This is a genomic window from Ruegeria arenilitoris, assembly GCF_013030985.1.
GTDB classification, from domain to species: Bacteria; Pseudomonadota; Alphaproteobacteria; order Rhodobacterales; family Rhodobacteraceae; genus Ruegeria; species Ruegeria arenilitoris_B.
This window is the reverse complement of sequence record NZ_WPYP01000007.1, coordinates 57,672-173,014: the sequence shown is the minus strand read 5'-3', so window position 1 is coordinate 173,014 and position 115,343 is coordinate 57,672. Positions and strand designations below refer to the sequence as shown.

Sequence of the window (115,343 nt, the reverse complement as noted above, 5' to 3'; positions counted from 1 at the left end):
TTCGCCACCTTTGCTGAATGGATTCTTCCCCAGACACACTCTGAGGGTCATTGGGCAGCTACCTAGATAGAGGTCTCTGGTCGCGTCGATACCACGTGTGGGGGACTGTGTTGGGCACGGTCGTTAGCCGATGCTGATCTAAGGAATCAGCCGAATGGCGCACAAGCATTCATGGAGTCTACGATGACCACCCTCGATCGAAACGCCGCTTTTGAACAAGATCGCGCGCACCTCATCCATCCCTATACCGATTTCTCGACGTTCTCGAAGGAAGGCAGCCAGATAATCGAACGCGCCGAAGGAATGCATGTGAGCGATACTGAGGGAAACCGCTTGTTGGATGGCATTGCCGGGCTGTGGTGCGTCAACATTGGGCATGGTCGCAAGGAGATGGCGGACACCATCGCCGAGCAGGTCATGAACATGCAGTACTACAACCCGTTTGGTCACAGCTCCAACGTTCCTGCCGCCAACCTAGGTGCGAAACTCGCAGAGCTTGCCCCGGGTGATTTGAACCACGTTTACTACACATGTGGCGGCTCAACAGCAAATGATGCTGCCATTCGGCTGGTTCACTTCTATTTCGACCAGAAGGGTCTGCATCGAAAGAAAAAGATCATTTCCCGTCAAAACGGATATCACGGCGCGACCTATGTCGCCGCATCACTCACCGGAATTCACGGGACAAAACACGGTTTCGACCGGATTGGAGAAGACTTCATAACCCACGTGTCTGAAGCCAATCTTTATGCCAAGCCGGATGGTTGGAGCGACGCTGAATACTGCGACTACCTCGTTCGCGAATTCGAGGCGCGCATCCAGCAGCTGGGCCCCGACAACGTGGCAGCCTTTATTGCTGAACCCATTATGGGCGCTGGCGGTGTGCTGGTCGCACCCAAGGGGTACCACAAACGTATGTGGGAGGTCTGCAAGCGCTACGACATGCTTTACATCGCTGACGAGGTCGTGACTGCGTTTGGGCGGCTGGGTGAATGGTTCGCTTCAGAAACACTGTTCGATTACCAGCCTGATATCCTGGTCTGCGCCAAAGGTCTGACCTCTGGCTACATTCCTTTGGGCGCCACTCTGATTTCGACCAAGGTCTACGATGTTATAGCGAAGCCGCAATGCGAAGGCGGCTTGTTGTCGATGGGGCTGACATATTTCGGGCATCCGGTCGCCTGTGCCGCGGCATTGAAAAACATCGAAATCATGGATCGTGAAAACCTGCTCGAAAACGTGCGCGAAGTCGGACCTTACTTCCAAGAGACCGCAAAGTCGCTTCTGAATCTCCCGATTGTCGGAGATGTTCGCGGAAGCCACCTGATGATGGGAATAGACTTGGTAAGCGACAAGTCGAGCAAAGCACCGATGGATGCCAGTGTTAATGCCGGGCATCACGTATTCCGCAAATGTATGGAGCGCGGCGTGATCGTTCGCCCGGTCGGCGACCGGATCGTTTTGTCGCCCCCGCTGATCATTTCAAAGGAACAATGCGACGAGATAGTCGGCGCTATCAGCGAGAGCATCACTGAATTTCAGGCAGAAAGGTAATCGTCATGCGAAACATCACTCTCGCCGCCACGCAGATGCCCTGCAGTTGGGACATTGATGACAACATTGCCAGAGCCGAAGGACTTGTCCGGCAGGCCGCCGACACTGGTGCGCAAGTCATTCTTTTGCAAGAGTTGTTCGAAACGCCGTACTTCTGTTTGGAACAGGATCTCCAATACTTTGACATGGCGCGCACGCTTGAGGACAGCAATGTGGTAAGCCACTTTGGTGCGCTGGCGAATGAGTTGGATGTGGTCCTTCCGGTTTCGTACTATGAACGCGCTGGCCTGACACGGTACAACTCGTTGGCAGTGATTGACGCAGACGGCTCAGTTCTGACCAATTATCGCAAAACGCATATTCCACAAGCACCCGGATATGAGGAAAAATTCTACTTCAGCCCTGGTGACACCGGATTCCAAGTTGTCGAGACCAAATACGGCCGCGTTGGGTGCGGTGTTTGCTGGGATCAATGGTTTCCTGAAACGGCCCGCAGCCTGGTATTGCAAGGGGCCGAAATTCTGATGTTCCCAACTGCGATCGGATCGGAGCCCAAGAAACCCGAACTCGACAGCAGCGGCCATTGGCGTCGGACAATGCAAGGACACGCAGCGGCGAATATGGTGCCCCTTGTGGCTTCTAACCGTGTCGGCCATGAAACTCAGGGTGAGACGGAAGGTCAGTTTTATGGAACGTCTTTCATTGCTGGGTATACCGGTGAAATTCTTGCGGACGCAGATCGTGTTTCGGAAGCGGTGATTACCGCAAGCGTGGATCTGGATGCCGCCAATGCATATCGCGACAATTGGGGTGTTTTCCGGGATCGGAGACCAAATATGTACCAAACCTTGCGCAGCTTGGATGGAATGACTGCGCAGAACCAATAGGCCGACTACCACTCACAAACTCCCCAAAACTCAAAGGGACCGCATTGCGGTCCTCTTTTTTTCGATGGCCCGAATTGGGTCAGACGGCTGGCACCTGTTGCGTAATACAGTGGACACCACCACCACCGCCCCCGATCATCCTTCCTGAAACACCTTTGACTTCGTGGTGCGGGAACACTTCGCGCAAAATCGCAAGTGGTTCATCGTCTTCCGACCGGCGCCCCGATACGGGCACAACTATCGCGCCGTTACAGATGTAGAAGTTCATGTGGACGACATCAAAGCTGGTCAACGGAATCTCAACTACGTCTAGCTTCCGACCAGTAGCATCGGTCGCGGTTTCGAGGATTGCCCGAGCCTCCTGCGTGATTTGCATGTTCGGATCACTCGGATCGTCAGTTGTGTGCAGTAAAACCATCCCAGGTGCTGCAAATGCCGCTATTCCATCAATGTGACCGTCGGTAATCGGGTCCGGTGTCAGACCTCGAGGCAGCCACAAGACTTTCGTCACGCCGAGATGTGTCCGTAATTCGTCCTCGATATCAGCCTTAGTCCAACCAGGGTTTCTGTTGCGGTTCAGCAGGCACTCTTCAGTGGTCAGAACAGTTCCCTGCCCATCAAATGCAACCGCCCCTCCTTCAAGCACCAGATTGCTCTGATACATCGGCATATCCAGCTTGGCAGCGAACCTTCCTTTAGCAAGTTGATCGTCACGATACGGAGGAAACTTCTTGCCCCAACCATTGAAGGTGAACCCCGCAACGCGACGATCACCTGATGAGTTTCTCAGGATCATTGGCCCGCTGTCGCGCGACCAGGCGTCATTAAGCGGCATCTCGACCAGCTTGATCTGGCCGCTGAGCATGCTTTTGGCGATCTTATGATCCTGCTTGCGAACGGCCATCGTTACGGGCTCGAATTCAGCGATGGTATTTGCGGTTTCAGCCCATTCCCTTCGGGCGTCCTCCAGATCGCGGCGGTGCCAATTCTGGGGGGATGGGAACTGCATCAAGGTCCGCTCGTGCTTTTCCCATTCGGCAGGGAAGTGATAGCCATCTGAGCCACCAGCGCCTTCCACGATTGTTGCGCCCGTCTGACGATAATCCACTTGTTTGTCCTTTCTAGCCCAAACCGGAGACGCCAAGCTAAAAGATGCGGTCGCGGCCATGAAGAACCGCCTGTTCATGTGTTTCACTATACTCCGGCCTCCGATGCCCCAAGAGATGGATCTAAATGATCGCGCAACGAGTCGCCCAATAGGTTGAAGCCAATGGCGACCAGCGCAATTGCGCCCCCCGGGAAAACGGCAAGCCACCAGGAGGCAGGTTGGTGAGTTAGGCTTTCGAAAATCATAACCCCCCATTCCGGAGTGGGCGGCTGTGCGCCCAATCCCAGAAAAGACAGACCCGACGCCGCCAGAATGACAAACCCCACATCCGTCGTTGCTTGCACAATCACAAGTGGCCACACCATCGGCAGCAGTGATGTGAATATCAGGCGCGTATGCGACGCACCAAGGCAACGACTGGCCGCGACAAATTCCTGTTCTTTCAAGGAAAGCACGCGGCTGCGGATAAGCCGGGCGTACCAGGGCCAGAAAACCGCAGCCAATGCGACTGTGGTTGAGATCATGCCGCCACCAAAGCTTGCGGCTATAGCTGCGGCCAGGATCAATGCCGGAAAGGCCAGAAACAGATCCGTAACCCGCATCAACACCTCATCGACCCAACCGCCAACATACCCTGCGACCAGGCCGACCGAGGTACCCACCACAGATGCCACAGCCAATACCGCGAACGAAACCGATAGCGATATCCATGATCCGGCAACGACCCGAGCAAGCATGTCTCGCCCGATCTTGTCCGTACCCATCCAGTGTTCTCCGCTCGGCGGTTCGAGCCGCGCCATGATATTCATCTTTAGTGGATCAAAGGCGGTGACATGTATGTCCAAAAGATAAGCGACAAATGCCGAGACCGAGACGACGACGATAAATGAGACGATGCAGACGGCAAGAAAGGCCTGACCGGAAGACGTTGCAAACCCAACAATCTGAGCTGCGCGTTCGCCTCCCGGAAATTGCATTCTTTGGCCTCGGCGGATCAAGTTGGTATCTGAGCTCATGAGAGTTTCACCCGCGGGTCGAGCAGCGAATAGCTGAGGTCGACCAAGAAGTTGATCAAGGTGTAGGCAATTGAAACGACAAGCGTGATCGCCATGATTGCGTTGTAGTCCGAAGAAGCAATTGCGTTAGCAGTGTAACGGCCTAACCCCGGCCAATCGAAGATCAGCTCAATGAAGACCGCTCCTGAAATCAACAGCCCTGTGTTCAGACCAAAAATCGTCACGATCGGCAGAAGCGCGTTACGCAGAGCGTGCCGCAAGTAGACGCGAACCGGCCGAATGCCTTTGGATCGCGCCGTGCGGATGAAATCCTGCGACAGAACCTCAAGCATTGTGGTGCGAACGACGCGGATCGTGATCGCCATTGAAGGGATGGCCAAAACGGTTACCGGAAGGATCATGTGCTTCAGTGCATCGACAAACAGGTCAAACCGACCGGCCAGAAGGCTGTCGAGTGTCATGAAACCCGTTACGAAGTCCGGAGGCGTGACACCGGTTCCCAGACGACCCCCAAACGGCAAAAGGCCAAGCGTTGCGAAAAACAGCAGCTGGAAGACCAATGCCAACCAGAAATCCGGCACGGAAAGGCCCAGTACGGCTACACCGCGTACGCCGACGTCCGAAGGAGTGCCACTGCGCACGGCAGCAAGAACACCCAACAGGACACCAAGTACAAGTGAGATGCAGGCCGCCAGAATGACCAGTTCCAGCGTTGCCGGAAAAAAGGTGACTATGTCTTCGGATATCGGACGGCGTGTGACAACCGAACGTCCAAAGTCACCTTCCATAACGTTGCTTACATAAGTCAGGAACTGCGTGCCGACTGGGTCATCCAGTCCCAGTCGTTCCCTGACTGCAGCCACCGCCTCAGCATCGGCACGGGCACCGGCGATCAGACGTGCGGGATCGCCCGGCAAAAGCCGGGCGAGCGCGAATGTCATCAACACGACTCCGCCAATCAGGATCGTTGTTGCGATTGCGCGGCGGAGAATGAACCGAAGCATCTGCTTGCCGCTCAGTTGCCGCGCGACAGGTTGTACATGTCCAGCGTCGAGACATAGATCGGATTGTTCTCAATGCCTTTGATGTCATTTCGCGACACGAATTGCGCGCGTTCCTGAAGGATCGGAAGCCAGGCAGGGTCCTCGGTTGTCAGAATGTCTGCAAGGCGCTGGAACTTGACCGCCATGTCGTCGGTCATAACCTGGTTCCGAAGCTCGTCGATCAACGCCGTCGCCTCATCGTTGGCATAACGGCCCGCATTGCCGTCATAAGTTGCTGCGTCCCCGCTAAACAGACCCCAGGCAAAGCTGTAGGGATGATCGACGTTCGGCCACCAGGAGAAGTAGAAGAGATCCGGGCGCTCCTCAGCTTCACCCTCACCGAAGAACACATCGAGATAGGCCGAGAAAGACAGCTCCTGAAGTTTCAGGTCGATGCCAATTTCAGACAGCCAGGCCTGCAGCAGTTGACCTTCGATATCTCCGAAGCCTGCGTAGTAGGCCATTGTGAGTTCGGTGCCTTCAGCAATGCCAGCCTCTTCCAGCAATGCCCGGGCGCGATCCAGGTCAAAGGGCAACAGGCGATCTTTGCCATCGAGACCTTGCATTTGTGTCGGGAACACCGATGTCGGCTTGTCTGCCGTACCAAGGGCTACCTGCTCGATATATGCGTCGTGATCAAACGCATGGCTGATTGCTTGCCTTGCTTTTGGATCAGCAAGCTTACCATCTGTGGCAAACGCCACGTATTGAACCGTGAAGGTGGGCGCGTCGATCATGTTGAACCGTGGATCGTCACGCAGGGCCACCATGTCTTCCGGCTCCATCGCCAGCGTCATGTCGGCTTCACCGGTCTCCAGCAGTTGTCTGCGTGTTGCGGATACAGGCATCGTCTTGGTGATGACACGGTTGAAATGCGGATGCTCCCACCCGCCACGATAGTCTGGGTTGGCAACAAAGGTGGCGTCTTGGCCTGGATTCAGGCTCTCCAGCTTGTAAGGGCCCGTTCCCACAGGGTTGGACTGAAGAAACTCGGACCCCATGTCATCGTCGCCCTTTGAATTGGCCTCGGCAGCAGTCGGGCTGGCCATCCAGAACCCGTATTGCGAGCTAACCTGCCGGTCAAAGAAGGGACGTGGTTCTCCCAGGTCAAAGCGGACGGTCCTGTCATCGACGACGACAATCTGTGTCTCGGGATCGTCAAGCTGCCAGGTTCCGGCGAGACCCGCAGGATGCAGCACCATCCGGGTCACCGCTTTTTTCACGGCTTCGGCATTGAATGGCGTGCCATCGTGGAAGGTCACGCCATCGACCAGCGTGAACGTCCAGCTCGTGTTGTCTTCATTGGCTTCCCAGGCTTCTGCCAGTGCTGGTTTGACCGAAAGAGTATCGCTTCCGTCAAGAATCGTCAGGGTCTCATAGATAGGGCGCAAGCCATAAGCCCACTCGATATTCGTCGCGGGGTCCAGATTCTCGACCGTGGCGTCGACCAGAACAACCAGCGTGTTGGGATCGCGCGCGCCAATGTCGGGCGCTGTTGCCGCGGTGTCCGCCCATACGCGACCTGCTGGGGCGAATGCCATCGCCGCCATTGAACACGTCCCAGCAAGGAAAGACCGGCGTGGCAATCGGAACTGAGGCGAATGTCGTGTCGGTGTGGGTTTAGTCATGGCTGGCTCCCTACATCTCTTCCTGCGAGCGTGATGCATCGCGGATTGTACGTTGTGATGGATGTCAGCGTCGCAGTTTGCCGCCCGACATGTCGATACCACATAAGGGGCACAGTCGCGTAGCGCAGAAGTGTATACTAAAAGGCAGCGGCCAAGATCCAATCCCGTCTTGACCGAGTTTTTCTGAATCGGATTTGCGGCATAGGAACACCCATACGAATGGAATTATTGCGAGTAGATAACCTGTCCGTATCAGTCGGTAGCGGATCACAAGCTGCACCTATCGTAGACAGGTTGTCATTCAAACTGAACCGTGGCCAATGTCTTGGTATCGTAGGAGAGAGCGGTTCGGGGAAAAGCACGGCAGCCATGGCGATCATGGGTTTGTTGGACAAGCGAGCCCTTAGCGTCTCCGGAGCTGTTGAATTTGATGGCCAGGATCTTCTTCAGCTATCACCAAAAAAACTACGCGATCTGCAGGGCACTGAAATTGCGATGGTTTTCCAAGATCCAATGAGCAGCCTCAATCCGGTCCTGCGGATCGGTGACCAGATAATCGAATGTGTTCAGGCTCACCGCAAGCAACCCGCGAAAGCGGCATGGTCTCGTGCCGTGGAGGTTTTGACGCAGGTGGGAATGCCCGACCCGGAGGGAATGCTGAAGCGCTATCCACATCAGCTTAGCGGTGGTCAGCGACAGCGTGTGATGATCGCGATGGCGATTGTATTCAAACCCCGGTTGCTGATTGCAGATGAGCCGACAACGGCACTGGATCTGACCATTCAGGCGCAAATCCTCGATCTGCTTAAGGCTCTCTCTCGGGACCTCGATATGGCGGTCGTTTTGATTACTCATGATCTGGGCGTCGTTTCGCAAATGAGCGATGAAGTTATCGTGCTTTATTCGGGTCGGGACGTGGAACGCGGACCAACCGAACAAGTGCTTGAGAACCCTCAACATCCTTATACTATTGGCCTTCTCGGTGCGCATCCGTCGCTGGATGCAGATCAGGACCGACTCACTCCTATCTCTGGCGCGCCTCCTTCCATTTGGGAACGCCCTTCGGGCTGCGCATTCCGGGATCGATGCAGTGAGGCCGTGGAAACCTGTGCCGATACGATGCCGCCGCAAATCATGATTGATAAGAGTGACCATCTGGTGGCGTGCCACTTGCGCAGCGGGACGACACCTCAGAGGAAGACTGCATGACTAACCCAGCACTCAACATAGAAAACCTGTCGGTAGAGTTTGCGTCATCTGCGCCACGAGGGATTTTTGAAGCACCCTCCACATTTCGCGCCCTCAACAACATTACTTTGTCCGTAAACCCCGGAGAAGTGCTCGGCTTGATAGGCGAGTCCGGCAGTGGAAAAACGACTTTGGGAAAAGCGATTGTTGGCCTTGTTGAGCAGTCGAGTGGGTCTTTGGTGGTGAACGGTGAGGCACTTGATGCCACCAAGCCAGCCGACCGACGCAAATTGGCGCGTCAGGTGCAGATGGTGTTTCAGGATCCTTATTCCTCACTGCATCCTCGAAAAACCGTTGGATATACGTTGGCTGAACCGTTCCGCATTCAGAAAACGGCAGATCGAAGCAATGAAAAAGACCGTGTTCAGGCGTTGCTTGAGCGGGTTGGGTTGAATCCGCAGCATGCGGCGCGGTTTCCCCAACACTTTAGCGGCGGTCAGCGGCAGCGCATCGCGATCGCCCGGGCTATCGCAAATAGCCCGTCGATAATTGTGGCGGATGAGCCGGTCAGCGCGCTTGATGTGTCAGTTCAGGCGCAAATCCTGAACCTTCTGGATGAACTGCGAACTGAGGAAAACATGGCGATGCTGTTCATCAGCCACGACCTTTCAGTCGTACGCCATCTTTGCCAGCGTATCGCCGTCATGTACTTGGGGGAGATCGTGGAAATCGGTCCATCCAAAGCTCTTTCCTCCAATCCAATGCACCCTTACACAGCAGCACTGATGTCTGCGGTGCCGCGCGTTAAGGCAAAAAACAAAGCGCGCTCAAAGCCAATTGTATTGAAGGGCGACGTGCCTTCGCATGATGCCATACCGTCTGGTTGTCCTTTTCACACACGATGCTGGCTATATGAGCAAAAAGGCCGTCCTGCGCGTTGCCGTTCGGAGGTTCCGAAATTGGTTGATCAAGCCGAAGATCGTCAGTCAGCCTGTTTCTTTCCCGAAGATGTGGCCGTGTCTGCCGAAGGGGCGTGAGCCATCAGCCAGTCCCACAAGGCCCGTACAGCAGGCCGCTGCAGGTCACGATCCTGGGTGACGATGTACATGATCCGGCCGGTTTCCAGTACGTGTTCGCCTGCCTGACACAACTGCCCCTTTTCCAACCACGGCGCTGCCAGATCGGGGTTCCCCAGATAGACGCCGAGACCTTGCGCGGCAGCATCCAGTGCATAAACGGGATCGGAGAAATTTAAACCCGCCGAGTAGTTTTCACGTGATAGCCCGGCACGAATGTACCAGGTCTGCCAATCATCCGGCTCTTCATCATGAATAAGGGGGGCGGATTCAGGGCTTTTATGAAACGTCTCCAGTAGGTTTGGGGAGCAAAGTGGAACACGCCGCTCTGAGAGAAATTGGGCCCCGATTTCATCTGGAATTTGCGGCGGTTCGTAACGAAATGAGATGTCATATTCCGTCTCGACCAGTTCGGCTGTCAGCTCGCCTGTGTACAGCCATGGTTCTACTTCCGGATTTGATGATTTGAGTTCAGCCAATCTCGGCATGAACCAACTGGCTGCAACGACCGGCAAAATCTGAACGACTACTGTTCCTGGCTTTGAGTACGAATCAAGCCGCTGTACGCCCTGACGTACGGTTTCCAGCGCCTCCAAACTCGTTCGATACAAATCTCTACCGGCATCAGTTAGATCGATGCCACGCCCAACGCGGTGAAACAAAGGTTGCTCCAGATGGGTTTCTAGCGTGCGAATCTGATGCGAAATCGCGGATTGGGTCACGTTCAGCTCATCCGCGGCTTGCGAAAAGCTTCCCAGCCGCGCTGCCGCTTCAAATCCAACGAGCGATCCGAGCGGAGGGAGGAGGCGGTATGGATTATTCATGAGTTTAACTAATGGATGTTCCAAGAATTACGCGTTTGTCCATCACTGTACCTAATGAATAGACTCCAAACAAGACACAGCTATTGAAGATCGGAGTCACACGTGCAGCGGCAAACACCAAAACAAGCCGGATTTCACATGCCAGCAGAATGGGCAGATCACGAACGGACGTGGATGATGTGGCCGTCACGCGCTGAGGTTTGGGATGACATCTCGGAAACGCGCCGGAACTACGCAGACGTGGCCCACGCCATTCGCCAGTTCGAACCATTGACCATGCTGGTTCGGCGTGAAGACATCGCTGTAGCGCGTGATCTGTTGGGCAGCGATATTGATCTGTTGGAACATCCGATCAACGACAGCTGGGCACGTGATGCTGGCCCCTGCTTTCTTGTCGACGGAGAGGGCAACAAGGCCGGAACCTCTTTCCGCTTCAACGCTTGGGGTGGCAAATACGCGCCGTTTGCGGGTGACGATACAGTCTCATCAATAATCCTCGAAAAGTCCGGAGTGCGTAAGTTCGTATCGGACCTGATCGCTGAAGGCGGCGGAGTCAGCGTCGACGGTGAAGGCACAATTCTCACCACCGAGAGCTGTTTCCCGAACTTGAACCGCAACCCCGACTGGACACGGACCGATATTGAAACCGAGTTGAAAGAGATGCTGGGTGGTGACAAGGTTATCTGGCTTCCGGGAAACGTTGAAGAAACGGAAACCGACGGGCACGTCGATGGCATCGCCGCCTTTCTGGCGCCGGGTGTGGTTCTGGTCGAAGGCGAAGGCCCAGCGGATCACGAGTGGCATGACATCAATGTCGCCAACATTTCAGCGCTTGAGAACCAGACCGACGCCAAAGGACGCCCGCTTTCCCTGATACGTGTTCCGGATGCGGCGGATTTTGCAACGGATAACGAAAAGTTCTGCCGTTCATACGTGAATTCCTACATCTGCAACGGCGGTGTGGTGATGCCGAAATACGGCCTGCCAGAAGATGACATGGTCCGCGAAGTGTTCGAGCAATACCTGCCAGGCCGCCATGTTGCCCAAGTTGAAATTCCATCAATCGCCATCGGTGGTGGCGGAATTCATTGCATCACGCAACAGGAGCCAAAGTCATGAACAAGGAACTGCGCCAGACCCTGACCGGCAGTACACCCGGAGAGTTGGGTTTTGTGATGCCAGCCGAAACCGCACATCATGCCGCATGCTGGATGGCTTGGGTCCACGACGACCATCCCGACACCTGGGGGAAGGATATTGCAAAGGTTCAGAATGCCTTTGTCGCGATTGCCAGCGCAATCTCGCAATTTGAGCCCGTACGTGTGATCGCAGCACCCCATGCCTTCAAGCTGGCCCGTCGCAAACTGCCAGGGCACATCGATGTGATCGCGCTGGATCAGGATGACCTGTGGTTCCGGGACACCGGACCTTTGTTTGTGCAGAATGCAAATGGTCAGACCATCGGGTCAAACCTGGTGTTCAATAACTGGGGCAGCAAGTTTCCACTTGAGTCCGGCGACAGGGACGTAGGTGAAAAGCTGGTATCGCATCTTGGGCTTCCATGTTTTCAGTCGCCCCTATGTGGCGAAGGCGGCGGGCTAATAAGTGATGGCCGCGGAACTGTGATTACCACGGAAACCTGTTTTCTCAACTCCAACCGCAACCCGGGAATGACCAAGGCAGATGTCGAACGCGAGTTGTATCACGCAATTGGCGCCCGCAAAGTCATCTGGTTGCCCGGTGATGAAAACGAATGGATTACGGATGGTCACATCGATGGTGTTCTGACCTTCACGCGGCCGGGTCACGTTCTGTTTGAGGACAATCCTGATAACGAAAACCCTCATCAAAGGGTCTGTCGGGAAAACCTGAAAGCACTTCGTGGGCAAACCGATGCTGACGGAAATGAAATCGAAATTACGCTGATGAACGAGGCTTACCTTTATCATCACGAGAGTGAATTCACCGCAACATCATATGTGAATTGCTACATTGCAAACGGCGGTGTGGTTCTGCCCAGGTTTGGAACCCCCGAGACAGACGATGCGGCTGTCGAAACCTTCAGGAAAGCCTTTCCCGATCGCCAGATCGTTCAGGTCGATATCCGGGACATCTGCTGGAACGGTGGTGGCATTCACTGCATGACCCAACAGCAGCCCGCATGACGGTCAAGAAACGGAGTTAGGATATGCTTAGTCTGAAGATCAACAATGATGCCATTGGAACTCCACCGGCAAATTCCGTGTCAGGAATTGATCGAGCCCACTCGGCTCAAATCCTATCAGGATTGGGTGTGGTCATAGAAAAGGTCGGTCATGAAGGGTTCCTCGGCGCACTTGCAGACCTATGCCAATCAGTTTCGGGTTATGACAGCACTTTTGTGACTGCGTTCTTTCCCTCACACTCGCCGGTCGAATTGTTCGACAACCTCGACGATCAATACTGTGACGCAACAATCAAGCCCTACCTTGATTTTGCCTATCTGCTCGACCCGTTTTATAACCTGTTTCAGCAGGGTTTCGGTGACGGAGTGATGGCTTTGAGTGACTGCGGGCCGGATGATTTTCTGGCCTCGGAATACTACCAGACGTTCTACTCAGGCACCGGGCTGTTCGATGAAACCGTGCTCTTTATCCGCTTTGATCAGGACGCGTCCCTTGTTCTTTCGCTGGGAAGCCGGGAAGAGGGTTTTCAGTTGTCACCGCAGGCCCGATTGGCGTTGGAAGAACTGCTGCCTTGCATCGTTGCCCTTTGCCGTCGGCACTGGCCGCGACTGGATCCGGAAACTGTCATTGGTCACGGACGCATCGGACAGCACCTTAACAAGTCCTTCGAGCGCTTTGCCACATCGGTTCTGAGCGAACGTGAAGCAGAGATTGTTCGCCTTATTCTCAAGGGCCACTCATCCAAATCCATTGCGCGTGAACTGGGCAACAGCCCCGAGACAGTCAAGGTCCACCGTAAGCGTATTCACGCAAAGCTGGGCATAGCCTCACAGGGCGAGTTGTTTTCCCTGTTTCTAGAGGCGCTGTCCCGAACGCCTGCAAATGCAACGGAAGACCCGCTTGTTTACCTTGATCGAAAGCTGAGCGATCCGTACGGCGATTGAAGTCTATTCTTCAAAGAGACCAAAGGCGTCAAAAACAGGCTCACCCTGAAGTAAAGTGGCTTCGATCTCGGCAGAGGGTATTTGGCTGACCGGTAAATCCAGAATGTTCTCGCTGATTACAACCAGATCAGCGTATTTCCCAACTTCGATGGACCCTGTTTTATCATCATGTTGTAGCAGGTAAGCTGGGTTGATGGTCATCGCTTCAATCGCTGTTTCAACGTCTGGAAAGCCATTCGTTTCACGACCGACAGCAGCAGAGATTTTGATCAGCGGGTTCAGTTCGTCTGCATCCCAATCGCTGCTCATAGTGACCGTGGCTCCGGCGTTCAGCAAATCTCCTGCAGGCAATAGTCGATCTGTCCTGTCACCGATGAATTCTCCGATAAAGTCGATGTAGTCATCTTCAAGCGCGCTTGGCGGGATTTGGAAATCAGCAACGGCATTCAGTTCTGCAAATCGCGGATAGTCTGCCGGGTCTACCAAATAAAGATGCGTCAGTCGGTGCGGTCCAGAGTCTGTATTTGCATCGACGATAGCATCCAACGCCAACCGTGCGCCGTTATCGCCCGTAACATGAAAATGCAGTTGGAACCCTGCTGCGCTGAACTCATGCGCAACCTTATTCAAATACTCGCCTGGGAAATAGAGGTAGCCAAGCTCGGGACCGGCGTCGTTCTCATACGGCTCAAGTAGAGCTCCGGTTCCTTGGCTCAGAATGCCGTCAACATATATCTTTGCCTGGTTGAACCGAACCAAACGGTCGGGGTCGTTGTGAAACAGGTCCTTTAGTTCGGAAAGCTGTTCTTCGAGAGGGCGGTCGGGATAAACGTAGAAAGCATTTGATGCACGTACCGTTAACTCTCCGGCCTCTTCAGCCCAATCCCAAACGCGATGGTGCCCCTGAGGCCAATAGCCGCCAGCGTCGCTAATGGTTGTGATTCCGTTCCGGTTCAGCTCATTGGCCGCCGCAAGCAGGCTATCGTAGGCAAAATTCAGGTGATCTTCAGTCGGTAGGAATGCCAAGGTGCGCAAGTTATGAGGCGCATTTTCCATCACCACACCGTTTGGTGTGCCTTGATCGTTACGTAGAATGATGTTGCCGTTCGCCTTGTCGCTAGAATCATCATATCCCGCCGCCTTTAGAGCAACTGTATTCGCCCAAGCTCCGTGACCGATGTCGTCCAGGATCAAAATGGGACGGTCCGGCAGTAACTCGTCCAGAAACTCAACAGGGTTTGGGTGCAGGTCCAACAGGTTCGGTATGTTTACGCCAGACGCGCGAACCCAAAGGCCCGTACTATCATTCTCGGCGCATTCCAAGACGCTGTCCCGGTACCCGTCCAGATTGTCAAATGGTTCGAATTCGCAAAGAGCTGCGTTTACGCCTGCCTCTATCGCGTGAAGATGGGCGTCCTGAAAACCAGGCAAGACCATGCGCCCTTCAAGATCGATGATCGACGCGTCAGATCCGACAGCAGCAATAACCTCAGTTTCTGTTCCAACGGCGACAATTATCCCGTTTTCGTCGATTCCGACTGCCTCAGCCCAATCGCGATTTTCGTTTACGGTGTAGACATCGGCACCCGTGAGAACCAAGGGCTGTGAAAAAGCGTTTCCCGCTGCCAATGGGGAGAGCAATGTGGTTGCGAGGATGAAAGCTCGGGTCATTGTGGATCCCTTCCGTTTTGCGGAGTCGTAGTGGTTCGCGTCTCAAAGATTCAGTGTTTTACTCCTGCAATTGCAGAGCGTCCTGGTTCGCATTGGCAAAACGCAACGCCATATCCAGCAGGACATTGGCCCCGGCGGCGGCATGTTCTGGCTTTGTAAACTCCAGTTCATTGTGACTGATCCCGTCACGGCATGGAACGAAGATCATGGTTGTGGGCACGACCTGCGCCAGATTGAACGCATCATGTCCTGCACCGGAAACGATTTCCATGGAAGGAAAGTTACGTTGTTTGGCTGCCTCGCGGACCCCGCTCACCATTTCTGGATCAAACTGAACCACGGAAGAATGCCAACGACATTTTGCTTTCACCTCTAGCTTTGGATGTGCATCTGCAATGTTACAAATCCCATTGAGGAATGCCTCTTGCATAGCAACCAAGTCAGCTTCTCTTGGGTGCCGCAGGTCAACGCTCAGACAAACTTGCCCCGGCACAACATTGATCGACCCCGGGCGTGTTTCGATTTTGCCAATAGTTGCGCGCGCGTTTTCATCCTTCTGCCCGATCCGATAGACCAGTTCGACAACAGGCGCTAACGCGGGCACAGGATCGCGGCGACTGCGCATCGGCACTGGCCCTGCATGAGTTTCCTCACCTGTTAGAGTGACGTCGTACCAACGGATCCCTTGCCCGCCTGTGACAACCCCGATTGCCTTCTCTTCCATTTCCAGAATTGGGCCCTGCTCGATATGCAGCTCGACATACCGTTCAATCTGTTGAAACCCCGGCGGACACCCCTTGTCGTATCCATGGCTCGCCGTTTCTTCGGCGACTGAAATGCCTTGATCATCCGTGGTTGCAAGTACACTCGGCAGATCAAGAACGCCGCAATACACGCCAGAACCCATCATCGCAGGCTGAAACCGGGCACCTTCTTCGTTGGTCCAAACGACAAGATCGATCGGTGCACGAGTCTTGATCTTGAAATCATCCAATGTCTCAAGAACCTCCAGGCCCGCTAGAACACCAAGAATTCCATCGAACCGGCCGCCATTTGGTTGTGTGTCTAGATGCGATCCGATTGCGAGGGGGAGTGCATCGGGATCAGTGCCATCGCGGCGAATGAACAAGTTTCCGATCTTGTCGAACATTGCCCGATACCCGCGCGATTCACACCATGCAAGAAACAGTTCCCGGCCATCAACATCGTCCTGTGACAAAGCAAGCCTGCGACTTCCATTGTTCGGGATCTCGCCAATTTCGGACATGTCCATCAATCGGGACCACAAGCGTTCGGGATTGATCGAAATTTTCGTCATTTTCACCATCTATTCGTGATTAGGCGGTCTGAAATCAGGTGTGACCGCCTTCATTCTTTGCATTTGTTCGAAGTCCAACAATCCCCCATGAGGGGTACTGTGCGACTATTCGGAGTTGATAGGGAGGTGTTCAAACTTGAGGCACTAGTGCAGCTTCAATCGCGGGTGTACGCGTTCTCGCAGAAGCTCACTGGCGATCAACAATGACCCGCGTACGTTACCATGCAGAATGAGTTGGTGTCGCCGGTACAGCATTTTGTATGCTCGTCTTGCGAACCAGCCGTCGATGGTCTGACTTCCCATCAAATTTCCCATCATTTGGCCAATCGTGGAGTGACCGCCCAAGTTCACCAATGAACCCCTATCCTGATGTCGAAACGGTCTGGGCTTCGCTGAGGAAAGCAACACGCGACACAATTCCGTTGCCAAATGCTCGGCCTGCTGAGAAGCCACTTGCGCCTTTGGCGGTAGGGGGCGGCCTACGCCTGCATCAACGAGACGGGCGCAGTCGCCCAAGGCCCAGATACCTTCCGCATTCTCAACTTGTAGAGTTTCACGAACCGCAAGGAAGCCGGTGTTCAAGCTTTCTTCTTCGAATAGCTTGTTCAAGGAATCCGGCGCACCAATTCCTGCAACCCAGGCTGTTATGTCAGACTGAAGACATATGTCGTCATCAAGCTGAATAGATCCTCCGGGAAGCACTTTTTGAACTTTACAAGAGGTGCGAACCTCTACGCCTAGTTCTTCAAGCCGGGTTTGCGCCTTCTTTGACAGCTTTTCGTCAAGCACTGGAAGCAATCTTGGTGCGGCTTCGATCAGCCTGACTTTGACGTTTTTCTCAGGATCAAAGGCGTCAAACCCATATCGCGTGAGGTGCCGGATTGCCTGTGTGAGTTCGGCCGCCAATTCTACGCCAGTCGCACCCCCGCCAATCACGCTTATGTGGAGTTGCTTTTGCGCGGCATCTGGTGCGGTGTCGATCCGCAGGCAGTGCTCGAATAGTGCATCTCGATACCGGTGTGCCTGATGAAGCGTATCCAGGAAAAAGCAATTCTCCTCGATACCAGGAATGCCGAATGTGCGCGGCTCGCTTCCAAGTGCCATAACCAGATGGTCATAGTTCAGTGTACGATTGGGAATGGATTCACCAAACGTACCTTCGCGCCCAGATATCTCGACAGTCTTATCCTTCTGGTTGATGTGCAGCACGTCACCAGTTCGAAACCTGAAGCCATGCATTTCTGCCAAAGAAAGATAGCTGATTTCGTCTCCGGAATGCCCACGTGTTCCCGCGGCCACCTCGTGAAACAAAGGTTTCCAGACATGGGTCATCTTTCGGTCGACCAACGTCACCCGGTGCTCGGGCCTCCGACGAAGTTTTTTGGCCAGCCGAATGGCGAGTTCCAATCCACCTGCACCGCCGCCTAAGATCAGGATTTCAGCCATCGAGTGTGACCCATACTGATTTCGTCTGGGTATTCTCCAAAAGGGCATCCATACATTTGTCTCGGCCCTGCCCGGACTCCTTCCATCCGCCCCAGGGTTGGGTCATGTCTCCGTTCATGTAGCCGTTGATCCAGACCATCCCACAACTCAGATCACGGGCGACCTTGTGTGCGTCGCCCAGAGTTTGCGTCCAAATCCCGGCGGCAAGCCCATATGCACTGTCATTGGCCAGTTCGAGCGCATGATCGGGTCCATCATGTTTAAGGATCGCACCGACCGGGCCAAAGATTTCTTCCCTGGCAATCGTCATATCGGATGAAACGTCTGTGAAGAGTGTCGGCGATACAAAGCAAGCTTCGGGTGAGGCAGTATGCGATGATCCGCTGACGATGGCTGATGCACCTTCTTCAACAGCGCCTGAAACATAGCCAAGTACACGTTGCTGATGCGCGCGGTTGACCAAAGGACCCATTGTTGTCTTAGGGTCGAGTGGATCGCCCGGGCGAAAGTCCTCAGCGGCCTTCATAAGGTGCTCGCAGAATTCATCATGAACTTCTCGAGCAACCAGAATTCGCGACCCTGCCGTACAGACTTCTCCTTGATTTCCGAATATGCCAGCCGCCACAGTTGCAGCGGTTTTTGCAAGGTCCGGCGCATCCTTAAGGATGATCTGAGGGGATTTTCCGCCGAGCTCTGCGGACACCTTCTTGAGGTTAGAGCGCGCGGAATACTCGTACATCAGGCGACCAACACCGGTTGAACCAGTGAATGCAATCTTGTCGACCTGCATGGACTGCGCCAGTGCTGCGCCCGCAACTGCGCCGCGGCCTGGAACCACGTTGAACACACCCTCTGGTCCGCCCGCTTCGAGAAACAGCTTACCCAATAGAAGTGCTGTAAGCGATGTGTCCTCAGCAGGCTTCAACACCACGCTGTTTCCTGCTGCAAGAGCAGGCGCGATCTTCCAAACCGCCATCATCGTTGGATAGTTCCACGGCGTGACACATCCTACGACGCCAAGCGGTTGCCGCTGAATGTAATGGAGCGCATCGTTCGCGGTGACCGGGCAGTTTCCGCCAATCTTGTCGACACATTCTGCCATGAACCGCATGGTCAGGCCACTTCCCGGTACGTCGATTTCCAGCATCTCGGAAATCGGCTTGCCCATTTCAAGCGTATCTAGCACGGCAAAAGTGTCGCCACAGCTTTCAATCAAATCGGCAAATCTGTGGAGGATACGCACTCTGTCGCGCGGCGGCATTCTGGACCATACGCCGTCGTCAAACCGTTTGCGTGCGACGGCGATAGCACGAGTAACATCACCAACTGACGCACATTCGATGCTTGCGACAAGTTGCTGGTTAAACGGATTAAGAGAAGTCAGTGTTTCGCCGGTTTCCGACCTGCACCATTCCCCATCAATCAACAGTCTTGTTTCTGGAGTTTGAGTTGCTGCGAACCTATGCCAGTTTTTGTCATTTGTATCGAGCACCAGCGACACCTTTCTCGTGGAAAATTCTGAGTCGCCGCAACATTAGGCACCGGTTTTTCGACCAACGAGTCCCACGTAAGGGGGATTACGATGCAAACCGTGAGCTTTCAGAAACGATGAAACCGAACTGATACTCCGGGCTTAGTGGAAAATTTTGGTTGTGTTTCTCCGAAAAAACCGCACCTCTGCCCCCCTAGATCATAAGCGAAGGTTATCGAATGGAATGGTGGGCAAAAAACGCTAAGTCGATTGAAGCGCTGGCCGCGGTCGTAACCGTGTTTATTGCGATATCCGCTCTAATCGGGGCCAAAGTTCAGCTTGATCGCCACGATCAGATTCAACGGGAACAGTCTGCTCGTGATGCTTACCGAGCACATCTCGCACTCGCCACGGCGCAACCACAATATGCACGACCGCTAGATGCGTGCAGCCTTGTTCAATCTGCCGAAGGAGGCGCATACGTAGCCTTTGTTGACCACTTGCTTTACTCGGCAGAGCAAATGCTGGCTGTTGAAGAAGGTTGGTCTACTACCTTCTCGGAACGGCTTTCATACCATTCAGACTATCTGTGCTCAGAATTTGCGCCTCACATTCCAGTTGGCGAAGTTGGAAGATTGGTACAGCGTTTTGGTATCGATAGGTGTCCAGCGGATCTGTCGTGTTGACATCCAATACAAGCCTTAGTTGAACAGCACCGGGGCATACCTTTGCCAGCAGAAATTGGTCAGCGCCGCGCCCACTGAGTACTGCAAGTGTATTCGGTGGATCTCAGTCCAAAGCGGCCCTCTGAGCGCTGCCGTGCTACGAGGCCAGTCTGATTTTATCTGAGGCCGTGGTGCGCGTCATATAGGGCGGCGCTCAGAAAGCTAAGCGCTTTGATGACCAATGTCGGCAATGCGGCTGCAGACACTACGACTTTCCGCTTGCCTAAAAGCCTTCTTACCCCTTCGCTTGGCGTCAGAAAGTCTGATTTATGCGCCTCAACGTCATTCACGAGTTTAGTAGCATCTGTCGATTTTGGGGCCGTTTGAGAAGACAGAGGCAGCGTCGATGAATAGCTGCTATTTTGTCTGGGTCAGAAATGCTTGACGTTTGGGTCAGAATTGAATGACGTGATTTGCCGATTTCTTTAGGTTTTGGCTGCAGATTGGGTCAAAGGTTTGTGACGTTCCAGATTTCCTGTAAGATGTCAGACGGATTTGACCTTTGCGTCATAAACTGACCCAACACCCCCTTTTCGTGATCCCAAAGATCGTTTCGTTTGATCTGACTTTGCGTTTGTAATGGGTCATTGTAGCGGCATTTCATGTAGTTTCTTTGCTACATGGCACCCTCCATTGGTTTGTTCGCTTCAGGCCGCATCCGATGTAGCCGAGCGGAAACGCAGCCGGTCTGGATATTGGATTGCGTCTTCAAAAGTAATGGGCAGAAAACTTGTGGTGTGGTTTGCGACAAGCAGTTATGGGTGGCGTGCTCAACCAGAAGGCGGTTCACATACCACCCCTTCAGCAAAGTTTGTACTATGTTGCGGTGTCTCCAATCACCCGGTGGTTGCGAAACCTGCCATTCGAGATACCTTCTGCGACGACCGCAATGCGGTACAGTGTTGTCATTCGCCGCAACAGCGCGAATGACGGCTATCGTTTCTTAACTCTTCTCAGATTAAATTCTGTTCCATCCCGCCTTCGTCGACTCTCAATTCTGACAGCATCCGATTTGCCCATGACAAAGCCCCTGACGACAGCAAGAACACTTCAGGAACGACAAGCCACTCGCCGACCCAGACACCGCCAGAGCGCTCATGTTGGTGCAGGGTCAATTCCCCGATTTGCTCCGACCTTTGGCGCCCCAATCTTGCGACGGCCTCGGCAAATTCACTGGCCCGTTGGTTGCGTTTATGATGCATTGAGGATGAAGCACCTTTACCGTTTTCATGGCATTCGTGCACCTCACCGATATCACTGGATGAAAGCAGGTTGATGTTGTGGGCTATTTTGCAGATCGTCGCACACAGTGCGCCGAGGGCGGTGACAATATCGGCTACGCCGTCACGCGCATTTTGCCAATGAGGTTCTGCAACGCCCAGACCAAGCGCCTCTGCCATTCGCATCTTTATCTCTGCCCCCGTTCCATCGCTATAATTCGACAAATCCCCTAACGGCCCGCCGACCTGAACGAGCACCCCACGCTTTTCCGCTTCGGTGGTAACCTCGCGACGACGTAGAAGCTCCTCGCGCCAGACTTCAAACTTGGTACGGAGCAGCATCGGGATCGCGTGTTGCCCGTTGGTGCGCCCGATCATTCGCGTGTTGGGGTGCGCCTCGATCAGGCCCGTCAGGGAGGAATCGAGATGATCGAGGTCGCTCAACAGGGTCGCCAGACCGAGCTTCATTTGCATCGCAAGCGCTGTGTCCATGATATCTTGTGTCGTACTATTGAAATGGACGAACTTGGCGAGATCCTCGCCGACGTGTTCGCGCAGTTGCCCGACCAATCCCACAATGGGTCGCCCGACAAGCGCCATGTCCTGCCGCAAGCGCTCCTGATCGAGCTTTCCGATGCAAAACCCGTCGAGTGCAACAACAGCTTCATTCGGCACAAGACCCGCATCACTTTGTGCACGCGCCAGCGTTTGTTCGACTTTGATCCATGCAGAGATTGTCGAGGATTCAGACCAGATGTGCCGCATATCTGTGCTGGAAAAGCTGCCTTGCATGATCTGCCATTCAAGCATCGCCCAACCCTCCCTGCGCCAGTTTGCGTTCTTTCACGATGCCGCGAATGCGAAAGGCAATGGCCCCGGCACCAAGGATCAGGAAGGCAAGCGCGATCGGGCGTTCAACAAAGATCAGCGCGCCGCCATCCGACATCAGCAGGGATTGCCGGAACGTCTCTTCCGCACCTTTGGCCAGAACGAAGGAAATTACGAATGCCGCAATGTTGAAGTCATGCTTGCGCATCAGCCATCCGGCAAAACCGGCAAAGGTCATAACCGTCACATCGAACATTGATCCGCGTGCTGAGTATGCCGCAACGAAGGCTGTCATGAAGATCAGCGGATAGAGAACGTTGGTCGGGATTTTCAGGATCAGTCGGGCGACTTGTGTGGCTCCGAAATATCCGATCAGGCCATAGGCGAGGATGCCGAGCATCCCGCAGGCAAAGAGTTTGTAGACAAGTTCCTTGTCGGTCAGAAATAGCGTCGGCCCGACCTGGATGCCATGGATCAGAAACACGCCCAACAGGATCGCGCCGATGGTCGAGCCTGGAATGCCCAAAGTCAGCAGAGGAGCCATGGACGGGCCGGACACCGCGTTGTTGGCCGCTTCTGGCGCAGCCACGCCTTCCAATGCGCCCTTACCCCATTGTTCAGGGTTTTTCGCACGACGCTTGCCTTCCCCATAAGAGATAAAAGCCGCAATCGCTGAACCCAGGCCCGGCAGAACACCAATGCCCGCACCGATAAATCCACCGCGAAAAGCATGGGGCAGACATGGTTTGTATTCCTCCCATGTCAGATCATTGCCATCAGCCGAGCTTTCGTTTTCTTTAGTCTCGCCGGTTGCTTTGCGCCGCTCTTCAAGTTGCGCAAAGACTTCGCCCAAGACAAAGACACCGATCATCAGCGGCACCAAGCCGATGCCATTGGACAAGTCGAACGAGCCGAATGTGTAGCGCTCTTCGCTGGAAATCGGATCGAGTCCCACCATTGCCACCAGAATACCCAGGAGCGCGGAAGCCAGACCTTTAACGATAGACTTTCCGATCACCGAGCCAATCACGACAAAGGCTGCAAAATAGATGGCAAAGGTTTCAGGTGGTCCGAGTTTCAGAGCAATTGCTGCGATGAAACCCACGCCAACAACCAACAAAATGTCGCCCATGAGATCGCGGATCACGGATGAGATCGTGGCAACCTTCATTGCTTTACCCGCCTTACCAGCGCGAGCCAGTGGATAGCCGTCAATCTGCGTCGCGGCGCTCGCGGCTGTGCCAGGCGTATTAAACAAGATTGCTGCGATGGAACCGCCATAGCGTCCGGATTTTCCGATCACATAAAGAAAGGCGAGCGCAAAGAGGGGCGACATATAGAAGGTGATGGGCAGCAGCATCGCGATTGCCGCTGAAGCTGTCAGACCCGGCGTTGCGCCCACGATCATGCCAACAGCGGCAGCAAGAACGATGGCAAAGAGCAGCATCGGATCAGTGATGACCGAAAGAAGGGCGGGAAAAATTTCCATGAGACTTACCTCTGTATCCAGCTGAGTAGGTCGAACACTTCGCCATAGGGCGGGAAGACATCAAGCAGCACAAAAAAGATGAGGTGAAAAAACAGCGGGCAGGTGACTACAGAAACCGCAAGGCCGATCCAGCTCCGCACACCGAACATATATAGCACGATGGGAGCCACGATGGCCGTAGGTAGTAGATACCCGAACCAGCGGAATGACTGTTGGTAGATCAACGCAATGATGAACAGCGCAATGATCTGAACGGTCGCACCATTATCTGTGCTGGCGGTGGCGACATCGCCTGTCTGACGGGATGCACCCATCAGCAAGAGACCAGACAAGCCCAAAAGAGCGACGGATGCGGCTAAGGGAACAATCCCGGCCCAGGTATCTCCGGGCGATGCAGCGGGCACCTGCCACGCGCCCCAAATAGCCACAAGTGAAACGGCCGCCAGCACCAAACCTTCGGCATAAGCGCGCATGTCATCCTCCCTTAACAACGCGTGGGCAAAAAAGGCCGGGGCATCATCGATCCCCCGGTCTTGAAGACTTAATTAGTCAGACTTTCGACCAACGGAGCGGCGTCCTCTTTCATAGCGCTAAGCGTTGCCTTGGCATCCGCGCCATTCTGATAGACAGGACCGGTCCCACGCGAAGCCAGCAGCTCGGCGAACTCGGGCTTGGCCGAAATCTGCGCAAGCGCGGCTTCCATCGCTGCGACCACCTCGGCAGGCGTGCCCTTCGGAGCAAACACGATTACCGGCGAGGAGACAGCAGCAAACGGAATGCCCAATTCTCCAAAGGCAGGCACATCCGTCATGATGCCGTCCCGCTCCTGGCTGTTGACTGCCAGCGCGCGCAGTTGGTCCTCGAAACCGGCAAGCTGCTGCACGCCCAAGAAGCCGAAGTCGGCTTGCTCACCGATGAGAGCAGCACGGGTCGGGCCACCACCTTTGAATGGAACGTCTTGCGCTTCAATGCCGTTATTGGCCAGAAATCCCAGACCGCCCACATGGTGGAAACCTCCTCGGCCTGAATGCGCCCAACGAAGCGAGCCAGGATCAGCTTTGGCCGCGTCGATCACGTCTTGAACGGATTGAAACGGGCTGTTCTTCGGGACCATCAGCGAGGTTTGCAATTGGCCGACCTGTGCGACGAACTCAAAGCTGTCCAGCGCATCAATGTCAGTGTCGCGGGTCATGGTGGACAGCAAGAACGAGCCACCTGAGGTCATCATCATAGTATAGCCGTCGGGCCGGGCGCCGACGACAGAATTGGCACCATTCAAGCCACCCGAGCCAGGTTTGTTCACGACCACTACGGGGACATCCAAAATGCCCTCGGCTGCCGCTGAGATGGCGCGGGCATAGGCGTCGGTGCCGCCACCTGCCTTGTAAGGCACGACCAGATTGATCGGGCGTTTGGGCCAGTCATCCGCAAAGCTGGCTGTCGCTGTTGCCGCAAGGGCGATGCCTGCCAGTGCGGCAGAAATGAGTGTTCTACGTTTCATAGAGTCCTCCCTAATTCCTCTCCTGATCTCACCTAGCAGATGTTGGCGATTGCGAAAAATGCAAATATGTTTAGTTTAATTGCAAAAGATGTAAGTGATGGTGACGAACATGAACATCAAAGCGCTTCGTGCATTCAGAGCAACGCTGTCTGAAGGATCACTCGCAGCAGCAGCAAATATACTGCACCTTTCGCAACCAGCGGTGAGCCGATTGATTTCTGGACTCGAGGGGGAGTTGCGGCTTAATCTTTTTGATCGAAGCGGCCGGAACCTCACTCCAACACCCGAGGGGCTTGCATTTTATCGCGAAGCTGGTCGCATCCTCGACAACCTGGATGAAATCCCCGGCATCGCCGCCGAGATTCGTGCAGGCCGCACCCAGAACCTTCGCATCGTCGCCATGCCGCGCATAGCTCGCGCGTTGGCTTCCCCTGCTGTCGGTCAATTTGTAAGGGCGAACCCTGACACAAATGTCAGCCTAGATGTACGCGCCCGCAGAGAGGCTGGGAAGTGGCTGGCGGGTCGGGAATATGACGTGGGCATTGGCGCGCTTCCCGTCGAACACCCCGACATCCAAACCGAGCTGCTATTGCGCGTAAGAGCGCAAGCCGTCGTTCCAATTAATCATCCGCTTGCCGATCTGATGGAAGTTTCCATTGACGATCTGGCTGACGTTCCTGTTGTCCGCCTCATGCACGGACTGCTATTGCGCGATCAATTGGATGATATGTTTCGATCCGCAGGGGTTATCCCAAAACAGACTTGCGAAGTCGCATCTTCTTCGCTGGCATGTGCTCTCGTAGCAGATGGCGGTGGTGTCACAATCGCAGATGAACTCGTGGCCGCCGATGTAGATCAGACCCGTGTTCGGACAGTTCCAATTTCGCCTGAACGCTGGATGTCGTTTGGGCTTCTCTTTCCACTGCATTCAGAACCAAACGAAGCGCGCGACCAGTTCGTTGAAGTATTAAAATCGCATGTCGCAACACTCGCGGCATCGAGCCAGTCGATAGAGGTAGTTAGTTAGCAACTAAACTAGTACCACTGAGCATTCATTTGGAAACTCGACATTCAGAGAGCCTAGCATCCAGAAAGCTGTCCCTGGTGGATAATGCAGCATCGGTATCTTTGGGCTCGTTCGACACCTTCGCCGCAGCTTCAACGAAGGGCAGCCTTTCGCTCTGGGTCAGAAATGCTTGACGTTTGGGTCAGAATTGAATGACGCGATTTACTCATTTCCTGAGGTTTTAGTGGCCGACTGAGTCAAAAATCAGTGACGTTCCACATTTCCTGTTGAACGTCACACGAACCTGACCCAACCGGCACAGTTGGACCAGAAAAGCGGTGAACGTTCGACAGCGGAAGGCGCCGCAAGCCGAACAGTCCTTTTGCAATGAAATTGGCATTGAGCCGCAGGTCAGCGCGACGACGTGCTACAGGAAGGTCGGTAACAGAGCCCTGAGCCGCCATTTAGTGTGCTTCAGCACTTCGTTTGTGCGGCAAGTTGCAAACCGCATAAATCGGACGTTGGATTTCCCAGGTTAGGAAAGCGGGAGAGCGCAACTAAGCTACCGTTCGCTAACTGGTTGCGTCTTCGAGCCCTTCATGAGCCTATGTCTTAGGATAATCAGCTTTCGTGAGTTAGGTTTTATGAGCGTCCTTTCTGGAAAAACCGCAATCGTTACAGGAGCATCCGCTCCCAATGGCATTGGCCGTGCGATTGCGCTTAGGCTTGCTCAGGACGGATCAAATTTGGTCGTCGCAGATATCGACGGAGTGTTGTCCATAAATGGTGAAGCCCAATCCAGAATGGACCTGCTAGAGAATTTAGCTTCCGAATTAACTTCAAGTCAGCGCAAAGCAATTGCGGTCAAGCTGGATGTGACAAGGCAATCCGATGTTAACGATTGCATCGCGGCTACTCTTGCTGCGTTTGATACGGTGGATGTTCTTGTGAACAACGCGGGGTCGCTTGCAGGATCGGATAACTTCCTTTCGACCACGCCTAGTCAGTGGGAAACCAGCTTTCAGGTCAATATCTTAGGCCCGATGATGATGGCTCAGGCTGTCATACCGATTATGCAAAAGTCCGGTGGCGGCAGGATTATCAACATCGGCTCTACCGGAAGTCTAGGCGCAGAGCCTGGTTTTGGCGCATACACAGCAATGAAACATGGTCTGGTTGGCTTCACGAAGACCATAGCTGCGGAATTTGGTGTGGACGGAATACTCTGCAACACGGTCTGCCCAGGCTATATCTCAACTGACATGCACATGGCGGCAAACAACAGATTGGCATCAGAGCACGGGATGACGATCGAGGAAGTGAAATCCAAAAGGTATGAGAATGTGGCGCTACGCGACGCCGGTTTACCGATGGATGTTGCCAACGCTGTAGCTTATCTCGCCGGACCACAAGCCAACTATGTGACCGGCATCAATCTACCCGTAACGGGAGGCGTCCCAGCGGGGATTTAGACAAACGACGTGTGTAGGTATGGGTTCGCAGCGGCCCCTCTCTGCGGCAAGTTCAGACAGGTCATAAGAACCCTGAGCTGTCGTTAGTCGATAGTCAGAATGCTGCAATTGCGAAAGGCAGCTTGCGAACCTTCGCGGCCTAGGTGCTGGCGATTCAATCGCCCGGACACTAGAACTTCACAGCTACGAGGTTCACAGTTCAAACTTTACCCGAACACCTTTTTCACAAATTGAGATTTCAGGCCAATTGGACCTATCCCAGGCACCTTGCAATCGATGTCGTGGTCACCGTCGACCAACCGGATTCCTCGGACCTTGGTTCCGACCTTAATGACGGAGGACGTTCCCTTGAGCTTCAGGTCTTTGACAACAGTTACAGTGTCTCCGTCACTCAATACGTTGCCCACGCTATCAAGCACCTCCGCAGCGTGGTCAGATGACGAACCGGCGGCCCATTCATACGCACACTCTGGGCAGATAAGCAGGGCATCCATTTGGTAAGTGTAGGCAGAGGAACATTCGGGGCACGAAGGCAGAGTTTCAGTCATAACAAAGGCAATAACCTGTGAGCAGTGTGGACGCCAGAAGGAGATAGTCCTTCCGGTCTGGACTCATTGAATTTCAAAGCCAGTAGATGAGGATGGCCGCGAGAGCGATGGCTGAAAGGAAGACCTTTGGGCGCCTGTCGTAACGGGTCGCAACACGCCTCCAGTCCTTGAGCCTGCCGAGCATGATTTCGATCCGGTTGCGGCGTTTGTAGCGTTGCTTATCGTACTTGACGGGCTTCTTGCGTTGTTTTCGCCCCGGAATGCATGCGCGTATCCTTTTGTCTTGTAACGTTTCTCTGAGCCAATTGGCGTCATAGCCGCGATCCCCGAGCAGCCAATCAACGTTCGGCAGTCTGCTAAGCAAGGCTCTTGCCCCGATGTAATCGCTCACCTGTCCAGCGGTCACGAACAGATCAAGCGGGCGTCCCTGGCTTTCGCAGATGGCATGCAGCTTGGTATTCATACCGCCCTTGGTGCGGCCGATCAGGCGACTACGCCCCCCTTTTTCACGCCCATGCTGGTCGCTGTTCGGTGGGCCTTGAGATAAGTCGCATCGATCATGACGGTCTTCCGTTCGCCATGCTCGGCGGCCAGACCGGCCATCATCCGGGCGAAGACACCCTTGTCGCTCCACCGCTTCCAGCGATTGTATAGCGTTCTGTGCGGGCCATCGGCTGCGGGCGCATCGCGTCATCGTAAGCCATTGCGATTTATGAAGATAATACCGCTCAACACACGCCGATCATCAACACGTGGCTTGCCATGGTGCTTCGGGAAAAAAATCCTCGAGACGCGCCATCTGCGCATCCGTCAGCCAGAAAAGTTCAGACATGTTTACCACTCGATTTTCGAACCGTGGATCACCTCGCCCGACAGAAATCAATGGGTCCTGAGCCTAGGTTTAGAGGCCAGGAAGGTTATTTCGCAAGGACCAAAGGCGGCAATTGCGCAGCAACTGCCCTCCGAGTTTTGCTAGTAGGAAACTGAAAAAACTGCATTTTCTGTTTCTGCGGCTCTGATCTCTTGATTTGACACCGAGAGGTTTCCAATCAACAAAACCAAGCCTTCTTTTCGCATGGAAATCACCGTTCATCCAACGTTCATATTGCCTATATGCCCTATTCATCTCTGCGAGCCATATTGTCCTACTGGAATTAAGTACCGTTGGTTCACATAAACAACCGACGAGCAGGGGATCGTCTGTGACAAAGACTGGAAGTAAGTCAGCACAACGCAAGTCGGGGATTTTTCGCTACACGATCTGCGTCGTTTTAATGGCTTTCACTTTTTTGATTGGTGACAGCCAGTTCAACAAAGCAGCGGCGCAAACTGCCAGTTTTCGGTCTGTTGATACGAATTCTGACGGTGTCCTGAGCTTGAATGAGCTGACCGCCGCATTTGGAGAAGTTGGTGCGCGCAGACTTCTTGAGGACATTGACCGCAACCGAGACAATCGCATCACGATCATTGAGTTACGCAGGGGCACAAAAAACAAGATAGGTAGCACTGGTGACCGCAGCGGTCGTGGAGATCGAAACGAAGGTCAAGATGATCGCGGAGCCAACAACGGAGGGTCTAGAGAACGGGATAGAGACGATGACCGTGGCGACGATCGCAACGATGATGGCGGGGATGATGGCGGGGATGATGGCGGGGATGACGGTGGAGGTGGTGACGATGGCGGTGATGATGACTGATCGAAGACCGTTCGTTTGCACTCTCTAAGTGGCTGCCCACAAGAGCACACTGGAGATCAAACTAGCAAAAAGTGCTTTGAGGCAGAAACGCGGATCCCGGAAAAAGTGTTCATTTGTTGTTCATTTGAACGCATGCCAGCCCTTCATTCCACATTGCAATTGTTCTCACATCACTCTGGCAAAACGATTTCACTGAACAGCCAGTCACGGAGCAAAGCATGACACAGTTTCCACACGTCTCGCCTGTTGCCTGCGAAGTCGCAAAATGGGCATTTACAACGCGCAGAGTTGATCGGTCCGATGTACATGGGCTTTCCACGCAGTTGAATACTGCAAAAGCAGGGGATCTTATCCTCTGTGAGATCGCCGAGATCGGTCATCACAAGAAAATCCAATTGGCGGAACGTCGCGCCTCAGTCAGCTACCCGGGCGATTACGTTGTTCTGGCTCTGGGCGACCGGTACGCACCAGACCAGTTTCTTGCCAGCGCGGTGATTGATGATGATCTTATCGATCTTGTCGCTGGTGGCGGCGTCGCAGGTCGCGTGGACGCTGCCCATGTCAGCATGGACGAACCAACACGATTGAAGCCCATCGGCCTTTTGACCGATGCAAAGGGTCACGTGATCAACGTGGCAGACTATGCGCTGCCGTCGCTTCCAGCCAATGACAAAGTAACCGTTATTGGCGTGTTTGGAGCGTCGATGAACTCAGGAAAAACTACAGCCGCATCAAGCCTTGGCCATGGGCTTATGCGTTCTGGAGTTGCCGTCGCCGGTGTCAAAGCCACCGGAACCGGAGCCTTTGGTGACTTCAACAGTTTCGAAGATGGCGGTGCGCCGGCCCTCGATTTCACGGATGTTGGTATGGCCACCACTTATCGGATGCCACTTGCAGCGATCGAATCCGGATTTGATACACTGGTCGCAACTGCAGCGTCTCGCGGTGCCGAAGTTGTAGTTGTTGAGATTGCCGATGGTGTGTTTCAACAGGAAACGCGGGCTATCTTACAATCCTCGCGCATTCGGGATCGATTGGACGGCATTTTATTCGCTGCGCCGGACGCGCTGAGTGCATTGGGCGGTGTAACCGTTCTGAACAAAGTGGGTCTCAGCCCATTTGCGGTATCCGGGAAGGTCAGTTGTTCCCCATTGGCCGCTGCCGAAGCAGCAGAGGTAACCGGCCGCCCGATTTTATCGCGCGAAGATCTTTGGTCGCCAGCGATAATCGCCCAACATGTTGCGCCGTTGATGCGGCGCGAACCAGAAGATGTGGCCGCATGACCCCCCTCCCTAGATTGGCCACACGGGACCGCATCATTGATGCGGTCCTCGTGGTGTCCTGTGGCATCGTGAAGGCTATTGCGCTGGCTTTCGCAGCGTTTGCCACACGGGATGCTTTTGCGACGCTTCACGCAGGAGATGCACTCGCAACGAATACTGTCTTGCAACTGGCGATCTCCGGTACCGTTGCAGCGGCAAGTATGCTGTTATCACGATATCGCGCAGAAGCGCTTGGCCAAAGTTACGCAATTTCATTGCGCCGGACGCTGTATCGGAAGATCGCGCAACTTCCAAAGTCCCGACACGAAAAACGCCGCGTTGGCGCATTGTCCCTTAGGTTTGTTGGTGACTTGTCTGCAGCGCGACTTTGGTTTGGTCGCGGATTACCGGATGCTTGGTCTGCAATGATTGTGATACCTGGCGCGGCTTCCATTCTGTATTTCCTTAACCCTATGCTTGCGATCTATGGTGTCGCCTCTCTGAGTGTTGCACTGGTCGCTATGGGATTGCTGGCCTGGCATCTTGCCCGGCGCCATCAAAAACTTCGTCGAAATCGCGCCAACATTGCCATTTCCATGATTGAACGCATTTCTATCGCGCCCGAGCTGGACCTGATGGGTCGGACCGACCGTGAATTGCGTAAGCTTGATAGACAGGGCGCATCACTACGCAGTGATGCGCTGGCGCGTCGCGGTAGAACAACCAGCCTTCAGGCAGTCTTGCAACTGGGTGTCGCGTTAACCGGTCTGCTGATGCTCTGGCAGGCCAGTCGGCACGCCATTGCACCGTCGACAGTTGCAGCTTGCCTGTCGGTATTGGCGTTGATTGCCCTGCCGTTGCAAAATCTGGCCGGGGCGTGGGACAAATATTGCGCGTGGAGGGTCGCCCGTGAAAAAGCCGAAAGGCTGCTTTCAGAACCAGTGGTGACCAGATCTGCAACAAATCAAAACGGTCCGGTTGCCATCAAGGTGACTGGAGAATTCGACCGGGTGCCTATCTCATTTGTGGCCCCGCCCGGATCAGTTTCCAAACTAACAGACAAACATGCAAACAGCCTCGCGCGTATCATCGCCGGGCTCGACGCAAACGATGGCGTTGATGTCTGTTATGGTGGGCAAGCTGTTACTCCGAAAATCGCCTTTATCGGAGACAACCATGTTGGACTTCAGGGAAGTTTGCGCCGATCTGCAACGCTGAGCTGTCGGAGGCGACCGAGCGACCGAAAGATAACAACGGTCATGCGGATTTTTGGGCTGTCCGATCTCCTCGCGGCGCCCCGCGGCCTTGATCAATGTTTGGCGGAGAACGGTAAAGGTTTGTTGCCACTTCAGACCCTGCAATTGGATTTCGTGCGCGCTGTTCTTGGCAAAGCTGACATCGTCGTCATCGCGTCTATCAGGTGGACGTCTTGCCTGCATCACAGGGTCGAGTTGCTTGAGTCTCTGCAAGAGTTTTCGTCAGCCACCATTGTATTGGCCGAAGACGCCATCCCGCTTAGTTTGAAGCAGAAGTCAAAGGTCTGTTGATATGCGTTCGTCTACTCTGTTTGGAATCTATGCCGTTGTTCTGGTCGGCTTTTTGGGTGGGCTTGCGGGCCTTACCCTGTACAGCCTTGAAAAAACCCGATGGTGGGATGCCCGGATTTCACTGGCTCAAGAGTCATACGGCCTGCATCTGAGGCTTGAGGCGGATCTGTACCGCCTGTTCAAGCAACACGGTGACGCTCTTCTAATTGGCGATCGGGATGATGGGGTAAGCGAAGTAGAGCTGCAGGAGAAAATCGCCCGGACTTTGGATGCCATCCGAAAAACCATTGCCCGGGAAATCCAGATGGTGGGCGAAGAGGAGTTCGAGGAACTGGAGCTTCTTGATGAGATCGAAGACGATATAGAAGCCGTCAACGCAGCTATCGCAAACCTTTCAGAGGTAGGTAGCCCGATTGAGACATTTGTGCGGATCGAGCGCCTGGCCGCTTTGCTGGACGGGGATATTGACGATGAACTTGATCAAAAAATTCAGGCTGCGCTAGATGAAGAAGTGGAGGAGGTTGAAGAAGTTTTGGCCGAAGCAGCAACCTTTCGAAAATGGAATGAGCGATTGGTTTACGTGATCGTTCTTGCCGCCATAGGCGTGTTACTGGTGGCCGTTGTGTCGTTCAACCGCCAAATCAGAAAACCACTTACGTTGCTTGCTGACGGCGTTGGGCGCCTGCGCAGGGCCGACTATTCGAAGCCCGTAGATCTTGGTGGTAGCCGTGAATTCAGAGAATTAGGCACTGTTCTGAATAGCATGGCGGAAGGTTTGGCCGCCCGCGAAGCAAGTCGCGCCGAGCAAAAAAGGCAACTTGAAGATACGGTTGCAGCTAGAACATTCGAGCTTCAACAACTAATCGACAAGCTTGAGATGGGCGAAGAGAACCGCAAACGATTGATGGCCGATATTAGTCATGAGTTGCGGACACCACTGGCAATTATCCTTGGAGAGGCCGACGTTACTTTAAGGACATCAGACACGCTGTCAGAGGATACTTCCGACTCGCTCGCCCGTATTCGCGATTCCGCAAAGCACACCAATCAAATCGTTGATGACATGCTAACGGTCGCTCGGTTCGAGGCGGGTCAACTTAGGCTGGATCGCAAGGAAACGGACCTACGAAAGGTGGTGCGGGATGCCGTGGCGATGTTTCCTGATCCGGTTCAGGTCGAAAGCCCGGAAGGTATGGTGATGGCTTCGGTCGATGAGGTTCGGCTTCGCCAGTCAGTACTCGCGTTGCTGCAAAATGCACGACGATACGGAGGCCCAACAATCAGCGCAACATTGGAAGAAGGGCTCGCGTCTTGCTCGATTACAATCGAAGACGACGGTCCCGGACTTAGTGCAGCGGAAAAGTCCCAGGCATTCGATCGGTTCTTTCGGGGCTCAAACGCCTCGGGGCAGGGTATCGAGGGAAGCGGTCTCGGGCTTCCGGTCGTTAAGTCGATTGTCGAAGCCCATGGAGGGACTGTTGACCTTCAAGATCGCGTGGAGGGCGGGCTGCAAATCATCATAACGTTGCCAAAAGCACCCCGAATGAAAATTGTACAATCCGATGTTCAACGAGAAACGGGCTAATGCCTGTCTGCTTCAGAAACAAATTGCAATGCCGGTAATACCTTACGCAGCTTTGCAAATACATGGTTTCAGACAGAAAGAAAACTGAGGCACACTATGAATATTCTACTTGTCGAGGACGAAACCCGCGTAGCTGACTTCATACGCCGCGGATTGTCTGCTGAAGGTTGGTCCGTAGATCATGCACCAAGCGGGGAAGATGCCTTGGAGCACGTAGCCTCCGGCAATTATGATATTATCTTGTTGGATCTGATGTTACCGGGAATTCAGGGACAAGATGTTTGTCGCAAGCTACGTGCCCGAAAGTCAAAAATCCCTATCCTGATGTTGACCGCCTTGGATAGTTCTGAGGAACGGGTAGAAGGGTTGAAGATTGGTGCAGACGACTATCTTCCTAAACCCTTTGATTTCGACGAACTCATCGCTCGGATAGAAGCGTTGCACCGCCGCGCCAACAGCTATGCAAATGACCTCAGCAACACTGTGATTACATGCGGAGCACTTACATTTGACAGGCAATCCCTTCAGGTTGCTGTTGATGGTCAAGAAATCCAGCTGTCAAAAAAAGAGCGCGATCTTCTCCTTTTGTTTTTAACCAATGTTGGGCGCGTATTATCCAGAGAGCGGATTTTGAATTCGGTTTGGGGTATGAATGAAGATCCATTGACCAATGTTGTCGATGTATATGTCGGGCGCCTCAGACGTAAAATTGGTGCAGAAGGTCAGCGGATCGTGACACTCAGAAATGTTGGGTATCGTATGAGCTGAATACTTCGTTTGTGGATCCGTCGGAGAGGTACCAAGCCCTACAAATGGCAGCAACGCGTAGTAAGCAAACTTTGCAAAGTTCGGTGTGCGGCTCCCACCTGATCAGCCCCACTTGAGTGTTCCGATTGGATTGTTAGTGCATGACCGGTCTTTGGCCCATCGGGATGACGGTTTCCGGGGCGCTCTCTGCCAAGACACCACGAGCGTTTTCTAGGTTTACCCTGAATCGCCATCTCTTGAAGCGGAGCAGATGCTGACGAAAGCGTTGATCGCCGCACTTCGGGTGCTGGAGGATGACCAAAGAACCCCGGTCTCGCGAATTTCGCAATCGGCCAGCTTGTGCCTTTGAAGCGTTAACCCTTCAGGCCATGGCGGTGCCCAATCCGGTACGATCGCCACGCCGAGCCCCTTGTTGACCATCGAGGCGATGGCATCCAGCGCGTCGAGTTCGAGCCATTTTTGTACCTCCAAATGGTGCCGCTGGAGATAGCGCTCGACGATCTGGCCGCCCCATTGATTGCGGTCATAGCGGATAAACGGATGTGACATGATGGCGGCGTTCGGATCGGTGATGTCGATTCCATGCGCCGCAATCAGCAGCATGAACTCCTCCCTGATTGTCAGCCAGTTCAGAGATTTTGGAATCGCGAAATGCGGGCGCACAATGACAGCGGCATCCAAATCGCCGTCAAGCACGCCCTGGTATAGGGCTGCGGATGACCCCGGTTGCAGGAAGAGCTCGATGTTCGGATAGGAGGCGCCCAGACGGGCGACGGCATCAGGCAGTATCCCTGACAAAACGGTGGCCGTTGCCCCGATCCGCAAACGTCCTGCCGGTTCTCCGTCGGCTGCGATTGAGCGCAGATCTTCAATGCTTCCGAGCACCAAAGGCGCGTGGCGCAAAACGGCCAGTCCAGAAGCGGTCGGGCGCACGGTCCGGCCAGCGCGCCGTATCAGCTTGTGGCCCAGTTCCGTTTCCAGCGCGCGGAGCCTTTGGGACATCGCGGCGGGGGTTAGATTGAAGCGGCGGGCGGCCTCGGCAATCGACCCGCATTCGGCAATTGCAACGAAGGACTCCAGGAAACGCGTATCCATAAGATAGATTTTCTATCTTTTGAAGATACATGTAGCAAACTTTTTCTGAGCTTATTCGAAGCGTAGATATGGGCCCGATACGCGAGGCGGATGGGCTTCGTGCCAATCCGCTTTCAGGAGTATGCGATGTCTATCGAAGGCAAGTTCCACAAGCTGGGGACCGATAACGCACCGGGGCAGGAGGTTCGCCAAACCGCTGCCGGAATTGAAGAAGTGATGCTCGGGGACGTCCTTGAAGGGCGGCCGATCGATTTTTCACATGGTGATGTGGACGCGCACGAGCCGACTCCCGGCGCTTTCGAGCTGTTTGAGGCGGGTTACAAAGCCGGCGGCGCTCAGGCCTATACCGAATATCGTGGCGACATTGGCATTCGGGAATTGCTCGCGCCGCGTCTGGCAGATTTCACCGGAGCACCGGTCAATGCAGCGGATGGGCTGATCATCACACCCGGTACCCAAGGCGCACTGTTCCTCGCGATTGCGTCGACAGTGACACGTGGTGAAAAGGTTGCGATCGTTCAGCCGGATTACTTCGCAAACCGGAAACTGGTGGAGTTCTTTGAAGGCGAGATTGTTCCTGTGCAGATAAACTACACCGAGGCTTCCGGCGACGAGGCCGGGCTGGATCTTGGAGAGCTTGAGGACGCGTTCAAGGCTGGCGTGAAACTCTTCCTCTTCTCCAACCCCAACAACCCTGCTGGTGTAATCTACTCCGCCGAGGAAATCCGACAGATTGCCGATCTGGCCGATCGCTTCGGTGGGTTTGTGATCGTGGATCAGCTATACTCCCGTCTACGGTACAGTGGTGTGGAATACACCCATTTGCGCGCGTCCTGCCCGAACCCTGAAAACGTGCTGACGATCATGGGACCGTCCAAGACCGAATCCTTGTCGGGGTTCCGTTTGGGGGTTGCGTTCGGCTCGACAAAAATAATTGCGAGAATGGAGAAACTTCAGGCCATCGTTAGCCTGCGGGCCGCTGGGTATTCCCAATCCGTATTGCGCGGCTGGTTTGACGAGCCGGAGGGGTGGATGGACGAACGCATCCGCCGCCATCAGGCAATCCGCGACGACCTTCTCGAAATCCTGCGCGGCGTTGACGGTGTCTTCGCGCGGACGCCACGGGCCGGAAGCTACCTGTTCCCCCGCTTGCCGAGGCTTTCGGTCGATAGCGCGGATTTTGTCAAGATTCTGCGCCTTCAGGCCGGTGTTACAGTAACGCCGGGAACCGAGTTCAGCCCGCACACTGCGGACAGCGTACGGTTCAACTTCTCGCAGGATCACGAGGCTTCGGTGGAAGCGCTTGAGCGTATGGCGACCTTGATCGAAAGATACCGCGCATGACACAGGCTCTCCCCATACCTCAGGGGCACTATATTCCGGCAAAGCGTCATGGGGCGACAATCTACAGCTCCGGCATGACACCACGGGTGAATGGCAAGCTGATGGCCACCGGCCCTGTGCGCGCGGATGCGGTGCTTGAGGACTACCGAGAGGCGGTCGTTCTGGCGTGCGAGAATGCGCTGGCTGCGGTGAGAAGCCAGTTGAGAGAGGGAGAGAAACTCGGTTGCATCGTGAGCCTGACGGTGTTCATCGCCGCAGAAACCGGCTTCACCGCGCACGCCAAACTGGCCGATTTTGCGTCATTGCACTTGCAAGAGGTGCTTGGCGCTGATGGGGTCGGGGCGCGTGCCGCGATTGGAGTCGCCACGCTTCCGGGAAATGCGCCTGTCGAGGTCCAATTGGTCGCTGCGATCTGACGCTCACGGTCTGTCATGTCCGTGCCGAATGTACCCCGTGCGCCTGTTCGGGGATGCAGCGATGCCGCGGGAAACACTGGGGCGATGGTGAAAATCCTCGACCTTTCCGTGTTTTATGGGCGGTTGGATGAAGTTACTGGCCTTCGTTCTGATCGGCACCTGCACTACCCGTGCTGCGAGTTACGGTTTCACCTAACTCGCCTCATTCGCTGAGTTTTCCGTGCGCGTTCCAGACGACCGGGCGCGAGCAACAGCTGGCCTGTTTGTCTACACCTTTTTCGGCATCTTGCTCCCCGTAATCGCCAGTGAGGCACTTGCAGATATGCACGGTCTTCTCTCTGCGTTGGCAGTGTTCGCCATCGGTCGGGGTAAACCCAAATCGAAGATGGAATGTCGGCACGTCCAAGGCGGCAAAAAAGGGCGCGTAGTTGCGGGTTTTTCAGGCATTAAGGAATACTAGTTTCAATAGAGCAACGGACGGGAAACAAATTGTGATTAGAAATTAGACAATTACGAGCCAGTTTTGTGGTAGACTAGGATGAACTTAGCGCGCTGAGACGAAGGAGTACGAAATCTAGAGGAACTTTAAAGATGGAAATTTTCGAGCAGTTTGCAGAAGAGTATGGGCGGACAAAGCTCATCGAAATGACTTTGCAGGACTATTTGCTGGAATGTCGTGAAGACCCGACTATGCGGGCTACCGCAGCCGAGCGGATGGTCGCCGCGATTGGCGAGCCAGACCTTATTGATACCAGTCAGGATGCTCGTCTCAGTCGCATATTTCTTAATAGAACAATTAAGCGATACAAACCCTTCCAGGACATATATGGCGTCGAGGAAACCATCGAGCGTATCGTTGGCTTTTTCCGCCATGCCAGCCAGGGTCTCGAAGAACGCAAGCAAATCCTTTATCTTTTGGGGCCGGTCGGCGGAGGCAAGTCAACGCTTGCCGAGATCCTCAAAAACCTGATGGAGCGGCAGCCGATCTATGCGCTGGCGGCGGGTGATCAGGTCAGCCCAATCTTTGAATCTCCGCTTGGCCTTTTCGACCGCGCCCGGATGGGAGATTTGCTGGAGAACAAGTACAATATCCCCAAACGGTTGTTGAACGGATTGATTTCGCCTTGGGCCGTCAAGCGCCTGCAGGAGTTCGATGGCGATATTTCCAGGTTTTCGGTGGTCAAACTCTATCCGTCGAAACTGCGCCAGATTTGCGTTGCGAAGACCGAACCGGGCGATGAAAACAACCAGGACATTTCTTCGCTTGTTGGGAAGCTCGACATACGCAAGCTGGAGGAATTCAGCCAGAACGACCCGGACGCTTATTCCTATTCCGGTGCTCTGAACCGCACCACGCAGGGGTTGATGGAATTCGTGGAGATGTTCAAGGCGCCGATCAAGGTGTTGCATCCCCTGCTGACCGCCACGCAGGAGGGGTCTTATGCGGGCACAGAGAACATCGGTGCCTTCCCCTTCCAGGGTATTATCGCTGCGCATTCGAACGAAGCAGAATGGCAGCAGTTCAAAAACAACAAGAACAACGAGGCCTTCCTGGACCGGATCAGTCTGGTCAAGGTGCCCTATTGCCTACGTGCCTCGGATGAAACCCGGATTTACGAAAAGTTGCTTGAGGAAAGCAGTCTGGGCGAATCCCCATGTGCACCGGAAACGCTGTCCATCCTGAGCCAGTTCAGCGTTCTGACACGATTGAAAGAACATGAAAACTCGCCGACATTTTCCAAGCTCCGCGTCTATGACGGTGAAACCCTGAAGGATACCGATCCCAAGGCGCGGTCAGTGCAGGAATACCGGGATGCGGCCGGTGTGGACGAAGGGATGACGGGCACATCTACGCGCTTTGCGTTCAAGGTGCTGTCCGAGACCTTCAACCACGACACCGAAGAAGTCGGCGCCGATCCGGTTCATCTGCTCTATGTTCTTGAACAGGCGGTGAAACGCGAGCAATTCCCCGACGAGGTTGAAAGCCGGTACCTGTCTTTCATGAAGGACGACCTTTCGCCACGCTACGCGGAATTCATCGGTAACGAGATCCAGAAAGCCTATCTGGAATCCTATTCCGACTTTGGCCAGAACCTTTTCGACAGATACATCGCGTTTGCTGACGCCTGGATCGAAGATCAGGACTTCAAGGACCCGGATACCGGCCAGATCCTCAATCGCAGTGTTCTGGAACAGGAACTTGAAAAGATCGAAAAACCGGCCGGAATTTCCAACCCCAAGGATTTCCGGAACGAAGTGGTCAAATTCGTGCTGCGCGCGCGGGCCAACAATCGCGGTCGTAACCCCGACTGGCGCAAATATGAGAAGCTGAGACGCGTTATCGAAAAGCGCATGTTCGGTCAGATTCAGGATCTGCTGCCGGTCATCAGTTTTGGGGCCAAGAGGGATAAGGAAACTGAAGCCAAGCATAACGAGTTCATCGATCGCATGATCGGTCGCGGGTATACGCGCCGACAGGTCAGGCGCTTGGTTGAATGGTACATGCGGGTCAACAAGGCAGGATGAGGAGTCTATGCTCAAATGGCCCATTTCATCGACCGAAGGCTAAACCCCAAAGATAAGAATCTTGGGAACCGCAGGCGATTTCTGCGCCGGGTTCGCTCTGCCGTCAAAGAGGCGGTTGACGAAAGTGTCCGGCGCCGGAAAATCGCCGATGTCGACCAGCAGGAAAACATATCGGTCCCGTCAGAGGGGATCTCAGAACCGCATTTTCAGCATGACAGCAAGGGCGGTTCCAGACATCGCGTTCTGACCGGAAACAAGAAGTTCAAGGCAGGGGACCGCCTAAAGAAACCTCCAGCGGGTCAGAGCGGGCAGGGTGGACGTGAAGGAGCGCCCGATGGGGAGGGCGAGGACGAGTTCATGTTCGTCCTGTCGCGGGACGAGTTTCTTTCCATGTTCTTCGAAGATCTCGAGCTGCCAGACATGGTCAAGCACAGCCTGAAAGAGGTTGCCGTCTCAAAGCCGCATCGGATGGGCTACACTGCCGCGGGAACGCCCGCTAATCTCAGTGTTTCGCGGACGATGCGCAATGCTTTCGGCCGGCGGCTTGCAATGCGGCGCCCGACAAACGCCGCGATACAGGCTCTTATCGACGAGGTTGAAGAACTGGAAGCGCTGGAAAAGCCAGATGCGGCGCGAAAAGCGAAAACGCAGTTGCTGCGCGAAGAGCTCGACAAGTTGCTACGGCGTCGTCAGATCGTACCTTACATTGACCCCTTGGATGTGCGTTACAAGTATTTCGAGATGCGCCCCGAGCCGACCTCGAATGCGGTGATGTTCTGTCTGATGGACGTTTCGGCTTCGATGGGAGAGCGGGAGAAGGGCCTTGCCAAGCAGTTTTTCGTCCTGCTGCATCTGTTCCTCAAGCAACGTTACGACAAGATCGAGCTTGTTTTCATCCGCCACACCCAGATCGCGACAGAAGTCGATGAGGATACCTTTTTTCATTCCCGCCAAACCGGCGGTACGGTCGTGAGCAGTGCGCTTAATGAGATGAAAAAGATCGTCGACGCCCGATATCCACCCTCGTTGTGGAACATTTATGCCGCGCAAGCATCAGATGGTGAGAATTTCAGCGGAGATTCACAACTGTGCGCCGACCTGTTGAACAGTGAGCTGATGAAGTGTTGCCAATATTTCGCCTACACGGAAATCGTCGACGAAACCGAAGCCAATCTGATGAACAGCGAAGATAATGGTATGGAACTGTGGCGTTCTTATCGGCAGGTCGCAGAGGCCTGGCCAAACTTCGCCATGAAACGGATCGCGCGCGCCAGTGACATCTACCCGGTTCTGCACGAGCTGTTTGCGCGCAAGACGAACGGAGTTTCCAATGGTTGATGGGGCCGATAACATGCGACCGCTGTTTGAAGGTGCAGAGTGGGATTTTGATACTATCCACCGTAGCTATGATGCGATCGAGCGTGTGGCGGTCGACGAACTCGAACTTGACGTCTACCCGAACCAAATCGAAATCATCTCGTATCAGCAAATGCTGGATGCGTATTCATCGACCGGGATGCCGCTCATGTATCGGCACTGGTCATTTGGGAAGCGTTTCGTTCACGAAGAGAAAGCCTATAGCAAAGGTGCAAACGGTCTTGCCTATGAGATCGTGATCAATTCAGATCCCTGTATCTCGTACTGCCTCGAAGACAACACGATGGCGCTTCAGGTTCTTGTGATTGCCCATGCGGCCTTCGGGCACAATCATTTCTTCAAGAACAATCACCTGTTTCGCCAGTGGAGCGACGCGCAAGGTATTCTCGACTACCTCGACTACGCGCGCGGTTTTATTGCCCAATGCGAAGAACAGCACGGTGAACGTGAGGTCGAACATTTACTCGACGCGGCACACGCGCTCATGCCGTCGAGCGTTTTCCGGCACAGGCGCCCGCCCCACTCGTCGCTTGCGGATGAAAGAACCCGGCAGCGTGAGAGGCGCATCGAAGAAGAGCGGGCGGTACATTACCTGTGGGACGCCTTCGATCATCCCACACAGTCGTCCAAAACCGATGAGGAGGCGCAGAAACGCAAGCGCGAAATGGGGTTGCCGGAAGAAAACCTGCTCTATTTCGTCGAACGTCACAGCCCGGTTTTGGAGTCCTGGCAGCGTGAAGTTCTGCGCATCGTCCGCAACATCGCGCAGTATTTCTACCCGCAGCGCCAGACCAAAGTGATGAACGAAGGATGCGCCTGCTTCGTCCACTATTACATCACTAATCAGTTGCACCGCGCTGGTCTTCTGACGGACGGAGCAATGCTCGAAATCTTGCACAGCCATACCAATGTGCTGACGCAGCCCGATTTTGATGCCCCGAACGCAATGGGGATCAACCCTTATGCGCTGGGTTTCGCGATGATGCAGGATATCCAGCGCATCTGCACCGACCCAACCGACGAGGACCGGGAATGGTTTCCGGACATAGCAGGCAGCGGCGCGTGGCGTGAAATATTAAAGGATGCCTGGGCCAACTATCGGGACGAGAGTTTCGTTCAGCAGTTTCTCAGCCCCAATGTCATGCGCCAATTCCGCATGTTCTCGCTGACCGATGACGACGGGAAACCCTTCTACACAATCGACGCAATTCACGACGAACGCGGTTATCATCAGGTGCGCGACACCCTTGCGCACAGTTTCGACGTTTCGGAACACGATCCCGATATTCAGATTGTCGACGTGGACTTGATGGGCGATCGTCACCTCAGGCTAAATCACTCTGTGCGCAATGATGTGCCGTTGAACGAAAAGGCATCTGAAGCGACTTTAGGCTATCTGCGGCAAATCTGGGGTTTTGATGCGGCGTTTGAAAACTAGGTTCGGGGCCCATTGATATCCGCTTTTCGGCGCGATTCATCGTTCGAAGAACGAGCGGTGACATGTCTGATCTTCTCTGGCTGAGCCATGCGCAGATGGTGCGCCTGTAGCCCTGTTCCCCAAAGCCCTACGGCAAGCCAAGGGTGGCTTTGGCGTTGCGGGCAACGATCTCAACATCGGTGCAGACATCCTGATCGAAGCCGCGCTGGGCGGCCGGTAAGACACCTGCGGTCAAGCGTTTCAGGATCGACGACGAGCAGGGCTTGGAGCACGACATCGAAAACCAGCGCAATTGGAGTGAGCTTGTCATGAAGGTGCAGGAGATCACTAGCTAGTCGCAAAATTCCTCGACCAGAAAATCGAGAAACACGCGCACCTTTGAGACGACATAGCGCCGGGACGGATACACCGCGTAAAGTGAGGTCTCATTAGGTGTCCAGTCCTCCAACGCAGCACAAAGCCGGCCCGACGCAAGATCGTCCGCGACATACATGCGTGGAATGAGGCTTAGGCCAAATCCAGCGCGCAGGGCATCGCGAACCGCAAGGCTGGACGAGACCTTGTAGCGGCCGTTAACCGGAACGCTGACCGAACGGTTGGCGTTCCGAAAAGACCATTTCGCCGCATGGTCCGATAAACTGAACTGGATGCAATTGTGCCGCGAAAGGTCTTCGGGTCGCGCAGGCTGTCCATGTGTGTCGAAGTATGACGGGGCTGCGCAAACTACGTGTTCCATGATCGTCAGTTTGCGCGCGATGAGAGCTGAATCCTCAAGATTGTCGCTGCCGCGCAGGGCAATATCGAACCCTTCTTCGACCAGGTTAACCCGTCTGTCATCCAGATTCAGATCCAAAGATATGTCTGGATAGCGGTCAAGGAACTTTGGAATTGCGTCCGACAAACCAACAAGTGTGGCAGTCGCCGGAGCGCTGACACGCAGTAAACCGCTGGGCGTGCTCTGACCGGCTTGAAGGGTTCCGTCCGCCTCCTCGAGATCGTCCAAAATTTGAACGACGCGTTCGAAATACAACGATCCCGCTTCGGTCAGGCTCATTCGGCGGGTGGTCCGGTTGATCAGCCGCGCCGAAAGATGCGTTTCCAACTCACTGACGTTCTTGCTGACCGCTGCTGGTGACAGGCCAAGATGGCGAGAGGCCGCTGCAAAGCTGCCACGCTCTACGACGGTTCGAAATACGTTGAGTGCTGTCATGCGATCCATTTTTATTCACTATCAGTAAATAGTGTTATTACCAATCGCTGAATTCTCTACTCAGACATACAGGCCTATTTTCGCATGAGATCGGCGGGCCATCTGAAACGCGCCCGTCATCCTGAACGAAGATCCTATGCAAACAAACACGAGAGCCTGCAATGCGCCCTGAAAGAAACCCGGACTATCCGATTGAACCGCTTTTCCTGTCGCGCTGGTCACCACGGTCCTATGACGCCTCTGCGATGCCCGAGCCACATCTTCTCACCATTCTCGAAGCCGGCCGTTGGGCGCCGTCCGCATTCAACGTTCAGCCATGGCGGTTCCTCTATGCCATGCGGGACAGTGCGCATTGGTCGGCCTTTGGTTCCCTGCTCGACCCGTTCAACCAGAACTGGGCCACGGACGCCTCGGCGTTGGTCTTTTTGGTATCGGATACGGTGATGCCGGGTGATGAAAACCGACTCGACAAGCTCTCGCGTTACAACAGTTTCGACGCAGGGGCTGCTTGGGTGCAAATTGCACTTCAGGCCGCGGCACTCGGCTATGCCGCGCATGCGATGGCAGGTCTTAATTTTGAACGGGTGCGACACGTGCTGGAATTGCCGGATCGTTTCCAGATCGAAATAGGGATCGCGATCGGGCGTCAGGCCGATGCAGCACGTTTGCCGGAGGACCTGAAAGCGCAAGAAGTGCCAAGCGGACGGATGACACTGGACCAGATTTCCTTTCCGGGTCCCTTTCCAAGCCGTTTCAACACAATCGCAGCCGAATAGGAGTATGTAATGCCGCTTCGACCGACCAATTCTGCCTCGGACCTGCCGGTTCACGGGTTGATGCTGACGGCGACCTTTCTGGTGGCCACATCGTTTCCGGTCGCGGCGGCGATAACGGGCGGCCTGGATAGCGTCGTGCTTACATTGATACGCTTTTCCCTGGCGACCCTCTTGTTTGCACCAATCGTTTTGTGGCGACATGGGCTGGTTTTCCCAAATGCGACCGATTTATTGCGGTACGGTGTGCTCAGCATCCTTTTGGTCACGTTCTTCTGGTGCATGTTTACAGCCCTGCGCATGACCTCCCCCCTCAATACAGCGGCGATATTTGCGTTGAACCCCATTATCACTGCAACCCTGGCCGCAGTGCTTCTGCACGAAAGGATGTCGGTGTCGGCACGTGTCGCACTGCCCATCGGGACAGTCGGAGCCATCTGGGTCATTTTTCGGGGTGATCCCAAAGCCTTCATGGCACTTGAGCTTGGCACAGGCGACATCGTGTTCCTGGCGGGTACATTTGCGCTTGCGGCTTATGGTACGCTGATAAAAGTCCTGCACCGGGGCGAGCCTATGGCCCGAATGACGTTCTGGATTCTCGCGACCGGGTCAGTGTGGCTGCTCTTGCTGTCTCTGCCAAAGCTGGGTGGTATCCAATGGTCTGCGATCCCCTTCGGCGTTTTCGCCGGGATCGCGTACCTGTCGATATTCACCACGATCGTTACATTCTTTGCCCTCCAATGGAGTACGACGAGGATCGGGCCGACCCGCGTCGCAGCTTACACGTTCCTGAACCCGGCGCTGGTCCTTGTCATCGGACTGGCGTTCGGGGGCACGCTGCCACCCTTGGCGACATGGCCCGGTGTGATGCTGGTGATCGTGGCGACAGTTGTTTTACAGTCAAACCTGAAGGTTGGAAGTCGCAAGGAGCGGTCAAAACCCCGCCCGACACCGCAATCCTGAACGGAAAACGCCACCCGAACCGCCGCACCGAAGGAATTGCAGACCTTCGAGCCGGAGAGGGTAGTCATATGCCCCCTTTCAATCGTTGCCTCCTTGTCGCGCAAAAACGCGGACCTGTATGAGGGCCTTGACGAAGCTGCTGGTTTGATATGCATCGGGCAAACACGAGCCACCAAAAAAAGCAGCGAGACTGTCTATGCCCTCCAAGAAACGCCTGACCTTTTCTTTCTTCGCCTCACTCTTCTGCGCCTGCGTTATGTTGTTCGAGGACATTGGCGAAGCCATGGGTGTGGCCTGGATTGATGAATGGGATGATATTCACGTCTGGGAAGTTCTGATCATGTTGTCCCTGTTTGGTGCAATCATGGTGCTGGGCATCGAAGTTCTGAAAATGCGCCGGTATCAGGAGACGCTGGAGGACAAGGTTGCGCGCGCTTCGAGCGCATTCGAGGATCTGTTGAACGCCTATTTTGAGAAATGGTCCTTCTCCGATGCCGAGCGTGACGTGACCCGTCTTTTGATCAAGGGCTGTTCAACCGCCGAAATGGCTGAGATTCGCAACGCAAAGGAAGGCACCATCAAGGCGCAGACCAACGCGATCTACAAGAAGTCAGGCTATGGCGGCAAAACGCAACTGCTCAGCGCGCTTCTCGAGGACCTGACGGACGGCGGGTCGGTGGCCTGAAGCCAGCCGGGCGCACAGGGCGCTGTGGTCAAGCACCGCGCCTTTCCCCCGACCGGCGCCAGGAAATCTCATAGTTGGATAAACCCCTGACCGAATTGCATAAACCAAAGTTCTAAACCGCCGCATTAGCCACATTTCCGCCTTTTATCGCTCTTTTAACCCGGTTCGCGGGTGTGCCAACACATGGCGCATCGAGTGGGTGACGCTGGGGAAACAACCTTGCGGATCCGGGGAACGGAGAACAGCCGGATGGGGCAGAATTTCATGCAGACCGAGCAAAGAGCTCGTGCGTTCGCGCGCGGGGGGCGTTTGACTAAGTGGAAAGGTAGAGTAGCGAGTATTGCGCCCTCGCTTTTGCTGAGTTCGGTGTCAGTGGTTGCCGTTTCAGCCGCCTCGGGACATGCCGAGGTGATTGATACCGCCCGGACCATCCCGTTCGTCAGTGTCGTGGATGAAGACCTGACCATCACAGACACCGGATCGATCGACGTAAACCCTTTTTCCGGGTCGGGTCTGGTTGTGTTCGTCCTTCCGGAATACACAAGCACCCTGACCAATGACGGGCAGTTGTCCTCGGCAGAGGGGACCAACCGGACACGGGCGGCGATCAACATCAATACGGACCTGTCCGGCACGATCCTGAATTCGGGCACGATCACGATGGGCGCGTCTGCCGGCGACAGCGCCGACCTTCGGGGCATTCAGGTTCAGGGTCAGGTATTGGGTTCAGTTCAGAATACCGGCACGATCAACATCGCGAATTCCGCGCTAACCTTTGGTACGGCCTACGGCATTTTGACCGGCAACATCGTAGGCTCCGTCTCCAACTCGGGCACGCTCGACGTGAGCGTGGATACACGCGACCGGGCAGTTGCCGATGGCATCAGATCGACGCGCGTGGACGGGACGTTGGAGAATACGGGTTCGATCAATGTCACGACGTCCACCAGCGGTTTTTCGGCAAACAGTGACGGTATGCAGATTGATCAGGTCAGCGGTCAGGTCAACAACTCGGGCCCGATCACTGTCAGCGCAACCAGCCTGGCCGGGGCAGCCGCCGCAGATGGTATTGAGATCAACGACCTTTTGGGAAGCCTGACCAATACCGGCGCGGTCCGTGTTCAGGTTCAAGGCAACACCCATGCCGGCGGAGATGCGATCGAGTTGCTGGGCCTGTCGGGCAGCTTCGAGAATAGCGGAGCACTGACGATTGACGTAACAGCCTCGGGAGGCAGCGCGTCTTTTGATGTGATCGAGATTTTCAGCGGTGCGGGGATTACCGGCAGCGCGACCAATGCCGGGGCAATCTTTGGTCGCGCGACCGGCCATCAAGCCTCTGCGGACGGGTTTGATGTCGGAAATGTGCTGTCTGCCGGAACCGTCACCAACAGCGGATCGGTCGATGTGAAGGCCGCCGCAACCACCGGTGACGCGGCAGTGGACGCTTTGGATTTCTCGGATATTGGCGGGGCGGTGACGAATTCCGGCACATTGCTTGCCGTGGCAGAAGGCGCGGTAGATGCGCGGGCCAGAGGTATCGAAGCCGTAAATGTGTCGGGTTCACTGTCCAACAGTGGCGATATCGCGGTGCTGGCTCAGGCCGCGACCGGGCGGGCGATCGCGACCGGCATTCAGGTTGATGATGTGAGTGGAAGCGTCGTCAACGCGGGGGCGCTGTCAGTCTCAGCGGTTTCGACTGTGGGCGGGATTGCGACCGGCATTGAAGCGGGCGATCTGGCTGGTACCCTGAGCAACTCCGGTGACATGGTGGTTGCGGCCACCGGGCGCAGTCCGGACGCGCAGGGTATCGTCGTGCAGGATATCGCGGCATCTGGGGCCCTGAACAACACCGGCGCGATTGTCGCCAGTGCTCAGAACGCCTCGACCGGAGAGGCCTATGGCATTGTCACCCAAAACATAGATGGGCAGCTGAGCAACTCGGGTGCTCTGACCTTAACGGTGACAGCCGATGACCACGCAACCATCTACGGTATCGAGGCCCGCAATGTCGCGGGGAGCTTCATCAACTCGGGGACGATCAGCATAAACGCGCAAGGATCTAGCATCGAGGTGGACGGTATGCGCCTGTCCCATATCGCGGGCTCCGTCAGCAACAGCGGGTCGATTTTCATCCAGAGCAATGGGTCCGATGCACGGGTCGAGGGTATTTCTGTAGCGGATGTCGCGGGTCAGCTTCAAAACTCGGGCAACATCGACATCAACGTCACAAACGCGACCCAGGCTATGACGCGGGCCATCGACGTCGGCAGCGTTTCGGGCCAGTTCAGCAATTCCGGCAATTTGACGGTTGCCGCAAATGCAACCTCGTATGCCCTTGCCGATGGTATCAAAACGCACGGCATTTCCGGGACATTCGAAAACAGCGGCAGCATTGTGGTGCAGGCAACCGGCTACACTTCGGCAGTGGCTCATGGTGTCAATGTCGCCGATGTCACGGGGCAGGTTACAAATACGGGGTCGATTTCGGTAAACGCCACGGGCGAATACGCGCAAGCCGGCGGCATCCAAGTGTACGATGTCTCCGGTGCTTTCGACAACGCGGGTGCAATCTCGGTTCAGATTGCCGGAACGACGTCGGCCTATGCTGCGGGCATAGAAGTCTTCAACGATATCAGCGGACGCTTTGACAATTCGGGCAGCATTGTTGTCAGTGCCAGCAATGACGGATCGTCTTCGGCCCGCGCTGCCGGTATTCAATTGGGCTTAGTGGACGCCAACGCCACGTTTTCAAACTCGGGTACCATTGCGGTCTCGACCGAGTCTGTCGGGTCTTTCGGGGTGTCGGCGTCTGGAATCAGTGGCGATGAGGTAAACGGGGCGTTCACGAACGCAGGTGACATTGTGGTTTCGGCGCAGAACGGCCCCGGGTTCTTTGCCGAGGCCTACGGCATAGAACTGAGCAATGTGTCCGATACAGGCTCAGTTTCGAATTCCGGCGCTATTCAGGTCTGGCTGGATGCGGATGGTGGATACGAGGCCCTTGCTCAGGGCATCAAAACCGATGACATCTTTACCGCAGGCTCATACGCAAACAGCGGTGCCGTGATGGTCACGGCCAACACGACCGGTGTTTCCAACGCGCTGGCCTTCGGCGTTGTCACATCCGACATTGGTGGTTTTCTGGAGAACAGCGGCAGCATCAGGGTCTCGGCCACAGGGGATGCCTCGGTTCGGGCTTACGGCCTGAGCATGGACGAATTGTCTACCGGTGCAGAAGTGACGCACAGCGGCACGATAAACGTCACGGCGACCGGCGCAGAGGTGAAAGACGGTGGGCAGGTAGAGAGTGGTCCGACCAGCCCAGAGACCGTGGCATACGGGCTGTTCATTGAAACGGCGCGGGGAACAGCCAACATCACCGGCGATATCTCTGTCGCGTCTTCCGGTGAAAGCTATGCTGTGTTTCTGGGTGACGGAGGTGGCACGCTGAATGTCGAAACATCGGCGGATATCAAGGGCACCATTCGGGTCAGCGACCACGACGTCAACCTGATGCATGTGGGCGGTCGGATCGTCTATCACTTCCAGGATGATGACGTGACCAGTGGGACATTCACCACCGCGGTCACCTCGGCCTCGCAGGGGTGGTTCGTGGATGGTGAAGGCGGGGCTGCGCCCGTCTATGCCTCATTCGATGCGACCGAAGTGCAGCCAAACACAAATCAGGCGTTCGAGGTTGCCGGGTTGACCTATTATCTGGCGCGCCAGCTGGACAGCGGCGATGGTGGCAATATCAACGGTGATCGTGTCGTGTTGAGCACCAAAGGTACTGGCCCGATCGAAGGGTTCCGGCCCTACTTCCTGGTCAGCGGCAGCCAAAGCGATGGAACCGCCAGCGGCAGTTCCGCTGCCCTGTCGTCCAATATGTGGAGCGTCAGTGCCGGTGTGACCCGCGATCTTGGAACCGGGCTGCGATACGGGTTCGGGGCCAGCTATCTCAGGAATAACGGTACCTTTGGCGGGTCGTCCTTCGATACCTCCGGTGTGTTTATCAGCGGTATTGTTGCCCAGAACTTCGGGTTCGCCGATCTGAGCTTTGGTCTGGGCTACGGCGATCTGGACCACGACGAAACCCGGTCCGGCGACGCCACAACGGATGCCGACTATTCCAGCGACATGATCACCGCGTTGGTGGCGGCGGAACGGGATTTTGCCTTGGTTAACGGCGCGATCCTGACACCACGCGCCAGCTTTATGTACGGCGAGCAAGATCTGGACGGCTATACCGAGACGGGCAGCTCGGCCAACGCGACCGTGGGCGACAGAACCGTCACCTTCAGCGAAACCCGGATTGGTGGAGCGTACTCGACGGTGGTGGGGGGCGGCAGCCTGTCTGCATCGCTGGCAGCGGTTCACCGGGATGCCGACGCGCCCTCGGTGGTCGACGTTGCAATCTTTGGCAACACGCTTGCGCTGGCGTCCGGTGGCAGTGGCACGGATACGTTTGGCGAAATCGGTCTGAGCTACGAGAAAGCCTTCGATCACGGTGGAAATCTGCGCCTCGAGGCAAGATCGACCCTTGGTGCCGATATTTCCACTCAAGCCGCGTGGGCGTCCTACGAGTGGCGGTTTTGACCACTCGCAGGCACTTGCAATCGCTTGACGGCGCACCGGCAGAACCGAGGCTGGTGCGCCTCTGAAAACCTCAATGCAGCGACTTCCGCTGCTTTGACCAAGACATTTGTGCAGCCTTTTCCATTGATGTGAGAGAAATGAGAAAATCGAAAAGTAAAATGGCACAGCTTGGCTTCAGGCCCGCTGATGAAAACAGTTCTTTTGTGAGCCCGGAATTCGAGGGCTCGGCAATTGGAGTGTTGGAATGTCTGGACGGTCGAGGATACGCCGATCCTGACCTGACATCGGCCAGCGATGCGACAGGTGTCGCGGGCTGGTGGATTCTCCCCGGCTTGGTTCTTGGGGCCTCCTTTTGGGGGCTGGTGATCGCGGTGGTGATCTGAGTTTGATCGGATCCCCGAGGAAAACACGCGTGGGTGATTTGGACCAAACCGCGATCGCCTGTCCTGGGGGGCAGGTCAAACGGTGGTCTGAAATCTAGGCCGGACATCAGGCCTGTTGGTTGCTCAGCCGGGGGTGTACCAGATTGGCGAGGAATAGGCGCGTTCCTGATGGATCAGTTGCGCCTCTTCCGGCAGGTCGACACCAAAGCGCAGCTTGTCATACAGCACCCAGCGTGGGGTGGGGATTTCAAGAACCCGCACATAGTAGAAGGCGCGCTCAACAGGGTCGAAATCCGGGTCGGTCCAAACGGTGACCAGTTCAGATGCGCCGATTGTGTTGCTCCAGCTTGCTGTGTCCAAATCTACGGTATTGCCAACCTCAGGCAGATTGCCATCCGCGTCCAGTTCCCGGTCATCGGACCAGACCACGTTATAGACCTTTTCCTGCAGAACGCCGTCGGCATCCAGCCAGCCCTTGACCACCTGAACCCGATCCAGATTTGCGCCAATCGGGTCGCGCAGGGCACCGATCAGAAAGCTTGGGGCGCCATCCCCTTCGCGCGGGCGCAGGTCGCTGCCCATCGGGACGCCTTGGGTATAACCGACATCCGCAAGGAAGCGCGTCTCAAGATCGCTTTCGTCGAAGGCCCAGCCGCCAAAGAACCGCAAGCCGATCCGGGGGCCTGTGGTCGCATAGGTTTCGCGGCGCTTGAAAGCATCGAAGATGGCTGCGCGCGTGTTCTCGGATGCCCAAACGGCAGTGTATCCCGACGCAACCAGCGTGTGGCCTTCAAACGCGCCCAGATCGCTTTGTACAAAGGGATGCAGCACCCGCGTGGCCGAAGGCTCTGCGCTGACGGATTTGCCGAAATAGTTCTCTTCTTCCGCAGTGGCCAGCGACGTATGGCTGTCCGTCGCGCCACCCATCCCGAACTTATAGGGGTTCACGCCGAACTTCTCTTCCAGCGCCAGACCGCGTTTCAGAGCCTCGCGCGCGTATTCCCCGGCCAGCATGTCCTCGGTTTTCAACTCGGTGATATCGAGGTTGCCGACATCCCAGTTCTCATAATCGGCAAACGGATCTTCGGGGCTGAGGAACGGATGCGCCTCGCCATCGCCCTTGATTTGCGTGACCTCGTAATGGGGTTCCCACTTGGCGCGGTTCTGCACGTATTCCTCGTCGACCTTGCCGCCGTGATAGGTGTCTTCGGTCGGGAACATCCAGCCGTTCGACAGGTTGCCGTTATGAGCAAAAGCAACTGCGCGGCCCCCGGTTTTCGACTGATATTCCTCGAGCCAGGCATAAAGCGCCTTTGGGTCGGTATCCCCGTAGGGTGGTTGCGTCACCGGTGGCACCATCTGCAGCGCCCGGATCGGGCCATCCCGCAACATAACGTTGCGATGCAGGTTGAACCCCTTGGGAACCGAGGTCCATTCGAACCCGATGAAAGCAGTGAAATTGCCCGGATCGTTGTGGCGTTCCGCGGACATCACGATCTGTTCCCACGTGAAGGCAAAGGCATCCGCGCCGGGGCTGTAGGACTCCAGCAAAAGCTCGGGCAGGGTCATTTGCGAGAAGTTGGTGATGATATCAAACGCCGCCTTGGCCGCGTCTTCGCCACCGGCTTTGTAGCCTTCATACCACTCCAATCCCTTCGGTTCAGCCAGAACACCGGGTTTGCCCGCCTGCAGATCGGGGGCAAAGCCCATCAGGTCGGTGTGATCGGTCAGCACCATCCAGTCCAGCGGTCGGGCCAGCCTGACAGGTTGGCCGGTCGAGGAAATGACCTGTTCCCCTTTGGCAAATCGCCATGCGTCGTCGGGCAGCAACGTGTTGCCAAACGCGCCGGCGTCCAGCGACAGCCCGGTATGCAGATGCGTGTCCCCCCACAGTGGGCGTTCCGGGAAGGACCGATTGGCATAGGGCGAGAACGGACGCTCGGCAAAGGTCCCCTCGGCGGCTTCCTTGCTGGGAACGGCGTCCGCAATTGCGCTTACCGGCAGGGATGCCAAAGTGAAAAAACAGAAAGACAGTCGAAGCATGTGAACCTCTCCCTCACGGACACCGCGAATCCAATCTAAGAAAATATATATCTTATTTTCATGATATCACGTCGCCCGGCGCAGGTGGTAAAAACTTCGCTGGGCGCGGGCGCAGCTATGCGCGACAGCTCAGGCTTGAGTGCGAAGGGCGGCGATCAACCGCTCTGCCGCGTCTGAGAGCGTGTCCTCGTCAAAGGCCGCGTATCCAAGCAACAGCCCCTGCAGTTTTTCTGGCAATACACAGTGCGCTGACAAGGCGCTGACGCGCAGGCCGTTTTGGTCGGCCCGTTTGCTGACCTCAAGATCGGACATGCGGTCAACCAGCGGTGCTTTTGGCGATAGGCACAAGTGCATTCCGGATGAATCGGGTTCAAGGTCCAGAAGGTCGGCAACCGGGGACAGCGTATCCAGCAGGTGGCTCTGCCGCCGGGCATAGATCCGCCGCATCCGTCGCAGATGCATAGCGAACTCACCGCTGTTCATGAACGCCGCCAAAGCGGGTTGAGGGATGAGCGAGGCGCGGGGGCCGACCCGGCCAAGATAGGTCAAGGTGCTGGGCAAAAACCTCTTGGGAACAACCATGTACCCAATCCTCAGAGCTGGGCTGACCAGTTTCGAAAAGCTGCCGAGGTAAATCGTGTTGTTCAGGCCGTCCAGCCCCGAGAGCGAGGGCAGGGGTTGTCCGCGATATCGGAACTCGCTGTCATAATCGTCTTCGATCACCAGCGCACCGGTTTGCCGCGCCCAATCCAGCAGGGCAACCCGGCGGGACAGGGGCAGGCTTACCCCCGTAGGATAATGCCGCGAGGGGGTGACGATCGTGGCATGTGTGCCCTGCGGAATGCGGGCCACATCCAGCCCGTCCTGATCGATACGGATGGGGTGGGCGCTGTTGGCCGTGTCGGCAAGGATCGTGTGCAGTTTGGGCCAGCAGGGGTCCTCAACCGCGACCTGTTTGCCCGCGCCAAGCAGGCCGTGGAAAATCACCTCGAAAGCCTCGCGCGCACCCGAAGTGATCACCACCTGACCGGGATCGCAGGACAGATGGCGCCAAGCGGTCAGGTGGTCCGAGATCGCCTCGCGCAGCGGATACCAGCCCAGCGGATCCGGGCGGGTCAAAAGCTCGGGCGCCGGGCGGCGCCATGCGCGTTCAAGATGGCGGGCCCATTGCCGGTGCGGCAGCAGGGTTTGATCGGGCAACCCGGTTTGAAAGGGGCGCCACTCCTCGGTCACCGGAACTGCCGGGCGAAGGATCGGCTGAGGCTGTGACAGATGGGTGATCTCGCTGGCGACGAAAGTGCCACTGCCCTGCCGGGTGACCAGATACCCCTCGCTGATCATCTGGTCATAGACCGCCTGAACCGTCGTGCGCGAGATTGAAAGCTCGGACGCCAGAGCCCGGCTGGCGGGCAGTCGCGCGCCGACCAGTTCCGGAGATTTGGACACAACGGACCGCAACGCATCCAGCAACTGGGCCTGCAATGACGCCTTCAAGGACGTATCCAGCGAGATCGCAAACAGGTCGCGGTGTAAATTGGCCTTAGAAAAAGTTTCAGAATTGGACATTTGATAACATCCAATATCCGGGCATTACGGTCATAGCAAGAACAAACCCGAGCTATGACTATGAACAAGACACTGGATATCACCGACAGAACACGCTTGCGCAGATCGCATGAGCGGGGGCATTTCGATCGCGCCACGATCAACCAGATTTTGGACGCCCAGCCCATGTGCAGTGTGGGCTATGTGATTGATGGCAAGCCTTTTGTCACCCCAACCCTGCAATGGCGTGAGGGCAACCATGTCTATTGGCACGGCTCCTCGGCCAGTCGCGCCCTGCGCAACGCGCGCGACGCGCAGGTTTGCTTGTCGGTTGCGATCCTTGATGGCTTTGTGCTGGCCCGGTCCGGGATGCACCATTCGGTCAACTCACGCTCGGTCACATTGTTCGGGACGGCATTCAAGGTCGAAGACCCGGCTGAGAAATTGGACAAGCTCGGCCGGTTCGTGAACGGCCTGTTTTCGGGGCGTTATGAAACCCTGCGGCCGGATCACGCGCAGGATCTGAAGGCGACTATGGTGCTGGGAATGGAGATTTCCGAAGGCAGCGCCAAGATTCGCACTGGCGGCCCCAAGGACGAGGAAGAAGACTACGATTTGCCGATCTGGGCGGGTGTTATTCCCGTCAGCACGACGGTCGGCGACCCGATTCCCGATCCGAGGAATATCGATGGCGTGCCGCTGCCCGCGCACGTTCAATCCTTTCGGTTGTAAGGTGGGATTATGACAGACCTTTCGGTAAACCTGAACGTCGCCGCCTTGCTTCGAAACCGGCGCGAGCACCCGTGGCCGGATGTGGTGGACTTGGCCCGGATCGCCCTTGCGACGGGTGCTGCAGGTGTGACGGTGCACCCCCGACCGGATGAACGCCACACCAGGCCCGGCGATGTGCGGGCGCTGCGCGCTTTGCTTGATGCAGAGTTTCCGGACCGGGAACTGAATGTCGAAGGGTATCCCGACCTGCGGTTTCTGGCGCTTGTCCAAGAAGTTCGGGCGGATCAGGTGACACTTGTGCCGGATGATCCGGCGCAGGCGACAAGCGACCATGGCTGGGATTTCGAAACTCAGGGTACGATGCTTGCAGAGGTGGTTGCCGGGCTTAAGAAACACGGCCATCGCGTGTCGCTGTTCAGCGACCCGGAGGCGGCGCATATGGCCCATGCAGCCCAGACAGGGGCGGATCGGGTCGAAATCTATACTGGCCCCTTCGGCGGTGCGTATAGCGATCCGGTCGCCGAAGAACGGGAACTTGGCCGCCTGGCCGACGCCACGGCCGCAGCCGAGGCGCTGGGCTTGATGGTCAACGCGGGGCATGATCTTACGGTCAGCGGCACGCGCAAGTTGATCACCCGCATCCCGTCGATCTCGGAGGTCTCGATCGGCCATGCGCTGCTCTGCGATGCGCTGACATTCGGGATGGCCGAAACCGTTCGGCGCTATCTGGAGTCCTGCGCGCCGTCCGAAGGATGAAGGTTTCCGGGAAACTGGACTGCTGAGTAGAGCAACGTTGAAAGCAGGAAAGCGCCTTGGCCTTGGCGGCCCGGGCGCGCCATGCTGGATGCGTCGGCTTGGTGGCCTGTTCGAACGCCTCAGGCAGTTGGTGTGGGTTCGCGATCGTGATGGCTGAAAATCAGTTGGCTGGATTGGAAATCCGACCTGAAGTCCGCCGCTCGGCCGGACAGCGCGCCGTAGAACCTCAGCAGACCGGGTTCGATTTGACGTGCCTGTGCTATGCAATCCTCGCAGATCACTTCGATCTGATCCGATGGTCGACGATCCCGAATGGCCTCTATCAGAACCTTGTGGGTTGCTTCCAGCCTTTGAAACGCGGACGTATTCAGCATGGTTTTGTCGCCGACCAGAACAAATACAGGCTCAAGATCGGTTCGTCCTTTAAGGTCGACAAATCCGGCCTCTAGCATGGCCATGTCTCGCCGTGTTTTCTCGTAAATCGAACTAGACACCAGAATATCATAGTCGACATGGCGGCAGCTTTGTTCGATCCGCGCGGCGACGTTCACAACATCCCCGATCACTGTGTAATTGAACCGACGTTTGGACCCGATATTGCCGACGCAGGCCCGGCCGGTGGCACAGCCCGTGGCCAGGGCAATCGGTGGCTGCCCCTTCATGACGTCCGAGGCGTTGAAACCGACCAGCGCCTGCCGCATCAGAAGTGCCGCCTGTGCCGCGCGGCGAGGGTGGTCCTCGACCGGCAGCGGCGCATTCCAGAAGGCCATCACCGCATCGCCGATGAACTTGTCGATGGTGCCCCGTTCCAGCAGAATTTGATCTCCGATCTGTGAAAACAACTGGTTCAACAGGGCAACAAGATCCGTGGCCGACACCGACTCGGACAGCGGGGTAAAGCCCCGAATATCGGAAAACATCACGGTGATTTCCTGAGTTTCACCTCCCAGTTGCAGCTGATGGCCTGTCCCCTCCATTTCATCCAGGATTTCGGGCGCGACATAGTGCGAAAAGATCTGCCGGATCACGCGTTTTTCACGCTCGGTCGAAATGAACAGATAGGCAGCGAGAAGGCCGAAATTGGCCATGCCGCCCATCAATGGAAAGGTGACATCGAACAGGATCAGCTGGTTCTGAAAGGCCAGCCAACTGATGCCGAGAACAACCGCGGCCGATGCTCCCCCCGCCACGAACGAGGCCACCGCGCCGAACCGGGCCATGACAGCCGTGACCACGATGCCCAGAGTGACGAAGGACAGCAATTCAAGGGCTGCGGTCACATCCGAGCGGCTCATCATTTCGCCGGTCAGAATTTGCTCCAGGATTTGCGCGTGGATCGACACACCCGGAACGGATTCACCCAGAGCCGTCTGGTGCATGTCGAACAATCCCGCAGCCGAGGTGCCAACCAGTATGATGCGACCTTCGATTTCGGCGCGCAGGGCGGGGTTATCCGGGTCCTGCATGATATCGTTCGCCGACAGGTACAAATCCGGATTGTCACGCCTGTACCGGACCCAGACTTCGCCGTTTTCAGTGGTCGGCAGGCGAAACTCTCCAACCTCGACCGCCAGCATGATGCCCGCTTCGTCTGGTGTGCCCTCGGCGATGATGTTGGTTTCGCCCAGTGCGACCCTGAGCGCTTCGATCCCCAACCCCGGCAGCGCGCCGTCCGGGCCGCCCCACAGAATGGGAACGCGGCGTATGATACCCATGCCGCCCAGAGGCGAAACATTGACCCCGCCGATGCCCGCCGCGCTGCGATCCAGTGGCGGGGCGGGGGGCGTCCAATGCGGGACCGAGACCAGACCCTCAGTTGGTGCTTCTCCGATTTCTATGATGCCGGCTTGGGGTGTGACGGCCCTGTCATTACCGGATTGCCGGGCAGCGGTGCCCAGAACCACCGGCCAGTTGGCGACTTCCAGTGCGAACAGCACATCGTTGTCCACTTGTGAGGCGCGACGGTCCACCGAAACCACACCGGCCAAAGCGGGGTCATTCAGCAGGCGTGCGGGAGAGAACCTGTCGGGTTCGACAAACAGCATGTCAAAGGCGATGGAGGCGGCGCCATATTCGCCCAGGTTTTTGACCATCTGCGCCAGCAGGGTTCGGGGCCAGGGCCATTGCCCCCAGTTTGCCAGCGATTGCTCGTCGATATCCACCACCCGCACCGGAAGGTCGGGGTTGTAGTCCCGTGGCGAAATGCGTTGCAGAAGATCAAAATAGATCATCCGCGTCATCCGCACCGGGTAAGGGTCAAGGGCCCTGATGAAACACCCGAACAGGATCAGGCCAAGCCCCACAAGCTGAAAGGCTCGTCGCCGCCCCGTTCTTTCCTTGGGCTTTCCGGTCACATTAGCCTCCGGATGCCGTGGTCAACCCTGAACGTGCGGGTGTCTCCACGACATCGCTTGAACTGGTCATAACTAGCGGCGCTCATGTGTCATTAGCCACCGCTGTTACCGCCGTTCCCGCCAGCGCCTCCGCCACCGGGAGCACCCCCGAATCCACCGGTGTCACCACCGCCAATTGTGCCGCCGCTTCCCGGGCCGCCGCTGCCCGAGCCGCCCCCGATCGAGCCGCCGCGCCCATCCCCGCTGCCGCTGCTGGCACCGATATTGCCGCCATTACCGTCGCCGCTGCCGGTATTGCCACCGACGTTGCCGCCGTTCCCCTTGCCGACGCTTTGCCCCGATGGGGATTCACTGCGCGGTTCCGAAGCTGCAACGCTTTGGGCACCGCCTTGCTCGCTGCGCTCACGACTGGTTTCGCGCGGCTCGGACCGCTGCGGCGGCAGCGGCAGGGTATCCGTTCCGCATCCTCCGAAATCTATCTGCAGGGGGGCCAGCAACTGTTCTTGGGACTGAACAAATGGGAACCCGTTTCCCAGTGCCTTGTCATAACTTTCCCGATCGACAGGACGCCCAACATTGCCAGCCTGCGTTGTTGCCAGCAGGCTGCACTGACGCCCGGCTTCACGGCAACTGCCGCTTTGGCCGCACATTTCTACCCGGCCTTGAAGAACCAGCATGGCGCTTTGCGTGCCGGGAACGACCCAAAGGTCGAAGGTTGTGCCCCGCACGGCCATGGTCGCGGTCGGCGTGTTGATGGAATAGGCGCGCTTTTTGCTCTTGCCGGAAATGAACCGAAAACTACCGCCCAATGCCTGAACCGCGAAATTCTTGGCCTTTCGGTTGCCGCGCAGCATTGTCACATCCAGCATCATTCGCGCGTTCGGTCCGATGGCAATCTTGGTTTCGTCAACGAAAACAAGCTGAACCACACCGCTGCGGTCGGTCGAAATGGAATCCCCAGAGGCGACCTCCATTCCAGCCCGCAACGGCTGGGTCTTTCCCGCGCGCGTGATTTGTGCGCCTTGCTTGACGCCTATAACTTTCCCGATTTCCGCTAAAACCTGCGATGGCAGTAGCAAAACGCTGCAAAAAACGAGTAATGATCTCAACCAAGCCAAAACCAACTTCCTTCCCCCACAGGTGGTCCCGGGCGCATAGCGCCCGCCGCTCGGTTTAGCCTCAAGAAATTCGATTACATGAATTAGTTTTTATTAAACACATACAAATATGCCTTATGACCTGCGCTTTTGGCAAGTTTTCTGTGCAAAATATGTCGATGTCCGCGAAAACAGATGTCGACCTGATCATGCCAAAAGATCAGCTTGCGGCGCTACCGACCTTCCTTAATCCAGCGCGCGGCTTTTTCCGCGATCATCAATGTCGGAGCGTTTGTGTTGCCGCTGGTGATCTCGGGCATGATGCTGGCATCGACCACGCGCAGCCCCTTGATGCCTTTGACTTTCAGGTAAGGATCGACCACTGCGGTCGGATCGTCCTCGCGCCCCATCTTAGCCGTACCCACGGGGTGGAAGATGGTGTTGGCGATGTCACCGGCCAGCTTCGCCAGTTCCTCATCTGTCTGGAACTGAACGCCGGGTTTCCATTCTTGCGGGTTGTACTTCTGCATCGCAGGTTTGGACATGATTTCACGCACCTGACGCAGGCTGTCGGCGGCGACCTTGCGGTCGTCGTCCGTGTCCAGATAGTTCGGCGCGATCATCGGCGCGTCGGTATATTTGTTCGATCGGATACGCACATGGCCGCGGCTGGTCGGGTTCAGGTTGCAGACGCTGACGGTGATGGCCGGGAAATCGTGCAGGTCTTCACCGAACGCCTCAAGGCTCAGCGGCTGCACGTGGTATTCCAGATTTGCATGGGTCCGGCTTGGGTCGGACCGGGTAAAGGCCCCCAACTGGCTGGGCGACATGCTCATGGGACCAGAGCGTTGCAGCGCATATTGCAGGCCGATCCTGGCCTTGCCCACAAGGCTGTTGGCCAACGTGTTCAGGGTTTTGGCCCCATCCACTTTGAACACAGCGCGGATTTGCAGGTGGTCTTGCAGGTTTTCTCCGACGGCCGGCGCATCCAGCACCACATCGATACCGTGAGACTTCAGGAACTCACCATTACCAATACCCGACAACTGCAGAATTTGCGGCGAGTTGATGGCACCGGCGGACAGAATAACCTCGGCCGAGGCGTTCACGATCACCGGCTGCCCCGCGCGGCGCACAACTGCGCCGGAACATCGGGTCGCGCCATCGGGGGCGGTGTCGAAAGTCAGGCGTTCGACCTGCGCTTCGGTCCAGACGGTCAGGTTCTGACGCTCTTTTGCCGGGCGCAGGAAGCCTTTTGAGGTACTCCAGCGCCAGCCCGATTTCTGGTTCACATCGAAATAACCAACGCCGGCATTGTCGCCCGCGTTGAAATCGTCGGTCGGTTCGATCCCGGCCTCATTCGCGGCTTCGGCGAACGAGTCCAGCACATCCCACCGCAGGCGCTGTTTTTCCACGCGCCATTCGCCGCCATGCCCGTGCAAATCCGAGAACCGGCTGTTGTCACCCATTTCCGGATCGGCGCCATTGTCCAGCTTGTAATGGTTTTCGTGGGCCTTGAAGTCCGGGACCGAGTTTTCCCAGTTCCAGTCATCCTCACCGCTCAGCTTGGCCCAGTTGTCATAATCCCGCGCCTGACCGCGCATGTAGATCATGCCGTTGATCGAAGAACAGCCGCCTAGCGTTTTGCCGCGTGGATAGAGCAACGCGCGACCGTTCAGACCTTTGTCGGGCTCGGTGTGATACAGCCAATCGGTGCGCGGATTGCCGATGCAGTACAGATACCCGACCGGGATATGAATCCACGGGTAGGTGTCCTTTTTACCGGCTTCCAGCAACAGCACCCGTTTTGACGGATCTTTGCTGAGGCGATTGGCCAGCAGGCAGCCAGCGGTGCCCGCACCAATGACGATGTAATCAAACGTTTCGACAGGCATGGTCAGGCTCCGGGGTCAGTAGGTTACGGGCAGAGGGGAGGGCGCTATCGAGGGGTCCTCCGACCGGCGCTGCAGGATACCGGGCCAAGAATCTTTAGCAACGCCTTTGCGGCGCAGGTCGCTGGTTTTCTGCGTCGTGATCAGGCTTTTCAGGTCTCTGCCGTTTTCATCTTGTCCCCGAGTTGGAACTTTTGAATTTTCCCGGTCGATGTCTTGGGCAGATCCATGAACACCACGGCCTTGGGGGCCTTGAACCCGGCCAGATGTTCCCGGCAAAACGCTATGATTTAGTCCCCGTGAGCCTCCTGCCGGGGGCGAAGCTCGACAAAGGCACAGGGCACCTCACCCCATTCGTGAGAGGCGGCCTAAGGGTCATGACAACGTCTGGGCAATTCAGAAGCGATCATAATAACGACGGACAAGTGCCCACACCCAACTCGTGTTGCATCTCGTCCAACAGACTCTGTTCCGCCTTGGACAAGGGGGCTGTCTGATTTGCAATCAAATAAACAGTTGTGCTTGGTATCATCTTGATGTGGGAGTAGTCGAAAGAACTTTCCTGCAGCCACGGAAGGGGTTCCGAGGTGAGTTGGTAGTAATCCGATCCCCAATCCGCTTTGTTGCGGCTGGAAGGCCATGGTCTGGCGAACGCATTGTCCGCTGACCTCGAAGCGCTGATCATCTGCACGCAATCCGCGACCGGTGAAATCGATACTCTGGAGCAGTGCTTCAGATTGATTGGATGGCTAGGTCCAAAGCTGGCGGGATGATCTTCGGAACCTCAGCTATCATCTGAGGGGGAGATCTTGGTTTTGTTCTCGGTCCTACATGCCCATGCCTTTGTTCAAAGAGGAATGGGGTTCGATCAGTTCAAAACAGAAACAATTTGAATGGTGTTCTTTCCAGCTGGACCTTCGTAGGTGATTCAGTTTGCTCAGATTGACATTACGACTGACCAGGGTTTGGGAGGCTCGACCAAATCTTGCCCAAAATGGGTGTCTATCGGTGCGAATTGGTGCAATTCCAAGGGGTTCCGTGCTTCCAAAGAAAAATTATGAGTCACTTAGAATTGGCCTTGTATTTCCAGCGTTTGCAAGGATATACCCGTCGGCGGAGACGTGGCCGAGTGGTCGAAGGCGCTCCCCTGCTAAGGGAGTAGGCGGGAAACCGTCTCGAGGGTTCGAATCCCTTCGTCTCCGCCACCTACCTTTTTTGTAGAGACGGCGCGATCAAAGGCTTGCCTCGTTATCCGTTGGCAAGCCCTTGTTCTGGCTCCGTTGTTTTGGGGCCGCACATGGCGTGGCCTGCGGGCAGCTGATCCTTGTGATCAGATAAGCATTTCCAGCCGTGCGTCGGGAAAGGATCTGAGTGCTGATTCAATTCCTGTCTTCGGCAGAGCGCACAATGCTGTCGACAAACCGTCAGCAATGGCTGCGCTGGCGGCTGAAACTGAGACGATATGCGCTGGGCGCGCACCGTCGGCAGGGTTCAGGATGTGTCCCTGATCACCTGTCAGCATGAAGCTGCGCGCGTCCGACGTTGCGACCGCTCGGTCCCGCAATTCGATGGTTTTTTGGACCTGACCTCCGCGTCCGGCCAGTCCGACCTCCCAGGCCAGCCCGTCTGCGCGTTGGCCCAGGGCTGCGATTTCCCCCATGTTCACCAGCACGTCCCGCAGGCCGTGCCCCGTCAGAAGCGTACTGATACGGTCGGTAATGGCGCCCTGTGCGATGCCGTTCAGGGTCAGTGCAGAAACGCCGGGTTGGCGCAGACGGATCACGTCCGCCTGAACGGTCACGCGTGCCCATCCGACAGAGCGCCGGGCCGCGTCGATCTTCTCAGGGCTCGAACCGGTTGCAAGCGCGGACCAAAGCGGTTGAATCGTGGGGTCGAAAGCGCCGTTTGTTGCATCGTGCAGCGCCGTGCACAGGCTGAGAACGTTCAGCAGTTCGGGCGCCGGGCCGGACAGGTGTCCATCGCGGTTCAGGCGACTGAGTTCGGATTGGGGACGGTACAGGCTGAAGATGTTCTCCAGACGGTCCATCTCGGCCTCAACCGCGGCGATGATCGGCGCGGCTTGGGCATCGGTCAGCCCCTCAAGCCGCAAACTGGCCTCGGCTCCCAGCGCAACCCCGCGCCAATGGGCCGTTGGCGCGGGTTTCGCGCCGGCTGGAAAGGCAGCGCAGGCAGCAGATATGGTCAGGAACCGGCGGCGCGAGAGGGGGATCATGAGGGGGTCTCCAGTTTCAGGTCCAGATCGACAGGGCCAAGAACCTCGGTGGCGGGTATGTCGGAAAGCGGCATCTGCGCGCCACCATATTGGGTGATAAAGACATCGGCCGCGGTGGGATCGGCAAAGGGGACAATCTCGGGCGCGCCCATACCGCCGGCAACGTTGGAGCCGACAACGAAGGAAGCACCATCCGCCGCGATCCAGTTGGATATGCCGGGTTGCTGCCAGTTTGGGGCGATCCCCATGTCACTGACATATACGGCGGTGATCTCGGCGTCGCGTTCGGGGCTTTTCAGATAAGCCACCATGTCGCGTACCTGTGCAAAGAACAGCGGCGCGGGATACCCTTCCAGATGAATCTGCCCCTTTGGTCCACCATGTTCGGCGATGTTCATCTGACAGAAATAGCTGAGAGCGTCCGGGGTCAGATCAATCGGGTCGGGGGCTTCGGCAACCTCTTCCTTGCAGGCGGTCAAAGCGACCAGAGCAATCAGGGCGAGACGTTTCATGGCTCGACCCTCCGGAATGCGAGGCGGGCAAGTGCAAAGCCCAGCACCGGCCAGATCAGCAGTGAAGCGGGTGCGGCCCAGTTGGGCAGGGCTTGCGCGGCCCCGGTCATGCCGGATGCCATGGCGACGCCTTCGGTTGCGGCGATGTTCCACAAACGGAATGCGTCGGCCGGGTTGGCTACCATCACCCATGGAAAGACGGATTGGGTGAAGGTGCCGTCCTTGTCCATGACGACGGCTCCCAACAAGCCCAGATCATAAAGGACGACAAAAACCAGCCAGAGCCCGGCCGACAGACCTGCCGCCGCCGTAGCCCCCTTTGCCAGGGCGGACAGCAGGTAACCCAGCGCCAGAAACACGGCGCCCAGCAGGATGGATGTGAGGATGAGGCGGACCAGCGCCATCAGACTTTCCGGCCCTGCGCCACCAAAGAAGGCGGCGACTGCGCCTGCGGTGCCGAAACCGACGGTCATGGCAAAAGCCAGCGCGGCAAGGTGCGCGGTGAACTTGCCCAACAGGATTTCTCCGCGCCCGGCGGGGTAGGACAGCAGCAGCGAAAGGCTGCCCCGGTCCACGTCGCCAGCGATGGCGTCGAAGGCAATCATCAGCGCAAGCAAGGGCGCAAGGTAGACCGACAATGTGGTCATCGAGGCCACCGAGACGGTCAGCATATCAACGCCCAGCGTGCCGGTCGGTGCACTGCCTGCGAAGGTCAGCGCCAAAGCGAACAGCACCATGATCAGTGTGGCCACCAGCAGCCAGCGGTTGCGGCGCAGGATCAGCATCTCGGTTCGGGTGATGGCGAGGAAGCGGGTCATTGCATCTCCTCCTGAGCGTAGTGGCGATAGAGGTCTTCCAGCTTGGGTGGGGTCATTTCCACATCCGCCACGGCGTCGCCCAATCCGGCGATCCGGCGCAGGGCCTCCATCTTGTCATCAGGGGCGCAGAGCAGCTCCACGGACGCCCCGTTGATCCGGTTACCACCCAATTCGGCGGCCACGGCATCCGCGTTGACACTGGCGCGTACGCGCAGGCGGATCGGCAGGCCGGCCAGCGCCGACAGATTGCTCAGCGTGTCGTCGGCGACCATCTGGCCTTTGCGCATGATGGCAATGCGGTCGGTGCGGGCTTCGACCTCGGTCAGGGCGTGCGAGGCGATCAGGACGGCGGTGCCCTGTGCGGCCAGCTCGTCGATAATAGCATAGAGATCCTGCCGGGAAATCGGGTCCAGCCCCGAGGTCGGCTCGTCCAACAACGCCACTTTCGGCTGCCCAAGCAACACCTGCGCCAGACCCAGACGTTGCCGCATCCCTTTGGAATAGGTTCCGATCCGCCGGTCCAACGCATCGCTGAGGCCAACACGATCCAGCAGGCCGGGCACATCGGCCCCGGCCCCGGACAGCTTTGCGAACAGGGTCAGTTGCTCGCGTCCGGTCAGGGCCGGATGGAATGACACAGCCTCGGGCAGATAGGCCGTATCCCGTCGGGCTTGTGCCGTGCCGGGGGTGGTATCGCCGATCCGGATGGCGCCGCTGTGGATGGGCGTCAGGCCGAGAATGGATTTGATCAGGGTCGACTTGCCCGCGCCGTTATGGCCCAGCAGCGCCACGCGCTGACCGGGGGCAAGAGACAGGGTGATATCGTCAAGAACGCGGGTTTTCCCTCGGTCCTTGAACACATGGTCGATTGACAGGGCCTTATCCGTCATGAGGCACCTTTTTCATAGCTGGGGGTTCAGGGGCTTGCATCAAGGGGTTGCTGTCCATCACGCCCCCCGGCAACAGTGCCGGGAAGGCCGATTGCGACCAGCGCACCAGTTGCACGGCAGGCGAGCCGAGCAACAGTTTGGCTGCGGGTTGGGTCCACAGCACATGGTCCATACTGTCATTGGGGCGATAGGGGGCATCGGCGATGCCGTTACCATCCACATCATAGGCGGCAAAATCGGACCAGTAGTTGCCGCGCCCGTCTTCGGACCACTCGACCCATTTGGTCGAAACGTATTTCACCTGCGTCCGGTTGCCGACAAAGGCGTTGCCGACGATCCGGTTGCGCTCGGAACCAGCAGTAAAGTGGATACCGATACCACAACCCTGGAACCAGTTATCGGTGAATTCGTTCTTGTTGGAATTATAGAGGAAGGTGCATTTTTCTTTGGCACCTTTCACCACGTTGCCGGTGATGACGCTCTTGTTGGCGTAGTTCAGCATCACGCCATGCTCGCGGTCACCGATCGAGACGTTGTTGGCCACGGTCACATTGGTCGTGAACATGACCGCATAGCCCAGATCATTGCCGATCGAGACGTTGTCGCTGACGACCGAGTTATCAGCGTACATGTAATGCACGGCAAAGCGCAGATCGCGGAACAGGTTGTTGGTGAAGGTATTTTTCTTCGATGAGTTCACAAATATCCCGTCGCGTCCGTACCGGATGTCATTGCCATCAACCACCGCACCCGGCGCGTTCCAGACATAGACACCGTTGCCGCGGTCGTTCATCCGTTGGTCCTGGCGGCCTTCGATCCGATTGCCGCGGACGATGCTGTCTTTGGCGCCGTGAATGTCTATGCCGTAGAGATTGCCCAGCAGCACGTTATCTTCGACCACCGGGGCCTTGGCCGTTTTGGTCAATTGGATACCACTGTCGATACCATCATGGCTTGAGCCTGAGCCGATCACCGTCAGCCCGCGCACGGTTACGCCTGGTCCGGTCACGGTGATGACACTGCCTGTGCCTTGTCCGTCAATGGTGGCCTGTCCCAGCCCGTCGATAGTGACGGGCCGGTCCAGAACCAGAGTTTCGGTGTAAACACCGGGGCTCAGGCGGAGGGTGTCTCCATCCGCCGCCTGCGCCAGTATTTCATTGATGGCCCCCGCCCGGTTGGGCACATCCCAGTCCGCCGCCCAAAGGGGCGAGCCGAGCAGGAGCGGTATGAGCAGGGACCAACGCATGGGTTATGCTCCCTGCGGTTCGACCAGCATCCGGCCGCGCATTTCCATGTGCAGCGCGTGGCAGAACCACTGGCAATAGAACCAGTGTACGCCCGGACGGTCAGCGGTGAAGGTGACCGAGGCGGTTGCCAGCGGTGCGACTTCCATCGCGATGCCGTAGTTGCCCAGGCAGAAGCCGTGAGTCACGTCGTCCACGTCATCCAGGTTGGTGATGTAAACCGTCACTTCGTCGCCCTGTTTGACGGTGAACTTCTCGAGGCTGAAGGTCGGGGCTTGCGAAGTCATGTAGACCCGCACCTTGTTGCCGTCCCGGATCGGTTCCTCGGCGCCTTCTTCCAGATCGACGCCATCGGCTTCGGCCTGTTTGCGGGCGTCTTCCCAAGTGACATCGGCGCGATCCCAGACGTTGACCGGGTTGACGATGTCGCTGCGAACGATGATCGAGTCATGCGGTTCGGCAAAGGTCGGGCCATCGTGGACCACCTTCATCTCATCCGACGAGATGTCGATCAGCTGCTCGTTCTCGGGCTTCAGCGGGCCAACGTTCAGGAAGCGGTCTTTCGAGAACTTGTTCATCGAAATCAGCCATTTGCCATCGGCGTCCTTGGTTTCACCCATGGAGGTCGAGTTGTGGCCCGGCTGATAGTGCACGTCGACCTTCGAGATGATCGGGTCCACATCGGCGCCACCGTAAGCTTCGATGGCCTTTTCGATGTTCCACTTCACGATCTGACTGTCCAGGAACAGCGTGGTGAACGCGTTGCCCTGACCGTCATAGGCGGTGTGAAGCGGGCCAAGACCCAGCTGCGGCTCACCCACGATGCAGGACCGCGGGTCGGCATCGCTTTCGAACAGGGCGTCCAGTTTGGTCACATCCATGATCGATACGGTCGGCGACAGCTTACCGTTGATGCAGACGTGCTTGCCGTCAGGAGCGGTGTTGATGCCGTGCGGCGAGTTCGGGATCGGAATGTAGCGGGTGTAGTTCTTGTTCTGACCCTTACGGCCGTCCAGAACCTTGACGCCTTTCAGCTCCTGATAGTCACCGGCCTCGATACCTTTTTCGATCTCAGCGAGGTTGAAGACAACGACGTGGTCCAGCTCGTTCTCGGTCATCTCGGCCAGGTTCATACCCATTTCCGAGTTGTACGAGGTCGAGTAGGCGTATTTACCCTGATAGTCACAGTCGGTGTTGTCGAGGTTGCCCGACACGATCACCTGCCATGCCACTTCCATGGTGTCGCCGTCCAGCGCGGTGAAGATGTTCACGTATTGCGACGGATCATCCAGCACTGTGCCGTCATTGACCAGCGGTGTTTCATCTTCGCCATTGGCAAAGACGTAACCTGTGCGCGGGAATTTCTGCGGACGCAGACCGTGGATCGCCTTGGCGTTGGGGATCTCGGTGATCTTGTCGCATTTCATCACGTCGCAGCGCACACGAGCGACGCGGGTGTTGGCCTTGTCGTTCATGAACAGGTAACGGCCGTCATAGGTGCCGTCGGTGAACGACATGTGCGGGTGGTGCAGGTCGCCGTTGTCATAGGTTTTCAGGCCGCGCTTGGCGAGGAATTCCTTGGTTTCCGGCAGCAGACCGTCGGTCATGATCTTCAGCGATTCATTGGTCTGACCCCAGCCGGTGGCCGAGCAGCGGTTGAACACAGGCACCCGCATCAGTTCGCGCATGGACGGGAAGCCCAGAATGCGCAGCTCGCCGGTCTGACCCGAGGACCAGAAGCCGTAATACTCATCCAGCTCGCCGGGTTCGAGGTTGTATTTGGCTGCGGCGCTGGCTTCGCGGGCGGTCATCAGGGTCGAGCCCAGACCGGTCCCGGCCAGCACGGCACCGGTGGCGGTGGCCCCCAGCATCCCGCGGCGGGTGATGTTCAGTTTGTTTTCATTGTCCGACATGATCGTTCCTCCTTTTTAGGAAACAGATTGCGGTTTGGCGTTCGGATGGTTCGCCGGTGGTTGCCCGAGGGGGGTCTTAGGATTGACCGACCCTGTCTTGGCCCGCCGTTTGAGCTGGCGGATAACGACGGGACATTTGTCCTCGGACTGGTAGAGCACCTGACAATGCAGGCAGGTGACGCACTCGTTCGGGTTGATCTCACCGGTGGGGTGGATTGCCTGAACGGGGCATTCGTTGGCACAGGTCTGACAGGGGGCGCCGCACTCTTTGTAGCGGCGCAGCCAGTCGAACATGCGGATACGGGCGGGGATCGCCAGCGCTCCGCCCAGCGGGCAGAGATAGCGGCAGTAGAACCGTTCAATAAACAGCCCGATTCCCAGCAGGAGCAACGCAAAGACCACAAACGGCCAGTCGCGCATGAATTTCAGGATGATCGCGGTCTTGAACGGTTCGATCTCGGCATACTTCTCGGCCAGCGGGATCGAGACAAAGCTGATGCCGAAGAGCACGAGGAAGATCATGTATTTAGCCGGCCAAAGCCGTTCGTTCAGACCCCAGGGCAGGGTCCATTGTGGTACCTTCAGTGCCCGCGCGATCTTGTTGGTCAGTTCCTGCAGCGCGCCGAACGGGCAGAGCCAGCCGCAATAGGCACCTCGGCCCCAGAACAGCAGGGCGGCGGCGACGGCGAACCACTGAATGAAGACCAGCGGATCCAGAAGGAAGGCATCCCAGCTAAACCCGGTGCGCAGGCTGCCTGCCAGCGCCATCAGGTTCACCACGCTCAGCTGCGCGTTGGCATACCAGCCGATGAAGAACAGTGTCATCGTCAGGTATCCGATGCGGAACCAGTAGAAGACCCGCGCATTCATCGTCGCGTGGAACTGGAAGAAGAACGTGGCGGTCAGCACCAGCAGCATGACGCCCAGAACGGCAATCTCGACGGTGCGGTCTTTCCAGATGCGCTGCCACAGGGCGGCCTTGGCAGCCGCTTCACCGGTGGCGTCATCGACGACTGCAGGGGCCGTGACTGGCAACAGATACTGTTCCGGCAGCTTATAGCCCAAATCGAAGGTCAGGAAGGTTTTCTCGACCGCACCCACAGCCCGTTGCACCAGCAGTTGCAGGCGGAACGGTTCGGTCGGGTCAAACTCGGCATCGGCAGGGATCTTGAAGATATCGAGCTCGGTGAAGCTGGGCGCATCAGATGCTGCGACCCGCCCCAGACGGCGCTGTTGCTTGTCGAAGAAGCGCACCGAGCTGTCGCCCTGGATCAGCTGGATACGGTCGAAAATACCACCGCGGACATAGCCCGAGCCCTTGAAGCTGTAAGCCCCGCGTCCCAGCACCAGAATGGCCTGTTCGCCTTCGTCCAGCCATTTGGTCAGGTTCTGGTATTCGGCCTCACCCAGCAGGGATTTCCCGATCGACGGCACCGACACAAGCGCTAGGTGCATGTCGATGAAGGTGTCGTCCGGCTCACCCCGCTCGGGGCGTTTGATGGCGCGCTGATCGCCGGTGGCCTCAAACGCGGCGTTGACCTGGCCCACATCCAGCGTCAGCCGCCGCACCGAGCCGTCACCTGAGAGGGTGGTCCAGTCGTAGACTGCATTCTTCGTCATATCGACTTCGCGTTTCGGCCCGTCGGCCTGCAGCGGGGACAGCCCGCCCAGACCCAGCGCACGGGCCACCTTGATGCCGCCGCGCACGAGGCTGTCGTCGATCACCATGATCGTGACTGTCGCACCCGAGATAATGTCCAGGTCATGCCCTTCGCCGCCTGTTGCAACCTCGTGCTTGAGGTCGAGGCCGGTGTAGCCTTCGGTCAGTTCGACCATGCGGGAATTGGGGATGCCGATCAGTACGATGGGTTCCGAGTGCTTGACCAGCTTCACCCCGGTCAGCACCGCATCGTCGTCAATAGCGGCAACCACGTGGATGGGTTTGCCGGAATAGCCGGTGGTGCCCACGAAATCGGATGTCAGGAAGGCCCAGGCAATGGTCTCGCCACCCTTCAACACCGGGGCGACTTTCACGTCGTCCCGTACCGGACCAAAGGCATCGGCGCCGGGGGCCAGATCGGCGGGTTCAATGTCAGGAAGGAAGCTGGCGAGGCTGTCGGCATGGGCGCTGATCGCCATCAGGCAGGACAGGGTAAAGGCCAGCAGGAAATGGATTGCGCGACTTACGACCACGGCGCACCTCCGGTTACTTGGGTGAACGCCATGGACGCGCGCAGGGCGCGTTCAGATTCTTCTTGGGTTGCGCGTGGGGGTCCCCGGGTTTCGGGCCACAGTCGTTTTACGCTGGTGACATTGACCAGATCGCGGTTTTCGCAATGTGCGGCGTGAACGAGACCTTCCCGTTGCACCACGAGCAGGTCCGGCACCGGGGCCGCAGAGGTGACCGCGCACAAGGCGCAGTCGGCGCATTTCGGACAGGGCGCGGTTGGGTCCGTGGTGTCCTCTTCAAGGTCCACCTGAACCCAGACCGCCCCTGCCTCCGAGCAGATCTCCACCCACATGCTTTCCCCGGGACTCGCCAGCGCCGGGCCAAGCAGCTGCAACAGCAGAAGGAAGATGCCCGCTAGTGCACAAGCTGCGCGGGACGCGCAAACAGCTGACATGTGCAGAGGGTTGAGGGCGGGCATGGAGAATCCAACTCGGCAATCTTTCCTGAGTCCTAGTGCCGTCGCTCGATTCGATACTTGACTTAAGTCATTTTTTTTTAATCTGCCCAAAAATTAATCTTGGGAGATTTTCGGTTAAATCACAGCGCACTAACAGCCTGTTTCAACCATCAGCTTCATCCATCAGGCCGCGTACCCAACGCCCGGCAAGCCAGGTTGCAGGCACGCCCAAGGGGATCGACCACAGGATCGCTGTGACCGGCTCGATAATGCCGTAACCGGCGCTGTTGGCGATCAGGCCGGCCAGAAACAGGTTGATGGCCACGGTCAGTGCCGTGGCCGGATACAGCAGAATGGCCAGTTTCCAGACCGGCCATTTGCCTTCAGTGGCTGGTTCCTTCCGAGAAGGTGATTTTGTTCCAGACATTGTACTTCCCAGATGGTTTGCGCATCGGCAGGCGGCGGACCTCTTCCAGCGTTTGCGCATCATAGACGATTACCGCGCCGTCATCTTCCCAGATCGAAACCAGCGCGTGGCTGCCGTCTTTGGTGAACTCCACATGAGCAACTGTCTTACCCGGAGCCGGGCGCAGAGTCTTAACGATTTCAAGGCTTTGCTTGTCGATCACATGCATCGCGTCCTTGTTCGGACCAAAGAACACATCGGCCCAGACGTAAGGCGAGTTTTCATGGCTGCGCATGAAGAATCCCGGTCCTTCGGTCTTGATCCGCTTGACGGTTTCCCAGGTTTCCATGTCGATCACCGACACGGTGCCATCGGTCAGGTGCGGTGTGGCCATCACGGTGGTGTCACCGTGCTGCCACGTGATACCCGAGCCCAGATGCGGCATCCCCGGCAGGTCCAGATCGGCGACTTTCTGGCCTATGACCAGGTCGATCACCTGACCGCCCTTGCCATCGCGCGAGGCGCCCATGACGTATTCATAGCTCTGGTCGAAAAAGAAATCATCCAGATAGTCGGGCGTGGTGATCTTGCGCACCGGGAAGGGGTCGGGGTTCTTGAACTGACCCTCGATGCGGAAGTCGTGACCCAGGCCGGATTGCGGTGGGTTGGCGCCGTAAAAGACCTCCCAGATCTCGGGCACGTCTTTCAGCGCCAGCACAAAGCTTTCGCGCGGTGGGGCCTGATACACGGCCGAGACACGGCTGGGGACACCCTTCTTGCTCTTGACCTCAACGACCTTGGCAACCGACAGGTCCTCGGTCGACAGCAGGGTCAGGCTGTTGGGCAGATAATTCGCCACGGCCACCCATTTGCCGTCGCCCGACATGGCGATGTTGCGGCTGTTCAGGCCCGCGCGCACCCGGCCCACCTGTTTCAATGCCCAGATGTCGTATTTCTGCACCCAGCCATCGCGGGACATGATGAACACATAGCGGCCATCGGGGCTGAATTTTGGCCCGCCGTGAACGGCAAAGGGGGTCTCAAACCGGTCCAGAACCTCGAACGTGTCGCCGTCCAGAACACTGACATGGTGATCGCCGGTCTCAACCGCCAGCGTGATATTCATCGGGTCGCTGTCCCATACAGGAGCGTCGACCGGGACATAGTCCTTGTCCAGCGTGCGGCTGGCCATGATATCGGCTTCACCCCATTCAGGGTCGGTTTCCAGCGGGGATTTCAGCCAACCGGCCAGTTCCTCGATCTGCAAGGCGTCGAGTTCGTGGGAAAAGGCGGGCATCTGTGTGGCGGTGCGCCCCTCGGCGATCACGGCGGCCACGCGCGGGCCGCGCATCCGTTTCAGCGTTTCGGGGATCAGCGCAGGACCAACCCCGCCCAGCCGGTTTTCGCCGTGGCAGGAGGCGCAGTGTTCGGCATAGTCGGCCGGGGCGTCGGCCCATGCGGTGCCCGCCAGCAGCAGCGAACAGAAGGTGCCGATTTTCAGAGTGTCAAAAGAACTGATGCGCCGGGTCATGGCTTTTTCCTCGGAACGGCGTCACCTGCAGGCGCTCGCCCGCATCTTCGACGCCGATTTCTTGATTTGTCAGATAACATGCCGGATCTTCGGCCCAAGGGTCGCCGGTCAGCTGCAAAGCCCGAATCCGGGTGTTGCCGCCGCAGACATCCTTGAGCTGACAAGCCCCACAGCGCCCTTTCAGCGGACGCGGGCGGGTGCGCAGCATGGCGAGCATCGGATCATCGCTGGTCCAAAGCTCGGAAAACGGTTTGGTCTTCACATTGCCGACCGTGTAGTCGGACCAGTAGGTGTCGGGATGGACCCGGCCCAGATTGTCGATATTGGCCACACCCAAACCGCTGGAGTTGCCACCCCATGCGGCCAGATGTTCACGCACATGGGCGGCCTTGTCGGCATCAAAGCGCGCGCGGACCCAGTTCAGGAAATACCCGGCATCGGCGTCGTTATTGCCTGTCACGATGTCCAGCTGGCGTCCGCCCGAGGCGGCCTCCCACGCGCGTTCCAGCAACAGATCGAGCCCGTTGCGTGTGCGCATATGCTCGGCATCCTCGCCGCGGTTCTTGTCACCGCGCCCGGCGTAAACAAGGTGAGACAGATAGAACTTGTCGACGCCCTCGTCATCGCACAGTTGCAGCAGGTCGGGCAGGTGGTGCTGTGTGCCCTCGGTCAGGCAGAACCGCAGGCCCACCTTGATGCCGCGCTTCTTGCATTCGCGGACGCCGCGCAGGGCGTCGGCAAAGGCGCCTTCAACACCGCGGAACCAGTCATTTGTGGCCCCGATCCCGTCCAGAGAGATGCCGACATAATTGAACCCGACATCGGCGATCATGTCGGCGGTCTCGTCGTGAATCCGTGTGCCGTTGGTCGACAGCGCCAGCATGGGCACCAGATCGCGGGCGCGTTTGGCGATATCGAAGAAATCGAACCGGTCCAGCGGTTCCCCACCCGAGAGGATCAGGGCCGGGACGCGAAACTGGCCCAGATCCTCAAGGGTTACCATGGCTTGCTCGTGGTTGAGCTCGCCTGGGAACGCAACATCCGCCGAGACGGTGTAGCAATGACGGCATTTCAGGTTGCAGCGTCGCGTCAGGTTCCAGATCACCACCGGTTTTACCGGTCCGGGGCGGCGTTTGCGCACCGGTGTGGGGGTGACGAGTTGATGCATGTATTCGGTCAGGCGGAACATGTCTCAGCCTTTCGTTTTCAGGCGCAGCCCGGTTTTTTTCAGGATGCGCGTGGAATAGAGGATATCTTTCGCCCGGCAGGCATCGCCAAGAATGGCAGTGATCTCGGCGCGCTTTTCTTCGACTTCGTCGCGGTCTGTGCCGTGGACCATGGCAAACAGGTTATAGGGCCAGTCGGGCAGGGCGCGGGGGCGTTCATAGCAGTGAGTGACAAAAGGCAGAGCGCCGATCCGGGTACCCAGTTCGGTTACGCGGTCGTCTTTGACATCCCACACGGTCATGCCGTTCGAGGTCATGCCCAGTTTGTAGTGATTGGGTGCAGCAGCGATGCGGCGGATCACACCGCTCGATTTCAGGTCGGCCAGACGAAGCAGCAACTCGTCTTCGTCCATGCCCATGTCCGAAGCCACCTGCGCGTAGGGTGCAGGCACGAGGGGCAGGCCGCCTTGCAGCGCCTCGATAATCTCTCTGTCTTTCGCGTCGATCATGCCGCCACCCGGAAGCCGATGAAAAATTCCTGCAATTTGGGAAAACAAAGAACTTCGATCCCCGTTTCCCGTTCGATCGCCTCGGCGGTGGCTTCGATCCCCTCGGGGGTTTCGGTTGCCAGAACGAACCACATGTTCAGCCGATGCGTGCGTTCATAATTATGGGCAACCTCTGGATGCGCATTGACTTTGGTCAGGACGGTTTCGAAATTCTCGGGCGGAACGGCCATTGCGCACAGGCAGAACGCGCCGCCCATGGCAGCAGCGTCGAAAAACGGGCCAAAGCGGGTGATCACCCGCTCGTCTTTCATGCGTGTGAGGCGGCTCAGCAGCTCGTTTTCCGATATGCCCAGCTCTGTCGCAATCGCGGCATAGGGATGCGTGGTCAGCGGCAGGTCGTCCTGCATCCGGTTCAGGATTGCGCGGTCGGTTTCATCCAGCGTCATGCGGCGGCCTCCCTGGCTTGGATAAGTGCCCCGGTCTGTTTGAAGCAGCGGGTCGAAAACAGGACTTTGTGGCGCGCCCCGGCCAGTTCCGGCAGGGTGGTGGCACCCGAAAGGGTCTCCAACGCTTCGTTGCGCGACCGGGCGTGGATCATGGAATAGAGGCGATAGGGCCAGACGTCTTCGACCGGGTTCCGCTCGTAACACAGGGTGACACCGGGATGCGCGGCAAGCGCCGGGCCAGCAGTGGCGACCTGATCGGCGGGCATGTCCCAGACTACCATGGCATTGGCCGACCAGCCCAGCGCCCGGTGCCGAACGATCACGCCCAGGCGCGAGATGATGCCCGCTTCGTGCAGCGCCTTGATCCGCGCCATCACGTCCGACGTTGATCGACCCAGTGATTGTGCCAGTTCAGCAAAAGGCTCGGTGACCAGCGACAGGCCCGAACTCAGCGCCTGTAGCAACGGCCGGTCGCCGTCCTGCATGGCCGAGCTGTCCACTTTGCGGGGGCCGGGCACGTTGCGGGTTTTGCCCGACATGCGGAACCCGAGATCGACGTTGAATGGACGGACCAGCCGCAGATCCAGCACCTGCAGCCCGGTGCGCTGGCTGATCCTGGCCAGTGTATCATTGACATGAGCGCGGTCGGGACCGGTGGCGACGAACCACAGGTTCCAGTCATCTTCACGCTGGTAATTGTGATTCACGCCGGGTTCCGCGTCGATCATCGCGGCGACCTCTTCCAGACGGTCCTCGGGTGCGGCGACGGCTGCCAGAGTGCTGGCCGAAACCGCCCCGGGCGCAATCGTCGCGCCAACACGCGTGATCCGACCGGTTGCACGCATCCGGGTCAGGCGGTCGATGACCTCGGCCTCATCCAGGCCCAGCGCAGTGCCCAGAATCTGAAACGGGCGGTCGGTGACGGGAAAATCGCGCTGGAATTCATCCAGCAGGCGACGGTCGATCGGGTCGGTGATGTGATCCATCAGTCACAGCCCTGTTCTGTGCGCTCGCGCGGTAAAGAAAATGCCCGAGGGGCTGTCCGCATCAATCTCGCGCAGTTTTTCAAAGGTCTGGGTGTCGTAGACCATGACTTTGTTGGCGTCGCGCACGCTGAGCCAGACCTCATGCCCGCGCGGGGTGAACTCCATATGCAACACGGCGGGGCCGGGTTTAAACTCGTGGATGATCTCTTTGCTGACGCTGTCGATCACCTGAATCGTGTCGTTCAACGGATGGGCGAAATTCACCCAGACCTGACGCCCGTCGGGCCGCGCCATGGCAAAGACCGGCTGGCCGTGGGTCTTGGTGCGCCCGGTTTCAGTCAGCGTGTCAGAGTCGATCCACAGAACCTCGTGATGGCCAACGGCGGGCAAAACAAACTCGCGTCCGGTCAGCGCCCAACCTTCCAGATGGGGCATCTTGTACACCGGCATCTCTTCCTGTCCGCGCCCGTAGTCGGGCAGCACGCGGATGGGTTCGGGGTTGTCGGCCCAGAGGTCCAGCGCAGTCAGACCATCCTCACCGAAAAGACCGGTGATATAGGTGCGACCATTGGCAGTGATCAGCGCGTCATAGGGGTTTTTGCCCATGTCGGTGATCTTGGTGATCTCGGGGTCGCCTTTGGCGAAATCGGCAATCCAGGTCTCGCCCGTGTCCCACATGGTGAACACGAAGCGACGGCCGGGTGCATCGACCAGACCTATGGTTTTGCTGTCGGTGGGGATGTCGGCAACCATCTCGAGCGTATCGGCATCAAAGACACGTACGCCGCCGGGTTCATAGTTCGACACGGCGACCAGTTTGCCATCGTCCGAGATCGCGCCGCCGATGGCGTTGCCCGCCTGCACGACACGGTTCACGATCTGGCGGGTGACGATATCGACCTTTGTCAGCCCGCCATCGCGCCCGAAGACATAGGCAAAGCGTTCATCGGGCGAATAGACCAGCGAGGCATGGGACAGATCGCCCAGCCCCTCGATCCGCGCCAGCGCGGCCCGGTCAGATTGGTCCACCAACAGGACCGAGCCCTTGGCCCGTTCGATCACCAGGCCCAAATCGCCGGTTGCGGTCGGTTCGGCGTGTGCCGTTGTCATCATCAGTGCGGCTGCAAGGCCGAGGACGAGATGTTTCATTGTTCCTCCTGTTCCAGCAGGTAGCGGGCGATCCATTCGGCCTCTTCTTCGCTGATCAGGGGCCGCCATGGGGGCATCGCGGTGTCGGGAATGCCATCAAGGATGACGCCGGTCAGGACGTCGGGGTCGTAGTGTTGGAGCGTTTCTGACCGCAGGTCTGGGCCAAGACCGCCTTTCAGCGACAGCCCGTGGCACGAACCGCAATCCTGATGGACAAGCCGCTTCAGTGCGTTGGGGTCAAGCGCGTCGGCGGCAAAGGCGGACGTGGCCAGAACGACGGCGGTTGTCAGCACGGCGTGCGCCGCCCAGCCCGGACGTTGGGCCGCTTTGCGAGGCGCCGCCCGGCCCACCCCCCGGGAAGGCGTCTGGCACTCCGCTGGGGCGGGGCGCTGCCTCAGGCTTTTATGACCAAGCCTAGCCATGAGCCTGTTCCAGAAGTTCCGCCAGCGGCCGTTCCGCATAAAGTGACACCACCTTGCCGATGATGAACAAGGTCGGTGCTTTCAGATCGGCTTTGCGTACATCTGCCGCCAATTGATCAAGGCGGGATACCAGGCGGCTTTCATCAGGAGTTGTGGCTTTGCCTACGGCCAGAACGGGGGTCGATCCGGGCAGGTTCTCGGTCATCAGACCCATGGCGATCTGGCCGATATTGGCGACACCCATATAAACCACCAGGGTCGAATCGGGATCGGCCAGCCGTTTCCAGTCCAGGTCCAGCACCTTATCGGCCTGACGGTGGCCGGTGACATACTGCACCGAGGTCGCCAGCCCGCGATGGGTCAGCGGCACGCCGGTCGAACAGGACGCGCCCTGCGCCGCCGTGATGCCCGGCGCGTATTCAACGGCGACACCGTGGGCCATCAGGTAGGCCGCCTCTTCCGAGCCGCGGCCAAAGATCATCGGATCGCCACCCTTCAGCCGTGCCACGGTGTGACCGGCCAGCGCCTCTTCCTTCAGGATTTCGTTGATACGGTCCTGCGGTACGGTGTGGCATTTGGGGGCCTTGCCCACCGGGATCAGCCGCGCACCGTCGGCGTGCAGGGCGAGGATTCCGTCCGAAACCAGCCGGTCATAGACGACCACGTCGGCCTCTTGCAGCATACGCAGGGCGCGCAGGGTCATCAGCTCGGGGTCGCCGGGGCCGGCGCCAATCAGAAAAACCTTACCGCTCATGTGCTAACTCGCTTGTTCTGAATGTCTTCGGAACCCGGACCTTCCGGCAGCTTCCACGCGCGAATAGGGGACGTTGCTGGGGTGACCGGGCGTGTCATGAGGGCAAGTTGGCGCAATCCTAAACCAACCTCCTTGACATAAGTTAAGGAGCGCGGGATTTGCGCCCGCGCTCCTTTGATCTTGCCTGTATTATTGCCTCGGCTCAGGGTTCGACAGTGATCATGCCGATCATGTTCTGCGTTTCCCAATGCGGTCCGCACAGGTATTCCTGCGGACCGGGTGTGAGGAATGTCATGTCGACCGATTCTTCGGGGAACAACCGGTCGCTTTCGGGTTCGCTGCCGTCTTTCAGAAGGACCGAATGGCTGGTGCGTTTGTCCACGTTCACCCAGCGCACGGTGGTGCCTGCCTTTACGGTCAACTCACCGGGGCAGAAATTGTATTTGTACATCAGCACCACCTCGGCGTCCTCGACGGCGGACGAAGGCTGGCCGAACTGCTCGACATAACGCTCTTCGGCTTCAGTGCAGATATCGTCGGTTTCATCGGCCCAGGCGGGCGCAGCCAGAAGCAGCAGCGCGGGAAGAAGGCGGTGGGGTTTCATCGTCCATGTCTCCTTTCCAAAGGGGAAGGGGCCGGATCATCCGGCCCCCTCGATTATTGTTTTACCACGTTGATGTTAGCTGAGTCGTCATCCAACGCAAGGCTGGTGTTCAGCGTCACATGGTGGAACCGCGCGGCAGCAAAGTCGTCGTGGATGGCAAAGCCGACCGTGTAGGTCTTGCCAGCCTCCAGCGGCACATCACCGGGCGCGCCAGAGTTCAGCGGGCGGCTAAAGACCACCGTCCACATACCACCGGACAGCTCGGCCGAGGCGGCGATTTCGCCGTCATTCACTACACGCTGTTCCAGCAGGTAGCCGTTGGTAGCACTGCCGTCCGCATAGACACGCATCAGGTCAAGATAGGTGCCGTCGGCCAGATACTGCTCGATCTGCTCGGCGGTGTGCAGTTTATCCCAACCACCCATCGGCTTACCACGACGGCCTTTGGTATCGACCTCGGTGCGGCTTTCGCTGATGTACTTGGTCACCGTGTCCTGGGCGGTCATGCGACCCGCGACGTCACCATTTGCGGCAATCGCATCCGCTTCGGGTGCGAAGGGCATGTAGGAGTTGTCCGCGTGGCACGAGGCCCAGCAACCCACTTGATCGCCCATCTCGATACCGGTGCCGGTGATCATCATGGCAACCTTGATCTGGTTGTCGGGGTCCATCTTGCCACCGTCCACGAACGGTGCCGGGTTGTGACCTGCATCCGGCCATTGCAGACGGATATACAGGTTCTCGTCGTCATGTGCGGCCTGAACGGTCGCGTCGATCACACCACGTTTGCCGGGGATCGGCGTCGGCTCCAGATCACCACCGGCCACAATCTTGTTGCCGATCGTGTCCAGTTCCTTGGCGTGACAGGTCGAGCACTGATCGCCGCCTTTTGTCAGCGGACGGGCACCGCCGTGGAACTTGCCGTTCTGCACCCATTCAAACGAGGCCTGACCGGGGTAGAACAGTTTCAGATCCGCGCTGGCCACGGCGTTCCAGTCGACGTTGCCTGGGACATCGCCGCCACCACCGCCTGCGGGCGCGGCGGCCTCTTCTCCGTTTGCCTTGGCACGCTCTTCGGCAACGGCTGAGTCAACAGCGGCTGCGATCTGGGCCTGAATGGCCTCTTGCTGCGCTTTCTTGGCCGCTTGTTCGGCCTCGGCTTCGGCAGCTTCCTGCGCCTCGATCTTGGCTAGGCTGGCCAGGTATTCCGGCGGGATAGGGCGGATAAAGGCCGGATTCGGTGCTTCTAGCTCTTCCAGATACTCTTCGTCGGCCCGGTCGCGCGCATCCGAGTGCGCAATACCTTTGTGGCAGTCGATACAGGTCTGGCCGATCTCCATCGCGTTCAGGTGCTGCTGACGTGCACGGGGTCTCTGGAATTCCGGCATCATCGATTCGAAATCGTGACAGTTACGGCATTCACGCGAGTCCGAGGACTTCATCCGCTCCCATTCGTTCATGGCCAGATGTACGCGTTTGGCCTCGAACTTTTCGCGGGTGTTGATGGTGCCGACCATCTTGCCATAAAGCTCTTTGGACGCCTTGATCTTGCGGATGATCTTGTGGGTCCAGTCCTTGGGCACGTGGCAGTCGGAACAGACCGCGCCCACGCCGGAACGGTTCACGTCGTGGATCGTACCGGTGTATTCCTCGTAGACGAAATCGCGCATCTCGTGGCACGAGATACAGAAATCCTTGGTGTTGGTGGCTTCCATGGCGGTGTTGAATCCGCCCCAGAAGACGATGCCGGCGACAAAGGCTGCGGCAATGCCGGCCACGGGCATTCCCCATAGGAAATACCGGCGCCAGATCGGTTTTTTCTTTTCCGGTTCGGAAGTCATATCCGGGCTCCGTTTTGGCTGTCTTGTCTGGCCTTGGGTGGCAGGCCGGTGAGTTTGGCTGATAGGTCAAACGAGGAAAGGGCGGGCGAGGGGCCCGCCCTTTCCGATGGTTCCTGCGAACCCGTCAGGTGACGTGGTTCGAGCGGTTGTAAACGTTGAACTTGCCGGTCGGGGCATACAGCCCTTCGATGCGACCGATCTCTTCCAGCGTTTTGGCGTCGAAGATCACGATCTGACCGTTGGGCTCTTTCGAGTCCGACAGGTTCCACTTGGAGACCCAGACCTCGGTACCATCCGCGTTGAACTCGAAGTGAACGGCAGCGCTGCCTTCGTCTTCGGTGATCTGGATGGTTTTCACGATCTCGCCGGTCTCTTTCGAGATGACCTGCACCGATTGCTGAATTTCAGGCTCGGGGTGCTTGGTCTGGTCCGCCCAGATGTAGTCCGAATTCGGGTGGGTCCGAACAAACAGGCCGGGGCCGTCGGTTTCCACTTCGTAGCAGGTTTTCCAAGCCTGATCCGGATGGCCTTCCGGGTCGTTACCCCAGACGGTTACGGTGCCCACGCCAAGGTGGGTTGTACCGGCCACAGGACCACAGTTCGGGTCGATCCAGTTCGCGCCCGGTCCGGGGTGCGGCAGGGCGGCGGTGTCGATCATGGCTTCCAGCTTGTGGGTCTCGGTATCGACGACGACCATCTTGTTCGACGCGTTTGCGGCGATCTGGAAGTACCGGCCTGTCGGGTCAAAGAACCCGTCATGCAGGAACTTGGCCGAGTCGATCTTGTCGATCCGCAGGTTGTCCAGGTCGGTATAATCAACCTGCCACAGCTGACCCAATTCCTTGATCGCGACGATCCAGGTCGGCTCGTTCGGCGTTGTGTAGATTGCGGCCACGCGGGCCTCTTCCACATAGTCGCCGTCCACGTTCACACCGCGGGTCGAAACAACCTTGACCGGTTCCATTGTCTGGGCATCAACGATTGCGAAGTGCGGCGGCCAGTAACCACCACCGATGACGTATTTGCCGTCGCCGGAAACGGCCACGTCACGCGCGTCATAAGCAATTTTGACTTCCGAAACCAACATATTCTCAGGCTTCTGCCAGAGGTCGATCTTGGTCATCTTGCCGTCGCGGCCCATGGTGTACCAGAAGCGGCCTGGGTTTTCCGGCTCGGTGATGCTGTGGTGTTCCGATGCTTTCAGAACGTGCACGGCGTAACCGGTCGGGATGTGTGTCAGCACTTCTTTGGTGTCACCGTCGATAACGGCCACTTTACCCACGTCACGTTCGATGACGACGAAGAAGTTTTCCCAGTTGCGGCCGTGAAGCGGCTCGGTCGGGTAGTCGGCTTCTTCGACATAGACCTTGCGGGTCTCTTTCATCTGCTCCAGCGACATCTCAGGCGGCTTGGGAGCCTCCATCTGGATGTAGGTCGCCATATCCTTGATTTCCTGCTCGGACATGATGTCCGAGAAGTTGTTCATCCCGCCTTCGGTACCCCAGGCGATGATTTTCTCGAGGCGTTCCTGCCCGAGTGCAAGGGTTCCGCCTTCGGTCACGGTGCCGTCGGCTGCGGTTTTCTTCCAATGTGGTTCAAGACTCTTGCCTGTGGCGCCTTTACGCAGAACGCCGTGACAGCCTGCGCATTGTTCGAAATAAAGCTGTTTGGATGATTCAAACGCTTCCTCGCTGAGGGTTGGCTCTTCGGCGAAGGCTGGTGCAGCGACGCTGCCCAGCAGCATCGCCAAACCGGCCCCAAAGGCGCGGCCAGTTTTGTTGTAGCTGATTCCAAGTGACATGATCACTCTCCATTTGCGTGGTGAGGCACCTCTTAGGGTGAGACATTGCGCGGGGCCACTCCTTGACGAAAGTCAACACGGGGGACGCAATTCGAGAGCCAGCTGGAAAAAAACGCCAAAAAAACCTTGGGAAAATCTGAGTCTTAGGGGCATGTTTTTGGTGTTTTGATTTTGGTTAAGTCGCCGGTTCGGCTGCGCTGTTACGAGTTGGAAAACCGTCAAGGAGAGCAGCCATGCCCGCAATCGTCACCCGTGTTCTAGGTGAGGGGTTCCGTGTATTCTTCCTGTCCGCCGGTCTCTACGGCCTGTTTGTGGGGCTGGTCTGGGGGCTGTGGCTGGCAGTGCCGTATGTGGCGCCGGACAATGGCGTGACGCCACCGATGTGGCACGCGCATGAGATGATCTTTGGTTATGCCACCGCCGCACTGGGTGGGTTTTTTCTGACGGCCGTGCCCAACTGGACCGGAGCACCCGAGGCGCGGGCGCGCTTTATTACTCTGGCAGCCGGGCTGTGGCTGGCGGGGCGGATGGCCATGTGGTTTTCTGGGATGCTGCCGCCGGTGTTCGTTGCGGTGGTCGACCTGGCCTTTGTGCCTGTTCTGGCAGCCAAAATCCTGACCCAGCTGATTCGTCGCCCGAAACCGCAGAACATGATTTTCCTGCTGCTGCTCAGCCTGATCTGGGTCGCTGACCTGCTGACTCATCTGGAATGGATGGGGGTTACGACCGGCACGCTGCAAACCGGGTTACGCGCAGGATTGCTGAGCTTGTGCGCGATGATCGCCATCCTGGGCGGGCGAATCACGCCGGCCTTTACCCGCAATGCGATGAAACGCGAGGGTGTGCCCGAGGCGGACTGGCCGGTGTCGGTCGCTGCCCTGGATAAGGCGGGCATGATTCTGGCCCTGATTCTGCCGCTGACGGCCTTGGTGTTCGGTGCCGGGCCGGTGGCCGGTGTGGGGGCGCTTGCATTGGGCGCGGTGCAGGTTCTGCGCATGGCCCGCTGGCGCACGCGCTGGGCGGCACGGCAGCCGATTCTGCTGGCCCTTCATCTGGGGCTTGGGATGTTGGCGCTGGGTTTGATTCTCTGGGGTCTGTCGGTGCTGGGCCTGGGCAATGAGGTCGCCGCTCTGCACGTTCTGGGTATCGGATGCGTGGGCGGCATGACTCTGGCAGTCATGAGCCGTGCTGCGCTGGGCCATAGCGGACGAGCGCTGATCGCACCGGCCCCAATGGTTGTCGCCTATGGGCTGATGGCCGTGGCTGCCCTGTCGCGTTGGGTCGGGGCCGAGCTGAATGCTGGTTACATGGTGGCGATGCTGCTGTCCGACGGCCTGTGGGTCTGTGCCTTTGCGCTGTACCTGATCGCCATGTGGCCCGTCCTGACAGGCCCGCGCGCGGCGCGAGCGGGATGAATTTTAATTACTTCGGCCAGTCTTGACTTTCGTTAAGGAGACACCATGGCCCAACCGCCATGTTGATCAGACAAGCTAATCTGCGCAAAGGAGAGCGCAATGCGAGAAGTCATGACCAAGAGCATGGCCCGCAACATATTTTATGGCGGGTCACTGTTCTTTATCCTCATCTTTCTGGCCCTGTCGGCCCATTCGCACTGGTATATCGTGAATTCCGAGAATTCGGCAAAACTCGATGAAAGTGTGGTCCGGGGCAAACATGTCTGGGAAAAACACGCCTGTATCAACTGTCATACGATCCTGGGTGAAGGGGCCTACTTTGCTCCCGAAGTCGCGAACGTCATGACTCGCTGGGGCGTCCTCGACGACCCGGAATCGGCCTTTGAATCCCTTAAAGGCTGGATGGAGGCGCAGCCGACCGGCATTCCCGGTCGTCGGCAGATGCCGCAATTCAACCTCAGCGACGAAGAACTCCGCGACCTGACCAACTTCCTGATCTGGACGGACAATATCGACGCTCAGGACTGGCCGCCCAACGAGGCCGGCTGAGAAAGGGAACGGAGAAATGAAATACGAATCCCAAAAAATCGCCTACGCCTACTTTGCGGTGGCAATGGCCCTGTTTGCGATCCAGGTGATCGGCGGCCTTCTGGCCGGTCTGATCTATGTGTTCCCAAACTTCCTGAGTGAGCTTCTGCCGTTCAACATCGTGCGGATGCTGCACACCAACTCGCTGATCGTCTGGCTGATCCTGGGCTTCTTCGGCGCTGCCTACTTCCTGATCCCGGAAGAGTCCGAACGCGAGATCCACTCGACCAAGCTGGCCTATCTGCAGCTGATCATTCTTGTGGTCGGTACTTTGGGCGTGGTTGTGACCTATGTCTTCAACCTGTTCGAAGGCAATTGGCTGCTGGGTAAAGAAGGCCGCGAGTTCCTTGAACAACCCAAATGGGTCAAGGCGGGCATCGTCGTGGCTGCGCTGATCTTCCTTTACAACGTGTCGATGACCGTTCTGAAGGGTAAGAAGACCGCCATCACCAACATCCTTCTGTTGGGTCTGTGGGGTCTGGCGCTGCTGTTCCTGTTTGCCTTCTACAATCCGGGCAACCTGGCCCTGGACAAACAATACTGGTGGTATGTCGTCCACCTGTGGGTTGAAGGCGTGTGGGAACTGATCATGGCCTCGATCCTGGCCTACCTGATGCTAAAGCTGACCGGTGTGGACCGTGAGATCGTCGAAAAATGGCTCTATGTCATCGTCGCCGCTGCGCTGTTCTCGGGCATCCTTGGTACGGGTCACCACTACTACTGGATCGGTACGCCTGCGTACTGGCAGTGGATCGGTTCGATCTTCTCGAGCCTCGAAGTGATCCCGTTCTTCGCGATGATGGCCTTTGCCTTCGTCATGGTCTGGAAAGGCCGTCGTGACCACCCCAACAAGGCCGCGCTGCTGTGGTCGCTGGGCTGTGCCACGCTCGCCTTCTTCGGTGCCGGTGTCTGGGGCTTCCTGCACACGCTGCACGGGGTGAACTACTATACCCACGGCACGCAGATCACCGCGGCGCACGGTCACCTGGCCTTCTACGGTGCCTATGTCTGCCTCAACCTGGCGATCTTCAGCTATGCGATGCCGATCCTGAAAAACCGTGATCCGTACAATCAGGTGCTGAACATGGGTTCGTTCTGGCTGATGACCAGCGGTATGGTCTTCATGACCTTCGTGCTGACCTTCGGCGGTACCGTGCAGACGCACATGCAACGTGTGGTCGGTGAGTACTTCATGGACGTACAGGACCAGATCGCGATCTTCTACTGGATGCGTCTTGGTTCGGGCATCGTCGTTGTCCTCGGTGCGCTGCTGTTCATCTACTCGATCTGGGTTCCCCGGAAAGAGGTCATCGATGCAGGCACAGCCAAAACCCCTGCGGAGTAATGGATATGGATGGCTCCATAAAACTGAATGAGGGGGCGGCGAACGCCCCCTTCTACCTGCCCCAGAGCGATGAATGCGATGTGTTCACCGCCGCTTACAACAACGATCTGCCGGTTCTGCTGAAAGGGCCGACAGGCTGCGGCAAGACCCGCTTTGTGGCCCACATGGCCGCCCGTCTGGGCCGTCCGCTTTATACCGTGGCCTGCCACGACGATCTGGCCGCTGCCGATCTGATCGGGCGTTATCTGCTGAAAGGTGGCGAGACCGTCTGGGTCGATGGCCCCCTGACCCGCGCGGTCCGCGAAGGCGCAATCTGCTACCTTGATGAGGTGGTCGAGGCCCGCAAAGACGTGACCGTTGTGCTGCACCCGCTGACCGACGACCGGCGCATCCTGCCGATCGACCGCACCGGTGAAGAACTTGAGGCCGCCCCCGGCTTCATGCTGGTGGCCTCGTACAACCCCGGTTACCAGAATATCCTGAAAACCCTGAAACCCTCGACCCGGCAACGGTTCATCTCGCTCGAGTTCAACTTCCCATCGCCCGAGATGGAAGCCGAAGTTGTCGCCCAGGAAAGCGGGCTGGCGCTTGAGCGCTGCAAGCCGCTGATCCGGCTGGCGAATAAGCTGCGCGGGCTCAAGGGTCAGGACCTTGAGGAAGGCGTTTCCACCCGTCTGGTTGTTTATGCCGCGACGCTGATCGCACAGGGCATGCCGACCGAACGCGCCATCCTTGCCGCTATGATCGAACCTCTGACTGATGATGAGGACATCAAACGCGGGCTCCTCGATCTTGTCACGGCTGTCTTTGGGTGAGGCCGGCCGATGGTCAGGATCGAATTTGAGCCATGGGAACCCGAAGAAACGATCGGGAAACTGTGGCACACCCTTGCCAGCCGCCTCGATGCACCTGAGGTGCATGTTGGAGCCGCGGTCGACCTCTCAGAGGTCGCGGGGCGGTTGGCAGTCCTCTTCCGAGGGCTTGGGGGTAGTCCGGGCGTTGAATTGCGCCCGGTCTCGCCCGAGGTTTCACGTCACCGCCTGAGCTGGCGCCGCAAGTTGGCCACCGAGGTCGAACTGATGCCGCGCGCCTCGTTCGATGGAGAGGTATTGCGCCTGCCGGATCGGCTGGCGGTTTATCCCCTGCGCGAGGCGAATGGTGCGCTTTACGTCTGGCTGGCCGCTGCGGCCGCTCATGCCGGAACCCGAATTGACGAAGATGACCCGCTGCGTGCCGACCTGCACGCGCTGGCTGCGGCCCGGCAGATGGTTGAGGCCACGCTGGAAGACGCCCCGGGTCTGCGCCCACTTTACAATGAATTGTGCAAGGGGTTGCTGCATCAGCGCAGCGTTCCCGATTTGCCGCCGGTCGAGGCTGCGGTGGAAGGCATTGTTCGCCATATGCTGGGCGATCCCGAACCCTTGTCGGATCGCGCCCAAGCATTTCTGGAGATGGACGACGAGGTCGCGGCCCCGCGTGGTTATCAGCCGTTCCGCCCGGTGCCCCTGTGGCCCGAGCTGCGCGCTGTCGGCTTTTCCGAACATAACGAGGTCGAGAATCCGGAAACCGAAGGTGAGCCCGAGGAGTCCGGTGAAAAGACCCACCGCGCCCGCCGCCGCAAATCCGACCAGGCCGAGCGGAAAGACAGCCTGATCCTGCACAAGTTCGAAGCGATCCTCAGCTGGGCCGAGTTCCTGAACCTCAACCGTCGGGTCGATGATGACGACCCTGACAACGCCAAAAAGGCTGCGGACGATCAGGAAGAGATTGGGCTGGGTCAGATATCGAAGGCACCGCCGACCAAGCTGAAACTGCATCTGGACCTAGCGCCCGAGGATGTGAACCGCGAACGTCTGTCCGGTCGAATCCTCTATCCCGAATGGGATGTGCGCACCGGGCAGTATTTGCCGGACCACGTGAATGTTCTGCTGTCCGACGCAGATATCCGCGAAGACGCAGCCGAGTTTGGCAAAGACCCGGCCACCGCCCGGCGCATCCGTGCCGTCAAGCGCCAGTTCGAGGCCCTGCGCCCCGGACGTGTCATGACACGCGGCCATCTGGACGGGGATCAGCTGGATATCGAGGCCGCCGTACGTGCTGAAACTGACCGGATGGCCAGCGGCGAAGGCAATGAACGCGTCTGGATGCAATCCCGCCCCGTGGCGCGTGATCTGGCCGTGTCGATCCTGCTGGACGTGAGCCGCTCAACCGAAAGCGCCGTTGCAGGGCGTGCCGTGATCGATATCGAACGCGAGGCACTGGCCGCGCTCGCCTGGGGTCTGAACGCCTGTGGCGACGATTTCGCCATCCACGCCTTCAGCTCGCTGAAACGTCAACGGGTCTATGTGCAGCGTTGCAAACGGTTTGATGAGCCTATGGGCACAACGGTCGAACAGCGGATCGCCTCATTGCGACCGGGTCACTACACGCGGCTGGGTGCCGCGGTTCGCCACTGCTCTGCCGATCTGGCCAAGCAATCCCGTAAACGCCGGTTGCTGCTGGTGATCACCGATGGCAAACCCAACGATCTGGATCATTACGAGGGCCGTCACGGCATCGAAGACACCTGCATGGCGGTGCGTGAGGCGCGCCGCGCCGGGCAATCGGTCTTTGGCGTCACCATCGACAAGACCGGCAAAAGCTGGTTCCCGCGCATGTTCGGGCAGGGCGGTTTTGCCGTTATCCCCGACCCGCATCGCCTGACGATGGCCCTGCCGCAGATCTACCGCCAACTGGTCGGCGCATGAGCGATACCTCTCTGATCGACGAGCTTCCGGGCGAGTTGCTGATGTGGGTTCTGATCATCTCGGAATTGCTGGTATTCGGCGCCGGGATGATCGCCTTCATGGGCGTGCGCCTGACCGACCCGGTGGGCTTTGCCGAGGCGCAATCGCATCTGCACCGCACGGGGGCGGCGTTCAATACCGCTGTTCTGGTCACGTCCGGCTATCTGGCCGCGCAGGCCCTGCACTGGCGGCAGGCGGCCCGTCGCGGAGCGGCGCGTCTGGCCCTGATCGGGGCGGCCCTTCTGGGCGTAGTGTTCCTGATCATCAAGGGCACGGAATACGCGGACAAAGCGGCTCAGGGCATCGGATTCGAAACGCACCCGTTCTTTCTGTTCTACTATCTGCTGACCGGGTTTCACGCCGCACATGTGCTGGCTGGAGTCGGCATCCTGCTGCTGGTTTCCTGGAGGGATGATCCTCGCAATATCGAGGCAGGCGCTCAGTTCTGGCACATGGTCGATCTGGTCTGGATCATGCTGTTCCCCGTGATCTACCTGCTGGGATGAAAACGATGGGCTTTTCATCATCGATACCCAAACATTCCCGCCGTAGGCTCCCAAGCCCGATCACTTGCGCCTGGCTTACCCTGTTGGCGCTCAGCGTCGCATCCGCAATGCTGACCATGATGCCTATACCTTCGAGGCTTTTGGGCGGTGGAATACTGATACTTGCGCTGGCCAAGTCCCGCATAATCCTTGCCCAATATCTGGACCTTGCCACCAGCCCGCCTTGGTTGCGCGGCTTCACCATGGTCCTCACCGGGTTCGCGGTGGTGATCTTCTGCCTTTTCCTGATCTGAAAAAGAAAAAAGCCGCCCTATAAGGGCGGCAGTTATCCAAGCGAGGGGCGCTATGGTTATTGGGCGGCCATCGGCATCCGCGCGATCTGGCACCGTTGCCACAGGGCTGACAACGCGTTGACCAGATGATCGATATCGGCGTCGGTGTGAACCGGAGAGGGTGTGATCCGCAGACGCTCGGTTCCTTTCGGCACTGTCGGGTAGTTGATCGGCTGGATGTAGATGCCGAACTCTTCCAACAGAGTGTCCGAGATGAATTTGCACTTCACCGGATCACCGACCATCACCGGGATGATGTGGCTGGGGTTTGGCAGGTGCGGGATGCCTTCGGCGTCCAAGCGGGCGCGGACCTGCTCCACGCGCGCCTTTTGCAGATCGCGTTCGGCGTTCGATTGTTTCAGGTGCCGGATCGAGGCCGCAGCTCCGGCTGCGATCGACGGGGGCAGAGCGGTGGTGAAAATGAACCCGCTGGCAAAGCTGCGCACAAAGTCACACAGCGCGGCAGAAGCGGCGATGTAACCACCAACCACACCGAAGGCTTTGCCCAGCGTGCCTTCGATCACGGTCAGGCGATCCATCAGGCCTTCACGTTCGGCAATGCCGCCGCCGCGCGGGCCATAGAGGCCAACGGCGTGAACCTCATCCAGATAGGTCATGGCTCCGTATTTGTCGGCCAGATCGCAAATCTCTTTGATCGGTGCGATGTCGCCGTCCATGGAATAGACCGATTCAAAGGCGATCATCTTCGGCGCATTGGGATCAGCGGCGGCCAGTTTCGCCTCGAGATCCTCAAGATCGTTGTGTTTCCAGATGACTTTTTGTGCGCGTGAGTGGCGGATGCCTTCGATCATCGAGGCGTGGTTCAAGGCATCTGAAAACACAATCAACCCTGGGATTTTCGACGCCAGCGTGCCGAGGGCGGCCCAGTTCGAAACATAACCCGAGGTGAACAAAAGCGCGGCTTCCTTGCCGTGCAGATCAGCCAGTTCGGCCTCCAGCAGCACATGGTCATGCGTGGTGCCCGAGATGTTCCGGGTTCCACCCGCGCCTGCACCGCAACGGTCCAGCGCGTCATGCATGGCCGAAATCACGGCAGGATGCTGGCCCATGCCGAGGTAGTCGTTCGAGCACCAGATCCGCACATCCCGCTGCACTTGACCGTCGGTTTGGCGCGCGTTCGGGAAGGATCCGCAGCGACGTTGCAGATCGATGAAGACGCGATAGTTTCCTTCTTCCCGCAAATTTTCGAGGCTCTGGCTGAAAAATCGCTCGTAGTCCATCTTTCTGACTCCCCGGAATACTGGCTTTGGGGTGAAATTATGCGTGTTGCGACCCGCGCGACATGACTATTGTCAAGTTGACCCACGAAAAGGCTGGTGCGCGGTGCAGAGCTTTGGCATAGCCTGAGTTCGAAGGATGTACCGGTCAGAAGATCGACTAGGGAAAAGGGGAACCTTCTTGGCTCACGAAGCGCAAAAAGCAATCGCGCGGCAATCGCTCCTGCTCAAGAGTTTGCCGGATCAGCACGTCGATACTCTGCTCAGCCATGCGATCTGGCGCAGCTATGATCGTGGCGAGACGATTTTCCTGCAGGAAGAAGAGGCCAAGGCCGTTCATGTTATTCTGGCCGGCTGGGTCAAGCTGTTCCGCATGTCGCCCACCGGGGCCGAGGCCGTGGTGAGTGTCTTCACGCGCGGCGAAAGCTTTGGCGAGGCGGTTGCGCTGCGAAATGTCCCGTACCCGGTGTCCGCCGAAGCTGTGTCAGCCTGCGAGATCATGCATATCCCCAGCCCGGTGCTGCTGTCGCTGATGAAGGAAGACCCCGAGATCGGCGTGTCGATCCTGGCTTCGACCTTTACCCACCTGCATGCGCTGGTGGCACAGCTTGAACAGCTCAAGGCGCAGACGGGGGCGCAGCGGGTGGCCGAGTTCTTGCTGAACCTGTGCGATGCCGATGCCGATGCCTGCGACGTGGAACTGCCCTATGACAAGATGCTCATCGCCGGGCGTCTGGGGATGAAACCGGAAAGCCTGAGCCGTGCCTTTTCGCGGCTCAAGACGGTAGGTGTGAAGATCAACCGCAACCACGCGGTAATCGCCGATATCGAACGCCTGCGGGACTATGCTGAGAGCGATCCGTCGGAAAAGTGATCCCGGATCGGCGTTTGGTTACCATCCGGGCGATTTGAAAAAGCTCATGGCCTGACGAAAGCTCTTCACGCATTTGATGTTGCGGATCAGTTTCGGCCAAACACGATTTAACGAAACAGCTAAAGATGACTGCTGAATTTCTTACCGGTGGAGCTTTGACAGCCCGGATTAGGGAAGTAATGGAGGGTAATAAGCCCAGGATGTGCGTGGCATTCCTCGGGCCGGATTGGCTTGATGAACTGTTCGAAGGCTCGGTGCCTAAAGGGCTCAGGGTCGTGTGTGATCTCAGAATGGGGATGACGACGCGCCATGCGCTCGAAGCGGGTGGCGCGCCGGTAAATGATAAGCTTCGTCATTTGCCGGATTCCGAAATGCACGCGAAGGTTTATCTTTCAGAGGTCGGCGCCGTTGTGTGCTCGGCCAACGCGTCGACCAGCGCTTTGTCTTGTGAGGTGCGTATTGAGGACGGGGTTTGGGTTGGTCCTCAGACAAGAACTTTTAAACAAATAAAGAAAGAGTTTAAAAAGCGGTACAAACAAGCGGTCCGTGTGGATGCGGCGGCTTTGGAGGCCGCGCCGAAGCACGTAAACGGAGCCGGAGAGAAATCTCGGTTGCCGGATGGGCTTACCCTCGTCGAGGCTCTGGAGCGCGATCCGGATGCGTTCCGGGGCATTCGCTTCGTTTGTACTAGCACTACCGTAAGCAAGCCCGTTCAAGACGCCGCCAACAAGGAGCTTGATCGAGAAGCAGCAGATGAACTCGTGGCTGAAGACAGAAGTTCGCGCGAGTTTTTTTCAGGTTGGGATATGTCCGAGGACGATTGGCCGGCTTTGTTCTTTTCTCTCCATCGAGGCCCGCGAGGTGGATTCTACCTGACGAAACATCGTCACTATCGCTTCCTTCCCAGCGGAACAGGAGATCTTACGGAAGGCGTTTTCGTTTCTCATGAGGTTGATTGGGATACGAACGGTGCTGCCTTCGGAGATGTGCCGTGTCTCGCAGACCACGAGCGTTGCGAAGATGAACTGAAGACCCTTTTCCGTTCTAAGGAAACCTTCGAAGCTTTCGACGGCCAGGTTTTAACCGGCTGGGAATTTGCTGACTTGTTGTCCCAGCGCAGGTCTAACAGCACATAAAATGACGTAGAAACCTGGGGCTGCGATGCGTTCAGCGAGAATGTTGCGCAGCCTAGCGAATTGGGCAATCGGCACTGCGACCCCAAAACTTCTAGGTCAAATCGATTCTGTATTTAGTGGTTCGCTGGTGGGAGAGGTTTTTTCCACCTCAGTACTGTCAACGAACCCCTATCGCCTGCGAAAACCTCTCCCCGATGGTTTCGATTTGAGCCGTCAGCTGGTGTGGATGCAGTCTAAGCGCTCGGCTGCTGCGTAGGCTCCAATGTCGGAGGCTGAAAACGCAAGGCAATGATATGTTGCGTGGTCCGGAATGTGCTGGGATGTCCTGGTGCTGCTGGAGAGAATTGAACTCTCGACCTCTCCCTTACCAAGGGAGTGCTCTACCTCTGAGCTACAGCAGCACTGTGGGCGGGTGATTAGACTCAAACGAAACGGGGCGCAAGGGTGTCTGGACGGTTTTTTTCGCCTCCTGTAGAGAAAGATTATGGCAGATAGAAATACACCCAAAAAACACGGCAAATCCGGGGATGCGCGCGAAGAGCGGCTGAAGGCGGCGCTGAAGGCGAATATGGCGCGGCGCAAGGCGCAGGCCAAGGCACGCGCGACCCAAACCGACAAAGCCGACAAGGACGAGGGATAAGAGCAGATGGATTCGATTCTGGTGACGGGCAACGGGCCGCTGAACGGTCAGATACCGATTGCGGGGGCCAAGAACGCGTGTCTGACGCTGATGCCCGCGACCTTGCTGAGCGAAGAACCGCTGACGCTGACCAATGCACCAAGGCTCAGCGACATCAAGACCATGACCGCCCTGCTGCAATCGCTGGGGGCCGAGGTGTCTTCGCTGCAGGATGGGCAGGTGCTTGCGATGTCCAGCCACGACCTGACCAGCCACACGGCCGATTATGAGATTGTGCGAAAGATGCGGGCCTCGAATCTGGTGCTCGGTCCGTTGCTGGCCCGGTTCGGAGAAGCCATCGTGTCGTTGCCGGGCGGGTGTGCGATCGGCGCGCGGCCGATGGACCTGCATGTCGAAGGGCTCGAGGCGCTGGGCGCTGAGATCGAACTTGAAGACGGTTATCTGCACGCCAGGGCGCCGGGTGGATTGAAGGGTGCGGTGCATGAGATGCGTTTTGCGTCGGTCGGTGCGACCGAGAACATCGTCATGGCGGCCACGCTGGCTAAGGGCACCACGGTTCTGAAAAACGCCGCGCGCGAGCCCGAGATCGTCGATCTGGTCGAATGCCTGCGCAAGATGGGGGCGCAGATCTCGGGTGAGGGGACCTCGACCATTGAAATTCAGGGCGTTGATCGTCTGCACGGTGCGACCCATCAGGTTGTGACCGACCGGATCGAGCTGGGCACCTATATGCTGGCCCCGGCCATCTGCGGTGGTGAGGTCGAGCTTTTGGGCGGGCGGATGTCGCTGGTTGATTCCTTTGCCGAGAAACTGGAGGCCGCAGGGGTCAGCGTTTCGGAAACCAGCAAAGGCCTGAAAGTGGCGCGCAAGAATGGGCGTGTTCGGTCTGTTGATGTGGTCACCGAACCGTTCCCCGGTTTTCCCACCGACTTGCAGGCCCAGATGATGGCATTGATGTGCACGGCCGAAGGCACCTCGGTTCTGGAAGAACGTATTTTTGAAAATCGCTTCATGCACGCCCCTGAACTGGTGCGGATGGGGGCGAATATCGAAGTGCACGGTGGTACGGCCACGGTCACCGGAGTAGAGCAGCTGAAGGGCGCGCCGGTGATGGCGACCGACCTGCGCGCCTCTGTCTCGTTGATTTTGGCGGGGCTGGCGGCCGAAGGGGAAACCACGGTCAGCCGGGTCTATCATCTGGACCGCGGATATGAACATGTGGTGCGCAAGCTGGAAGGTGTGGGTGCCAAAATCGAACGGATCAAGGGCCAATGACAGACGCAAGTTTTCACGATGGGCGCGAGGCCCCGCTAAACCTCGGCGCCGAGGATGGCGATGACCTGCAGGTGATTTCGACCCTGACGCAGGACGCCGTGTTCCCGGTGACCGAGATGACATGGCAACCGTCGCTGCGCCGGTTTGGTCTGCTGCTGAACCGCTTTCGGTGGGAAGACAAGGACGCCGCCACCCGCCGGGGGCGTGCGTTTGAACGGGTGCAGTCGGTTCTGGTGTTCGATTCTGTGCTCTCGGTGGCCAGCCAGGGTGTCGACCGCAGTGAGAAGGACATGGTGATGTCCCTGCTTTCGGTCGATTTTGAAGCTGGCGAGGACGGTGCCGGCCAAATCATCCTGACGTTGGCGGGCGACGGCGCAATCCGACTGACGGTCGAGGCGATTGACGTCACGCTCAAGGATGTGACCCGCCCCTATCAGGCCCCATCGGGGCAGGCTCCGCACCATCCGGAATAAGCGCGGCATATCGCAGGCGTTCTCGGGGCCTCCGGCCGGTCTGGAGTTGCGCCGCGCGACCGTATTCGACGTGTTCGACCTGAGCCGGGTTCTGATCCGCTCGATTACCCGGCTCTGTCAGGCGGACCACCGGGATGACCCGCAGGCCATCGCGAAATGGACGGCAAACAAAGACCCTGAGACGATCCGGGGTTGGATCAGGGACGGAGCGCAGATTTGGGTGGCCGAACGCGCGGGGCAGGTTGCTGCCGTGGGTGGCCTGCGCGACGATGAGATCACGCTGCTTTATATCGATCCGGATTATACCGGGCATGGCATCGGGTCGGTCTTGCTGCATCGGCTTGAACAGGAGCTGATCGCTTCGGGCCATACCGAAGCCCGGCTAGAGGCCACACAAACGGCGCAGGCGTTTTATCGACGGCATGGCTGGCAGCCCACCGGGCAATGCGGCGCGCGCGGCGACGTTTCCTGTTTCGCCATGCGCAAATCGCTGCACCCTGCCGAGAAGGGTTGAGGCCAGCCGATCCCGGCGATATGTCCCGATGAAACGCCCCGGAGAGCCAGACCATGCCCGTTTTCCTCGATTCCTCGTCACCCGAGTTTGAAGCCGCCTTTCAGGCACTGTTGTCGGCCAAGCGCGAAGACAGCCCGGATGTGGACGCTGTCGTTGCGGAGATTATCGAGGAAGTACGCACCCGGGGCGACGCGGCAGTCATTGAACTGACGGCCAAGTTCGACCGGCTGGAGCTGACGCCCGAGACGCTGGCCTTTTCCGCCGATGAGATCGCCGAGGCAGTTGCGCAGGTCTCGGATGCAGATCGTGCCGCGCTGGAACTGGCAGCCCAACGCATCCGGGCCTATCATGAAAAACAACTGCCCGCGGATCACCAGTGGACGGATGCGGCTGGGGCAACCCTTGGGTGGCGCTGGTCGGCGGTCTCAGCTGCGGGGCTTTATGTGCCGGGCGGTTTGGCCTCTTACCCCTCTTCGGTTCTGATGAACGCGATCCCGGCTAAAGTGGCGGGGGTTGAACGGCTGGCCATTGCGGTGCCCACGCCGGACGGGCAGGCGAACCCTTTGGTCCTGCTGGCGGCGCAATTGTCGGGCGTGGATACGATCTATCGCATTGGCGGTGCGCAGGCGATTGCGGCGCTGGCTTACGGTACCGAGACCGTCGCACCGGTGGACAAGATCACAGGCCCCGGTAACGCCTTTGTGGCCGCCGCCAAACGCCGGGTATTCGGCAAGGTGGGCATCGACATGATTGCGGGGCCGTCCGAAATCCTTGTGATCGCGGACAAGGACAACGACCCCGACTGGATTGCGCTGGACCTGCTCAGCCAGGCCGAGCATGACGAAAGCGCGCAGTCGATCCTGATTACCGATGACCCTGGTTTCGGTCAAGCAGTGGCAAAGGCCGTCGAGAAACGTCTGGAAACCCTGCAACGCCGTGTCATTGCCGGGGCCAGCTGGCGCGATTTCGGCGCGGTGATCACCGTGCGCGATCTGGACGAGGCCGCCGCGCTGTCGAACCGCACCGCCCCGGAACACCTCGAGCTGTGCGTCGCCGACCCGGTGGAACTAAGCCAGAAAACCATTCACGCCGGTGCAATCTTTCTAGGACAGTACACGCCCGAAGCCATTGGCGACTATGTCGGTGGCCCCAACCACGTTTTGCCCACGGCACGTTCGGCCCGGTTTTCCTCCGGCCTCAGCGTGATGGATTTTCTAAAGCGCACCACACTCAGCCAGATGACGCCGGAAGCGCTGCGCGCGATCGGTCCTGCAGCCGAGCAACTGGCGCAGTCGGAAAGCCTGGAAGCGCACGGCTTGTCGGTTACGGCGCGGCTTAAACGTTTGAACGGATAGGCTTTATATGGCCTGCCGGACACACCGTTATTCAATCTGATGCCCGGCAAGCCGAACAGGCTTGAACCTGATCGCCAACCTGAGGCGCAGTCGCAGCAGCAATCAGGTGGAAGAAGTTGAACTTGGAGCGCGTTGCTACCCTCTGGATCGGAGCAAAGTTCAGCTTTCCGGAGCACCTGTGCCTGAAATCCTTTGCCGATGCCGATCAAAAGCCGATCGTCTATCACTATGGAGATCTGGAAGACATCCCGGACTATATCGAAGCCCGGGACGCCCGCGAGATATTCGACACGCCCGAGATTTACCGTGACCCGGTCACCCGGTCCGTGGCCGTTCACGCCGACCTGTTTCGACTAAAGCTTCTGCAAAAGACCGATTACATCTGGGCGGATGCCGATGCTTATGCAGTGCGCCCTTTCGAGACCAAAGACGGGTATCTTTTCCCGATTGCAAACCGGGGCAGACGGCGGATCATGAGTGGCGTTTGGGCCATGCCGGGAGAAAGCCCCGCGCTGCAGAACATGTGTAAATACGCCTTCGACAGCGATCTCACCCCGGCCTGGTGGAGTGATCAGAAAAAAGAGGCCTACCGCGCCATCTTTGAGACCTCGACCTATTGGAGCCTGCCTCTTTTCAGTTTCGGCCCTCCGATGCTGTTCCACTATATTTTCGATACGCCCGAGCACAAAATGGCGGGGCCACGCCCCGAGCTGTATCCGATCCCTTTGCGCCACCGCTACCTTTGGAATGACCCGGACATGTCCAAGCTTGAGTTTCTTAAGTGGGACAAGAAGATGTCCATTCATTTCTACGGGTCGTGGTTCCGCAAGATTTTTCAGGGACGCAAAATCAGTGAGGGTTCGCTTGTCGACACGCTTTTGTGCAAACACGGCATCGATCCGTCAAACCACCCGATTTAGACGCCGCGTTCAAACGGTTGCCGAGTGCGTTGCCCATTCAATTCCCATGCGCTAAGTCTGTGCCGACTTAAACGGACCCGACTCCTATGACCCGCATTTCGCATATTGAACTGGATGACCGAAACCTGCCCCCGCCGACCCCCGAGATCGAGCAGGAGCGCAAGGTTGCCATCTATGACCTGCTGGAAGACAACAGCTTTGCGTTGCCCCAGCGCGAAGATCGGGCCGTACCGGACGGGCCGTACCACGTCCAGCTGTCGATCCGCGACAAGCGGCTGGTATTTGACGTTGCCACCGAGGCCGAAGAAAAAGCGGCCGAGTTCCATCTGTCGCTTGGCCCGTTCAAACAGGTGGTCAAAGACTATTTCCAGATCTGCGAAAGCTATTTCAACGCGGTCAAGACCTTGCCGCCCAGCCAGATCGAAACCATCGACATGGCCCGTCGCGGCATCCACAACGAAGGCAGCCGTGTGCTGCAGGAGCGCTTGGAAGGAAAAGCGGAAATCGACACCGACACCGCCCGCCGCCTGTTCACGCTGATCTGCGTGCTGCACTTCGGGGGCTGACGGGTGACGCCTCTGCCGCAGTCGATCCTGTTCTGTTGCGACCACAACTCGGTCCGGTCACCGATGGCCGAAGGCATCATGAAGAAATTCTATGGCACCGGCACCTATGTGCAATCCGCCGGTGTGCGCAACGACTTTGAGATCGACGGGTTCTGCATTTCGGTCTGCCAAGAGATCGGGGTCGAACTTTCCCGCCACCGGACGCGCTCGTTCGACGAGATGCAGGAATGGGGCGATGACCTCAGCTCATTTGACCTGGTGGTTGCCCTGTCGCCTGCCAGCCAGCGAAAAGCGCTGGAACTGACCCGGATTTTTCACCTGGATGTCGATTATTGGCCAATAATGGACCCTACCGGGCTGGGCGAGAATCGCGAAGAAAAGCTACATCACTACCGACAGACCCGCGATCAGATCATCGGGCATCTGAAAGAGCGCTGGGGCGAACCTACGGAGTGACCATGAACCAAACCGTCAAAACCTATTTCGAGGCATTCAACGCAGGCGACGTGGACGGCATGTTGGCTTGCCTGTCCGATGACGTGGCGCATCATGTGAACGAAGGCCAGATCCGCGTCGGTAAAGAGAAATTTGCCGCCTTCTGCGATCACATGAACCGCTGTTACCGCGAGAACCTGACCGATATCGTGGTGTTCGACGCCGAAGGCGGCACCCGCGCAGCGGCCGAGTTCATCGTTAACGGCACCTATCTGGAAACCGATGAGGGCCTGCCCGAGGCGCATGGCCAGACCTATCGCCTGCCCGCCGGGTCGTTCTTTGACCTGAAGGATGGCAAGATCACCCGCGTCACCACGTTCTACAACCTCGCTGACTGGACAAAGCAGGTCTCGAATGGCTGAGGTCACCGCCGTCCGCCCCCTGACCGGAGCGGCGCTGGAGGCCGCTCTGGACGACGTGGCGCGCCTGCGGATCGAAGTGTTTCGGGCTTGGCCGTACCTGTATGACGGGGATCTGGAATACGAACGGAAGTACCTGCAATCCTACCGCGACAGCGATAAGGCGATTGTGGTTGGGGCTTTCGACGGTGACCGCCTGATCGGGGCCTCGACCGGGGCGCCTCTGACCGAGCACGCCGACGATTTCGCTGCGGCCTTCGAACGGTCTGGGCTGGACCTGTCCGAGATCTTCTACTGTGCCGAGTCTGTTCTGCTGTCCGACTACCGGGGGCAGGGCGTCGGCCACAAATTCTTCGACCTGCGCGAGGCGTATGCCCGCGCGCTGGGTTTTAAAAAATGCGCCTTTTGCAGCGTCCAACGCCCGGCTGACCACCCGCTGCGGCCGGAAAGCTACCGGCCACTGGATGCCTTCTGGCGCGCGCGGGGCTATGAACCGCTGCCCGGTGCGGTGGCGCAGTTTTCGTGGAAGGATATCGGCGAAGAGGGTGAGACGCTCAAACCGCTACAGTTCTGGATCAGGGATTTGCCAACGTAATCCGCGCTAACGCTTCAAGCCCGGTGCTTTCGGCTGAGCAGACCGTATTTGACGGCCCACCCTCTGAGGGACCGGCTTTTGCGCTTTTCCTGCTTCAGCGGCTTTTTTACCTGTGCGCCGCCTTTTCGATTGAACTCGAACACGTCGATAACGCGTTCCGCACAGCCACAGGCTTCGCCCATGCCAACTTTGGCAAAATAGAACTTCTCGAAACTTTGCGGGTTTTGCATGGTCTTCCTCCCAAGCACATTGAAACACTTCGGATGCCTTCTGCCAATTCACTTTCCCGTCGATGAGGGCTGGGGCGAACAATGCGTCTGTACAGTTCGACACGCCGCCTATTAGTGTCTCGCTAAACCAGGCCTGAGGAGCTCGCGCTATGAAAGTCGCAACCGCCGCCTATGATCTAGACTGGCTCGACAGCTGGGCGCAGTACGAGGACAAGCTGAATCGCTGGGTGGCCGAGGCTGCCGGTCAGGGGGCCGAGCTTCTGGTGTTTCCGGAATACGGTGCAATGGAGCTTTCGACGCTCGATGGCGCCGGTGTGGCCGGTGATCTGGAGCGCTCGATCCGGGCAGTGTCGGACCGGATGGAGGAGGCTCGGGCCCTGCATCAGCGTTTGGCACAGGAATACAACACATACATTCTGGGCGCATCGGCTCCGGTCGTGGATGGTCCGGGCCGCCCGGTGAATCGTGCTGCGTTCTATGCCCCGGATGGTCAGCAGGATCATCAGGACAAACAGATCATGACCCGGTTCGAACGCGAAGACTGGGATATCGCGCCCGGCGGCCCGCTCAAGCTGTTCGACACTGCCTTGGGCAAGATCGGCGTACTGATCTGCTATGACAGTGAGTTTCCCCTGTTGGGTCGCGCCCTGCAGGAGACCGATCTGATCCTCGTCCCCTCCTGCACCGAGGCGCTGGCGGGTTATTGGCGGGTTCGTATCGGCGCGATGTCACGGGCGCTGGAAAATCAATGCGTTACGGTGATGGCTTCGCTGGTCGGCAACAACGACTGGTCCGAGGCGGTGGACATGAACACCGGCACCGGCGGCATTTTCGGCCCGCCGGACAAGGGGTTCCCGCAGACCGGGGTGTTGGCCGAAGGCACCCTGAACCAACCCGGCTGGACCTATGCGGATATCGACCTTTCGGCCATCGCTAACGTCCGTGCTGATGGTCACGTGTTGAACCGATCCCACTGGGTTGAGCAGACTTCCCGAGTCGATTCTGTCACATTATCGCCTCTTTAGGTGATTCCGCCCTTGAAATAGGGCTAAAATGGGCTCATTTAAGCCCACATCCCCGTAGATTCTGCGGGTGCAATGTAATGATGGAGACAACATGGCCAAGGAAGATACGCTCGAATTTCCCGGTGTCGTGAAGGAACTCCTGCCTAATGCGACGTTTCGGGTCGAGCTGGAAAACGGCCATGAGATCATCGCACATACGGCAGGCAAGATGCGCAAGAACCGCATCCGTGTTCTGGCCGGCGACAAGGTTCAGGTCGAGATGACCCCTTATGATCTGACCAAGGGTCGGATCAACTACCGCTTCAAGTAACGCCTGCCGCAATGGCGTTTATCTTAGGATCGGGCAGCCCCAGGCGGCTGGACCTGCTGTCCCAGCTTGGCGTGCAGCCCGATGCAATCCGCGCCCCTGATATCGATGAAACGCCTTTGAAGGGCGAGCTGCCCGTGCCCTATTGCAGCCGCATCACGCGGGCAAAAGTGCAGGCAGTTCAGGCGGATAGCGACGATGTTACCCTGTGCGCCGACACAACCGTCGCGCTGGGCCGTCGCATTCTGGGCAAACCCGAAGACGCGGGTCAGGCGGCCGAATTCCTGCACGCCCTGTCCGGTCGGCGGCACCGCGTGATCACTTCGGTTGCCGTACGGCGCGGGGATCGGGTGCTGCAACGCGACGTGGTCTCTCAGGTCAAGGTCAAGCGCCTGTCGGATGTTGAGATCAACGCATATCTGGCCACCGGAGATTGGCAGGGCAAGGCAGGCGCTTACGCCATTCAAGGCCCGGCTGGCGCGTTTATCCCGTGGATTTCGGGCTCGTTCACCGGCATCGTGGGCCTGCCCCTGTCTGAGACCGCCGCCCTTTTGCAGGGCATCGGCTATCCCTTGTATCGTGAGGCATCATGAAGGGTCGCACCATCGTTCTGGACCATATCGACAACCGCGAAGCCGCTGCTTTGATGGTAGACGGGAAACTGGATGATTTCCTGATTGCCGCAGACGCGCCCGCGCCGGGTACGATCTATCGCGCCCGTGCCGACCGCCCTGTGAAAGGGCAGGGTGGCATGTTCCTGACAACACCCGATGGTCCGGCCTTTCTGCGCCAAGTTAAGGGGCTTGCGCCCGGTGCCCTGATGCTGGTGCAGGTGTCAGGTTATGCCGAACCGGGCAAGGCGCTGCCGGTGACCGACCGCATCCTGTTCAAAAGCCGCTATGCGATTGTCACGCCAGACGCGCCGGGCCTGAATATCTCGCGCTCCATTCGGGACGAGGACGAGCGCGACCGCCTGCTCGAGATTGCGCATGAATGCATGGAGTGCAGCGACTATGGCCTGATCCTGAGGTCATGCTGTTCGGGCGAGGATGCCGGCGAGATTGCCGAAGACATCAGCGCCATGCTGGCCCATGCCGATCAGGTTCTGAACGATCCGGGGACTGAGCCCGAGCTGCTGCTCGAAGGCGACGGCCCGCACGTACTGGCCTGGCGCGACTGGACCGACCCGGCGGAGGTCGTAACACAGGCGGGAGGGTTCGAGGAGCAGGGCGTGCTCGATGCGCTGGACGTGGTGCGCGGGATTTCCGAGCCGCTACTGGGCGGAGGGCACCTCTTTATCCAGCCCACGCGCGCTCTGGTCGCTGTGGATGTGAACACCGGGTCCGATACGTCTCTGGCGGCCGGAACCAAGGCCAATTTCGCCTGCGCCAAGGCGCTTGCCCGTGCGCTGCGCGTGCGCGGCCTTGGCGGGCAAATCACTGTGGATCTGGCTCCGATGCCCAAAAAGGACCGCCGCGGGTTTGAGTCGGCTCTGCGTGCTGCGTTCAAGGCGGATGGGATCGAGACGACTCTGGCCGGTTGGACCCCTTTGGGTCACTATGAACTACAGCGCAAACGTGGTCGCATCCCTCTGACAGAGGTGCTGAAATGAGCTGCCCGATCTGCGGCGAAGACACGGTGGTAAAGTTCCGCCCGTTCTGTTCCAAACGCTGTGCTGACATCGATTTGGCCAAATGGCTGAACGGGTCCTACGCAGTCCCGTCGCAGCGGGAAGAGGACCTGGATGCGGAGGTTTCTGAGAGCGAAACAGAGCAATCGCGCCCACATTGAAAAAATGTAAAAAAGCCTCTGGACACTGCCTGTAGCAAGTCATAGAAGGCCTCCACCCAACGATAAACATCGTTCCCGTGCCCGGGTAGCTCAGGGGTAGAGCAGTGGATTGAAAATCCTCGTGTCGGTGGTTCGATTCCGCCCCCGGGCACCATTTTTTCTACAGGAAAGTCACAATAACTTTCTGTTTTTTAACGGAAAAACTTCCAACGCTCCCGTTAATCGGGTGCAGGAAAGCGTGCTTTGCTCCACAATTTGCTCCACAATTTGCTCCGCGTGAGTTCTCTTAGCCAATGCTAAGATACCATTCTATCTACCCAATGAAGCCGAGAAATAGGTGCTCGCTGACGGCGCGGCACGCAGCCATAGGACAGACTCTCCTGCTGATCATCCGCACCCCAATGTGAGTCTTAGTGAAAGCTGGCGCGAAAGCTCGTGGCCGTGAGTTCGACATGAGCACCCAAGGGAGGACGCAATTCGAATGCCCTCGGGTTCCGCGAGAAATTCCAGAGTCTGAAAAGAATCCAGCGGTCGCGATTCTCCTCTGCGACCGCCAATTCGTTTCTGGAAATGTGAAATGGTGTGCGCTCCCAGCCGTTGGTTGTCTTTACCTCGATTAAGCGATCATTCCCTTCGGGTGTGAAGCTCGAAATGTCATATCCGGCACCATCGCCATCCTCCTGGCTGACCCACCGCACTTTATTGGCGAGGTCTTGTCGGCCTACACTGGTCAGAATGGCGCGTTCATGATGAAGGACGCGCTCTTCCCCAGCCTTGCCCAGAGATCTGTTCCTCTCATCTCGCCCCGCCACATCGAATTTCCTGGCCACGGCTTGCATTTGCTCCAATTCGTCCGGTGGCGGCGTGTTCTGCATGGTGGGTGGGGTCTCAATCCAGATAGCCCTCGGAGGCTCGGATGCTTTCATTTTGGGAGTGTGGCTCGGGGTCAGCCAGCCACCATGCTGCTGGAGATGCCGAGCAACGGCATCCTCCAGGGATTTCTGAAAATTGAATGCGGGCTTATATCCGATAATCCAAGTTTCACCCAGCCCCTTAAGGACCGCTGAGATGTTTTGGTGTTTGAATTCGATCGACCCTTTGGAGCGCCCAATCAACTCTTGCAGGGCACGGTTGTGAGCCGCTTTGTTGTATCTCGCGCCCGACAACTCATCCGTGAGCATGGAAAAGTAATCCGCCACAATGGCGTCATTTTCCCAATCTGACCATTCCTCACCACTCATGGTGCCAGGCTATGCGAAGCGGTTTTCGATGTCACGCATAGGAACCGCCGAGTATCGTTAAGGGTGACCAAAGGAAGGAGGGCATTGGAGAAAAGTGTCTTGCTTCTCAATTGAAACATCACTGACCGTCGGTGCAGACTGTCATTTCCCGGCGAGAAATCTAATCAGCTTTTCTTTTAGCGAGATTTGTTCTTTTGTTTCGCACTCCCAGACTATCAGAACTTGCCAACCAAGAGCGCCAAGCTGCGAAATTTGCTGTTCATCACGCCTAACATTGTCGGCAAATTTTTTCTCCCAAAACGCGGCTCTTGTTTTGGGCGTGGTTGTTCGAGAGCAGTTTTCGTGTCTATGCCAGAAGCAGCCATGTACGAATATGATCTTCTTGCATCGGGGGAACACAAGATCAGGAGATCCAGGTAGAGTTTTAACATGAAGCCGATACCGATACCCAAGTGAGTGGCAAAGGCGGCGAACTATCATCTCTGGTTTCGTCCCCTGTTGCCCAATTGACGCCATCATCTTGGACCGCTGAGGGTCAATTGGCTCCTGAAATTCGGGTTTCGCTTTAACCATATCTCAAAAGGGTCGTTTCCCAATTGGGGAGAGACGTTTTCTCACTTATTCTTCGGACTCAAGGATAGGCTGAGGCTCGAAGGTACAATCAACGGATGCGTCCAAACTGGAAAGCCATTCGGAGATCGGTTTCAAAAGCGCCGTTCCGAGGTCTACCGGGACGGCGTTGCCTATCTGACGGCCCGCGGCAGTGAGGCCACCCGAAAAGACAAAATTATCAGGAAACGTTTGCATTCGAGCTGCTTGCCGAACAGTGATTCCATGATGCTCTGTCGGGTGAACAAACCGCCCTTTGGATGGGTTGATGCAGGCAGTTGTCATCGTCGGGCCAGGTTGACCCGGGTCAATTCTTCCATAAACGTCTTTATGACCGTCGTGTTTCTCGTGGCAAGGCAGTATCCTACCCGAGTCCTTGCGCGAACCGCCGTTGGGAGGTGTGTTTCGAAACGCTTCGACCAATTCACGCCCATGTTTCATGTGTATGTCATTGGGGTCTTGGTTAGGCGCTGCTCGGAACACCTTCTTACAGCTTACCCACGGAGACAGGCCGTCGTCGCAATTGGAGTGACTTGGAGCGGGAGGCCATAAGAGCGCGGACGCTGAAAGGTCATTTCGTGTCCCTAATATGAACACACGCTTTCGTCTTTGAGGAACACCAAAGTCTCTTGCATCCAAAATAGCAGGAGGGAAAACTTTGTAGCCAGCTTTCTCGGCTCTTGAGTTGAATTCCTCCAGGAACTTTTCGTGTCGCGGCCACAAAATCCCGGGAACGTTCTCCATAAGGAACGCACGGGGGCGTAGAGTTTCGACGAAATTGAAGTAACTGAGGATGAGCTTGTTTCTTGGGTCGTCAACCCCGGCATCATTGATGCGATGAGTGGAGAAACCCTGACATGGTGGGCCTCCAAGAACGATATCGCATCCGGTTTCGGAGAAGTGCTTTTTTACAAGACGTTTAGGCTTCAGTTCATTGATGCTGTCGTCATAAAGAGTCGTTTTTAACTGTAGTTTCGTGTTGAAGTTTTCCCGGTACGTGTCGACGGCAAACTTGTCGTTCTCAACCGCAAATTCCACATGGAACCCAGCATTGTAGGCTGCCAGGGAAAACCCTCCAGCACCGCAGAACAAATCCACTGCCTGTAGTTGATTGGTAGACGTGTCCACAAGGACCCGATGTAGGTTGTTTCCTCCGTCCAACCGGGGCCCTCCCTTTGGTCGTTTGATTGCCAATAGCTCAATGCAAACTGTTTCGCGCTACCATAGGGGGTTGATCGAGGTTTTCAAGAAAATGGCGAGCAGGATGATGCGATACGCACACACTTGCAAACAAAGTAATTGGACAGACCGTCGGTCTCCTCGGATCATTGAACAGCTTGGAGACCAATCCTCGAGTGGTTAGTGGGGTTGTCTGCTTTGAGAAGTTGGCTTCTGGAGAATAACCTTCAGAGAACTAACAAAGAAACATCTGAAATGTGCTTTCACGACGATGAATTGTGGGAAGAGTTTCTGCAATCAGAAAGTGATCGACTTTTCCGCAGCGGTGCTTAGAGTTGCTGGTGAGTAGGTAGGCTGAACATGCTGGCATCGGCGCGATTACGCAAGTGAACAGTCTTTTCAGAGAGGTGTAGAAAGTGAATTCCGGCCCCTTTGGCCAATTTGAATGCGACTATCCGCCAAGAAATCGTATTGAGGCAATCAACATCGAGATTGACAAGATTTCCAAGTCAATCGGGAACAAGATAAATGGATGGGAGAGTATCCTGCCGGGCATGTCTGCATGCTTAGAGGCATTTGCTGAACTGCCAACGAGCAACGGCTATCAAATCCTTGGATGGTTGCGCCTTGCCGCGACTTTCAGACGCAAAGCGATAGAAGGAGATGGAACGGCCCGTGAAGCGCTTTCTGCTCTTTATTTCCTCAACCAATCCCGGAAGTCCTGGCATGAAGAAGAAAGACTGCGCGAATTGAACTGGGTTCAGGATCGAGCACTTGATCAGCTGGGGATGAATTTCGAAGGCGGGTGGATATACAGCGCCATCACAAAAGAAGAAATGCACTCCATCCAGCAGACTGTGTTCAGAACTGCTGAGAATGACACGCGATGTGCCAGGGAAATCGCCAACAAGGCATCCACGCAAGTCGAGACTATTCGAGGCCTGAAGATCATCACGGATATCACCGATTTTGATCAGAAGTTGGAAGCATTGATCGAAGCGGCCGGGGGAGAAGGTGTTGGGTCCGGCTTTGCTCGGGCTGCGCTCGTTTATCTCGCGGAAACTGATGACGTCATACCGGATGGCATCGGAATATTAGGGCTTCTCGATGATCTCTATGTCATTGAATGGGCCTACGCCACTGTTGAAGAACAAGCATATGGCCTTCCCCATTTAAGTAGCTTGCAGCAACGAATTCCCCATTTGGAAAGCTCATATCTCACAGCAGGCGGAATGATGCTGGATCGCTTCGGCCAGTATGTCGTCGGAAATGCACAAGCTGTGCTTGAAAGCTCGCAAAACGACCATATTACTCTGCGAGACGCAGAAGTCTTTCTCGCACCTGTAGTCGGGGCAGTCACACTTGCCGCAATGCGAGAAAATGCACAGACCGGTACGAATGGAAGATGGCAAGAGGGTACAATCCTCAATCTGCTAAACTTCGGCCAGCGTCCGGAGCGTGTGCGATACTTAGGGCGACAAGTCATCGCAGGTGAAGAAAAGATCGTTGTGGAAGTGAGTTCATCTGGCCGGCTATACCTGCCTGATAACCTGGTGAACTGCATGGAGGTATCTCCTCGGCAAGACTACAAAACCTTGTCGAACGGTTCTGTCGTTTCAGCGTGGCAGCAACACCATTCTATCGACCCATTACATTTTCTTCTAAAAGGGCGGCCTCGTAGCGATGCCCGGCGTGCCGTACTTGTCGTAGCTCCACGCAACTTACTGGAAAACTATTTGCCTTCCCTGCATTGTCGCGGTGACGCAATTTCGAAGGTAGTCGGTGCCACTTGGATAAGCGGAACCGAGCGCGAAGAACCCATGACGCAAAGCGTTATTGATCGGGCGATGATCTACGCGTGCGGGTCCGCGATGGTTGCAAGAAACCTGATTGAGAATCCCCCTGCGGGAGTGATCGCATTCGATTTGATTGCCTTCGGTTCGATGACCTATCGCGAGATCAATGCTGAATTCGTCGGTCGAGAGATTCCAAATCTGCGGATGCTTTGTTTAGCGGATATCTCCGAAGTACCTGGTCCGCCCCGAGATGCCCTGATCATGGAGGACGACGTAGTTCTGCCGTGGTCTTTGAAACCACGAGGTTTCAGGCAAATTGATCCTTTGGCGCGCGGATTGAAGCGACAATACAATCATTGGATCGTTGATCGAAGCGTTCAGGTAATTCCCAACCCGGCGTTGGCTATAATCAACCGGTTCTTGCAAGATCAACATGATGATCCGGAAGATGACTTCACTCCTATTGTGCCGCAATTAAGAAACTTCCTTTCCGATGCGGGGAGGATGCCGCGCCCGGGTAGCTCCGCGTCTGCTAAAATACGGGAACGAGCCTTGGCTCTTTCGAAGGCTGCTAAGGCTGAAGCGCTTTATGATCAATCCTTGATTGGAGTCGCAAACGCACTCGACGAGCTCGCCGAGAATGGCGAATTCTCCCCTGATATCTTTGGTGAAAGGATCGCTAAGGAGGGCAAGCCAGTTACAATCCTCTGCCGATCCCATCAGGAAGCGCAAGAAACTACAGCCCTGCTGAACGGGAACGGTCTCCACGGTGCGGGTCTTACCGCGCCAGAACTATTTCGCGTTGCGCCCGTGGAACATTTGGTTGTTCCCGGCTGGCACGGTGCGGAAACAATGCGCCGGCTCGATACAATCGTTCCCGCAATAAAATTGACCTACCTTATGTTCGACTTTCAAGAAGAATGGTTCGACAGAGTAACGGACGGGGTGCGTAGGCGTGTCCGTTCTTTCAGCACGCCTATGGAACACTCAAATGAAGGGCGTGAGCCCAGCGGGGCAGTCGAGCAGTTGGTGTGGCCCAGCCCGAAGAGAGGTAAAGCTACACTAAGCGAGGATTTATCAGAGTTTATCCCGCCGACAGAGAAGCGCCCCGACCTTGATGGATTGTTCGAACGTATCTATCGAACCGTTAACTCCGGGGGCGACTCAAAGGTCAGTGGAACTCCTGTCATTCTCGACGACTATTCAGCTTACGTGTTCTTGCCGCCTCATGCTGACCTGGTTCTCTTGAATAGAGATGCCTCACGACCAGAAGATGCCTGCATACCTGTCAGCCAATTGCGGGAAGGTGATATTTTTGTGCTTAAGGACGGCTCTCACCGAGAGCTGTTCCAAGAACTTGCTCCAAACTATTTGCGAGACCCCAAAAATACATTGAATATGGCCGATCTTTGGCGGCAACCTCTGAAGAGAGCTTATGCCGCCGGGTCTGTTCCTTGGAGTAACTTTCGCAAGCGGTTGGCTGCTGCTGGGTTGCAGCGATCGGATATGGCGTATCGAAACTGGATCAACGGGCAAACTGTCGCGCCAATGAATTATCGAGAAGTTATTCCAAAAATTTGCGCCCTCTCAGACGATACGGAAATTCAAAAATCCGGTGAGGCTTCGGTGCAAGCCGTTTCAGCTCTGTATCGAGCTCGTCATGAAGCTGCGGATCACATTTTTGAGCAACTTGTAAGAGGAACGGCTAACCAAACAACAGGCAAATTGCGCATCGAAGTGGGGAACACTTGCGTCGACCTCAATATCCATCGTGTGGAATTCGTTGGTAAGGTTGCGACTTGCGTGGGTTCGCTTCTGTGGCAACGGCAACGACTTGATCACAATGCAGCAGCGAGATTGTCATGACCGTTCATATGATACCTCCTATTTGCAGCCCGAGCGCTACCTTTACTGAGCAGAATATTTTCAACGAAATCAGAGATATGAAGACTAAGGAGGAAGTATACTGCTTCCAATCAGTCGGATTAGAGAGACATGGCACCAAGGAACATGCCGAATGCGATTTCGTATTGATGAGCCCGCGTGGAGTGTTTTGCCTTGAGGTTAAAGGGGGGGCAATTCAGCGAAAAAATGGGATTTGGACGATTGGGTCGGGGGAGCGTTCGTACACCACCACCGAGGGGCCGTTCAAACAAGCCGAGGGTTGTCGCTGGGCAGTCTTGAAACACCTTCAAGAACAGCGAGTGCTTTCTCGCAAGGAAGCCCTTTTCGGTTGGGGAGTGATCCTGCCTTCGGTCATTTTCGAATACCAGGACGCGGAATGGAGCCAAGACGTAATATATGACCTCCGCGATCAGAAGAACCCGTTTTCGGCATACCTGAAACGATTGGAGGCATACTTCGAGCGCAAGCGAAAAGAGAAGGGTGGAAGAACCACCTTTCCTCTCACCTCGGAAAAGCTGCGAACTTGTGCTGACGCTATGCGAGCCGACTTTGAAACCGGGTTGACGGTTTTGGGGCTCGTGATCGAAAGTCAACGTGAGGCGCCTGTTCTTAGCAGGGAGCAATTTCGAGTACTCGACCTTGTTTTGAGCCCACAAAACCCGAGACTGATTTGTGCCGGAGGACCAGGAACAGGCAAAACTGTTCTGGCGTTGGAATCCGCCCGTCGGATTTCTGAAGAACGACAGAAGGTACTCTACCTTTGCTTCAATACTGAACTCGCCGCCCATCTCTCGGTGGAACGTGGCGACTCAAAATTCAAGATTGCGACGCTCCATAAGTTCATGCATGACATCATCCGACGTGCTGGGTTGTCACCGGCGGTTCCCATCGGAACCTCAGAAGAAGAGCACTTCTTAAGGGGCTACCCAGCACTTTTTGAAGACGCTTGTGAGATCCTATTGGAGACTGGCGAGCTCCCGCAGTATGACGCGGTGATTTTGGATGAAGCCCAGGATATTCTAAACGAAAGAAATCTTGCTTGTCTGACGTTGATCCTCAGCGGCGGCCTGAAGGGGCGCTGGGCAATCTTCTTAGACCAAGGCGATCAGGCAAACGTTTATTCACGCTTTGAAAAACAAGCTTTCGACGCCCTCGTAGAGGCCGGAGCGGTATCAGTTGAATTGAGGGAGAACTTCAGAAATCCTCCGAAGACTTCTACCGAAGCCTACTTTTTTTCGAAGGCGGACGCGCCGGAATGCCGTCGTCAGCTCAATTCGCCCGTGAAGTATATCGGCGCTACAACCGACAAGGAGGCTGCCGCCAAACTGCGCGCTCTTCTTGTAGAATTGATCCGCGACGGCGTTTGTCCTGGGGACATTGCGATACTGTCATGGCGAAGGGCTGGGCAGCGGCTTGTGGATCGCTTTCCACCAAACGTTGGCAAGCCATTGGTTGCGCCTCGAGAGGTTCAACCTGATAGGCAACAGATACTTTCCACTGGCATTGCAGCATTCAAGGGACTGGAATCAGAGATCGTAATCGTCACCGATGTTCCAGATATCCTCGAAAATGAATGGCAGAACAGCCTTTTGCTCGTTGCACTCACACGTACGCGTACGAAATGCTACGCCATTGTTTCTAACGCGTTCATTCAGTGGCGAGCAATTGAGATGCTGAAATCTCAAAAGAACATTGAGGACTAAACATGAGCACCTTACCGAACGATTTCAGGGAGATGCGTGCTGCAATGGTTGAGGACCTGCAGACCAAACTCTTTGGCCCGCTGGATCCTATGGATTCCAACTCAATCCGTCTTAATCCGTTGCAACTCTATGCAACTGGAGTCTTGTTCCCTCAACGTATCTTGATGGCCGAAATGGATGTTGCCGAAAGTGATGATACCGCTCCTCTTGTTGACGGGGACATATCAGATTCCAGTACATCGGCGGCTGGCGGCTCTGAAACAGACAGAACAGATCGCTCGTCAGATGTTACAGAACCCTTGAACCTCGCGAATGAGTTCCGCCCAGCTGCCATGGGCCTGACCTTTAGAGTTAAGTCGGGAACTGAGTTAATCTGCAGAATTCGTGCAGCTACATATAGTTCAGAACCAGATCCTGAGAGGGCCCACCGTCAGCGCTATATCAGAGAGCCAATCGACGAGTTGGTCAAGATCCAAACAAACCAATTCGGTGTGTTGGATCCCGTAAGGGTGCCCACACTGCGAGGAGAACTCTCATTTGAGCTGATCATACGAGAGAACGACGGCAATTCAGTCGTATCGGCAATGCTGGTCAACAAAAGAACCTGTGGTGAACGATCCGCGAGGTATGACGCCTGCTTTTTCCAGGTTGGACTCGAAGTGAGTTCAGCAGATGACGAACCGGTATTTGAATCGATAGATCGCCTGGATGGAGGGGTGCGAGAAGACGAGTTGGATCAGCTCGAACTACTGTATCGGCATCGCCGCTCATTTGCATTGGGACACGGGGTAGCCGCAGACTGGAATCGAAATTCAATCCCCTCCGAGGACGGTCGGTGCAATCTGATACGTACGGCAGCCCTTCCTCAATACGAAGTACAACCTGTCGAACCGAGGTCAAAACACTATCGAGACGGTTCTGCCTTCAATCTTTCCATGGGATTTCTTTACGCTGGCGACGAGTCGGCAGATCCAGAAACAGCCATTTTGAATGTTCTTTCGGGACTTGTAGAAGACTATGCGGCTTGGATTGATGATCTGGCACGCGAAGCCATTCCAAGTCATTTGCGCTCGGCATCACAAGGCAACTTATCAAAGTGTGAAATCTGCCTGCGTCGAATGCGTCAAGGAATAGAGCTGCTGCGCACGGACAAAGACGCAATGGTCGCGTTCCGCTTGATGAACCGTGCCATGTTCACGCAGCAGCAGCGTTCCCGCCTGAAACCACGTAAGCTTGGTAGTGAGGAGGTCAGCCAGGTTGGCGACGGCATGGAGAACAAGTGGCGCGCATTCCAACTTGGCTTCATCTTGATGAACCTGGCCTCAGCCAGCGACCCTGATCACTCCGATCGGAAACTGGTCGAGCTGATTTGGTTTCCGACTGGCGGCGGCAAGACCGAGGCATATTTAGGTCTGGCTGCGTTCAGTATTCTAATGCGGCGCCTAAGAAACGAGGGTGGCGGAACGGCTGTCTTGATGCGTTACACTCTTCGCCTTCTAACGCGCCAACAATTTGATCGAGCTTCCGCTCTGATTTTTGCACTGGAGCAATTACGGCGGGAAAGCGCGATGGGCATAGACTTGGGCGATGAACCAATCACCATCGGAATGTGGGTGGGTACGAGCTTAACTCCCAACCGCAGGAGTGATGCATGCGCAAAGCTAAGAAGCCTGAAAACAAAGCCGTATCAATCAAACCCGTTCCAAATACTACACTGTCCATGGTGTAGGACTGATCTCACTGAGAACAAATTCCAAGGTTACCGGCAAGAAAACAATCACGGTGGGGAAAAGACAGTTCGCTTTCACTGCCCCGAACCGGGGTGTGAGTTTCACTCCGAACACTTGCCTATTCTGGTAATCGACGACGACATCTATGACGCCCCGCCCACTCTGGTCATTGGTACCGTGGACAAGTTCGCGCAACTTGCTTGGGAGGATCGTACCCACAACCTCTTTGGCGGTGATGATGGCGTCGCACCTTCACTAATCATCCAGGATGAGCTTCATCTCATTTCTGGGCCGCTTGGTACAATGGTGGGCCTATACGAGACGCTAATCGACAAGCTATGTTCCCGTGAT

At 57.1% G+C, this 115,343-nt stretch carries 101 protein-coding genes, 3 tRNA genes and 2 pseudogenes (1 of these 106 only partly in view); 56 read left to right on the top strand and 50 right to left on the bottom strand.

The features are described 5' to 3' along the window. The first annotated feature begins 183 nt into the window (after positions 1 to 183). Both GOX88_RS15140 and aguB read left to right on the top strand, forming a co-directional pair. A complete protein-coding gene (locus tag GOX88_RS15140) occupies positions 184 to 1,554 on the top strand; it encodes an aminotransferase (protein ID WP_170403479.1) in 1,371 nt (456 codons plus the stop codon). 5 nt (positions 1,555 to 1,559) lie between these two features. Beyond that, positions 1,560 to 2,441: an N-carbamoylputrescine amidase gene (gene aguB / locus GOX88_RS15135; protein ID WP_170403477.1), complete on the top strand. Its 882-nt coding sequence runs from the start codon at positions 1,560 to 1,562 to the stop codon at positions 2,439 to 2,441. 79 nt (positions 2,442 to 2,520) lie between these two features. Here the strand turns inward: aguB and GOX88_RS15130 are convergent, their stop codons facing one another. The 4 genes from GOX88_RS15130 to GOX88_RS15115 are packed head-to-tail and all read right to left on the bottom strand — an operon-like array spanning position 2,521 to position 7,236. Continuing rightward, on the bottom strand, positions 2,521 to 3,609 hold the full coding sequence (locus GOX88_RS15130; protein ID WP_170403475.1) for an agmatine deiminase family protein: 1,089 nt from the start codon (positions 3,607 to 3,609) through the stop codon (positions 2,521 to 2,523). Between the two features lie 26 nt (positions 3,610 to 3,635). Next, positions 3,636 to 4,526: an ABC transporter permease gene (locus tag GOX88_RS15125; RefSeq protein ID WP_170403473.1), complete on the bottom strand. Its 891-nt coding sequence runs from the start codon at positions 4,524 to 4,526 to the stop codon at positions 3,636 to 3,638. Positions 4,527 to 4,561: 35 nt separating this feature from the next. Beyond that, entirely contained in the window at positions 4,562 to 5,569 is a 1,008-nt protein-coding gene (locus tag GOX88_RS15120) for an ABC transporter permease (RefSeq protein ID WP_170403471.1), read from the bottom strand. An 11-nt stretch (positions 5,570 to 5,580) separates the two neighbouring features. After that, positions 5,581 to 7,236, bottom strand: coding sequence for an ABC transporter substrate-binding protein (locus GOX88_RS15115; RefSeq protein ID WP_170403469.1), 1,656 nt, complete (start codon positions 7,234 to 7,236; stop codon positions 5,581 to 5,583). 219 nt (positions 7,237 to 7,455) lie between these two features. On the opposite strand from GOX88_RS15115, the gene GOX88_RS15110 reads away from it, so the two are divergent. Beyond that, complete coding sequence (locus GOX88_RS15110) at positions 7,456 to 8,445, top strand: ABC transporter ATP-binding protein (RefSeq protein ID WP_170403468.1); 990 nt, start codon at positions 7,456 to 7,458, stop codon at positions 8,443 to 8,445. Continuing rightward, complete coding sequence (locus GOX88_RS15105) at positions 8,442 to 9,461, top strand: ABC transporter ATP-binding protein (RefSeq protein ID WP_170403465.1); 1,020 nt, start codon at positions 8,442 to 8,444, stop codon at positions 9,459 to 9,461. The genes GOX88_RS15110 and GOX88_RS15105 overlap by 4 nt, the downstream gene beginning before the upstream one ends. Here GOX88_RS15105 and GOX88_RS15100 read toward each other — a convergent pair. Then, positions 9,407 to 10,324 carry a LysR family transcriptional regulator gene (locus tag GOX88_RS15100; RefSeq protein WP_217354245.1) on the bottom strand — a complete coding sequence of 306 codons (918 nt, stop codon included), beginning with the start codon at positions 10,322 to 10,324 and terminating at the stop codon, positions 9,407 to 9,409. The genes GOX88_RS15105 and GOX88_RS15100 overlap by 55 nt on opposite strands. 138 nt (positions 10,325 to 10,462) lie before the next feature. Between GOX88_RS15100 and GOX88_RS15095 the strand changes: the two genes are divergently transcribed. The 3 genes from GOX88_RS15095 to GOX88_RS15085 all read left to right on the top strand — a co-directional run bounded on the left by GOX88_RS15095 (position 10,463) and on the right by GOX88_RS15085 (position 13,433). Next, positions 10,463 to 11,443 (top strand): agmatine deiminase family protein, encoded by a 981-nt coding sequence (locus GOX88_RS15095; RefSeq protein ID WP_170403461.1) that lies wholly within the window; start codon positions 10,463 to 10,465, stop codon positions 11,441 to 11,443. Next, complete coding sequence (locus tag GOX88_RS15090) at positions 11,440 to 12,489, top strand: agmatine deiminase family protein (RefSeq protein WP_170403459.1); 1,050 nt, start codon at positions 11,440 to 11,442, stop codon at positions 12,487 to 12,489. Before GOX88_RS15095 ends, GOX88_RS15090 begins: the two co-directional genes overlap by 4 nt. Before the next feature lie 128 nt (positions 12,490 to 12,617). After that, complete coding sequence (locus GOX88_RS15085; RefSeq protein ID WP_217354244.1) at positions 12,618 to 13,433, top strand: helix-turn-helix transcriptional regulator; 816 nt, start codon at positions 12,618 to 12,620, stop codon at positions 13,431 to 13,433. Between the two features lie 3 nt (positions 13,434 to 13,436). On the opposite strand, the gene GOX88_RS15080 is transcribed toward GOX88_RS15085, so the two are convergent. From GOX88_RS15080 to GOX88_RS15065, 4 genes are all read right to left on the bottom strand, one after another. Beyond that, the gene (locus tag GOX88_RS15080) at positions 13,437 to 15,104 is read right to left on the bottom strand and encodes an amidohydrolase (RefSeq protein ID WP_170403455.1); all 1,668 of its coding nucleotides are present in this window, start codon (positions 15,102 to 15,104) and stop codon (positions 13,437 to 13,439) included. A 58-nt stretch (positions 15,105 to 15,162) separates the two neighbouring features. Beyond that, positions 15,163 to 16,431: a M20 family metallo-hydrolase gene (locus tag GOX88_RS15075; RefSeq protein WP_217354243.1), complete on the bottom strand. Its 1,269-nt coding sequence runs from the start codon at positions 16,429 to 16,431 to the stop codon at positions 15,163 to 15,165. Positions 16,432 to 16,566: 135 nt separating this feature from the next. Further along, positions 16,567 to 17,868: an NAD(P)/FAD-dependent oxidoreductase gene (locus tag GOX88_RS15070; RefSeq protein WP_170403454.1), complete on the bottom strand. Its 1,302-nt coding sequence runs from the start codon at positions 17,866 to 17,868 to the stop codon at positions 16,567 to 16,569. Next, positions 17,861 to 19,360 carry an aldehyde dehydrogenase family protein gene (locus GOX88_RS15065; protein ID WP_170403747.1) on the bottom strand — a complete coding sequence of 500 codons (1,500 nt, stop codon included), beginning with the start codon at positions 19,358 to 19,360 and terminating at the stop codon, positions 17,861 to 17,863. Before GOX88_RS15065 ends, GOX88_RS15070 begins: the two co-directional genes overlap by 8 nt. 218 nt (positions 19,361 to 19,578) lie before the next feature. On the opposite strand from GOX88_RS15065, the gene GOX88_RS15060 reads away from it, so the two are divergent. Further along, positions 19,579 to 20,025 carry a hypothetical protein gene (locus GOX88_RS15060; protein WP_170403452.1) on the top strand — a complete coding sequence of 149 codons (447 nt, stop codon included), beginning with the start codon at positions 19,579 to 19,581 and terminating at the stop codon, positions 20,023 to 20,025. 992 nt (positions 20,026 to 21,017) lie between these two features. Here GOX88_RS15060 and GOX88_RS15055 read toward each other — a convergent pair. The 4 genes from GOX88_RS15055 to GOX88_RS15040 all read right to left on the bottom strand — a co-directional run bounded on the left by GOX88_RS15055 (position 21,018) and on the right by GOX88_RS15040 (position 25,102). Next, entirely contained in the window at positions 21,018 to 22,094 is a 1,077-nt protein-coding gene (locus tag GOX88_RS15055) for a lyase family protein (protein ID WP_170403450.1), read from the bottom strand. Further along, positions 22,087 to 23,601, bottom strand: coding sequence for a tripartite tricarboxylate transporter permease (locus GOX88_RS15050; RefSeq protein ID WP_170403448.1), 1,515 nt, complete (start codon positions 23,599 to 23,601; stop codon positions 22,087 to 22,089). The genes GOX88_RS15055 and GOX88_RS15050 overlap by 8 nt, the downstream gene beginning before the upstream one ends. 5 nt (positions 23,602 to 23,606) lie before the next feature. Beyond that, entirely contained in the window at positions 23,607 to 24,074 is a 468-nt protein-coding gene (locus GOX88_RS15045) for a tripartite tricarboxylate transporter TctB family protein (RefSeq protein ID WP_170403446.1), read from the bottom strand. Between the two features lie 68 nt (positions 24,075 to 24,142). Continuing rightward, positions 24,143 to 25,102, bottom strand: coding sequence for a tripartite tricarboxylate transporter substrate binding protein (locus GOX88_RS15040; protein WP_170403443.1), 960 nt, complete (start codon positions 25,100 to 25,102; stop codon positions 24,143 to 24,145). 109 nt (positions 25,103 to 25,211) lie between these two features. Here GOX88_RS15040 and GOX88_RS15035 point away from each other — a divergent pair, with 109 nt between their 5' ends. Beyond that, a complete protein-coding gene (locus tag GOX88_RS15035; RefSeq protein WP_170431425.1) occupies positions 25,212 to 26,129 on the top strand; it encodes a LysR family transcriptional regulator in 918 nt (305 codons plus the stop codon). A 623-nt stretch (positions 26,130 to 26,752) separates the two neighbouring features. After that, entirely contained in the window at positions 26,753 to 27,580 is an 828-nt protein-coding gene (locus GOX88_RS15030; protein WP_170403438.1) for an SDR family NAD(P)-dependent oxidoreductase, read from the top strand. 206 nt (positions 27,581 to 27,786) lie between these two features. Here GOX88_RS15030 and GOX88_RS15025 read toward each other — a convergent pair whose 3' ends face one another. Together GOX88_RS15025 and GOX88_RS15020 are read right to left on the bottom strand one after the other, a co-directional pair. Beyond that, on the bottom strand, positions 27,787 to 28,128 hold the full coding sequence (locus GOX88_RS15025; RefSeq protein ID WP_170403436.1) for a zinc ribbon domain-containing protein YjdM: 342 nt from the start codon (positions 28,126 to 28,128) through the stop codon (positions 27,787 to 27,789). A 73-nt stretch (positions 28,129 to 28,201) separates the two neighbouring features. Beyond that, a pseudogene (locus GOX88_RS15020) lies at positions 28,202 to 28,960 on the bottom strand (IS5 family transposase). 370 nt (positions 28,961 to 29,330) lie between these two features. Here GOX88_RS15020 and GOX88_RS15015 point away from each other — a divergent pair. From GOX88_RS15015 to GOX88_RS14995, 5 genes are all read left to right on the top strand, one after another. Then, positions 29,331 to 29,825, top strand: a complete 495-nt coding sequence (locus GOX88_RS15015; protein WP_170403433.1) for a hypothetical protein — start codon at positions 29,331 to 29,333, stop codon at positions 29,823 to 29,825. A 218-nt stretch (positions 29,826 to 30,043) separates the two neighbouring features. Then, complete coding sequence (locus GOX88_RS15010; protein WP_170403430.1) at positions 30,044 to 31,108, top strand: DUF1611 domain-containing protein; 1,065 nt, start codon at positions 30,044 to 30,046, stop codon at positions 31,106 to 31,108. Beyond that, positions 31,105 to 32,634, top strand: a complete 1,530-nt coding sequence (locus GOX88_RS15005; protein WP_170403427.1) for an ABC transporter ATP-binding protein — start codon at positions 31,105 to 31,107, stop codon at positions 32,632 to 32,634. The genes GOX88_RS15010 and GOX88_RS15005 overlap by 4 nt, the downstream gene beginning before the upstream one ends. A gap of 1 nt (position 32,635) precedes the next feature. Continuing rightward, on the top strand, positions 32,636 to 34,219 hold the full coding sequence (locus tag GOX88_RS15000; protein ID WP_170403425.1) for a sensor histidine kinase: 1,584 nt from the start codon (positions 32,636 to 32,638) through the stop codon (positions 34,217 to 34,219). A 96-nt stretch (positions 34,220 to 34,315) separates the two neighbouring features. Continuing rightward, the gene (locus GOX88_RS14995; protein ID WP_170403422.1) at positions 34,316 to 34,987 is read left to right on the top strand and encodes a response regulator transcription factor; all 672 of its coding nucleotides are present in this window, start codon (positions 34,316 to 34,318) and stop codon (positions 34,985 to 34,987) included. Between the two features lie 216 nt (positions 34,988 to 35,203). Here the strand turns inward: GOX88_RS14995 and GOX88_RS14990 are convergent, their stop codons facing one another. After that, positions 35,204 to 36,082, bottom strand: coding sequence for a LysR family transcriptional regulator (locus GOX88_RS14990; protein WP_170403419.1), 879 nt, complete (start codon positions 36,080 to 36,082; stop codon positions 35,204 to 35,206). Positions 36,083 to 36,208: 126 nt separating this feature from the next. On the opposite strand from GOX88_RS14990, the gene GOX88_RS14985 reads away from it, so the two are divergent. The 5 genes from GOX88_RS14985 (at position 36,209) to GOX88_RS14965 (ending at position 43,183) form a co-directional block, all read left to right on the top strand. After that, on the top strand, positions 36,209 to 37,426 hold the full coding sequence (locus tag GOX88_RS14985; RefSeq protein WP_170403416.1) for a pyridoxal phosphate-dependent aminotransferase: 1,218 nt from the start codon (positions 36,209 to 36,211) through the stop codon (positions 37,424 to 37,426). Further along, positions 37,423 to 37,842, top strand: coding sequence for a RidA family protein (locus GOX88_RS14980; RefSeq protein WP_170403414.1), 420 nt, complete (start codon positions 37,423 to 37,425; stop codon positions 37,840 to 37,842). Before GOX88_RS14985 ends, GOX88_RS14980 begins: the two co-directional genes overlap by 4 nt. A gap of 591 nt (positions 37,843 to 38,433) precedes the next feature. Further along, a complete protein-coding gene (locus tag GOX88_RS14975) occupies positions 38,434 to 40,368 on the top strand; it encodes a PrkA family serine protein kinase (RefSeq protein WP_170403411.1) in 1,935 nt (644 codons plus the stop codon). 15 nt (positions 40,369 to 40,383) lie between these two features. Continuing rightward, positions 40,384 to 41,706 (top strand): YeaH/YhbH family protein, encoded by a 1,323-nt coding sequence (locus GOX88_RS14970; RefSeq protein ID WP_170403408.1) that lies wholly within the window; start codon positions 40,384 to 40,386, stop codon positions 41,704 to 41,706. Then, a complete protein-coding gene (locus GOX88_RS14965) occupies positions 41,699 to 43,183 on the top strand; it encodes a SpoVR family protein (RefSeq protein WP_170403406.1) in 1,485 nt (494 codons plus the stop codon). Before GOX88_RS14970 ends, GOX88_RS14965 begins: the two co-directional genes overlap by 8 nt. 127 nt (positions 43,184 to 43,310) lie before the next feature. Here the strand turns inward: GOX88_RS14965 and GOX88_RS23305 are convergent, their stop codons facing one another. Continuing rightward, positions 43,311 to 43,493, bottom strand: a complete 183-nt coding sequence (locus tag GOX88_RS23305; RefSeq protein WP_217354242.1) for a hypothetical protein — start codon at positions 43,491 to 43,493, stop codon at positions 43,311 to 43,313. Between the two features lie 21 nt (positions 43,494 to 43,514). Further along, a complete protein-coding gene (locus tag GOX88_RS14955) occupies positions 43,515 to 44,393 on the bottom strand; it encodes a LysR family transcriptional regulator (protein WP_217354241.1) in 879 nt (292 codons plus the stop codon). Positions 44,394 to 44,554: 161 nt separating this feature from the next. On the opposite strand from GOX88_RS14955, the gene GOX88_RS14950 reads away from it, so the two are divergent. From GOX88_RS14950 to GOX88_RS14930, 5 genes are all read left to right on the top strand, one after another. Beyond that, positions 44,555 to 45,169, top strand: coding sequence for a nitroreductase family protein (locus tag GOX88_RS14950; protein ID WP_170403400.1), 615 nt, complete (start codon positions 44,555 to 44,557; stop codon positions 45,167 to 45,169). 9 nt (positions 45,170 to 45,178) lie between these two features. After that, positions 45,179 to 46,129, top strand: a complete 951-nt coding sequence (locus tag GOX88_RS14945) for a DMT family transporter (protein ID WP_170403397.1) — start codon at positions 45,179 to 45,181, stop codon at positions 46,127 to 46,129. A gap of 196 nt (positions 46,130 to 46,325) precedes the next feature. After that, a complete protein-coding gene (locus GOX88_RS14940; RefSeq protein WP_170327442.1) occupies positions 46,326 to 46,814 on the top strand; it encodes a helix-turn-helix transcriptional regulator in 489 nt (162 codons plus the stop codon). Between the two features lie 372 nt (positions 46,815 to 47,186). Continuing rightward, positions 47,187 to 51,410: a beta strand repeat-containing protein gene (locus GOX88_RS14935; RefSeq protein ID WP_217354240.1), complete on the top strand. Its 4,224-nt coding sequence runs from the start codon at positions 47,187 to 47,189 to the stop codon at positions 51,408 to 51,410. A 158-nt stretch (positions 51,411 to 51,568) separates the two neighbouring features. Next, positions 51,569 to 51,793, top strand: a complete 225-nt coding sequence (locus GOX88_RS14930) for a hypothetical protein (RefSeq protein WP_170403391.1) — start codon at positions 51,569 to 51,571, stop codon at positions 51,791 to 51,793. 123 nt (positions 51,794 to 51,916) lie between these two features. On the opposite strand, the gene GOX88_RS14925 is transcribed toward GOX88_RS14930, so the two are convergent. Next, positions 51,917 to 53,836, bottom strand: coding sequence for a DUF3604 domain-containing protein (locus tag GOX88_RS14925; protein WP_170403388.1), 1,920 nt, complete (start codon positions 53,834 to 53,836; stop codon positions 51,917 to 51,919). 129 nt (positions 53,837 to 53,965) lie between these two features. Next, the gene (locus GOX88_RS14920; protein ID WP_170403386.1) at positions 53,966 to 55,402 is read right to left on the bottom strand and encodes a PLP-dependent aminotransferase family protein; all 1,437 of its coding nucleotides are present in this window, start codon (positions 55,400 to 55,402) and stop codon (positions 53,966 to 53,968) included. Positions 55,403 to 55,462: 60 nt separating this feature from the next. Here GOX88_RS14920 and GOX88_RS14915 point away from each other — a divergent pair, with 60 nt between their 5' ends. Further along, positions 55,463 to 56,113, top strand: a complete 651-nt coding sequence (locus GOX88_RS14915; RefSeq protein ID WP_170403741.1) for a pyridoxamine 5'-phosphate oxidase family protein — start codon at positions 55,463 to 55,465, stop codon at positions 56,111 to 56,113. Positions 56,114 to 56,122: 9 nt separating this feature from the next. Next, the gene (locus GOX88_RS14910) at positions 56,123 to 56,869 is read left to right on the top strand and encodes a pyridoxine 5'-phosphate synthase (protein WP_174826137.1); all 747 of its coding nucleotides are present in this window, start codon (positions 56,123 to 56,125) and stop codon (positions 56,867 to 56,869) included. A gap of 119 nt (positions 56,870 to 56,988) precedes the next feature. On the opposite strand, the gene GOX88_RS14905 is transcribed toward GOX88_RS14910, so the two are convergent. The 4 genes and pseudogenes from GOX88_RS14905 to GOX88_RS23480 form a co-directional block, all read right to left on the bottom strand. Further along, complete coding sequence (locus GOX88_RS14905; protein WP_170403382.1) at positions 56,989 to 59,223, bottom strand: CHASE2 domain-containing protein; 2,235 nt, start codon at positions 59,221 to 59,223, stop codon at positions 56,989 to 56,991. 92 nt (positions 59,224 to 59,315) lie between these two features. Continuing rightward, positions 59,316 to 60,197 (bottom strand): FecR family protein, encoded by an 882-nt coding sequence (locus tag GOX88_RS14900; RefSeq protein WP_170403380.1) that lies wholly within the window; start codon positions 60,195 to 60,197, stop codon positions 59,316 to 59,318. A 356-nt stretch (positions 60,198 to 60,553) separates the two neighbouring features. Continuing rightward, positions 60,554 to 62,215 carry a GMC family oxidoreductase gene (locus GOX88_RS14895; RefSeq protein WP_170403377.1) on the bottom strand — a complete coding sequence of 554 codons (1,662 nt, stop codon included), beginning with the start codon at positions 62,213 to 62,215 and terminating at the stop codon, positions 60,554 to 60,556. A 149-nt stretch (positions 62,216 to 62,364) separates the two neighbouring features. Then, positions 62,365 to 62,568 (bottom strand): annotated as a pseudogene (locus GOX88_RS23480) (AMP-binding enzyme); the annotation flags it as partial. Positions 62,569 to 63,327: 759 nt separating this feature from the next. Between GOX88_RS23480 and GOX88_RS14890 the strand changes: the two are divergent. Then, positions 63,328 to 63,417, top strand: a tRNA-Ser gene (locus GOX88_RS14890). A 125-nt stretch (positions 63,418 to 63,542) separates the two neighbouring features. Here the strand turns inward: GOX88_RS14890 and GOX88_RS14885 are convergent. The 20 genes from GOX88_RS14885 to GOX88_RS14790 all read right to left on the bottom strand — a co-directional run bounded on the left by GOX88_RS14885 (position 63,543) and on the right by GOX88_RS14790 (position 84,064). Beyond that, positions 63,543 to 64,445 carry an FAD:protein FMN transferase gene (locus GOX88_RS14885; RefSeq protein WP_170403374.1) on the bottom strand — a complete coding sequence of 301 codons (903 nt, stop codon included), beginning with the start codon at positions 64,443 to 64,445 and terminating at the stop codon, positions 63,543 to 63,545. Beyond that, entirely contained in the window at positions 64,442 to 64,957 is a 516-nt protein-coding gene (locus GOX88_RS14880; RefSeq protein ID WP_170403372.1) for a nitrous oxide reductase accessory protein NosL, read from the bottom strand. The genes GOX88_RS14885 and GOX88_RS14880 overlap by 4 nt, the downstream gene beginning before the upstream one ends. Then, positions 64,954 to 65,775 carry an ABC transporter permease gene (locus GOX88_RS14875; protein WP_170327980.1) on the bottom strand — a complete coding sequence of 274 codons (822 nt, stop codon included), beginning with the start codon at positions 65,773 to 65,775 and terminating at the stop codon, positions 64,954 to 64,956. The genes GOX88_RS14880 and GOX88_RS14875 overlap by 4 nt, the downstream gene beginning before the upstream one ends. After that, on the bottom strand, positions 65,772 to 66,665 hold the full coding sequence (locus tag GOX88_RS14870) for an ABC transporter ATP-binding protein (protein WP_170403369.1): 894 nt from the start codon (positions 66,663 to 66,665) through the stop codon (positions 65,772 to 65,774). Before GOX88_RS14870 ends, GOX88_RS14875 begins: the two co-directional genes overlap by 4 nt. Next, positions 66,655 to 67,911 (bottom strand): nitrous oxide reductase family maturation protein NosD, encoded by a 1,257-nt coding sequence (locus GOX88_RS14865; RefSeq protein ID WP_170403366.1) that lies wholly within the window; start codon positions 67,909 to 67,911, stop codon positions 66,655 to 66,657. The genes GOX88_RS14870 and GOX88_RS14865 overlap by 11 nt, the downstream gene beginning before the upstream one ends. Before the next feature lie 3 nt (positions 67,912 to 67,914). Next, a complete protein-coding gene (nosZ, locus tag GOX88_RS14860) occupies positions 67,915 to 69,822 on the bottom strand; it encodes a TAT-dependent nitrous-oxide reductase (protein ID WP_170403362.1) in 1,908 nt (635 codons plus the stop codon). A 15-nt stretch (positions 69,823 to 69,837) separates the two neighbouring features. Continuing rightward, a complete protein-coding gene (locus GOX88_RS14855) occupies positions 69,838 to 71,961 on the bottom strand; it encodes a NosR/NirI family protein (protein ID WP_174826142.1) in 2,124 nt (707 codons plus the stop codon). Positions 71,962 to 72,005: 44 nt separating this feature from the next. Beyond that, positions 72,006 to 72,470, bottom strand: a complete 465-nt coding sequence (locus GOX88_RS14850) for a DUF2946 family protein (RefSeq protein WP_174826136.1) — start codon at positions 72,468 to 72,470, stop codon at positions 72,006 to 72,008. 142 nt (positions 72,471 to 72,612) lie between these two features. Then, positions 72,613 to 72,876 (bottom strand): hypothetical protein, encoded by a 264-nt coding sequence (locus GOX88_RS14845; protein ID WP_170403357.1) that lies wholly within the window; start codon positions 72,874 to 72,876, stop codon positions 72,613 to 72,615. Next, positions 72,833 to 74,386 carry a nitrite reductase gene (locus GOX88_RS14840; protein WP_170403354.1) on the bottom strand — a complete coding sequence of 518 codons (1,554 nt, stop codon included), beginning with the start codon at positions 74,384 to 74,386 and terminating at the stop codon, positions 72,833 to 72,835. Before GOX88_RS14840 ends, GOX88_RS14845 begins: the two co-directional genes overlap by 44 nt. Beyond that, on the bottom strand, positions 74,361 to 75,575 hold the full coding sequence (gene nirJ / locus GOX88_RS14835) for a heme d1 biosynthesis radical SAM protein NirJ (RefSeq protein ID WP_170403351.1): 1,215 nt from the start codon (positions 75,573 to 75,575) through the stop codon (positions 74,361 to 74,363). The genes GOX88_RS14840 and nirJ overlap by 26 nt, the downstream gene beginning before the upstream one ends. 3 nt (positions 75,576 to 75,578) lie before the next feature. After that, positions 75,579 to 76,061 (bottom strand): siroheme decarboxylase subunit beta, encoded by a 483-nt coding sequence (gene ahbB / locus GOX88_RS14830; protein ID WP_170403348.1) that lies wholly within the window; start codon positions 76,059 to 76,061, stop codon positions 75,579 to 75,581. After that, a complete protein-coding gene (locus tag GOX88_RS14825; protein WP_170403345.1) occupies positions 76,058 to 76,507 on the bottom strand; it encodes an Lrp/AsnC family transcriptional regulator in 450 nt (149 codons plus the stop codon). The genes ahbB (GOX88_RS14830) and GOX88_RS14825 overlap by 4 nt, the downstream gene beginning before the upstream one ends. Next, entirely contained in the window at positions 76,504 to 77,493 is a 990-nt protein-coding gene (gene ahbB / locus GOX88_RS14820) for a siroheme decarboxylase subunit beta (protein ID WP_170403343.1), read from the bottom strand. The genes GOX88_RS14825 and ahbB (GOX88_RS14820) overlap by 4 nt, the downstream gene beginning before the upstream one ends. A 3-nt stretch (positions 77,494 to 77,496) precedes the next feature. Next, complete coding sequence (locus GOX88_RS14815) at positions 77,497 to 78,642, bottom strand: cytochrome D1 domain-containing protein (RefSeq protein WP_170403340.1); 1,146 nt, start codon at positions 78,640 to 78,642, stop codon at positions 77,497 to 77,499. After that, entirely contained in the window at positions 78,639 to 78,935 is a 297-nt protein-coding gene (locus GOX88_RS14810) for a c-type cytochrome (protein ID WP_367647819.1), read from the bottom strand. Before GOX88_RS14810 ends, GOX88_RS14815 begins: the two co-directional genes overlap by 4 nt. 121 nt (positions 78,936 to 79,056) lie before the next feature. Beyond that, complete coding sequence (gene cobA / locus GOX88_RS14805) at positions 79,057 to 79,818, bottom strand: uroporphyrinogen-III C-methyltransferase (RefSeq protein WP_170403337.1); 762 nt, start codon at positions 79,816 to 79,818, stop codon at positions 79,057 to 79,059. A 202-nt stretch (positions 79,819 to 80,020) separates the two neighbouring features. Next, complete coding sequence (locus tag GOX88_RS14800) at positions 80,021 to 80,422, bottom strand: cupredoxin domain-containing protein (RefSeq protein ID WP_170403334.1); 402 nt, start codon at positions 80,420 to 80,422, stop codon at positions 80,021 to 80,023. 53 nt (positions 80,423 to 80,475) lie between these two features. Beyond that, on the bottom strand, positions 80,476 to 82,263 hold the full coding sequence (locus tag GOX88_RS14795) for a NapC/NirT family cytochrome c (protein ID WP_170403331.1): 1,788 nt from the start codon (positions 82,261 to 82,263) through the stop codon (positions 80,476 to 80,478). 124 nt (positions 82,264 to 82,387) lie between these two features. Further along, complete coding sequence (locus tag GOX88_RS14790; RefSeq protein ID WP_170403329.1) at positions 82,388 to 84,064, bottom strand: cytochrome D1 domain-containing protein; 1,677 nt, start codon at positions 84,062 to 84,064, stop codon at positions 82,388 to 82,390. Positions 84,065 to 84,297: 233 nt separating this feature from the next. Between GOX88_RS14790 and GOX88_RS14785 the strand changes: the two genes are divergently transcribed. The 7 genes from GOX88_RS14785 to GOX88_RS23475 all read left to right on the top strand — a co-directional run bounded on the left by GOX88_RS14785 (position 84,298) and on the right by GOX88_RS23475 (position 90,997). Next, entirely contained in the window at positions 84,298 to 85,479 is a 1,182-nt protein-coding gene (locus GOX88_RS14785; protein WP_170403326.1) for an NnrS family protein, read from the top strand. A 99-nt stretch (positions 85,480 to 85,578) separates the two neighbouring features. After that, positions 85,579 to 86,028: a c-type cytochrome gene (locus GOX88_RS14780; protein ID WP_170327962.1), complete on the top strand. Its 450-nt coding sequence runs from the start codon at positions 85,579 to 85,581 to the stop codon at positions 86,026 to 86,028. A 16-nt stretch (positions 86,029 to 86,044) separates the two neighbouring features. Then, positions 86,045 to 87,412, top strand: coding sequence for a cbb3-type cytochrome c oxidase subunit I (locus GOX88_RS14775; protein WP_170403323.1), 1,368 nt, complete (start codon positions 86,045 to 86,047; stop codon positions 87,410 to 87,412). A gap of 5 nt (positions 87,413 to 87,417) precedes the next feature. Beyond that, a complete protein-coding gene (locus GOX88_RS14770; protein WP_437436426.1) occupies positions 87,418 to 88,227 on the top strand; it encodes a CbbQ/NirQ/NorQ/GpvN family protein in 810 nt (269 codons plus the stop codon). Positions 88,228 to 88,236: 9 nt separating this feature from the next. After that, positions 88,237 to 90,159, top strand: a complete 1,923-nt coding sequence (locus GOX88_RS14765; RefSeq protein ID WP_170403317.1) for a nitric oxide reductase activation protein NorD — start codon at positions 88,237 to 88,239, stop codon at positions 90,157 to 90,159. After that, positions 90,156 to 90,704 (top strand): cytochrome c oxidase subunit 3, encoded by a 549-nt coding sequence (locus GOX88_RS14760; RefSeq protein WP_170403314.1) that lies wholly within the window; start codon positions 90,156 to 90,158, stop codon positions 90,702 to 90,704. Before GOX88_RS14765 ends, GOX88_RS14760 begins: the two co-directional genes overlap by 4 nt. 5 nt (positions 90,705 to 90,709) lie before the next feature. Beyond that, complete coding sequence (locus GOX88_RS23475; RefSeq protein WP_254443340.1) at positions 90,710 to 90,997, top strand: cytochrome C oxidase subunit IV family protein; 288 nt, start codon at positions 90,710 to 90,712, stop codon at positions 90,995 to 90,997. Between the two features lie 56 nt (positions 90,998 to 91,053). Here GOX88_RS23475 and hemA read toward each other — a convergent pair whose 3' ends face one another. Beyond that, positions 91,054 to 92,277: a 5-aminolevulinate synthase gene (hemA, locus tag GOX88_RS14750; protein ID WP_170403311.1), complete on the bottom strand. Its 1,224-nt coding sequence runs from the start codon at positions 92,275 to 92,277 to the stop codon at positions 91,054 to 91,056. Between the two features lie 178 nt (positions 92,278 to 92,455). Between hemA and GOX88_RS14745 the strand changes: the two genes are divergently transcribed. Both GOX88_RS14745 and GOX88_RS14740 read left to right on the top strand, forming a co-directional pair. Continuing rightward, positions 92,456 to 93,148 carry a Crp/Fnr family transcriptional regulator gene (locus GOX88_RS14745; protein ID WP_170403308.1) on the top strand — a complete coding sequence of 231 codons (693 nt, stop codon included), beginning with the start codon at positions 92,456 to 92,458 and terminating at the stop codon, positions 93,146 to 93,148. A gap of 125 nt (positions 93,149 to 93,273) precedes the next feature. Further along, positions 93,274 to 94,284, top strand: coding sequence for a hypothetical protein (locus tag GOX88_RS14740; protein WP_170403305.1), 1,011 nt, complete (start codon positions 93,274 to 93,276; stop codon positions 94,282 to 94,284). A 326-nt stretch (positions 94,285 to 94,610) separates the two neighbouring features. On the opposite strand, the gene GOX88_RS14735 is transcribed toward GOX88_RS14740, so the two are convergent. Continuing rightward, positions 94,611 to 94,685, bottom strand: a tRNA-Thr gene (locus GOX88_RS14735). A gap of 83 nt (positions 94,686 to 94,768) precedes the next feature. Here GOX88_RS14735 and GOX88_RS14730 point away from each other — a divergent pair. From GOX88_RS14730 to GOX88_RS14685, 10 genes are all read left to right on the top strand, one after another. Next, on the top strand, positions 94,769 to 94,924 hold the full coding sequence (locus tag GOX88_RS14730) for a hypothetical protein (RefSeq protein ID WP_170327942.1): 156 nt from the start codon (positions 94,769 to 94,771) through the stop codon (positions 94,922 to 94,924). Positions 94,925 to 94,930: 6 nt separating this feature from the next. After that, positions 94,931 to 96,199 carry a UDP-N-acetylglucosamine 1-carboxyvinyltransferase gene (murA, locus tag GOX88_RS14725; RefSeq protein WP_170403302.1) on the top strand — a complete coding sequence of 423 codons (1,269 nt, stop codon included), beginning with the start codon at positions 94,931 to 94,933 and terminating at the stop codon, positions 96,197 to 96,199. After that, the gene (locus GOX88_RS14720; RefSeq protein ID WP_170403299.1) at positions 96,196 to 96,672 is read left to right on the top strand and encodes a DUF2948 family protein; all 477 of its coding nucleotides are present in this window, start codon (positions 96,196 to 96,198) and stop codon (positions 96,670 to 96,672) included. Before murA ends, GOX88_RS14720 begins: the two co-directional genes overlap by 4 nt. Before the next feature lie 46 nt (positions 96,673 to 96,718). Beyond that, positions 96,719 to 97,186 (top strand): GNAT family N-acetyltransferase, encoded by a 468-nt coding sequence (locus tag GOX88_RS14715; protein WP_174826135.1) that lies wholly within the window; start codon positions 96,719 to 96,721, stop codon positions 97,184 to 97,186. Between the two features lie 53 nt (positions 97,187 to 97,239). Next, entirely contained in the window at positions 97,240 to 98,541 is a 1,302-nt protein-coding gene (hisD, locus tag GOX88_RS14710) for a histidinol dehydrogenase (RefSeq protein ID WP_170403296.1), read from the top strand. A 122-nt stretch (positions 98,542 to 98,663) separates the two neighbouring features. Then, entirely contained in the window at positions 98,664 to 99,461 is a 798-nt protein-coding gene (locus tag GOX88_RS14705; protein WP_170403293.1) for a hypothetical protein, read from the top strand. Positions 99,462 to 99,547: 86 nt separating this feature from the next. Continuing rightward, positions 99,548 to 100,027 (top strand): UPF0262 family protein, encoded by a 480-nt coding sequence (locus GOX88_RS14700; protein WP_170327937.1) that lies wholly within the window; start codon positions 99,548 to 99,550, stop codon positions 100,025 to 100,027. Positions 100,028 to 100,030: 3 nt separating this feature from the next. Further along, entirely contained in the window at positions 100,031 to 100,483 is a 453-nt protein-coding gene (locus GOX88_RS14695; protein WP_170403290.1) for a low molecular weight phosphatase family protein, read from the top strand. Between the two features lie 2 nt (positions 100,484 to 100,485). Next, a complete protein-coding gene (locus tag GOX88_RS14690; protein WP_170403287.1) occupies positions 100,486 to 100,884 on the top strand; it encodes a ketosteroid isomerase-related protein in 399 nt (132 codons plus the stop codon). Further along, positions 100,877 to 101,476, top strand: coding sequence for a GNAT family N-acetyltransferase (locus GOX88_RS14685; RefSeq protein ID WP_170403285.1), 600 nt, complete (start codon positions 100,877 to 100,879; stop codon positions 101,474 to 101,476). Before GOX88_RS14690 ends, GOX88_RS14685 begins: the two co-directional genes overlap by 8 nt. 14 nt (positions 101,477 to 101,490) lie before the next feature. Here the strand turns inward: GOX88_RS14685 and GOX88_RS14680 are convergent, their stop codons facing one another. After that, positions 101,491 to 101,706, bottom strand: a complete 216-nt coding sequence (locus tag GOX88_RS14680) for a hypothetical protein (RefSeq protein ID WP_170403282.1) — start codon at positions 101,704 to 101,706, stop codon at positions 101,491 to 101,493. 149 nt (positions 101,707 to 101,855) lie between these two features. Between GOX88_RS14680 and GOX88_RS14675 the strand changes: the two genes are divergently transcribed. The 6 genes from GOX88_RS14675 to GOX88_RS14650 all read left to right on the top strand — a co-directional run bounded on the left by GOX88_RS14675 (position 101,856) and on the right by GOX88_RS14650 (position 104,983). Beyond that, a complete protein-coding gene (locus tag GOX88_RS14675) occupies positions 101,856 to 102,731 on the top strand; it encodes a carbon-nitrogen hydrolase family protein (RefSeq protein WP_170403279.1) in 876 nt (291 codons plus the stop codon). Positions 102,732 to 102,822: 91 nt separating this feature from the next. Beyond that, positions 102,823 to 103,041 carry a translation initiation factor IF-1 gene (infA, locus tag GOX88_RS14670; protein ID WP_005978431.1) on the top strand — a complete coding sequence of 73 codons (219 nt, stop codon included), beginning with the start codon at positions 102,823 to 102,825 and terminating at the stop codon, positions 103,039 to 103,041. 11 nt (positions 103,042 to 103,052) lie between these two features. Next, entirely contained in the window at positions 103,053 to 103,631 is a 579-nt protein-coding gene (locus tag GOX88_RS14665) for a Maf family protein (RefSeq protein ID WP_170403276.1), read from the top strand. Continuing rightward, the gene (locus GOX88_RS14660; protein ID WP_170403275.1) at positions 103,628 to 104,650 is read left to right on the top strand and encodes a ribonuclease E/G; all 1,023 of its coding nucleotides are present in this window, start codon (positions 103,628 to 103,630) and stop codon (positions 104,648 to 104,650) included. The genes GOX88_RS14665 and GOX88_RS14660 overlap by 4 nt, the downstream gene beginning before the upstream one ends. Continuing rightward, a complete protein-coding gene (locus tag GOX88_RS14655; protein WP_170403272.1) occupies positions 104,647 to 104,829 on the top strand; it encodes a DNA gyrase inhibitor YacG in 183 nt (60 codons plus the stop codon). The genes GOX88_RS14660 and GOX88_RS14655 overlap by 4 nt, the downstream gene beginning before the upstream one ends. 79 nt (positions 104,830 to 104,908) lie before the next feature. Further along, positions 104,909 to 104,983, top strand: a tRNA-Phe gene (locus GOX88_RS14650). A gap of 256 nt (positions 104,984 to 105,239) precedes the next feature. Here GOX88_RS14650 and GOX88_RS14645 read toward each other — a convergent pair. The 3 genes from GOX88_RS14645 to GOX88_RS14635 form a co-directional block, all read right to left on the bottom strand. Beyond that, positions 105,240 to 106,070: a DUF3883 domain-containing protein gene (locus GOX88_RS14645; RefSeq protein ID WP_170403269.1), complete on the bottom strand. Its 831-nt coding sequence runs from the start codon at positions 106,068 to 106,070 to the stop codon at positions 105,240 to 105,242. A gap of 141 nt (positions 106,071 to 106,211) precedes the next feature. Further along, complete coding sequence (locus GOX88_RS14640) at positions 106,212 to 106,589, bottom strand: very short patch repair endonuclease (RefSeq protein WP_302478198.1); 378 nt, start codon at positions 106,587 to 106,589, stop codon at positions 106,212 to 106,214. Between the two features lie 99 nt (positions 106,590 to 106,688). Beyond that, positions 106,689 to 107,840 carry a DNA cytosine methyltransferase gene (locus GOX88_RS14635; RefSeq protein ID WP_174826134.1) on the bottom strand — a complete coding sequence of 384 codons (1,152 nt, stop codon included), beginning with the start codon at positions 107,838 to 107,840 and terminating at the stop codon, positions 106,689 to 106,691. A 434-nt stretch (positions 107,841 to 108,274) separates the two neighbouring features. Here GOX88_RS14635 and GOX88_RS14630 point away from each other — a divergent pair, with 434 nt between their 5' ends. The 3 genes in view from GOX88_RS14630 to GOX88_RS14620 are tightly spaced (at most 2 nt apart) and all read left to right on the top strand, a layout consistent with a single transcriptional unit that may run on beyond the window. Next, positions 108,275 to 111,520 (top strand): DUF1232 domain-containing protein, encoded by a 3,246-nt coding sequence (locus GOX88_RS14630; RefSeq protein ID WP_170403266.1) that lies wholly within the window; start codon positions 108,275 to 108,277, stop codon positions 111,518 to 111,520. Next, positions 111,517 to 113,262, top strand: a complete 1,746-nt coding sequence (locus tag GOX88_RS14625) for a nuclease-related domain-containing DEAD/DEAH box helicase (protein WP_170403263.1) — start codon at positions 111,517 to 111,519, stop codon at positions 113,260 to 113,262. Before GOX88_RS14630 ends, GOX88_RS14625 begins: the two co-directional genes overlap by 4 nt. A gap of 2 nt (positions 113,263 to 113,264) precedes the next feature. Continuing rightward, on the top strand, positions 113,265 to 115,343 hold the 5' portion of the coding sequence (locus GOX88_RS14620; RefSeq protein WP_170403259.1) for a helicase-related protein. The gene runs 1,197 nt beyond the window's last position; 2,079 of the gene's 3,276 nt are visible here — the first part of the coding sequence; it begins with the start codon at positions 113,265 to 113,267; its stop codon lies off the right edge, out of view.

What these genes read in the sequence shown, in the direction of transcription:
- GOX88_RS15140 (WP_170403479.1), top strand. Translation starts at nt 184, where the DNA reads ATGACCACCCTCGATCGAAACGCCGCTTTTGAACAAGATCGCGCGCAC.
- aguB (WP_170403477.1), top strand. Translation starts at nt 1,560, where the DNA reads ATGCGAAACATCACTCTCGCCGCCACGCAGATGCCCTGCAGTTGGGAC.
- GOX88_RS15130 (WP_170403475.1), bottom strand. Translation starts at nt 3,609, where the DNA reads ATGGCCGCGACCGCATCTTTTAGCTTGGCGTCTCCGGTTTGGGCTAGA.
- GOX88_RS15125 (WP_170403473.1), bottom strand. Translation starts at nt 4,526, where the DNA reads ATGCAATTTCCGGGAGGCGAACGCGCAGCTCAGATTGTTGGGTTTGCA.
- GOX88_RS15120 (WP_170403471.1), bottom strand. Translation starts at nt 5,569, where the DNA reads ATGCTTCGGTTCATTCTCCGCCGCGCAATCGCAACAACGATCCTGATT.
- GOX88_RS15115 (WP_170403469.1), bottom strand. Translation starts at nt 7,236, where the DNA reads ATGACTAAACCCACACCGACACGACATTCGCCTCAGTTCCGATTGCCA.
- GOX88_RS15110 (WP_170403468.1), top strand. Translation starts at nt 7,456, where the DNA reads ATGGAATTATTGCGAGTAGATAACCTGTCCGTATCAGTCGGTAGCGGA.
- GOX88_RS15105 (WP_170403465.1), top strand. Translation starts at nt 8,442, where the DNA reads ATGACTAACCCAGCACTCAACATAGAAAACCTGTCGGTAGAGTTTGCG.
- GOX88_RS15100 (WP_217354245.1), bottom strand. Translation starts at nt 10,324, where the DNA reads ATGAATAATCCATACCGCCTCCTCCCTCCGCTCGGATCGCTCGTTGGA.
- GOX88_RS15095 (WP_170403461.1), top strand. Translation starts at nt 10,463, where the DNA reads ATGCCAGCAGAATGGGCAGATCACGAACGGACGTGGATGATGTGGCCG.
- GOX88_RS15090 (WP_170403459.1), top strand. Translation starts at nt 11,440, where the DNA reads ATGAACAAGGAACTGCGCCAGACCCTGACCGGCAGTACACCCGGAGAG.
- GOX88_RS15080 (WP_170403455.1), bottom strand. Translation starts at nt 15,104, where the DNA reads ATGACCCGAGCTTTCATCCTCGCAACCACATTGCTCTCCCCATTGGCA.
- GOX88_RS15075 (WP_217354243.1), bottom strand. Translation starts at nt 16,431, where the DNA reads ATGGTGAAAATGACGAAAATTTCGATCAATCCCGAACGCTTGTGGTCC.
- GOX88_RS15070 (WP_170403454.1), bottom strand. Translation starts at nt 17,868, where the DNA reads ATGGCTGAAATCCTGATCTTAGGCGGCGGTGCAGGTGGATTGGAACTC.
- GOX88_RS15060 (WP_170403452.1), top strand. Translation starts at nt 19,579, where the DNA reads ATGGAATGGTGGGCAAAAAACGCTAAGTCGATTGAAGCGCTGGCCGCG.
- GOX88_RS15055 (WP_170403450.1), bottom strand. Translation starts at nt 22,094, where the DNA reads ATGCTTGAATGGCAGATCATGCAAGGCAGCTTTTCCAGCACAGATATG.
- GOX88_RS15050 (WP_170403448.1), bottom strand. Translation starts at nt 23,601, where the DNA reads ATGGAAATTTTTCCCGCCCTTCTTTCGGTCATCACTGATCCGATGCTG.
- GOX88_RS15045 (WP_170403446.1), bottom strand. Translation starts at nt 24,074, where the DNA reads ATGCGCGCTTATGCCGAAGGTTTGGTGCTGGCGGCCGTTTCACTTGTG.
- GOX88_RS15040 (WP_170403443.1), bottom strand. Translation starts at nt 25,102, where the DNA reads ATGAAACGTAGAACACTCATTTCTGCCGCACTGGCAGGCATCGCCCTT.
- GOX88_RS15035 (WP_170431425.1), top strand. Translation starts at nt 25,212, where the DNA reads ATGAACATCAAAGCGCTTCGTGCATTCAGAGCAACGCTGTCTGAAGGA.
- GOX88_RS15030 (WP_170403438.1), top strand. Translation starts at nt 26,753, where the DNA reads ATGAGCGTCCTTTCTGGAAAAACCGCAATCGTTACAGGAGCATCCGCT.
- GOX88_RS15025 (WP_170403436.1), bottom strand. Translation starts at nt 28,128, where the DNA reads ATGACTGAAACTCTGCCTTCGTGCCCCGAATGTTCCTCTGCCTACACT.
- GOX88_RS15010 (WP_170403430.1), top strand. Translation starts at nt 30,044, where the DNA reads ATGACACAGTTTCCACACGTCTCGCCTGTTGCCTGCGAAGTCGCAAAA.
- GOX88_RS15005 (WP_170403427.1), top strand. Translation starts at nt 31,105, where the DNA reads ATGACCCCCCTCCCTAGATTGGCCACACGGGACCGCATCATTGATGCG.
- GOX88_RS15000 (WP_170403425.1), top strand. Translation starts at nt 32,636, where the DNA reads ATGCGTTCGTCTACTCTGTTTGGAATCTATGCCGTTGTTCTGGTCGGC.
- GOX88_RS14995 (WP_170403422.1), top strand. Translation starts at nt 34,316, where the DNA reads ATGAATATTCTACTTGTCGAGGACGAAACCCGCGTAGCTGACTTCATA.
- GOX88_RS14990 (WP_170403419.1), bottom strand. Translation starts at nt 36,082, where the DNA reads ATGGATACGCGTTTCCTGGAGTCCTTCGTTGCAATTGCCGAATGCGGG.
- GOX88_RS14985 (WP_170403416.1), top strand. Translation starts at nt 36,209, where the DNA reads ATGTCTATCGAAGGCAAGTTCCACAAGCTGGGGACCGATAACGCACCG.
- GOX88_RS14980 (WP_170403414.1), top strand. Translation starts at nt 37,423, where the DNA reads ATGACACAGGCTCTCCCCATACCTCAGGGGCACTATATTCCGGCAAAG.
- GOX88_RS14975 (WP_170403411.1), top strand. Translation starts at nt 38,434, where the DNA reads ATGGAAATTTTCGAGCAGTTTGCAGAAGAGTATGGGCGGACAAAGCTC.
- GOX88_RS14970 (WP_170403408.1), top strand. Translation starts at nt 40,384, where the DNA reads ATGGCCCATTTCATCGACCGAAGGCTAAACCCCAAAGATAAGAATCTT.
- GOX88_RS14965 (WP_170403406.1), top strand. Translation starts at nt 41,699, where the DNA reads ATGGTTGATGGGGCCGATAACATGCGACCGCTGTTTGAAGGTGCAGAG.
- GOX88_RS23305 (WP_217354242.1), bottom strand. Translation starts at nt 43,493, where the DNA reads ATGACAAGCTCACTCCAATTGCGCTGGTTTTCGATGTCGTGCTCCAAG.
- GOX88_RS14955 (WP_217354241.1), bottom strand. Translation starts at nt 44,393, where the DNA reads ATGACAGCACTCAACGTATTTCGAACCGTCGTAGAGCGTGGCAGCTTT.
- GOX88_RS14950 (WP_170403400.1), top strand. Translation starts at nt 44,555, where the DNA reads ATGCGCCCTGAAAGAAACCCGGACTATCCGATTGAACCGCTTTTCCTG.
- GOX88_RS14945 (WP_170403397.1), top strand. Translation starts at nt 45,179, where the DNA reads ATGCCGCTTCGACCGACCAATTCTGCCTCGGACCTGCCGGTTCACGGG.
- GOX88_RS14940 (WP_170327442.1), top strand. Translation starts at nt 46,326, where the DNA reads ATGCCCTCCAAGAAACGCCTGACCTTTTCTTTCTTCGCCTCACTCTTC.
- GOX88_RS14930 (WP_170403391.1), top strand. Translation starts at nt 51,569, where the DNA reads ATGGCACAGCTTGGCTTCAGGCCCGCTGATGAAAACAGTTCTTTTGTG.
- GOX88_RS14925 (WP_170403388.1), bottom strand. Translation starts at nt 53,836, where the DNA reads ATGCTTCGACTGTCTTTCTGTTTTTTCACTTTGGCATCCCTGCCGGTA.
- GOX88_RS14920 (WP_170403386.1), bottom strand. Translation starts at nt 55,402, where the DNA reads ATGTCCAATTCTGAAACTTTTTCTAAGGCCAATTTACACCGCGACCTG.
- GOX88_RS14915 (WP_170403741.1), top strand. Translation starts at nt 55,463, where the DNA reads ATGAACAAGACACTGGATATCACCGACAGAACACGCTTGCGCAGATCG.
- GOX88_RS14910 (WP_174826137.1), top strand. Translation starts at nt 56,123, where the DNA reads ATGACAGACCTTTCGGTAAACCTGAACGTCGCCGCCTTGCTTCGAAAC.
- GOX88_RS14900 (WP_170403380.1), bottom strand. Translation starts at nt 60,197, where the DNA reads ATGGAGGTCGCCTCTGGGGATTCCATTTCGACCGACCGCAGCGGTGTG.
- GOX88_RS14895 (WP_170403377.1), bottom strand. Translation starts at nt 62,215, where the DNA reads ATGCCTGTCGAAACGTTTGATTACATCGTCATTGGTGCGGGCACCGCT.
- GOX88_RS14885 (WP_170403374.1), bottom strand. Translation starts at nt 64,445, where the DNA reads ATGATCCCCCTCTCGCGCCGCCGGTTCCTGACCATATCTGCTGCCTGC.
- GOX88_RS14880 (WP_170403372.1), bottom strand. Translation starts at nt 64,957, where the DNA reads ATGAAACGTCTCGCCCTGATTGCTCTGGTCGCTTTGACCGCCTGCAAG.
- GOX88_RS14875 (WP_170327980.1), bottom strand. Translation starts at nt 65,775, where the DNA reads ATGACCCGCTTCCTCGCCATCACCCGAACCGAGATGCTGATCCTGCGC.
- GOX88_RS14870 (WP_170403369.1), bottom strand. Translation starts at nt 66,665, where the DNA reads ATGACGGATAAGGCCCTGTCAATCGACCATGTGTTCAAGGACCGAGGG.
- GOX88_RS14865 (WP_170403366.1), bottom strand. Translation starts at nt 67,911, where the DNA reads ATGCGTTGGTCCCTGCTCATACCGCTCCTGCTCGGCTCGCCCCTTTGG.
- nosZ (WP_170403362.1), bottom strand. Translation starts at nt 69,822, where the DNA reads ATGTCGGACAATGAAAACAAACTGAACATCACCCGCCGCGGGATGCTG.
- GOX88_RS14855 (WP_174826142.1), bottom strand. Translation starts at nt 71,961, where the DNA reads ATGGCGATCAGCGCCCATGCCGACAGCCTCGCCAGCTTCCTTCCTGAC.
- GOX88_RS14850 (WP_174826136.1), bottom strand. Translation starts at nt 72,470, where the DNA reads ATGCCCGCCCTCAACCCTCTGCACATGTCAGCTGTTTGCGCGTCCCGC.
- GOX88_RS14845 (WP_170403357.1), bottom strand. Translation starts at nt 72,876, where the DNA reads ATGTCTGGAACAAAATCACCTTCTCGGAAGGAACCAGCCACTGAAGGC.
- GOX88_RS14840 (WP_170403354.1), bottom strand. Translation starts at nt 74,386, where the DNA reads ATGACCCGGCGCATCAGTTCTTTTGACACTCTGAAAATCGGCACCTTC.
- nirJ (WP_170403351.1), bottom strand. Translation starts at nt 75,575, where the DNA reads ATGTTCCGCCTGACCGAATACATGCATCAACTCGTCACCCCCACACCG.
- ahbB (WP_170403348.1), bottom strand. Translation starts at nt 76,061, where the DNA reads ATGATCGACGCGAAAGACAGAGAGATTATCGAGGCGCTGCAAGGCGGC.
- GOX88_RS14825 (WP_170403345.1), bottom strand. Translation starts at nt 76,507, where the DNA reads ATGACGCTGGATGAAACCGACCGCGCAATCCTGAACCGGATGCAGGAC.
- ahbB (WP_170403343.1), bottom strand. Translation starts at nt 77,493, where the DNA reads ATGGATCACATCACCGACCCGATCGACCGTCGCCTGCTGGATGAATTC.
- GOX88_RS14815 (WP_170403340.1), bottom strand. Translation starts at nt 78,642, where the DNA reads ATGAAACATCTCGTCCTCGGCCTTGCAGCCGCACTGATGATGACAACG.
- cobA (WP_170403337.1), bottom strand. Translation starts at nt 79,818, where the DNA reads ATGAGCGGTAAGGTTTTTCTGATTGGCGCCGGCCCCGGCGACCCCGAG.
- GOX88_RS14800 (WP_170403334.1), bottom strand. Translation starts at nt 80,422, where the DNA reads ATGAAACCCCACCGCCTTCTTCCCGCGCTGCTGCTTCTGGCTGCGCCC.
- GOX88_RS14795 (WP_170403331.1), bottom strand. Translation starts at nt 82,263, where the DNA reads ATGACTTCCGAACCGGAAAAGAAAAAACCGATCTGGCGCCGGTATTTC.
- GOX88_RS14790 (WP_170403329.1), bottom strand. Translation starts at nt 84,064, where the DNA reads ATGTCACTTGGAATCAGCTACAACAAAACTGGCCGCGCCTTTGGGGCC.
- GOX88_RS14785 (WP_170403326.1), top strand. Translation starts at nt 84,298, where the DNA reads ATGCCCGCAATCGTCACCCGTGTTCTAGGTGAGGGGTTCCGTGTATTC.
- GOX88_RS14780 (WP_170327962.1), top strand. Translation starts at nt 85,579, where the DNA reads ATGCGAGAAGTCATGACCAAGAGCATGGCCCGCAACATATTTTATGGC.
- GOX88_RS14775 (WP_170403323.1), top strand. Translation starts at nt 86,045, where the DNA reads ATGAAATACGAATCCCAAAAAATCGCCTACGCCTACTTTGCGGTGGCA.
- GOX88_RS14770 (WP_437436426.1), top strand. Translation starts at nt 87,418, where the DNA reads ATGGATGGCTCCATAAAACTGAATGAGGGGGCGGCGAACGCCCCCTTC.
- GOX88_RS14765 (WP_170403317.1), top strand. Translation starts at nt 88,237, where the DNA reads ATGGTCAGGATCGAATTTGAGCCATGGGAACCCGAAGAAACGATCGGG.
- GOX88_RS14760 (WP_170403314.1), top strand. Translation starts at nt 90,156, where the DNA reads ATGAGCGATACCTCTCTGATCGACGAGCTTCCGGGCGAGTTGCTGATG.
- GOX88_RS23475 (WP_254443340.1), top strand. Translation starts at nt 90,710, where the DNA reads ATGGGCTTTTCATCATCGATACCCAAACATTCCCGCCGTAGGCTCCCA.
- hemA (WP_170403311.1), bottom strand. Translation starts at nt 92,277, where the DNA reads ATGGACTACGAGCGATTTTTCAGCCAGAGCCTCGAAAATTTGCGGGAA.
- GOX88_RS14740 (WP_170403305.1), top strand. Translation starts at nt 93,274, where the DNA reads ATGACTGCTGAATTTCTTACCGGTGGAGCTTTGACAGCCCGGATTAGG.
- GOX88_RS14730 (WP_170327942.1), top strand. Translation starts at nt 94,769, where the DNA reads ATGGCAGATAGAAATACACCCAAAAAACACGGCAAATCCGGGGATGCG.
- murA (WP_170403302.1), top strand. Translation starts at nt 94,931, where the DNA reads ATGGATTCGATTCTGGTGACGGGCAACGGGCCGCTGAACGGTCAGATA.
- GOX88_RS14720 (WP_170403299.1), top strand. Translation starts at nt 96,196, where the DNA reads ATGACAGACGCAAGTTTTCACGATGGGCGCGAGGCCCCGCTAAACCTC.
- hisD (WP_170403296.1), top strand. Translation starts at nt 97,240, where the DNA reads ATGCCCGTTTTCCTCGATTCCTCGTCACCCGAGTTTGAAGCCGCCTTT.
- GOX88_RS14700 (WP_170327937.1), top strand. Translation starts at nt 99,548, where the DNA reads ATGACCCGCATTTCGCATATTGAACTGGATGACCGAAACCTGCCCCCG.
- GOX88_RS14690 (WP_170403287.1), top strand. Translation starts at nt 100,486, where the DNA reads ATGAACCAAACCGTCAAAACCTATTTCGAGGCATTCAACGCAGGCGAC.
- GOX88_RS14685 (WP_170403285.1), top strand. Translation starts at nt 100,877, where the DNA reads ATGGCTGAGGTCACCGCCGTCCGCCCCCTGACCGGAGCGGCGCTGGAG.
- GOX88_RS14680 (WP_170403282.1), bottom strand. Translation starts at nt 101,706, where the DNA reads ATGCAAAACCCGCAAAGTTTCGAGAAGTTCTATTTTGCCAAAGTTGGC.
- GOX88_RS14675 (WP_170403279.1), top strand. Translation starts at nt 101,856, where the DNA reads ATGAAAGTCGCAACCGCCGCCTATGATCTAGACTGGCTCGACAGCTGG.
- infA (WP_005978431.1), top strand. Translation starts at nt 102,823, where the DNA reads ATGGCCAAGGAAGATACGCTCGAATTTCCCGGTGTCGTGAAGGAACTC.
- GOX88_RS14665 (WP_170403276.1), top strand. Translation starts at nt 103,053, where the DNA reads ATGGCGTTTATCTTAGGATCGGGCAGCCCCAGGCGGCTGGACCTGCTG.
- GOX88_RS14660 (WP_170403275.1), top strand. Translation starts at nt 103,628, where the DNA reads ATGAAGGGTCGCACCATCGTTCTGGACCATATCGACAACCGCGAAGCC.
- GOX88_RS14655 (WP_170403272.1), top strand. Translation starts at nt 104,647, where the DNA reads ATGAGCTGCCCGATCTGCGGCGAAGACACGGTGGTAAAGTTCCGCCCG.
- GOX88_RS14645 (WP_170403269.1), bottom strand. Translation starts at nt 106,070, where the DNA reads ATGAGTGGTGAGGAATGGTCAGATTGGGAAAATGACGCCATTGTGGCG.
- GOX88_RS14640 (WP_302478198.1), bottom strand. Translation starts at nt 106,589, where the DNA reads ATGATGGCGTCAATTGGGCAACAGGGGACGAAACCAGAGATGATAGTT.
- GOX88_RS14625 (WP_170403263.1), top strand. Translation starts at nt 111,517, where the DNA reads ATGACCGTTCATATGATACCTCCTATTTGCAGCCCGAGCGCTACCTTT.